General features: G+C 53.7%; 113 protein-coding genes, 2 tRNA genes and 3 pseudogenes (2 of these 118 only partly in view). 49 read left to right on the top strand and 69 right to left on the bottom strand.

The genetic code is table 11. The annotated features are described in order from the left end of the window. Both argF and argL read right to left on the bottom strand, forming a co-directional pair. On the bottom strand, positions 1-940 hold the 5' portion of the coding sequence (gene argF / locus P349_RS12970) for an ornithine carbamoyltransferase (RefSeq protein WP_032651496.1). Its footprint begins 65 nt before the window's first position; the window shows 940 of its 1,005 coding nt (coding positions 1-940); its start codon is at positions 938-940; its stop codon lies beyond the left edge, outside the window. Beyond that, complete coding sequence (gene argL, locus P349_RS26805) at positions 910-1,005, bottom strand: putative translational regulatory protein ArgL (protein WP_213014347.1); 96 nt, start codon at positions 1,003-1,005, stop codon at positions 910-912. The genes argF and argL overlap by 31 nt, the downstream gene beginning before the upstream one ends. A 99-nt stretch (positions 1,006-1,104) precedes the next feature. On the opposite strand from argL, the gene rraB reads away from it, so the two are divergent. From rraB to P349_RS12990, 4 genes are all read left to right on the top strand, one after another. After that, positions 1,105-1,530, top strand: coding sequence for a ribonuclease E inhibitor RraB (gene rraB, locus P349_RS12975; RefSeq protein ID WP_008501374.1), 426 nt, complete (start codon positions 1,105-1,107; stop codon positions 1,528-1,530). Between the two features lie 46 nt (positions 1,531-1,576). Beyond that, positions 1,577-2,335 (top strand): tRNA isopentenyl-2-thiomethyl-A-37 hydroxylase MiaE, encoded by a 759-nt coding sequence (gene miaE / locus P349_RS12980; RefSeq protein ID WP_032651498.1) that lies wholly within the window; start codon positions 1,577-1,579, stop codon positions 2,333-2,335. Positions 2,336-2,365: 30 nt separating this feature from the next. Next, positions 2,366-3,088 carry a hypothetical protein gene (locus tag P349_RS12985; protein WP_032651500.1) on the top strand — a complete coding sequence of 241 codons (723 nt, stop codon included), beginning with the start codon at positions 2,366-2,368 and terminating at the stop codon, positions 3,086-3,088. Between the two features lie 106 nt (positions 3,089-3,194). Further along, positions 3,195-3,279 (top strand) — tRNA-Leu (locus P349_RS12990). Positions 3,280-3,428: 149 nt separating this feature from the next. Here the strand turns inward: P349_RS12990 and P349_RS12995 are convergent. The 5 genes from P349_RS12995 to P349_RS13015 all read right to left on the bottom strand — a co-directional run bounded on the left by P349_RS12995 (position 3,429) and on the right by P349_RS13015 (position 8,674). Continuing rightward, the gene (locus P349_RS12995) at positions 3,429-4,355 is read right to left on the bottom strand and encodes a tyrosine-type recombinase/integrase (protein ID WP_032651502.1); all 927 of its coding nucleotides are present in this window, start codon (positions 4,353-4,355) and stop codon (positions 3,429-3,431) included. Then, a complete protein-coding gene (gene mobH, locus P349_RS13000) occupies positions 4,345-5,964 on the bottom strand; it encodes a MobH family relaxase (protein WP_032651504.1) in 1,620 nt (539 codons plus the stop codon). The genes P349_RS12995 and mobH overlap by 11 nt, the downstream gene beginning before the upstream one ends. A 178-nt stretch (positions 5,965-6,142) precedes the next feature. Beyond that, complete coding sequence (locus tag P349_RS13005) at positions 6,143-7,054, bottom strand: ArdC family protein (RefSeq protein WP_032651507.1); 912 nt, start codon at positions 7,052-7,054, stop codon at positions 6,143-6,145. 85 nt (positions 7,055-7,139) lie between these two features. Further along, entirely contained in the window at positions 7,140-7,433 is a 294-nt protein-coding gene (locus tag P349_RS13010; protein ID WP_032651508.1) for a hypothetical protein, read from the bottom strand. Positions 7,434-7,801: 368 nt separating this feature from the next. After that, positions 7,802-8,674, bottom strand: a complete 873-nt coding sequence (locus P349_RS13015) for a phosphorothioated DNA-binding restriction endonuclease (RefSeq protein WP_032651510.1) — start codon at positions 8,672-8,674, stop codon at positions 7,802-7,804. A 416-nt stretch (positions 8,675-9,090) separates the two neighbouring features. Between P349_RS13015 and P349_RS25405 the strand changes: the two genes are divergently transcribed. Genes P349_RS25405 through P349_RS26335 form a run of 5 tightly spaced genes read left to right on the top strand, consistent with a single transcriptional unit; the run spans position 9,091 to position 15,211 of the window. Continuing rightward, complete coding sequence (locus P349_RS25405; RefSeq protein ID WP_071995297.1) at positions 9,091-10,362, top strand: metallophosphoesterase; 1,272 nt, start codon at positions 9,091-9,093, stop codon at positions 10,360-10,362. Between the two features lie 13 nt (positions 10,363-10,375). Beyond that, entirely contained in the window at positions 10,376-11,446 is a 1,071-nt protein-coding gene (locus P349_RS13020; RefSeq protein WP_032651514.1) for a GTPase-associated system all-helical protein GASH, read from the top strand. Then, entirely contained in the window at positions 11,443-12,384 is a 942-nt protein-coding gene (locus P349_RS25400; RefSeq protein ID WP_202963024.1) for a TRAFAC clade GTPase domain-containing protein, read from the top strand. The genes P349_RS13020 and P349_RS25400 overlap by 4 nt, the downstream gene beginning before the upstream one ends. Next, the gene (locus P349_RS13025; protein WP_032651518.1) at positions 12,381-13,259 is read left to right on the top strand and encodes a TRAFAC clade GTPase domain-containing protein; all 879 of its coding nucleotides are present in this window, start codon (positions 12,381-12,383) and stop codon (positions 13,257-13,259) included. Before P349_RS25400 ends, P349_RS13025 begins: the two co-directional genes overlap by 4 nt. Then, a complete protein-coding gene (locus tag P349_RS26335; protein ID WP_152540104.1) occupies positions 13,235-15,211 on the top strand; it encodes a GAP1-N1 domain-containing protein in 1,977 nt (658 codons plus the stop codon). Before P349_RS13025 ends, P349_RS26335 begins: the two co-directional genes overlap by 25 nt. 175 nt (positions 15,212-15,386) lie before the next feature. Here the strand turns inward: P349_RS26335 and P349_RS13030 are convergent, their stop codons facing one another. The 7 genes from P349_RS13030 to P349_RS13060 form a co-directional block, all read right to left on the bottom strand. Beyond that, positions 15,387-16,871, bottom strand: coding sequence for a conjugal transfer protein TraG N-terminal domain-containing protein (locus tag P349_RS13030; RefSeq protein WP_032664102.1), 1,485 nt, complete (start codon positions 16,869-16,871; stop codon positions 15,387-15,389). Beyond that, complete coding sequence (locus tag P349_RS13035; protein ID WP_032650064.1) at positions 16,868-17,125, bottom strand: hypothetical protein; 258 nt, start codon at positions 17,123-17,125, stop codon at positions 16,868-16,870. Before P349_RS13035 ends, P349_RS13030 begins: the two co-directional genes overlap by 4 nt. After that, on the bottom strand, positions 17,122-18,489 hold the full coding sequence (locus P349_RS13040; protein WP_032650063.1) for an integrating conjugative element protein: 1,368 nt from the start codon (positions 18,487-18,489) through the stop codon (positions 17,122-17,124). The genes P349_RS13035 and P349_RS13040 overlap by 4 nt, the downstream gene beginning before the upstream one ends. Positions 18,490-18,491: 2 nt before the next feature. Further along, the gene (locus P349_RS13045; protein WP_032650062.1) at positions 18,492-19,427 is read right to left on the bottom strand and encodes a TIGR03756 family integrating conjugative element protein; all 936 of its coding nucleotides are present in this window, start codon (positions 19,425-19,427) and stop codon (positions 18,492-18,494) included. A gap of 118 nt (positions 19,428-19,545) precedes the next feature. Then, complete coding sequence (locus P349_RS13050) at positions 19,546-20,922, bottom strand: glycoside hydrolase family 16 protein (RefSeq protein WP_032650061.1); 1,377 nt, start codon at positions 20,920-20,922, stop codon at positions 19,546-19,548. Positions 20,923-20,936: 14 nt separating this feature from the next. Further along, a complete protein-coding gene (locus P349_RS13055) occupies positions 20,937-21,944 on the bottom strand; it encodes an OmpG family monomeric porin (RefSeq protein WP_050597493.1) in 1,008 nt (335 codons plus the stop codon). Between the two features lie 63 nt (positions 21,945-22,007). Next, on the bottom strand, positions 22,008-25,157 hold the full coding sequence (locus P349_RS13060; RefSeq protein WP_032650059.1) for an alpha-N-acetylglucosaminidase TIM-barrel domain-containing protein: 3,150 nt from the start codon (positions 25,155-25,157) through the stop codon (positions 22,008-22,010). Positions 25,158-25,431: 274 nt separating this feature from the next. Between P349_RS13060 and P349_RS13065 the strand changes: the two genes are divergently transcribed. The 5 genes from P349_RS13065 (at position 25,432) to P349_RS13085 (ending at position 31,234) form a co-directional block, all read left to right on the top strand. Beyond that, positions 25,432-26,676: an oligosaccharide MFS transporter gene (locus tag P349_RS13065; RefSeq protein WP_032650057.1), complete on the top strand. Its 1,245-nt coding sequence runs from the start codon at positions 25,432-25,434 to the stop codon at positions 26,674-26,676. Between the two features lie 13 nt (positions 26,677-26,689). Then, complete coding sequence (locus tag P349_RS13070) at positions 26,690-27,982, top strand: sulfatase-like hydrolase/transferase (RefSeq protein WP_032650092.1); 1,293 nt, start codon at positions 26,690-26,692, stop codon at positions 27,980-27,982. Between the two features lie 3 nt (positions 27,983-27,985). After that, positions 27,986-28,786 (top strand): sulfite exporter TauE/SafE family protein, encoded by an 801-nt coding sequence (locus P349_RS13075; protein WP_032650055.1) that lies wholly within the window; start codon positions 27,986-27,988, stop codon positions 28,784-28,786. Continuing rightward, on the top strand, positions 28,783-29,934 hold the full coding sequence (locus P349_RS13080) for an anaerobic sulfatase maturase (protein WP_032650054.1): 1,152 nt from the start codon (positions 28,783-28,785) through the stop codon (positions 29,932-29,934). Before P349_RS13075 ends, P349_RS13080 begins: the two co-directional genes overlap by 4 nt. A 100-nt stretch (positions 29,935-30,034) precedes the next feature. After that, on the top strand, positions 30,035-31,234 hold the full coding sequence (locus P349_RS13085; RefSeq protein ID WP_032650052.1) for a type II restriction endonuclease: 1,200 nt from the start codon (positions 30,035-30,037) through the stop codon (positions 31,232-31,234). Positions 31,235-31,285: 51 nt separating this feature from the next. Here the strand turns inward: P349_RS13085 and P349_RS13090 are convergent, their stop codons facing one another. The 3 genes from P349_RS13090 to P349_RS13100 form a co-directional block, all read right to left on the bottom strand. After that, positions 31,286-32,710, bottom strand: a complete 1,425-nt coding sequence (locus P349_RS13090; protein WP_032650050.1) for a DNA cytosine methyltransferase — start codon at positions 32,708-32,710, stop codon at positions 31,286-31,288. Positions 32,711-32,813: 103 nt separating this feature from the next. Continuing rightward, on the bottom strand, positions 32,814-33,551 hold the full coding sequence (locus tag P349_RS13095) for a Crp/Fnr family transcriptional regulator (protein ID WP_032650049.1): 738 nt from the start codon (positions 33,549-33,551) through the stop codon (positions 32,814-32,816). Next, positions 33,548-33,808, bottom strand: a complete 261-nt coding sequence (locus tag P349_RS13100; RefSeq protein WP_000165917.1) for a helix-turn-helix domain-containing protein — start codon at positions 33,806-33,808, stop codon at positions 33,548-33,550. Before P349_RS13100 ends, P349_RS13095 begins: the two co-directional genes overlap by 4 nt. Positions 33,809-33,938: 130 nt before the next feature. Between P349_RS13100 and P349_RS13105 the strand changes: the two genes are divergently transcribed. The 4 genes from P349_RS13105 (at position 33,939) to P349_RS13115 (ending at position 37,130) form a co-directional block, all read left to right on the top strand. Further along, positions 33,939-34,223 carry a helix-turn-helix transcriptional regulator gene (locus tag P349_RS13105; RefSeq protein WP_000612445.1) on the top strand — a complete coding sequence of 95 codons (285 nt, stop codon included), beginning with the start codon at positions 33,939-33,941 and terminating at the stop codon, positions 34,221-34,223. A 102-nt stretch (positions 34,224-34,325) separates the two neighbouring features. Further along, positions 34,326-34,586, top strand: coding sequence for a helix-turn-helix domain-containing protein (locus tag P349_RS25395; protein ID WP_000612444.1), 261 nt, complete (start codon positions 34,326-34,328; stop codon positions 34,584-34,586). Positions 34,587-34,672: 86 nt separating this feature from the next. Further along, on the top strand, positions 34,673-35,968 hold the full coding sequence (locus P349_RS13110) for a hypothetical protein (RefSeq protein WP_032650046.1): 1,296 nt from the start codon (positions 34,673-34,675) through the stop codon (positions 35,966-35,968). Positions 35,969-36,152: 184 nt separating this feature from the next. Further along, the gene (locus P349_RS13115; RefSeq protein WP_032650044.1) at positions 36,153-37,130 is read left to right on the top strand and encodes an HNH endonuclease; all 978 of its coding nucleotides are present in this window, start codon (positions 36,153-36,155) and stop codon (positions 37,128-37,130) included. Between the two features lie 285 nt (positions 37,131-37,415). Here the strand turns inward: P349_RS13115 and P349_RS13120 are convergent, their stop codons facing one another. From P349_RS13120 to P349_RS13240, 25 genes are all read right to left on the bottom strand, one after another. Beyond that, positions 37,416-38,942 (bottom strand): hypothetical protein, encoded by a 1,527-nt coding sequence (locus P349_RS13120; protein WP_032650042.1) that lies wholly within the window; start codon positions 38,940-38,942, stop codon positions 37,416-37,418. Positions 38,943-39,120: 178 nt separating this feature from the next. Continuing rightward, positions 39,121-41,775, bottom strand: coding sequence for a conjugative transfer ATPase (locus P349_RS13125; protein ID WP_032650041.1), 2,655 nt, complete (start codon positions 41,773-41,775; stop codon positions 39,121-39,123). Beyond that, positions 41,775-42,164, bottom strand: coding sequence for a TIGR03751 family conjugal transfer lipoprotein (locus tag P349_RS13130; protein ID WP_032650039.1), 390 nt, complete (start codon positions 42,162-42,164; stop codon positions 41,775-41,777). The genes P349_RS13125 and P349_RS13130 overlap by 1 nt, the downstream gene beginning before the upstream one ends. Continuing rightward, a complete protein-coding gene (locus P349_RS13135) occupies positions 42,164-43,501 on the bottom strand; it encodes a TIGR03752 family integrating conjugative element protein (protein ID WP_032650037.1) in 1,338 nt (445 codons plus the stop codon). Before P349_RS13135 ends, P349_RS13130 begins: the two co-directional genes overlap by 1 nt. Further along, positions 43,498-44,286 (bottom strand): TIGR03749 family integrating conjugative element protein, encoded by a 789-nt coding sequence (locus P349_RS13140; RefSeq protein WP_032650035.1) that lies wholly within the window; start codon positions 44,284-44,286, stop codon positions 43,498-43,500. Before P349_RS13140 ends, P349_RS13135 begins: the two co-directional genes overlap by 4 nt. Then, complete coding sequence (locus tag P349_RS13145) at positions 44,283-44,909, bottom strand: PFL_4703 family integrating conjugative element protein (RefSeq protein WP_032650033.1); 627 nt, start codon at positions 44,907-44,909, stop codon at positions 44,283-44,285. Before P349_RS13145 ends, P349_RS13140 begins: the two co-directional genes overlap by 4 nt. Beyond that, positions 44,906-45,259 (bottom strand): TIGR03750 family conjugal transfer protein, encoded by a 354-nt coding sequence (locus tag P349_RS13150; RefSeq protein ID WP_032650032.1) that lies wholly within the window; start codon positions 45,257-45,259, stop codon positions 44,906-44,908. The genes P349_RS13145 and P349_RS13150 overlap by 4 nt, the downstream gene beginning before the upstream one ends. Positions 45,260-45,262: 3 nt before the next feature. Then, positions 45,263-45,589: a TIGR03745 family integrating conjugative element membrane protein gene (locus P349_RS13155; RefSeq protein WP_032650030.1), complete on the bottom strand. Its 327-nt coding sequence runs from the start codon at positions 45,587-45,589 to the stop codon at positions 45,263-45,265. 18 nt (positions 45,590-45,607) lie between these two features. Continuing rightward, on the bottom strand, positions 45,608-45,841 hold the full coding sequence (locus tag P349_RS13160; RefSeq protein ID WP_032650028.1) for a TIGR03758 family integrating conjugative element protein: 234 nt from the start codon (positions 45,839-45,841) through the stop codon (positions 45,608-45,610). Continuing rightward, a complete protein-coding gene (locus P349_RS13165) occupies positions 45,838-46,152 on the bottom strand; it encodes an integrative conjugative element protein, RAQPRD family (protein ID WP_032650027.1) in 315 nt (104 codons plus the stop codon). The genes P349_RS13160 and P349_RS13165 overlap by 4 nt, the downstream gene beginning before the upstream one ends. An 87-nt stretch (positions 46,153-46,239) precedes the next feature. Next, the gene (locus P349_RS13170) at positions 46,240-47,193 is read right to left on the bottom strand and encodes an SIR2 family protein (protein ID WP_032650025.1); all 954 of its coding nucleotides are present in this window, start codon (positions 47,191-47,193) and stop codon (positions 46,240-46,242) included. 30 nt (positions 47,194-47,223) lie between these two features. After that, entirely contained in the window at positions 47,224-48,111 is an 888-nt protein-coding gene (locus P349_RS13175; protein WP_152540085.1) for a hypothetical protein, read from the bottom strand. A 37-nt stretch (positions 48,112-48,148) separates the two neighbouring features. Beyond that, on the bottom strand, positions 48,149-48,829 hold the full coding sequence (locus tag P349_RS13180) for a TIGR03747 family integrating conjugative element membrane protein (protein WP_032650022.1): 681 nt from the start codon (positions 48,827-48,829) through the stop codon (positions 48,149-48,151). Further along, positions 48,829-49,095, bottom strand: coding sequence for a hypothetical protein (locus tag P349_RS13185; RefSeq protein ID WP_032650021.1), 267 nt, complete (start codon positions 49,093-49,095; stop codon positions 48,829-48,831). Before P349_RS13185 ends, P349_RS13180 begins: the two co-directional genes overlap by 1 nt. Then, positions 49,058-51,091, bottom strand: coding sequence for a type IV conjugative transfer system coupling protein TraD (gene traD, locus P349_RS13190; protein WP_032650019.1), 2,034 nt, complete (start codon positions 51,089-51,091; stop codon positions 49,058-49,060). The genes P349_RS13185 and traD overlap by 38 nt, the downstream gene beginning before the upstream one ends. Next, positions 51,088-51,495 carry an integrating conjugative element protein gene (locus P349_RS13195; protein WP_050597492.1) on the bottom strand — a complete coding sequence of 136 codons (408 nt, stop codon included), beginning with the start codon at positions 51,493-51,495 and terminating at the stop codon, positions 51,088-51,090. The genes traD and P349_RS13195 overlap by 4 nt, the downstream gene beginning before the upstream one ends. Further along, a complete protein-coding gene (locus P349_RS13200; protein ID WP_032650017.1) occupies positions 51,492-52,025 on the bottom strand; it encodes a transglycosylase SLT domain-containing protein in 534 nt (177 codons plus the stop codon). The genes P349_RS13195 and P349_RS13200 overlap by 4 nt, the downstream gene beginning before the upstream one ends. After that, the gene (locus P349_RS13205; protein ID WP_032650015.1) at positions 52,001-52,651 is read right to left on the bottom strand and encodes a TIGR03759 family integrating conjugative element protein; all 651 of its coding nucleotides are present in this window, start codon (positions 52,649-52,651) and stop codon (positions 52,001-52,003) included. The genes P349_RS13200 and P349_RS13205 overlap by 25 nt, the downstream gene beginning before the upstream one ends. A gap of 6 nt (positions 52,652-52,657) precedes the next feature. Beyond that, entirely contained in the window at positions 52,658-53,266 is a 609-nt protein-coding gene (locus P349_RS13210; protein WP_032650014.1) for a hypothetical protein, read from the bottom strand. Continuing rightward, a complete protein-coding gene (gene pilL2 / locus P349_RS13215; RefSeq protein WP_032650013.1) occupies positions 53,259-53,726 on the bottom strand; it encodes a PFGI-1 class ICE element type IV pilus protein PilL2 in 468 nt (155 codons plus the stop codon). Before pilL2 ends, P349_RS13210 begins: the two co-directional genes overlap by 8 nt. A 120-nt stretch (positions 53,727-53,846) precedes the next feature. Continuing rightward, positions 53,847-54,263 (bottom strand): STY4534 family ICE replication protein, encoded by a 417-nt coding sequence (locus P349_RS13220; protein WP_023202284.1) that lies wholly within the window; start codon positions 54,261-54,263, stop codon positions 53,847-53,849. A 562-nt stretch (positions 54,264-54,825) separates the two neighbouring features. After that, a complete protein-coding gene (locus tag P349_RS13225) occupies positions 54,826-55,320 on the bottom strand; it encodes a DUF3158 family protein (RefSeq protein ID WP_032650009.1) in 495 nt (164 codons plus the stop codon). After that, on the bottom strand, positions 55,310-56,008 hold the full coding sequence (locus P349_RS13230) for a PFL_4669 family integrating conjugative element protein (protein WP_032650007.1): 699 nt from the start codon (positions 56,006-56,008) through the stop codon (positions 55,310-55,312). Before P349_RS13230 ends, P349_RS13225 begins: the two co-directional genes overlap by 11 nt. Before the next feature lie 192 nt (positions 56,009-56,200). Continuing rightward, positions 56,201-56,794 (bottom strand): hypothetical protein, encoded by a 594-nt coding sequence (locus tag P349_RS13235; protein WP_032650006.1) that lies wholly within the window; start codon positions 56,792-56,794, stop codon positions 56,201-56,203. Positions 56,795-56,900: 106 nt separating this feature from the next. Next, positions 56,901-59,213, bottom strand: a complete 2,313-nt coding sequence (locus P349_RS13240) for an autotransporter outer membrane beta-barrel domain-containing protein (RefSeq protein ID WP_032650004.1) — start codon at positions 59,211-59,213, stop codon at positions 56,901-56,903. A gap of 186 nt (positions 59,214-59,399) precedes the next feature. Here P349_RS13240 and P349_RS13245 point away from each other — a divergent pair, with 186 nt between their 5' ends. Together P349_RS13245 and P349_RS13250 are read left to right on the top strand one after the other, a co-directional pair. Beyond that, entirely contained in the window at positions 59,400-59,948 is a 549-nt protein-coding gene (locus P349_RS13245) for a hypothetical protein (protein WP_071995302.1), read from the top strand. 432 nt (positions 59,949-60,380) lie between these two features. Further along, positions 60,381-60,644 (top strand): hypothetical protein, encoded by a 264-nt coding sequence (locus P349_RS13250; protein ID WP_032650002.1) that lies wholly within the window; start codon positions 60,381-60,383, stop codon positions 60,642-60,644. A 73-nt stretch (positions 60,645-60,717) separates the two neighbouring features. Here the strand turns inward: P349_RS13250 and P349_RS13255 are convergent, their stop codons facing one another. After that, on the bottom strand, positions 60,718-61,827 hold the full coding sequence (locus tag P349_RS13255) for a helix-turn-helix domain-containing protein (RefSeq protein ID WP_071995294.1): 1,110 nt from the start codon (positions 61,825-61,827) through the stop codon (positions 60,718-60,720). Further along, positions 61,824-62,504, bottom strand: a complete 681-nt coding sequence (locus tag P349_RS13260) for a hypothetical protein (protein WP_032650000.1) — start codon at positions 62,502-62,504, stop codon at positions 61,824-61,826. The genes P349_RS13255 and P349_RS13260 overlap by 4 nt, the downstream gene beginning before the upstream one ends. Positions 62,505-62,930: 426 nt before the next feature. Between P349_RS13260 and P349_RS26625 the strand changes: the two genes are divergently transcribed. Both P349_RS26625 and P349_RS13265 read left to right on the top strand, forming a co-directional pair. Continuing rightward, positions 62,931-63,500: a hypothetical protein gene (locus tag P349_RS26625; RefSeq protein WP_050597490.1), complete on the top strand. Its 570-nt coding sequence runs from the start codon at positions 62,931-62,933 to the stop codon at positions 63,498-63,500. A gap of 640 nt (positions 63,501-64,140) precedes the next feature. Continuing rightward, complete coding sequence (locus tag P349_RS13265; protein WP_050597489.1) at positions 64,141-64,824, top strand: RES family NAD+ phosphorylase; 684 nt, start codon at positions 64,141-64,143, stop codon at positions 64,822-64,824. Between the two features lie 43 nt (positions 64,825-64,867). On the opposite strand, the gene P349_RS13270 is transcribed toward P349_RS13265, so the two are convergent. The 7 genes from P349_RS13270 to P349_RS13300 all read right to left on the bottom strand — a co-directional run bounded on the left by P349_RS13270 (position 64,868) and on the right by P349_RS13300 (position 71,588). Beyond that, positions 64,868-65,509, bottom strand: a complete 642-nt coding sequence (locus P349_RS13270; RefSeq protein WP_032649998.1) for a helix-turn-helix domain-containing protein — start codon at positions 65,507-65,509, stop codon at positions 64,868-64,870. A 319-nt stretch (positions 65,510-65,828) separates the two neighbouring features. Next, positions 65,829-66,962 (bottom strand): STY4528 family pathogenicity island replication protein, encoded by a 1,134-nt coding sequence (locus P349_RS13275; protein WP_032649997.1) that lies wholly within the window; start codon positions 66,960-66,962, stop codon positions 65,829-65,831. Positions 66,963-66,980: 18 nt separating this feature from the next. Then, the gene (locus P349_RS13280; RefSeq protein WP_000938043.1) at positions 66,981-67,520 is read right to left on the bottom strand and encodes a DUF2857 domain-containing protein; all 540 of its coding nucleotides are present in this window, start codon (positions 67,518-67,520) and stop codon (positions 66,981-66,983) included. Then, positions 67,504-68,988, bottom strand: coding sequence for a ParB family protein (locus P349_RS13285; protein ID WP_032649994.1), 1,485 nt, complete (start codon positions 68,986-68,988; stop codon positions 67,504-67,506). Before P349_RS13285 ends, P349_RS13280 begins: the two co-directional genes overlap by 17 nt. Further along, positions 68,985-70,340, bottom strand: coding sequence for a replicative DNA helicase (gene dnaB / locus P349_RS13290; RefSeq protein ID WP_032649992.1), 1,356 nt, complete (start codon positions 70,338-70,340; stop codon positions 68,985-68,987). The genes P349_RS13285 and dnaB overlap by 4 nt, the downstream gene beginning before the upstream one ends. Then, positions 70,333-70,707, bottom strand: a complete 375-nt coding sequence (locus P349_RS13295; RefSeq protein ID WP_032649990.1) for a hypothetical protein — start codon at positions 70,705-70,707, stop codon at positions 70,333-70,335. The genes dnaB and P349_RS13295 overlap by 8 nt, the downstream gene beginning before the upstream one ends. Continuing rightward, positions 70,704-71,588, bottom strand: a complete 885-nt coding sequence (locus P349_RS13300) for a ParA family protein (protein WP_032649988.1) — start codon at positions 71,586-71,588, stop codon at positions 70,704-70,706. The genes P349_RS13295 and P349_RS13300 overlap by 4 nt, the downstream gene beginning before the upstream one ends. Before the next feature lie 46 nt (positions 71,589-71,634). Here P349_RS13300 and P349_RS26325 point away from each other — a divergent pair. The 4 genes and pseudogenes from P349_RS26325 (at position 71,635) to P349_RS13305 (ending at position 73,926) form a co-directional block, all read left to right on the top strand. Continuing rightward, positions 71,635-71,725, top strand: a tRNA-OTHER gene (locus P349_RS26325). Positions 71,726-71,876: 151 nt separating this feature from the next. Continuing rightward, the gene (locus P349_RS26320) at positions 71,877-72,035 is read left to right on the top strand and encodes an Arm DNA-binding domain-containing protein (RefSeq protein WP_443112198.1); all 159 of its coding nucleotides are present in this window, start codon (positions 71,877-71,879) and stop codon (positions 72,033-72,035) included. Then, positions 72,031-72,311: pseudogene (locus P349_RS26700) on the top strand (tyrosine-type recombinase/integrase); the annotation flags it as partial. The gene P349_RS26320 and the pseudogene P349_RS26700, both read left to right, overlap by 5 nt. Positions 72,312-72,462: 151 nt before the next feature. Further along, entirely contained in the window at positions 72,463-73,926 is a 1,464-nt protein-coding gene (locus tag P349_RS13305) for a hypothetical protein (RefSeq protein WP_032649986.1), read from the top strand. Between the two features lie 4 nt (positions 73,927-73,930). Here the strand turns inward: P349_RS13305 and P349_RS26315 are convergent, their stop codons facing one another. The 5 genes and pseudogenes from P349_RS26315 to P349_RS13310 all read right to left on the bottom strand — a co-directional run bounded on the left by P349_RS26315 (position 73,931) and on the right by P349_RS13310 (position 78,925). Further along, entirely contained in the window at positions 73,931-74,803 is an 873-nt protein-coding gene (locus tag P349_RS26315) for an HNH endonuclease (RefSeq protein ID WP_071995293.1), read from the bottom strand. Positions 74,804-75,329: 526 nt separating this feature from the next. Further along, positions 75,330-75,710 (bottom strand): annotated as a pseudogene (locus P349_RS0124350) (phage polarity suppression protein); the annotation flags it as partial. Between the two features lie 109 nt (positions 75,711-75,819). After that, positions 75,820-76,306, bottom strand: a pseudogene (locus tag P349_RS26310) (transposase); the annotation flags it as partial. 99 nt (positions 76,307-76,405) lie between these two features. After that, on the bottom strand, positions 76,406-77,509 hold the full coding sequence (locus tag P349_RS25370; protein ID WP_152540084.1) for a hypothetical protein: 1,104 nt from the start codon (positions 77,507-77,509) through the stop codon (positions 76,406-76,408). A 546-nt stretch (positions 77,510-78,055) separates the two neighbouring features. Then, positions 78,056-78,925, bottom strand: coding sequence for a phosphorothioated DNA-binding restriction endonuclease (locus tag P349_RS13310; RefSeq protein WP_032649985.1), 870 nt, complete (start codon positions 78,923-78,925; stop codon positions 78,056-78,058). A gap of 301 nt (positions 78,926-79,226) precedes the next feature. On the opposite strand from P349_RS13310, the gene P349_RS25990 reads away from it, so the two are divergent. The 3 genes from P349_RS25990 to P349_RS13315 all read left to right on the top strand — a co-directional run bounded on the left by P349_RS25990 (position 79,227) and on the right by P349_RS13315 (position 80,624). Beyond that, the gene (locus P349_RS25990; RefSeq protein ID WP_081758202.1) at positions 79,227-79,694 is read left to right on the top strand and encodes a SymE family type I addiction module toxin; all 468 of its coding nucleotides are present in this window, start codon (positions 79,227-79,229) and stop codon (positions 79,692-79,694) included. A 161-nt stretch (positions 79,695-79,855) separates the two neighbouring features. After that, positions 79,856-80,386 (top strand): DUF2778 domain-containing protein, encoded by a 531-nt coding sequence (locus P349_RS25365; RefSeq protein ID WP_023295850.1) that lies wholly within the window; start codon positions 79,856-79,858, stop codon positions 80,384-80,386. After that, the gene (locus P349_RS13315; protein WP_032649983.1) at positions 80,361-80,624 is read left to right on the top strand and encodes a hypothetical protein; all 264 of its coding nucleotides are present in this window, start codon (positions 80,361-80,363) and stop codon (positions 80,622-80,624) included. Before P349_RS25365 ends, P349_RS13315 begins: the two co-directional genes overlap by 26 nt. A gap of 86 nt (positions 80,625-80,710) precedes the next feature. Here P349_RS13315 and trpS read toward each other — a convergent pair whose 3' ends face one another. Continuing rightward, positions 80,711-81,712, bottom strand: a complete 1,002-nt coding sequence (gene trpS / locus P349_RS13320; RefSeq protein ID WP_032649981.1) for a tryptophan--tRNA ligase — start codon at positions 81,710-81,712, stop codon at positions 80,711-80,713. Between the two features lie 199 nt (positions 81,713-81,911). On the opposite strand from trpS, the gene fosA reads away from it, so the two are divergent. Then, the gene (fosA, locus tag P349_RS13325) at positions 81,912-82,337 is read left to right on the top strand and encodes a FosA/FosA2 family fosfomycin resistance glutathione transferase (RefSeq protein ID WP_032649979.1); all 426 of its coding nucleotides are present in this window, start codon (positions 81,912-81,914) and stop codon (positions 82,335-82,337) included. Here the strand turns inward: fosA and P349_RS13330 are convergent. After that, positions 82,323-83,330 carry a LacI family DNA-binding transcriptional regulator gene (locus P349_RS13330; protein WP_032664098.1) on the bottom strand — a complete coding sequence of 336 codons (1,008 nt, stop codon included), beginning with the start codon at positions 83,328-83,330 and terminating at the stop codon, positions 82,323-82,325. The two genes, fosA and P349_RS13330, sit on opposite strands and share 15 nt — an antisense overlap. 185 nt (positions 83,331-83,515) lie before the next feature. Here P349_RS13330 and P349_RS13335 point away from each other — a divergent pair, with 185 nt between their 5' ends. Further along, positions 83,516-84,604 carry a cellulase family glycosylhydrolase gene (locus tag P349_RS13335; protein WP_032649976.1) on the top strand — a complete coding sequence of 363 codons (1,089 nt, stop codon included), beginning with the start codon at positions 83,516-83,518 and terminating at the stop codon, positions 84,602-84,604. A 50-nt stretch (positions 84,605-84,654) separates the two neighbouring features. Continuing rightward, entirely contained in the window at positions 84,655-86,049 is a 1,395-nt protein-coding gene (locus P349_RS13340; protein WP_032649974.1) for an MFS transporter, read from the top strand. 41 nt (positions 86,050-86,090) lie between these two features. Here P349_RS13340 and P349_RS13345 read toward each other — a convergent pair whose 3' ends face one another. The 4 genes from P349_RS13345 to P349_RS13360 are packed head-to-tail and all read right to left on the bottom strand — an operon-like array spanning position 86,091 to position 90,837. Beyond that, on the bottom strand, positions 86,091-86,912 hold the full coding sequence (locus tag P349_RS13345; protein WP_032649972.1) for an alpha/beta fold hydrolase: 822 nt from the start codon (positions 86,910-86,912) through the stop codon (positions 86,091-86,093). A gap of 30 nt (positions 86,913-86,942) precedes the next feature. Further along, on the bottom strand, positions 86,943-88,562 hold the full coding sequence (locus P349_RS13350) for an MFS transporter (protein WP_024909511.1): 1,620 nt from the start codon (positions 88,560-88,562) through the stop codon (positions 86,943-86,945). Beyond that, complete coding sequence (locus P349_RS13355; protein ID WP_032649971.1) at positions 88,559-88,966, bottom strand: DoxX family protein; 408 nt, start codon at positions 88,964-88,966, stop codon at positions 88,559-88,561. The genes P349_RS13350 and P349_RS13355 overlap by 4 nt, the downstream gene beginning before the upstream one ends. Next, positions 88,966-90,837, bottom strand: coding sequence for an amidohydrolase (locus tag P349_RS13360; RefSeq protein ID WP_032649969.1), 1,872 nt, complete (start codon positions 90,835-90,837; stop codon positions 88,966-88,968). The genes P349_RS13355 and P349_RS13360 overlap by 1 nt, the downstream gene beginning before the upstream one ends. 219 nt (positions 90,838-91,056) lie before the next feature. Here P349_RS13360 and P349_RS13365 point away from each other — a divergent pair, with 219 nt between their 5' ends. The 5 genes from P349_RS13365 (at position 91,057) to P349_RS13385 (ending at position 98,279) form a co-directional block, all read left to right on the top strand. Continuing rightward, complete coding sequence (locus P349_RS13365; protein ID WP_008501349.1) at positions 91,057-91,743, top strand: hydrolase; 687 nt, start codon at positions 91,057-91,059, stop codon at positions 91,741-91,743. A gap of 61 nt (positions 91,744-91,804) precedes the next feature. Beyond that, positions 91,805-92,026 (top strand): DUF1427 family protein, encoded by a 222-nt coding sequence (locus P349_RS13370; protein WP_024909508.1) that lies wholly within the window; start codon positions 91,805-91,807, stop codon positions 92,024-92,026. Then, positions 92,023-92,286 carry a XapX domain-containing protein gene (locus P349_RS13375; protein WP_032649967.1) on the top strand — a complete coding sequence of 88 codons (264 nt, stop codon included), beginning with the start codon at positions 92,023-92,025 and terminating at the stop codon, positions 92,284-92,286. Before P349_RS13370 ends, P349_RS13375 begins: the two co-directional genes overlap by 4 nt. A 20-nt stretch (positions 92,287-92,306) precedes the next feature. Next, complete coding sequence (locus P349_RS13380) at positions 92,307-92,687, top strand: response regulator transcription factor (protein WP_008501346.1); 381 nt, start codon at positions 92,307-92,309, stop codon at positions 92,685-92,687. Positions 92,688-92,696: 9 nt separating this feature from the next. Further along, the gene (locus P349_RS13385; RefSeq protein WP_032649966.1) at positions 92,697-98,279 is read left to right on the top strand and encodes a trifunctional serine/threonine-protein kinase/ATP-binding protein/sensor histidine kinase; all 5,583 of its coding nucleotides are present in this window, start codon (positions 92,697-92,699) and stop codon (positions 98,277-98,279) included. Between the two features lie 3 nt (positions 98,280-98,282). On the opposite strand, the gene P349_RS13390 is transcribed toward P349_RS13385, so the two are convergent. Beyond that, complete coding sequence (locus P349_RS13390) at positions 98,283-98,900, bottom strand: response regulator transcription factor (RefSeq protein WP_032649964.1); 618 nt, start codon at positions 98,898-98,900, stop codon at positions 98,283-98,285. Between the two features lie 283 nt (positions 98,901-99,183). On the opposite strand from P349_RS13390, the gene P349_RS13395 reads away from it, so the two are divergent. Beyond that, positions 99,184-99,786 (top strand): ATP-dependent Clp protease proteolytic subunit, encoded by a 603-nt coding sequence (locus tag P349_RS13395; protein ID WP_024909504.1) that lies wholly within the window; start codon positions 99,184-99,186, stop codon positions 99,784-99,786. A gap of 135 nt (positions 99,787-99,921) precedes the next feature. Next, complete coding sequence (locus tag P349_RS13400; protein WP_023293370.1) at positions 99,922-101,043, top strand: ribosomal protein uL16 3-hydroxylase; 1,122 nt, start codon at positions 99,922-99,924, stop codon at positions 101,041-101,043. A 61-nt stretch (positions 101,044-101,104) separates the two neighbouring features. Here P349_RS13400 and P349_RS13405 read toward each other — a convergent pair whose 3' ends face one another. Beyond that, positions 101,105-102,523 (bottom strand): aminotransferase-like domain-containing protein, encoded by a 1,419-nt coding sequence (locus P349_RS13405; protein ID WP_032649962.1) that lies wholly within the window; start codon positions 102,521-102,523, stop codon positions 101,105-101,107. 176 nt (positions 102,524-102,699) lie between these two features. Here P349_RS13405 and P349_RS13410 point away from each other — a divergent pair, with 176 nt between their 5' ends. Next, positions 102,700-102,861 carry a DUF1127 domain-containing protein gene (locus P349_RS13410; RefSeq protein ID WP_032645487.1) on the top strand — a complete coding sequence of 54 codons (162 nt, stop codon included), beginning with the start codon at positions 102,700-102,702 and terminating at the stop codon, positions 102,859-102,861. A 40-nt stretch (positions 102,862-102,901) separates the two neighbouring features. On the opposite strand, the gene pdxR is transcribed toward P349_RS13410, so the two are convergent. After that, complete coding sequence (gene pdxR, locus P349_RS13415) at positions 102,902-104,290, bottom strand: MocR-like pyridoxine biosynthesis transcription factor PdxR (RefSeq protein ID WP_032649960.1); 1,389 nt, start codon at positions 104,288-104,290, stop codon at positions 102,902-102,904. 101 nt (positions 104,291-104,391) lie between these two features. Between pdxR and P349_RS13420 the strand changes: the two genes are divergently transcribed. Beyond that, entirely contained in the window at positions 104,392-104,871 is a 480-nt protein-coding gene (locus P349_RS13420; protein ID WP_024909883.1) for a carboxymuconolactone decarboxylase family protein, read from the top strand. On the opposite strand, the gene P349_RS13425 is transcribed toward P349_RS13420, so the two are convergent. Continuing rightward, positions 104,858-105,760 carry a LysR family transcriptional regulator gene (locus tag P349_RS13425; protein WP_032649958.1) on the bottom strand — a complete coding sequence of 301 codons (903 nt, stop codon included), beginning with the start codon at positions 105,758-105,760 and terminating at the stop codon, positions 104,858-104,860. The two genes, P349_RS13420 and P349_RS13425, sit on opposite strands and share 14 nt — an antisense overlap. Positions 105,761-105,860: 100 nt before the next feature. On the opposite strand from P349_RS13425, the gene P349_RS13430 reads away from it, so the two are divergent. From P349_RS13430 to P349_RS13460, 7 genes are all read left to right on the top strand, one after another. Further along, positions 105,861-107,276 (top strand): aldehyde dehydrogenase family protein, encoded by a 1,416-nt coding sequence (locus tag P349_RS13430; RefSeq protein WP_032649956.1) that lies wholly within the window; start codon positions 105,861-105,863, stop codon positions 107,274-107,276. 75 nt (positions 107,277-107,351) lie between these two features. Beyond that, on the top strand, positions 107,352-107,675 hold the full coding sequence (locus P349_RS13435; RefSeq protein ID WP_032649955.1) for an antibiotic biosynthesis monooxygenase family protein: 324 nt from the start codon (positions 107,352-107,354) through the stop codon (positions 107,673-107,675). Continuing rightward, positions 107,668-108,045, top strand: coding sequence for an amino acid-binding protein (locus P349_RS13440; RefSeq protein WP_032649953.1), 378 nt, complete (start codon positions 107,668-107,670; stop codon positions 108,043-108,045). The genes P349_RS13435 and P349_RS13440 overlap by 8 nt, the downstream gene beginning before the upstream one ends. Further along, positions 108,038-108,733 carry an ArsR/SmtB family transcription factor gene (locus tag P349_RS13445; protein WP_032649951.1) on the top strand — a complete coding sequence of 232 codons (696 nt, stop codon included), beginning with the start codon at positions 108,038-108,040 and terminating at the stop codon, positions 108,731-108,733. Before P349_RS13440 ends, P349_RS13445 begins: the two co-directional genes overlap by 8 nt. A 150-nt stretch (positions 108,734-108,883) precedes the next feature. After that, on the top strand, positions 108,884-109,354 hold the full coding sequence (locus tag P349_RS13450; protein ID WP_024908312.1) for a MarR family winged helix-turn-helix transcriptional regulator: 471 nt from the start codon (positions 108,884-108,886) through the stop codon (positions 109,352-109,354). Further along, entirely contained in the window at positions 109,351-110,418 is a 1,068-nt protein-coding gene (locus tag P349_RS13455; RefSeq protein ID WP_090419205.1) for an HlyD family secretion protein, read from the top strand. The genes P349_RS13450 and P349_RS13455 overlap by 4 nt, the downstream gene beginning before the upstream one ends. A 4-nt stretch (positions 110,419-110,422) precedes the next feature. Continuing rightward, the gene (locus tag P349_RS13460) at positions 110,423-111,487 is read left to right on the top strand and encodes a DUF2955 domain-containing protein (protein ID WP_032649947.1); all 1,065 of its coding nucleotides are present in this window, start codon (positions 110,423-110,425) and stop codon (positions 111,485-111,487) included. Here the strand turns inward: P349_RS13460 and P349_RS13465 are convergent. Together P349_RS13465 and P349_RS13470 are read right to left on the bottom strand one after the other, a co-directional pair. Beyond that, positions 111,478-111,858 carry a tautomerase family protein gene (locus tag P349_RS13465; RefSeq protein WP_032649946.1) on the bottom strand — a complete coding sequence of 127 codons (381 nt, stop codon included), beginning with the start codon at positions 111,856-111,858 and terminating at the stop codon, positions 111,478-111,480. The two genes, P349_RS13460 and P349_RS13465, sit on opposite strands and share 10 nt — an antisense overlap. Next, positions 111,858-112,166: a carboxymuconolactone decarboxylase family protein gene (locus P349_RS13470; RefSeq protein ID WP_032649944.1), complete on the bottom strand. Its 309-nt coding sequence runs from the start codon at positions 112,164-112,166 to the stop codon at positions 111,858-111,860. Before P349_RS13470 ends, P349_RS13465 begins: the two co-directional genes overlap by 1 nt. Before the next feature lie 97 nt (positions 112,167-112,263). Between P349_RS13470 and P349_RS13475 the strand changes: the two genes are divergently transcribed. Further along, positions 112,264-113,127 carry a LysR substrate-binding domain-containing protein gene (locus P349_RS13475; RefSeq protein WP_032649942.1) on the top strand — a complete coding sequence of 288 codons (864 nt, stop codon included), beginning with the start codon at positions 112,264-112,266 and terminating at the stop codon, positions 113,125-113,127. On the opposite strand, the gene P349_RS13480 is transcribed toward P349_RS13475, so the two are convergent. After that, positions 113,117-113,763, bottom strand: partial view of a DUF445 domain-containing protein gene (locus P349_RS13480; RefSeq protein ID WP_032649940.1) — the 3' portion only. Its footprint extends 622 nt past the window's final position; 647 of the gene's 1,269 nt are visible here — the last part of the coding sequence; its start codon lies beyond the right edge, outside the window — the gene reads right to left on this strand; its stop codon occupies positions 113,117-113,119. The two genes, P349_RS13475 and P349_RS13480, sit on opposite strands and share 11 nt — an antisense overlap.

Genomic DNA, 113,763 nt, shown 5'->3' with positions numbered 1-113,763 from the left:
ACACGATACTCGCCGCCGACTCAAACACCTCGTCCGTTACTTCCATCCCGCCGTGCAGATCGAACTCCTTCGCCATCTGCTTGCCGAGCGTGGTCTGGTCGTCATGGAACGCCGGCAGACAGTGCAGGAACTTCACGTCCGGGTTGCCGGTCAGCGCCATCATCTGCGCGTTCACCTGATATCCGCGCAGCAGCGCGATACGCTCCGCCCACTTCTCTTTGGCTTCGCCCATCGACACCCACACGTCGGTATAGATAAAGTCCGCGCCCTTCACGCCCGCCGCCACGTCTTCCGTCAGGGTAATTTTCCCGCCGTGTTTCTCCGCCAGCGCGCTGCACTCCGCCACCAGGCTCTCTTCCGGCCAGCAGGCTTTCGGGGCCACCAGGCGCAGATCCAGCCCGGTCAGCGCCGCCGCTTCCAGCATCGAGTTGCCCATGTTGTTGCGCGCGTCGCCCGCGTAAACCAGCGTCATCTCGTTAAACGCCTTGCCCGGCAGGTGCTCCTGCATGGTCAGCAGGTCCGCCAGCAGTTGGGTTGGATGGAACTCGTTGGTTAGCCCGTTCCACACCGGCACGCCCGCATACTGCGCCAGCGTTTCGACCACTTCCTGGCCGTGGCCGCGATACTGAATGCCATCGTACATCCGCCCGAGCACGCGCGCGGTGTCCTTAATTGACTCTTTATGCCCAATCTGGCTGCCGCTCGGCCCTAACCAGGTGACGCGTGCGCCCTGGTCAAATGCGGCAACTTCGAAAGAGCAACGGGTACGGGTCGAGTCTTTTTCGAAGATGAGCGCGATGTTTTTACCGGTAAGCTTTTGTACTTCCTTGCCATTTTTTTTATCGGCTTTGAGCTGTGCGGCAAGGGTCAGCAGAGAAGTGAACTGTGCAGGGGTAAAGTCGAGCAATTTCAGAAAGTGTTTCTTGTACAGATCAGACATTTTATCCTCACATGGCGAACGCCACTTATTGAATTAAAATTCACTTTATATGTGTAATTATTCATTTGCAACCCCGTTTCACAAATCTTTCCAACAAAGGTGGAGGCAAACCCGTCCGTGTGTGAAAATAGAAGTATCTGCCGCACTTTAAAGAGGATTGAGCCATGGCAAACCCGGAATTACTGGAAGAGCAACGCGAAGAGACGCGTCTGATTATTGAAGAGCTGCTGGAAGACGGTAGCGATCCGGACGCGCTGTACACCATCGAGCACCATTTCTCTGCGGATGATTTCGACGCGCTGGAAAAAATGGCCGTGGAAGCCTTCAAGCTGGGCTACGAAGTGACCGAGCCGGAAGAGCTGGAAGTGGAAGAGGGCGACACCGTCATCTGCTGCGACATCCTGAGCGAAGGCGCGCTGAAGGCGGAGCTGATCGACGCGCAGGTCGAACAGCTGATGAACCTGGCCGAGAAGTTTGACGTGGAATACGACGGCTGGGGAACCTACTTCGAAGATCCGAACGGTGAAGACGGCGAAGAAGGCGACGACGAAGATTACGTCGACGAAGACGACGACGGCGTGCGTCACTAAGTGATTCAGGCGGTGGCGCGCGCCACCGCTTTTTCAAGGCAGAACCATGGATTACCCGCAGATACTCGCCCCCGTACTCAACTTCCTCCAGTGCCCGACCCCGCAAGCATGGATTGATAAAGCCCGCGACCCGGCGAACCTGCCGCTGCTGCTCACCGACCACATGGTGTGCGAGCTCAAGGCCGCCCAGACCGCGCTGCTGCTGGTGCGTAAATACGTCGCCGACGAAAGCGGTGCCGACGCGCTGCTCGACTGGCTCAAACCCTACGAACAGTTCACCTTCCGCGACGGCCCGGAGCCGGACTTCATCGCCCTGCACAGGCAGATTGGCAAAAGCGTGATGCCCAAAACCGACGACCCGTGGGGCCAGGCGCTCATCGACAGCATGGTGCTGCTGATTAAAGAGGAGCTGCACCACTTCTGGCAGGTGCGCGAGGCGATGCTGGCTCGCGACATTCCGTACGTCAAAATCACCGCCAGCCGCTACGCCAAAGGGATGCTGAAGGAAGTGCGCACCCACGAACCGCTGACGCTGATCGACAAGCTCATCTGCGGCGCCTACATCGAAGCCCGCTCCTGCGAACGCTTCGCCGCGCTGGCCCCGTTCCTCGACGACGACCTGCAGAAGTTCTATCTCTCGCTGCTGCGCTCGGAAGCGCGCCACTATCAGGACTACCTGACGCTGGCCCAGCAGGTGAGCGACGACGATATCTCACCACGCATACAGCTTTTTGGTGAAATTGAAGCCACACTTATCTCGACATCGGACAACGAGTTTCGCTTCCACAGCGGCGTGCCGGTGTAAACCGGCATAGCGAAAGGATAAGGATGCGAGATGAATAAAACGTGGACCCGTATTGTGATTGTCGTCGTCGCGGCTGCCGCCGTGGCGTTCTGGGTATTCTTCGATAAGCAGCGTGCTCCGGAACACCAGATTGATACCACCCTCAACGCGATGCCCGCCTGGCAGGTGATCAAGGAGCAGGAGCCTGTGCTGCATCAGCGCATCCTCGACCAGATGGCCGCCCTGCAAAAAGCGGGCGAGCCGGAGCAGCAGATTATCGACACCATCCAGCCGCAGATCCTGCATCTGCAGATGACGCGCCTGCAGAACGCCCCGGACGCCAACGTGGTGAACTACATGACCATCAACATGGAGCAGACCGCCGCCATCCAGAAGGTGAGCGACGACGCCTGCTTCCGCTTCCTTTACCCGATGGTGAAGGGCGGCATCAACCCGATGCGTATGCTGGATAAAGACCTGATGGCACGGCGCATGCAGGCCGACGCCGACATGATGCGCGCGGCCTACGGCAAAAATCGCCACACCGTGACCCCGGCCGAACGCGAGGCGGCCGTCGAGGATGTGCGGCCGATTATGAAGGCGCTTGCCGATAAGTACGGCGAGGACATCCAGCTATTGCAGATGCCGGAGAAGGCAGCGGGCAAAGAGAAGCTCTCCTGCGATATGGTGCAGGAGATGTGGGCCAAGGTGCTGGCGCTGCCGGACCAGAAGGCGGCGAGGGTGATACGGCTGGCGGTGTCTGAGCTGGAGTGACAAAGGGCGCTGGTTTTTTGGGCACTTAGCGCGGGTTTAGCGCGTCGTCGCTTGCATGGCGGCGCGCGACAGGTATAATCCACAACGTTTCCGCATCCCCTTCAGTGCCGAAGTGGCGAAATCGGTAGACGCAGTTGATTCAAAATCAACCGTAGAAATACGTGCCGGTTCGAGTCCGGCCTTCGGCACCAAAAACGATTGCGATAATCGGAAAATCTACAACAATCAGTACGTTGTACAATGAAGCTGGACGTTGACGGCAACTACAAAATGGCCGCATCTCCGGCTTTTTTTGTTTATAAAGCCTCGGGCCGGATCTTTTCACTCACTCCCTGTTTTGTCAATCTCTCTCCACGCAACTTCTGAGCATCTCGACATTGTGTTCAATATAGCTGAGCGTCACCTTAATATCGCGGTGTCCGAGTAGTTTCTGCGTGACATACAAATTTTGCTCCGGTTTCTGCATCAATTCTGTGGCAACGGTATGACGGTAGCGATGTGATGAGAAACGGCTGTGGCATGCATCGCTGAGCTTGGCAAAGAAATAGCTCACCTGATTTTCTGTCATCGGTTTACCCTGGCGCAGCGTCCGCCGACTGAAACGATTGATGTTGAACAACTGATCGTCAGCCCGTATTCCCTTTGTTTTCGCTTCTTCAAGCAGATGCTCCAGATAGGGCCGCAACCGGGAGGCGATGGGAACGATATGTTCATCATGGCTTTTGCTGCCCTCGCTCTGGATAAACAACGTGTCATGGACCAGATCGACATCCTTAATGCGCAGATGGATAAGCTGATTCAGCCGGATCGCGGTGTAGTTGAAGGTTTCGACCACGGTCAGCCAGAACCAGGCCGGATACAGCGGTGAACGATAGTTTTGTTGAGTACTTTCCAGCTCAATAAAATGGCCCAGCACTTTGCGGGATGCGAGGATTTGCTCGCGGGTCAGGGTTTTCTTTTTCTTACGGGATTCCCGCAGTGATGTTTTCTGGAATGGATTGATGAACTGCTCCAGTAATCCCTGTTCAATCGCGAAGTTATACAAGGCCCGCATATGGCGCATATAGTGATTCCAGCTCACCGGCTTGATACATCGCACATTTAGCAGGTAATGACGCCACTCCAGCACCATATGCGGTGTGACTTCGGCGGGTAACACGTTGCGCCAGTGGGTAAACTGATTTACTGCCGTGCAATAGCAGCTCTGGGTATCAGGGCGTAGTAGGCGGGCAAAAAAATACTCTTCCAGGAGCTGTTCAAAGGTCATGGGTGTCTTCTCCTTCACTGAGCAAGAGATGAGGGTTATTAAAGGGAACGTCATCTCCAAAAAGCGGCGTGGGATCGTCAAGCAGATATCCCTTCAGACGTGAACAACGGCGTGGGCCGACAACGGCGCAGTGCCAGATGTTGAGGCCGTTTTTTTGTTTTCGGTGAAGATTCAGGTTCTGGAACTTCTTCTGTACCTCCCGCCAGTATTCTTCTGGGACATTCTGACCGCAGGTGCTAAGCCAGAGTTTGAAAATACCGGGCGTCACCAGAAACACCGACCCGGCGACGGTATGGATCCGGGCGTTAGGTTCATTGACTTCCAGATGTTGAGCCTGAACATTACGCACCAGCCACTGCCAAAAGGCTTCGCCTGAAAGTGCGGTATCGTTCTGTTCGGGTTGAGGGGATAGTTGTTCTACTACCGCGTCCGTTGCAATCACTGCTTCTGTCTCATTCTGGACTCCCGCTATTGGCGTAACAGTTCCACTGAATGTTGCGGGCCGCTGTTGTGGATTTTCCCAAATCAGCGAAGGAGAAAAGTGCAGCAGCGTAAGCTCACTGCTCCAGCCGCCGCTGGCCTCAATCCGGCAATGCCAGATGGCTTTATCCTCACAGGGAATAAGCAACTGGTGTGCCTGCATCTCGTCGAACAGCCGCACGTTATGTTGCGGTACCGCGTCAATCCCCTGGCGCAGCAGCCAACCACGCACGGCATCGGCAGCGTTCTTACTGACCAGCCACAGTGCCTCTTCCGTTAGCCAGCCGTCAGAGCCGCCATTCGGGTTGTTGAGTCGGAACTCATGCGCCAGCAGGTCGCGCAGGGCCGCGATGATTTGCTGCGGCAGCGAGGTTTGCGGACGATGGATAGCCTTGACCGGATCGCCGCCGAGATTAAATGCCACCGACGCCCGGTCGGCTTTTTGCACCAGTTCACCTGCCAGCCCGGCATACTGATACTGTCCGTTCAGGCAGTGCAGCAGAGTGGATAATGCAGCGGCATCGGCGGCGAGCCAGTCAAGGCTTTCCGGTGGGAGTAGTTGGGTGAGCAGAAGAACTGCCGCAGCCGGATGGCGCAGATAATCACGTTGCGGCAGATAACGGAATCGGTAAGGCTGGGTTAGTGAGCCATGCCATGGAAACCAGCGTTGCCCGCTGACATCTTCCACCTCAATATCGGTGATGAGTTTGCCCAGATCATGCAGCAGTGCGGCGTAGATGATGACCGTCGTCCAGCGTTCGGACTGAGCGGCCTGATCTTCCGGCGCTGCATCAGGCGGAAAAAGATAACTCTGCCGCAGTCGTGCGGCATAACAGGCGGCTTCAAGGCTGTGATCGAGCAGACCGCCCGCGTGGGAATGGTGGTGGTTTTCCGAGGCCGGAAACAACTGCGCCAGTTCTGCGAAGCGGTGGACTGGTATCAGCCAGAAGCGTTCAAACAGTGAGGCGGGAAGGGCGGTGCTCTGCCGAATAAACTGGATCAACTGTTGGCGGGTAGTTTCAGCCAGTAGCGTTTGCGCGGATTCAGGATGCAACCATCCCTCCGTGACGTCTGGTTCGCCAGTGGATGGTGTAGTGTTTTGCTTTTTGCGCGTCAGCCATATCCGCATAATGGCCTTTTCCCCTTTTTCGGGTAAGCCCGTTACCCCTTCACTCTCTTCCCCTTCACCCTTTGGATTTTGCCTTTTGGTGCCGTCAGATTTGGGGCGAAATTGTTTATTGGGCAGCGCAAATTTATTGAAGTGGAGAAAAACGGCAGAGCAGGATGCTCCGCCGTTGATATGAAGGTCATGCGCTCAGCGCTAACGGCTGCTGCGCTCGTTCAAGCAGATATTCGCAGGCATTACGCGCTAAACCGCTGGCGCGGAAAATTGCTTTTTTGTCCTGCTGCAACACCTTCAGCCACGATGCGATGTAACTGTCATGCTGTAGCTTCGACTGGATGCCAACGTGAGCACACAGGAAAGCCGCTCCCATTTCGGCGACCAACTCTTCAAAACTGTACGTTCGATCGCCGAAGGTATGCTTTCCGGCAGTGATGCCGTCCCGGTTCAGGCGTGAAGCGTGTCCGGTAGCGTGCGTCAGTTCATGCAGCAGCGTGCCGTAATAATCCTCACGCGAAGTGAACTGCTCAGGATGCGGCATGATGATGCAGTCGCGCCCCGGCGAGTAATACGCCCGGTTCTGGCGTCGGTGAGTGATCACCACCGCACTTTGCCGGGCAACCTGCTCAGCGGCGGCGATAGGGTCATCGACCATCACGACAGGCTGTGAAAACGCCTCCGGCAGTCCTTCGCATTGCTGAATGTTGAACAGCCGGAACTCGCGTACCACGGCATAAGACGTCACTTTAGGATTGCCGCCAGCATCAAGAACCGTATTCCCATTGCTGTCCACTACCTCGCGCTGCTGGGGCAGATAGAACACGGCCAGTGTAGATTTTTCGCCTTTGCGGATGTTTCCGCCTGCATTGCGAATTTGTGTGAAGGTCAGCCAGCGATCGCTCTCATATCCCTGTCGTTCTGCGCTGTTCCAGAGCAGAGGAATATTGATGCCGTGATACAACCGCCCGGATAAGGCATTCATCGGCACCACCGGTTCCCCTTCCCGCCACGGGCGAACCCAGGGGATCACGCCTTTCTCCAGCGCGGCGATAATTTCATCGGTGACTTTCTGGTAAAGATCGTTGCTTCTGTTCATAAGCGTAACCTCATGATAAAGAAGCCGGGTACAGCGCTCCCGGTCGGGAGTCGCCCGGCACGGGGAGTAAAGGATGCTGAGGAAATCAGCTGGTGTGAAGGGCAGTAACCAACAAGTGATCATCTTCAAGGGTTAAGCGCAGCGGCGTCATCAGCGGTACATTGCTGCTGCCGTCAGAGGGCAAACAGTACAGACCGAAATTGATACTCTTACGGTCCGGGCCTGCGCTTTTGAATGTCAGCATGGTCGCGACAATCAGGTTTTCGAGACGGTCATCTTCCTGAGAGGGATCGAGAGGAAAACTGACTACCTTTTCCCAGGCCTCAGATGAGACAGACAATGATAAGGATTTTGCTTCAGGGCAAGATGAAGTTGGCATCGTGTTTCTCCAGTGATGAAAGCAGAGAAACACCGCCCGGCAGGGAGGGATTCCCTGCATGGTGGGGTAGAGGATGTATCAGGCGCTAAGCGCTGTCCGCGAGGATGATACGGAGCGGACGAAAAGGCGAGCCTCACCGGATAGGGTGGCAACCTGAAGGCTCTGGTTGCGGGTCAAACTTCGTACAGATTAATACGGTATCAATAATAATCAAGAGATTGGTTCTTCAGTGAGATAGTTCGGGGCTCGTTATTCTGGACGCTAGTTTGGTGCGCAGGATTTATCCGCTAGAGAGGTTAAAGGCTATTTATCCTCTGTAGGGGATAAAGCATATTGGGCAATCGATGATACCTGCGAAGCTCACGGTCTCAGGCTTTGAAAATCTGCTTACGGTGCCAGCCAACGTATTGTTCAGTGGGCCACAGCGATGTGTCGTGAGGAAGATGCAACGACTGGCCGTTCCGTTGCCAGAACAGGTTATCCACTACCGGGCTACGGCTGACGCCTCCGGAGATGCGGATGGTAAGGTTTTCATCCAGCCCGAATGCGCCCATATCAAAAGCATCGTGGTGCAGCGAACATAGCGCCAGACCGTTGTTCACCACACACGGCCCGCCATAGGTTTTCCAGTGGATATGGGCTGCTTCAATACCAACCAGCGCACCATCCAGCCGTAGATCGTAACCGCAGAAAGCACATCGCGAATGGTAAGCCCGGAGAACGATATCTCTGAAGCGCGGATCGCGGTTCTTCGAACGATCGATAAAATCCAGACCCAGTTGGTTGGCGAGGATCCGCTGAATACTTTCGGGAAAGCGGTCTATCAGGATTTGCTGGGCCAGTTGATCGATCATCTCCGGATGCGCCAGCAACTGCTGGTAAGCCGCTTTATCAAAGCCGCCTGCTACCTGGTTATCAATCAGCTCTTTTTTTGTCGGCTGGGTGTTGCCTCTACGGGGTTTACAACCTTCCGCGTTGGCGATCTCCCAGAAGCCGTCAGTCCTGAGTCGCCAGAAGGGCATATTGGGATAATCAGTGCGTCGTTTAGGGCCAAACTCTTTCAGCAGGCGGGTAAGCGGTTCGTGGATCTCAAGGCCGTAGTTAAACAGGCGCGGGTGTCCTGCTTTGTACTGCGACAACACATACAACAGCAGCAACGGCTTGTGCGGTGCGCATACGTCACCCTGACGCCACACGGAAACGTTGGAGATGGCTGATTGCAGCGTTTCGAGAGATGTCATAGGAATGAACCGGGTAACAGGCTGATGTTATTGCGATCATGCTCGCAAAAGCGGTGAAATTCAATTGTGGTTCGTCACGTTGATGATAGGGGCAATAAGATACACAATAAAAGGCAAAACATATGGCCCTACGTTTGGTTTCCACAAAGCGCTTAAGGCACTACAGTCCGGTTAGTCTCAGATTGATAAAGTTGTACTTGCCCATTAATTCACAGTTCACAGAAGTAGTTCTGAGGGGGGACATAGACATGAGTCGGATGATGATTTTTTGCAGAGGCCTTAAAATTTGAGAGAGAAGTAACATGCTCAGAAGCTGACAATGGAGCATGGCAGTAAAATGGGTAACCTTTTGATAGGATAGTACATCTGATTTTCAATTAGCTTTGACGGTTGGCCGAAACTGAAGGAGTCGTACTTTGCTCATATTGCACTTATCTGATATTCATTTTCGAAAATCTGAAATTCAGACCGCTCAGGATCCAAACTTTCATTTAAGGAATGAGTTGATTCGTGATGCTGCGCAAAAGTGTGCGCACATAGGTGTACCTGATGTAGTGATTGTATCGGGAGACATTGCATTTTCAGGGGATCCCGAGGAATTTTCATTTGCTACGGACTGGCTTGAGCGTCTCTGCGAAGCTTGTCAGTGTTCAATGGCATCGGTATTTGTTGTTCCGGGCAACCATGATGTTGTGCGAAACTTAGCGGATCGAAACTTGGTTCAGATGATCCACCGAACAATCAAGTCAGCACCAAATCCCAATGCTGAGATTATGAGACAGCTAAGCGATCCTGATGCCCGACGATTACTTTATGAAAGTCTGGACAACTACAATCAATTCGCACAGCAATTTTTTTGTGACTTGCTTCCCCCTAATAGGACTCGAGTTGTTCGAGACCTTGTGTTAAATGATGGTTCGACTTTAAGACTGTGGGGGCTTAATAGTTCTTTTGTTTCAAGTAGCTATGATCGTCCTGGCGAGTTGTTTGTTGATCCTGCCAGCCTCCAAATTACGCGTGAAGATGGCGTTGTTAATGCAGTGATTACTCACCATCACCTTACTTGGTTGGGTAATGCGCGTGGGCTTGAAGATCATCTCAATGATGTGGCTCCATTACAAATTTTCGGACACATACACACTAATCGAGTGGACATGGTTCGCGATTATGTACGGCTTGCAGCTAGCGCAATGAATCCTGATCGGCATGAAGATGGCTGGGAACCCGGATACAATCTAATTGAATTAGACGTTAGCGGGGAGCCAACAAGGCGAGTGCTTAACATTAGAGCTCATATCAGAGTGTGGCAAACTGCACCAGGCGGATTTCAGGCGAAAATGGATAGAAACTCTTCCGTATTCGAGCATTCTATACGGCTAGAAGATTGGAATTCATCCACTGAAACATCCTCAAGTTTTGTAGCACAATCTCCTCCGTCTGCGCATATATCAGAAATAACGTCTGTGAGGGAAGGAAATTCAATGAATACCCTTCGTGAGCTTGGTCTGCGTTTCTACCGACTAACATTTAGTCAGAAATTAGAGATTGCTGGACGTCTGGAGTTGTTAGAAGACGACGATATGCGTTTACCTGACTATGAACGTTTTCGACAAGTGTTGCTCAGAGCTCATGCGAGAGGAATGCTTGATGAGTTTGCAGCAGCGGTGACCGAAGCTGAACAACGATAAAGGGACAATAAGTATGGCAATGTTAACATTCGCGGACCGTTATGCTGAAGCGGGTTTATCTCCTACATCAGAAACAATAATTTCTCGTCAAGAACCGGTCAAACGGATCGTAGAAAACATCAATCAAAAGCAAATACTTGATTTAGCATCATTTTACTACGGTAATGCTGATATTTCTTTAGAATGGTTTCGAGATGAGTTCGCAGAAGACGATGCAAGTTTTAGCTTGTGGAATAATGAAAGAGAAGCTCGTGTTTTATCCGCATCAGTTCTGGGGGAACTAATCGATCAAGAAAATGCTGTTGCTATCTTGGCGATATGTGTTGGGAGTGTTAAAGGTCTGCGTCGGCCTTTACAGTCTTTGTGGCTTTTAAACAATGCTGAAGAGAGCTTTATTAAGCTGGCCATTGCAGGGAGAGCATTTCAAGAAATTCCTATCAAAATAGTTCCCACTGTTACTCCCAAACTTGACGAAGAGATTGCTGCTTTGAGTGCCACAAATGATTGGGCAACGCTAATCACTCTGCTTGGGAAGATTCGAACAGAAGCCCAAACATCGGCGAAAACAGTTGCAAATCAGAGTATGGGTATACTGAAAAAAATTGAGCGACAGGCTGCATTGATGCGAGAAGAAAGCCAGATGCTTTGGTGGCTGACAGGCGGTTATAGTAGGGTTTTTAATCGTAGTTTCACTACTTTCTCAACCCAACAAGCAGCAATAACTGCCGCAATAGACCTAGGGGCTTTAACTAATTCGTCCGAATTTGGCCCTGTTGCTATACCTGCGATGCTTGAACGCGTAATTTTAACTGCTAAAAAAGGGCGCGGGGCGCAGCCCAAAGAACTTTCTACAGCTATCGATGGTTTCAGTGTGGAGGAACTTCGTTGCCTTAAGGTACCTGCAACATTACCAGCCAAACTTGCCCCTATTTCAACCGCGATTGAGTTAGCTGAGGCAATTGGTATTGGTTCTTGGTATGCGCAATTTCAGTCGAGAACAGGGCTTGAATCTTCAATTCAGTTAGAGTCTCTAGCTTTGGCTGAACAACTTTACCGTGAATATCTTTTAGGGCGGCTGCTGTGACAAATCAGCTCAATGAAGAAGAAACTGATGTTGATGTTTTTGAACAACCGGAATCAGTTAAGGTTCAATCTGGTGATCCCGCACAGGCGTGGGTATCGCTACCTACTTCTACAATGCTTACTCTGGAAGAGGCAGATCAGCTTCTGCGTTGGCGTGATGCTTCAATAATAACCATAGTTGGGGAGCGTAACGGTGGTAAAACAACATTAGTAACCGAAATATATGGCCGTTACCTACGCGGTGCTTTTGCAAATTCATATTTTTGCCATAGCCTGACATTAATGGGATTTGAACGAAAAAGCTTTCATTCTCGGGCTGAGTCAGGAAGGTCATATCCAGACACTGATAGAACTTCGGCTCAAGATGGCTTACGCTTCTTTCATTTGGCATTGTCAAATGAAACAGATCTTTTACGCCGTGATCTTCTTATTTCGGAACGTGCTGGTGAAGTTTATCGAGAGATCCGAGATCGTCCAGATCGTGCTGTTGACATGATAGAGATTCGCAAGGCAACAACCATCGCTTTTATCGTTGATGGTGAGCGCGTAGCTTTACCAAGAAAACGGTCAGAGGTTTTTTCTTCTGTAAGAAATATCGTGCGTGTTGTGATTAATTCAGGGAATATTTCATCTCACACACAGATCCAATTGGTTGTTACTAAATTTGATTTACTTGAGGGTGATGAAAAATCTCAAGCTCGAGATGCCTTAACTACTTTTGAGCAAACTATTGAAACTATGTTGTCTGGAAGGTTTCATTTTGAAATTTTTCATACTGCTGCTCGTGCGCTACATCCTAATTCAGAGCCAGCACAAGGATTAGCTCCACTTCTGAAAACTTGGTTGAGAGTGAAACCACTTGAACATATTGATAATCCTCGTCTTCCTGAGTTGACAGATGAATTTGATAAACTGCTAGTGAGGAGAGCTGTTCAGTGAATTCAAATTTCATAATTATGGGATTACCTGCATCAGGTAAGACAACTTTTTTAGCAGCACTCTGGCATTTGGTTGAATCTGATGAGACGAATTGTCTTTTAGAATTAGATGCTTATGAGGGAGACCTTACCTATCTTAATCGCATAGCTGAAGCATGGCGGAACTTTGAACCCGTTCCTAGAACATCTCAGGTCGGTGATATGAACGTAGCGATTCATTTGCGAAATCGCGAAACTGGTGAGAAAGGAACAGCCTTTTTTCCTGATCTGGCTGGAGAGGTCTTTGATCGGCAAGTAGAAGATAGAATATTTCGAAAAGATTTCATGAAAGGTTTTTCTGATGACGATGGGATTTTATTCTTTATTAGTTCAGATGTTAGAGAAGACGATCTATCTGTAACTGAGCTCAATGCAAGATTACCTAGTAATGGTGAAACGGAAGAGTCTTTGAGCGATGGTTCTGCTGATGAGAATGTTGAAATTAGAATAACTGAATGGGAACCAAAATTATTACCTGCTCAAGTTAAAGTTGTGCAGCTTCTTAGTGATATTATTAGGCCACCTTTTGAGCCTCGCTTGCGACGAATCGCTTTATTAATATCTGCATGGGATTTAATCCATAGTTCAGGAGTAACACCTAACGATTGGTTAGAGGTAAATATGCCACTTGTGGCACAATTCCTGAAGACTAATAAAGATTATTTTGACCATCAGATTTATGGTGTTTCTGCACAAGGAGTTAGCCTTTCTGATAATTCCGCAGTTGATGAGATTGCTACTTTATTGGCAAGTCGGAGAATTAAAATTGTTGGTCCGGAAAGCGAAGGGAATGATTTGACCGAACCTCTTGTATGGCTTATGTCGGCGGGCGAATGAAATTAGATCATTGCTTATTTGGTTATGATGATGGTCATAGATTGATTGCTTCATCATTACCTCTTGGTGAAGAAAGTGCATATCTTACGGAGTTAAGTGATCTCGCTCCGGGTGTTGTTTTCGGAAGTTCAAAGGGTTATTGGACTGGTTCTCCCGCGCCTTCTATTGGGCGTTATGTTTTAATGTATACATGGCCTGCTCCAGAGATGCCAAGGCCTGGGTGTGTTTGGACTCATGCTTTATTGTTAGAGCCAGCAATGTTGGAATCTATAGAAGATTTGTCTATATTACAGGGTGTTATTACTCGCCCTAGCGTTTCTATAGAGATAGATTATTACAGACAGCCTCTAGAGGTCGATCTAAACAAAACAAATTCCTCTCAGTTACCGTTAGATATTACAATTGTTGAAAAATTAATTGATTCACTGTATGGAAGAATAAGTACAAACATTGAAGTTCTTTCTTCAGATAGGCTTGACCAGCCATTATTTGCTGTTTGGTCACAGCAATGGCCTAAGCTTAGACGTAATTTTCGATTCCAGACAGCCGCTTCTCGGATGCAAAGACCAACAGGCTCTGCTCGTTTCGATATTATTGCTATCTTTTCTCAAGATGAATCTAACAATTCTGAAAGTGAGAATATCTCCTCTAGTTGGTTAAATAATGCGCTAACAGATGTGCAAAGTGGAGGTAAAACTTCATTACGTACTTTCCTATGGGAATATGGAAGGGATGTGCGTAAGCAGCGGGGATCATTTAGACCATTGGCTGAAATCCATTCGCTTGGTTATAAATCTCAAGTGGGAGCTGTGCAGCGTATAATTAATATTATTTCTGAATCATTTCCTACTTTAAATGATGCGAAACATTTAAAACAACATTTAGTCGATGGTATCTTAGCTGGTCATGAACAAATTATGTTGATCACTAACATAATGCTGAGCGGTAATGAAAAGGAAATAATGTTCCCAGCAATCACAATGGCTGGAGTTGATAATTTAATTGGTTTTTGGCCACAAAAGGCAAAGTCTGTTTTAGATCTTTTTATTTTATCATCGCATTCCAGTTCTGAAAGTGGAAGAGTTATTTTTGAAAGCTTGATAGAGACTATTCAATCATCTGATTTTTGGACACTTAGCTATGCTCACCCAATTGCCCGTAAAATTGTAACTAAACGGAATCCTGAGTTCTTACTCGCAACTGGATACAAATTAGACGATGTTGATGTGATAAGCTTACTTCCTTTGGTTCCTTCTGCTACTAAAGGACTTTCTCATTTCATAAACGATATGATTTCGCGTGATAATAAAAACATCGCAAGTATGGTGTTTGATTATTTTCCTGATATCGCTGTCGCACAAGTTGTGCAAAGAATAAATGTAAAAACATTCGTGCCCAAGGTTTGGAAGAAAAAACTCTTATCACAATATAACTATCTCCTTAAAGATGAGGTAATTCGTACTGTAACTCATTCAAGCTTGCTTTTTGATATTGCGGATGCACTTGGTTGGTTATCGGATGCTGTCATTGTCGAAGGTTTAGAGCCTTGGTATAACTCTTTAATGACTGTTACTAACGATCTTGATGAGCAAGAAGCAGATATGCTTGATTGTTTTTTTATTGTTCTTGCTATAAAAAATGGTGGTGATAAAGGTCTCCATGTGATTGAAAAATTATATATAAATTTACATCATAAAATATTGAAGTCCAAGTTATCACAAAAATCTCGTGATATGCTTTCCCAACAATTACCAGATGTTGGTTGGTTGCGAGGTTGGGATTTAGGTTATCGTTTCCGTTTAGCTATTGCAAAAGCATATATTTGCAATAGATGGCCTGTAGAAAGTTATGTTGGCTTGGCTTCTGATAGTAAAGGTCGTGAATTACTGGCAGATGCAGCTTCAGATGTTGAAGGTGGACGCGAATATTCTAATGCAGCTTGGCGTTATTGATTAGTTATTTTAGGAAAGATGATAAGGCTAGATTTATTTATCATCTTTTCATATTTTATCAAAGTGAAAATTAGGGGAATCATTTAAATAAAAAATGATGAGTGCTTAGATAAAAGTAGTTCCTTGATCTCTACGCCGACTAAATATTAATTAGCAAGCTAATCGCATGATAACTTCATACTTTTTCAATCATCCCCCCAGCCTTCCCCCCACTATCCTGCGTCACCTTAACCCCGCCCGCCAGCGCGCCATTAACCGCCACGCCAACCCTCACTCCCGCCCACGTCATCGCTCCCAGCCAGAATGTCGGCAACACCAGAAACATTGACCCCAAAACCAAATTAATAATGACGTCATCCTGCGTATTCTGGAGCCCGGCCAGATTCCAGCTATTGTGGGTATCACTACTGTAGAGCACATCCAGCAGCCAGCTATCGAGCCATCGGGCCAGCTCCCACCAGAAGGTGAGGAAGAACAGTGCGAACTGCACAAACGTCAGCGTCATCACCACCTTCACATCCCACGCCGAGCAGAGCGTTATCAGCGGAATACAGATCACCAGCGCCATTTGCAGCAGCGCCTGCACCATCGGTAGCGCCTGACGCACGCTGTCGAATGCCGGGAACGCCGCTATGCTGCCGAGGATATTTCCGGCTGTAGAGGCTAACCGCGTGGCGGCGTTGGTGAGCGTGCCGTCAACATTACCACCATAGCCGGGGTAAACGCGCCCGTTCTGTGATACCTGCATATTTCGTTCACTGACCAGCGAGCGCAGCACGGCCTCTTCATATATAGCCTGTGACTGGCCGATCTTTTTAAACGCTGTCCATATATCCGGGGCCGGGAGTTGCAGGAGCCGGGCCTTCAGCCCAACCGTATCGTCGGCCCACCACTGTTTACAGGTAGGGTAGCCACCGGCACCTGTATCGGTCAGCCCGGCATCGCGTGATGCGCTATACGACCAGTCGCTATGTGGTGAAAGCGCATGGTCGGTATCATAGTAACCAGCCGTGTTGAGAAAATATGATGATCCCAGCCAGGCCGTATCGTCACTGGTGTCATCGTCCAGCTCTCCGGCGCGGAATTTCAGACGAGCGCGGGAAGGGGCATAACACTCCTCGACAAAATCCCGCAATTCCTGTGCCAGCGCTGGATCCTTGATTCGGGTGTGCTGCACCTCAAAGCGGATCTGACGCAGGTCTGGCTGGCAGGGCAGGGTGGCAACTGTTGCGCTGGTGATGCCTTTGCTGATCACATGAATAAAGTACCACCAGACCGGGACGGCGGCGGTTTTGCCGCCCAGTGAGTTAATAATCGGCTGATAGCCGGTATCGGCGGGTTGTGGTACCGACATACCGCACTGCTTTGAGCGCGTGGTGTCATATTTGATGGTATCGAGGTCGATGTTCAACATCGGTACGCAGGTGAACATAATCACCAGCAGCGAGGTGTACATCAGGTGCTCGGTCCATACCAGGGACAGCGCGGCTTTGTTGCCTTCATCGGCTCCCTGACTTCTGGCCTGAAGCCACAGCGCCAGCAACTTAATCAGTAGCGGCAGGGCGAATAATCCGGTGGCGCTAATCGCATTCCACAACCCGTTATTGACCACCCAGCCGAGCAGCGTCAGAAAGTATTCCAGATAGCTGTTGGTTGTCACCGGAACACCTCCGGCACGATTTCGTTGAGCACAATCAGTACGATAAACCACAGCGCGATGCGGTGGATGGCCGGGCGATAAGGTGGAAAACGGTCATACAGACGCCAGCCCACAGCACTAATCACGCCGTAAAGCGTTACGCGCCAGAGCAGCAGGTCGCTGCGGTTAATCTGCGGTGTATTATCAGTAGCCAGATAAAACATCACTGCCATACAGACCAAGAGCAGAGTGCTGGAGAGCATCAGCCGTTTCATTGCGTATCCCCGCCAGTGGGTTTGCTGAGATCGTCCACCCGTTTGTCGGTGTCGTCTTCTACGCCGATAGCCTGGCCTTTGGTCTTCGCTCGCGTTGTCTGGCGTTCAAGGATGGTGAGCGCTGCGTTATCTGCCAGCGCCTGGCGCATATCCAGTTCCAGCTTAAGCTGTGACAGTTCCTGGTTGAGCTGGGCGGTGGTCTGGGTCAGCGCGGTTTGTGCCTCTTTTTCACCGGAAACATAGGGTTCGCGCATCCCAGCCAGTAGTGTGCGCCGGGCCATCAGCGCCTGTTCCATCACGCGGGAGAGCGCCAATTCGCCGGAGAGCCTCTGGATAAGTACCGCTGCATCGGGATCGTCGCGCAGCGCCTCAATCACGCCGCGCGTCAGATGCAGTTCGCCACCGCTGGCTTGGGCTAATGTGTCATCGTTAACGGGTTGGCTGCGGTTCACCATATCGATAATCAGCGGCTGGATCTTATCCTGCTCTTCCTGAATAAGCGGCGTCAGCCCGACGCCGGATTGGGCACCGCTTTGCTGGCTCGTATCGCCAGACTGATCGTTATCCGGGGCGACGTTAATGGTCTGCTCGCCAACCACCCGAGTCAGCCATTGCGCAGCGTCGTCGGGTTTACTCCATACCTGACACAGCTCACCCTGACAGTCGTTGCTGGATATCGAACTGGTGCTGGTCGCACTGCGGTTATTGAGGATGTTGTAGCCTGCAACCGTCGTATCGCGTACCAGCTTGATGGGGGGCTGGCCTTTACCGCCGCGATGCTCGCCACCAACCCAGCGTTTGCCTTTCTCTGCCGCTTCTTCAGCCGCTCGCTGGTCGGCGCGAACGGCGTCTTTTTCGCTGGCCGCAATGCCCTGATAGTTCTCCGCCTGAGCGCTCTGCGTCCATGCCGGACCGAGCGCATAATCGGTCATCTTGCCAGCCATCTTCTGGCAGCTTAACAGTGATTTATCAAAGTCGAGTCGTCCCTGAAGTACGCCGTTGGTCAGTAGATCGTAGAGCTGAGGATTAGCGCGCTGGATCACCATCGCAGGCAGGCTGGCGACCGCGCTGGTCGCGCTTTCGATAACCTCTCCCATCAGTTGCTGGAAGCCGTCCGTCACGCCGTTGAGCTGATTGCGCACTGTGGTATCAATATCGAAATTGCCGCACATCATATCGCTGTTCCAGCTTACGCCTGCCGTCAGCGGGAAGGTGTTACGCCAGGTTGCTGAAGGGGGAATGGCCGCACCGCCGCCGATGCGATAATACATCCAGTCGCTGATCGCCCCTTGTTTCTGATACTGGTATTTATCAGCCGCCGGGGCGAGAAAGGCGACGAACAGAAGACACCAGGCTGAGCGCATAGTTAACCTCCGCTGCTGCCAAGAAAGGTCTGCCCACGACGCGGACAGCATTTGTAGGGCCGCCACAGCGTCCAGATATATGCGCCATCCTCCGCGAGTTTGTCGGCGTAAGAGTCGGTGGTGGAGCCATCCGGGAAGATGGCGCAGGAGGCAGATTTTTTGGGAACCAGCATTTGCCACTGGTGGTTATTGCTGTCGCCTTCCGTGACCGGATCCGGAGGCCAGTATCCGTCGTGTGAAGTGGCAGCCAACGGAATATAAACATGTGACTGACCACTCCGCGTTACCAGATCGGCAGCGCGTTGGGCGATGACCGCCCCAGCCTTGTAGTCATGCGTCTGGCTGAGTGCCCCGGCTCGTGGATAGACATTGCCCCACATATCGCCATCTTTGCTGACTTCGCGCAGTCCTGGCGTTAACGCCTCCGGATAAAACATTTCCGGTATACCGCTACGCCAGGCGAGCGCATCAAGCGTGCTGAGGAAGTAGGGGAGAAAAGGCTGTGACGACGGAGCGCAGACGTAGCCAAACTGGGCGAAGAAGTTCGCCAGCGCATCACCGGCAGGGAAGCCAATCGCATCGGCGTTTTTAAAGCGGACTTTGCTGTGCTGGCCGATGGCGCGGGGGTTGGTATCACCACCGGCTTCAGCGATACCGGGCAGCGGTGAGCTTAAAGGCGACATCTCAGCCCACGGGTTCTGCCCGGTTACGCTGTAGGCTGATACCACCAGGTCCGGGCGGAAATGGCGTACTTTTACCGAGGTACGCACTGAGCAGCCAAACGGCGAACAGAACAGCCAGTAGCAGACGCCGACCACTTGATACTTTACGCACGTCGGCGACAGGGCGGAGGCGGCGATTTCCGGTGTGGTGATGGCCTGCGCGGCAGGCACAGCTAGTGAGATTAATGAAGACAGGACAACGTGACGAACAGGCATATGGCACTCCGGATGAGACGGATGCCGTGGGTTTATCGCACTCTATGAAGGTTTTCCCGTCGAAACTCAATATCCAGATGGGAAAATTAACGGCGGCAGGGGATGCCGCCGTGGCGAATTATTTAAAGCGGGTGGTGGCGTTAATTTGTGTGCCGATTTCAATTTCGCTCAAAGCGTAGCTTTCCGGCGCGGTATTGATGACGATACGGGCGTGTTGATTCTGCTGCAATGGCGTATCCAGCGTAATTTTCAGCCCTTCGGCAATACCCGGATCATCTGTTTGCCAGTCCAGATCGAAATCAGGCTTCACAACTGCCCAGTCGCCGTAGCCATCGGTGGAAACCTCAATACGGATATTCTGCGGCGCGGTGGATTGTGCCTTTGTGGCATAGAGGACCAGTGTGTCGAAATCCACTGGTTGATGCCATTCAATATAGATATAGCGGAACTGGTCGTTGTACCAGCGCTCATTCTCCTCCTCGGTGCCGCTACCTTTAGGATAGGTGTCCGCGACGCTGAAGTGATCGCCGTCATTCAGCTTGCCTTCCCGCGAGGTGGAGTTATCGCCGTCATAGCCATAGATATTAATAAAGGCGCGTTCGGCGATGTTATAGCCGGGCAACAGCGGGTTTTGATAATTCGGCCATGGATCGGCGGGCGTATCCGCTTTTTTAAATACCCGGTAATAGTCGATAGTGAAGGTTTCGTCGTTTGGCAGCGGCGGGTCGTTATCGTAGATATTGCCCACTTCGGCGTTATTGGTTTCATGGTGATTGAGGGAGATCAGCGGGAACATGCGGTAATCAATCGCCGCATCAATGGTTGAAACCAGTTGCCCGTCGATATAGAGCTTCAGATATTCCGGATCCCATTCCAGACCATAAATATGGTAGCCGTCTTCCAGATCCGGTAGTTCAGTGCCTTCGCCATAGGGTTTTGGAATCGAGACTTGTTGCATTCCCTGTCGCGGCAGCAGATTAAATTTTACGACGTTTTCCAGAGTGAAGACTTCCGGTGAATCGACCTCCATATTTTCGGTGTACGCCGCATCCTGCATTCCCAGGAACCAGAAGGCCGGGGCCAGACCGCTGCCGCTCAGAAAGCGGGTGCGGATTTCAAAATAACCGTAGCGGGTGGCAAAGGCATCGTAATACGGCATATGGTTGGTGATAGGAAAACCGCCGCTCGGCCACTGATTCATATAGTCCCGCGTGCCGCCGGTGATGCCCGCGACCTTGTAGGTGTTGTTGCTGGCCCGCCACGGCTGCCAGTATCCCTGCCCGGCATTATCGACATACAGTTCCAGGCTGACGGTGCCATCGGATTCGGTAATAAAGCGGTAGCGGGCGCGGGAAGCATCCAGATCGCCCCAGCTTGCCTGGTAATAGGGGCACCAGCGCGGGTCGAGGTCCGGACCGTTAAATTCGTCGCTGAGATCGGGTTGATAGATCCAGTCTGCGTTATCGGGTAGAAACGGTAATATTGGTGTACTCATGATGGTAATCCTCTTCAGAAGCTATAGATAAAACCGAGGCCGGTTTTGTGGAACTTCACAACAGGCTTATCGCCGGGAGATAAATCGTGCCGGGCCTGCACTTCATAGGCGTAATCCAGCGTCATGGATAGATGTGGCGACAGCTTTTGCTCGATAAAGATGCCGGTACGGGTTTCCGTGGTGTGCATCCGTTGGTTACGCGACTTATTTTGCGACCAGACATCCAGCGTCCAGCGCCCGTAAGGCGTGATGGTGGTAGGGCCTGCGTCAAACAATGAGAAGGTGATTGGAATATAAGGGCGCAGCTGTGAGCGGCAGAACTCGCCGGTCTGGTCGTCGCTGTTGGTATTCCAGCCCCGATCGATAAAGTAATTCAGCCGCACCGCGATGGTTGGGTTGAAGCGATATTCGAAGCCGCCTTCGCCTTTTAATTCCCGGTTCGCCAGACCGTTTTCATGCAGATTGTTGTACCAGTTGTAGACCGTCACCCAGCCGGTGGATTTGAATTTATCGGTGAAATTAATTCGCCAGTCGGGCTGGAACGACCAGCGCTGGGAGTTATAGCCGCCGGACTGCGTTTTTTCCGGGTTATCCTGATAGATGAAGGTGTAATTTCGGAAGTGGAAGGTCATGCCCAGCGCCAGATCTTTTTGGTCTACCATCAGATAGCGGGCGTCAAATTCGTATTGGTTAAACCAGTTGTCGCGACTGAATCCATCGCTGTAATTGGTGCCGTGGGTTTCCTGATAATAGGAACCGTAAAACGTCCAGCGATCGCGGGAGAAATCCATCCATAATGTGGGTTCAAAAAAGCCGTCTTTATCAAACGACTGCCCTTCTTTGTTTTCGGTCTCAATCAGCAGGCCCGCGCGGACTTTCCAGGGCTTTGATACGGGCACCTGGTCCTGACCAGTATCTACTTCTTGCTGAATATCATCGGTATCAATATCAGCCGCCATCACGGGCAGGCCGATACCGGATGCCAGTAACGGCAGAGCGCAGAGCAGGGTATTTCTGTTCATAAGCTTTCTCGCAGAAAGGGAGAATGCCGCAGAACGGGCATTCTCTTAGGGGTCAGGATGGGGTTATTGCGTTGCCGCCAGCACGCGGACTTCCGCCAGTTGTGGCTTCAGATCCGGGCGCAGTTTGAAATCCGCGCTGGTCAGCGTGACCCTGACTTTCTGCGCTTCGCCTTTGTACGGCACCGCATTGACAACCTGCTTTTGCGAGAAGTCTTTCGATTTATCCTGAATGGTGCGCCAGTTGCCCTGTGCGTCCTGAATCTCTACCGTCCAGCCGGAGACCACCGGATTTCGCATATCCTCCGCCGTCTGCTCAAACTCCAGCTCGATACCGTCTACCTTCTGCACGCCCTGAAGATCGATAATCAGATCCGCAGGCCAGGTTTTATTGCCCCAAAGCGTTGAGGGCTGTCCGTCCACCACGCGTTCAGTCGAGAATTCGGCGTTGATAATGTCGCCATGGGTAAAGACCGGCTTATTCAGTGCCAGATTGCGCTTGTCCTTGCTTTCCCGGTACGGGCGTAGGTCTTCACTGGTGACGGAGAACTCTGCCAGAGCCTGCTGTGCCAGTTGGCGGATATCGCGCCCGGAAGGCTGCGTCGGGTAGCCGTTACCCGTCTGATTGACCCAGCGATACTCCTGCGGGAACCAGTTCACCTTGATGGCGTCCTGCTTCTGCCCGGTAGCCGCAGCAGTTTTCAGCGCCTGAATCCAGGTTGCCCAGCGCTGGTAGTAGAAATCACCGGTGAGCCCCTGCCACTGGCGGTTGGAGTAATCGCGCAGCCCGGCGTCAGCGGCCTGTTCGGCTCCCCAGGTAGTGACCATTGCCCGGGCGTTGAACTCGAACTGGTCGCGGGTCCAGTCGTCCATACCATCGAGCATCGAGCGGGCGCTGTTGATCCATGTTCCGAGCATAAATTCCGGGCGGGTACTCAGTACCTTGTCCTGAAGCTTGATAAGGCGCAGGAATTTGCCGGAAAGCTGATTGAAGGCGCTGTAATCCTGCGCCATCCACGCATCTTCAAAGGCGCGGTAATATTCATACGAGGCGTTGGCCAGTATCTGACGGGTGATATCCACCAGATCGTGCTGATACGCCGGGTTATCCTTAAAGCGGTCGTAAACGCTCAGGTAGAGCGGCAGGATTTTTTCAAACTCGGCTTTGTCGTAGTCGATGAGCGCGGTGTAGTAGGTGCAGGCGCGGGTGACACCGAAGCCGGGCTTGGCGTCGATGATCGAGTCTTCCGCCCGCTGGCGATCTTTGCGGCGGTGATACGCGGTTTTCACCATAATATCCCATGCCTGCTCAATCTCCGGCGACTGCGCACCGTAGCGGCTGGTGAGCCAGTTGTGGATATACGCCGTTGACGAAATGGGCGATTTTTCCCACGCCATGTCATAGAGCATTTCGTACAGCATCGGGTTGGTGCCGAGCGATTCGGCGGTGACGCCCACGCCCTTCATGTACTTCGATTCTGCCAGCGATTGCGGGATCTCTTGTGCCAGCACTTCCGGCATTCCGGAGAAGCCCATGCGGCCACCGAAGGCGTGCAGCATGTTCCAGATCCACGGCGTGTTACTGAACTCGTGGCGGATAGCATGGTTAGGTTTGTTATCGGCGTAAAGATCGAGGATCAGCGCGTGCTCCTTCTTCAGGCCGTTCAGGAAGGCGTCAGTGGGATTTTCCTGCCAGTTCTGGATAATCCATACGGCGTCTTTATCGTGCTCCAGCATCTTGTTTTGCACGGTCTGCGCCACTTTCACCATATCCAGATCGGCGCGGTTGCCGCCTTCGTGGAATGGATCGACGGCGTAGTAGTGGCTGATATCACCGAAGGTGGTTTTCAGCGTCTGGTAATAGACATCGGCCACTTTGCTGAAATAGTCCTCTCCCTGCTTAACGTAGGTGCGCAGCATCGGTGGGCGGACAAAGCCAACCCAGTCGCCCTGATCGATCACCTGCGCCTGCGGATTTTTGGCGGCGAAAGTATCCGGCACCTGCCCGGCAAAGCCGGGGAAGACTGGCGTGATGCCGTACACTTCCATCCTGTCGTGAATTTTACGCGCCAGCTCGGTACGCTGGGCAAACCAGCTCTGCGGCAGTGGGCCACCGAAGCTCTGCATATTCGCCATGTAAAACCAGCCGAAGTAAGCCGGGCCAGGGAGGTATTGGCGCACATCGTTATCGCTGTAGCCGAACTGGTGCAGCATCCGCCGCTGAACTTCTTCCTGGCCGACAACATCCAGCATCAGGTTGACGCCGTTCATTGCCGCCCAGTCGAGGAATTTCTCGTAATCATGCCAGCGCCAGAACGCCATGGTGTAGGACGGCGTGCAGAAGTTCAGGGCATATTTGTACTGATAGGGAGTGTCTTTCTCTGTGACGCCTTTTGGCATCGGCCAGTTTGTCGGTATGGTCAGATTGGATACATTCAGCGGATCATAATTGGCGTGCAGATAGTTTTTCAGATACCAGTTCAGCCCGGAGGCCAGTGAAATACCGTTCGGTCCACTGATGCTGATTTTGCCGTCAGCTTCCTTCACGGTGAAGCTGTCTTTGCCAGTGGTGGAGGGCGCAACCGCGAAGATAAAACGGTTCTGGTACTGTGCGCCGAGCACCCGCTCAACCAGCGCCTGCGCTTCGCTGATGACTTCCTGCTGGCGATACGTTGTGTTCTGGCGACGCTCATGACGCTTAGCCCACTCGGTGGTGGTGTAATCCGCAACTCGAATCGCAGGCGGCATCGGCGCGGTATCGCTGATTTTATCCCCTGTAAGAGAGATATCGTTGACCACGCCTTTCGTACCCGCCGAATAGTCGGTGATATTGATGCGCAGACGGCTGGCGCGAACGTTAAGCGGCAGTCGCTCGTTCGATTTACTGGTCTTTGCGGAGGCGATTTTGCGGTAAGTCACACCATCGTCGCTGCTGTAGATGTCGAAGCGCGTTAGCGTGTTGAGTGGGGTAGAGAACTGTAGCTCACTAAGCTGGTACGTACCTTTTAAGTCCATCTCCAGCCAGCGGTTGTAATCCAGCTTCGACTGCCATTGGGTGGCCGGATTATTGTCCAGCAGGGGCTGGCTGACGTTGTTGCCCTGTGCATCCATCACGCGAATTGCCGACGCGGTTAAACGGCTGTTTGCTGCCGCCTGGTGGCAGACCAGAGAAATTGACAGCGCCAGTAAAGAGAACCATCCGGTTGTTTTTTTCATGCTTGCCATCCTGTTTGTTGAAATTCAAAAAACGATGACAGGAAACAAACGGGCGACTTATGACCATTATCATATACGACAGTCCGTTATTTATGATCCGCCTCACTTCATTTGTTCCATGCGGAAAAAGAGTTTGCCGCTGCGAATAAATAAATCAGCCATAAACTGTGTATCCGTTCACGCTAATTTCCTGTGGCGTTATGACAACGGTTATAAGCAGGTTTTTAGGTGCTCTTTATTCTGAATCTGATGAAATTCCGACTCTGAGGGCATTATGGCTATTCAACGCGATACAAAATGGAATGTGATCCTCTGGGGATTCTTTTTCCTGTTCTATTACTACAACTGGTCTTCCTGCTTCTTGTTTTTACCGATGTGGTTAACCCGGATGGTGGGGCTGGATAAAACGCATATAGGTATGGTGTTCTCCTCCTTTGCCGTGGCGGCTATCTGCCTGCAACCGCTGCTGGGCTGGGTAACGGATAAGCTTGGGCCGAAGAAATACTTGCTGTGGCTGCTCGTTATCCTGATGGTGCTCTTCGCGCCGTTCTTTATTTACGTGTATACCCCGCTGCTGCAAAGCCACTTTGCGATCGGGCTGGTGGTGGGTGGGCTGTATCTGGGATTTATCTTCCACGCGGGCTATGGCGCGGTGGAGGCGTTTGTCGAGAAAGTTAGCCGTAATCGGGGCTTTGAGTACGGACGTCCACGGCTGTTTGGCTGCTTTGGGTCGGCGGCCTGCGCGACTATCTCCGGTATTCTTTATGGTTTTGATCCGACATGGATTTACTGGATTGGTTCGGCGTTGGCTTTATTGCTGGTGGTGATCCTGCTGGTTGCCCGTTCTGAGCCGCTGCCGGGGATTGAAGCGGAACAGGTCCGCCAGCAGAAGGTGAGCGTGTGGGAGCTGTTTAAACTCCGTCGGTTCTGGTATTTCACATTATATGTATTAGGCGTGGCCTGTATTTATGATGTTTTCGACCAGCAGTTTATTAATTTCTTCACTCGTTTCTTTGACCATCAGGAGCAGGCGGCAAGAGCATTTGGTTATATTACAACTGCCGGGAATCTCGGCGACGCCGCCGTAATGTTTTTTATTCCGCTGCTGATTAATAAATATATTGGCAGCAAGAATGCATTATTAATTACTGGTACCATTATGACGATTCGGATCGTTGGTTCGTCGTTTGCCACCGGGCCGATTGAAGTGCTCTTCTTACGGATGTTGCATAATTTTGAAGTGCCTTTCCTGCTGATTGGTATTTTCAAATATATCGCTGACGTTTTTGATACCCGTTTGTCCGGGACCATCTATCTGGTGGGCGTGATGTTTATCAAGCAGTCCGCCGCCATTGTTTTATCTACCGTCGCAGGCCACCTGTACGACACCATCGGTTTCCATAGCACCTATCTGATCCTCGGCAGTATCACCGCTGCGTTCACTCTGCTGTCCGCTTTCCTGCTGACTTCAACCCCACGGTCTAAAACGGCGGACGCTTACGCGCCCGCCACACTCTAATGGAGAGAACATGATGCAACCGAATATTCTGGTCTTTTTCACCGATCAACAGCGCTGGGACACGGTGGGCTGCTATAACCCAGCCGTAAGTACCACACCTGTTCTGGACCAGCTTGCCCGCGAGGGCGTGAAGTTCGAAAACACCTTTACCGTCCAGCCGGTCTGCGGCCCGGCGCGTTCCTGCCTGCAAACCGGGCGTTATCCTACGCAGAACGGCTGTTACCGCAATAATATCGCCATGCGGCAGGATGAGGTGACGCTGGCGAAGCTGTTCAATCAGGCGGGGTATGACACGGCCTATATCGGGAAGTGGCACCTGGCGGATCTCGATGAAAAACCGGTGCCGGAAGCACTGCGCGGCGGCTGGCAATACTGGCTGGCGGCAGATGCGCTGGAACATACATCGCACCCTTACGGCGGTCACTTTTTTGATAACGATAACCAGCCTGTGCATTTCGATGGCTACCGGGTGGATGACCAGACCTCGTTCGCGCTCGATTACCTGCAAAATCGCCAGCGGGATAATCCATTCCTGCTGTTTCTCTCCTATCTGGAGCCGCACTTCCAGAACGATATGGCGCGTTTTGTCGCCCCGGATGGCTACGCCGAACGCTTCCAGACCGCATCGGTGCCGCCGGATCTGATTAACCGCCCCGGCGACTGGCCGCAGAACCTGCCGGATTATTACGGCATGTGCCAGAACCTGGATGAAAACCTCGGGCGGATTGTCGATTACCTTAAATCCAGCGGCGAATACGACAACACCATTATTCTGTTCTTCAGCGATCACGGCTGCCACTTCCGCACCCGTAACGATGAATATAAACGTTCGTGTCATGAGTCCAGCATTCGTATCCCCTGCGTGGCGCGGGGTGGGCCGTTCAGCGGTGGCAGAACGGTAGAGCATCTGGTGACGTTGCTAGATATTCCGGTCACGATGTTAAGCGCCGCAGGTATTACAGTGCCGGATACCATGGTGGGACGTGATTTACAAACCGCACTGGATGCTGAGCATTGGGACGAGGAAGTGCTGATCCAGATTAGCGAATCGGAAGTCGGGCGAGCGCTGCGCACCACGCGCTGGAAATATGAGATTGTCGCGCCCGGCAGCGATCCGTGGAATGAGTCTGCCGCGACGATTTACGTGGAGAGCCAGCTTTATGATCTGCTGAATGACCCGTGGGAGCGCCAGAACCTGATTGCCAGCCCGGAACATGCGCGGATCCGCGATAAATTACGTCAGGATATTGGCCGCAAAATGACGGCAATTGGTGAAGACCTGCCCGTCATTGTTCCGGTGGAGTAAGTGATGACGGCATGGATGATTGCCGCACTCTGCGGCTGTGGTATGGCAACCAGTTTGCTCTCGGCGCTGTTTGGCGTCGGGGGCAGTATCCTGCTCGTGCCGGTGCTGCATTTGTTGTTTCCGCAATGTGCTGTGCAGGTGCTGGCCGCGACGTCCCTGACGGTGGTGATGCTGAGTGCGTTGATTAACGTCTGCGCCTTCTGGCGTCAGGGTATCCGGTTAAATTCGCGGCTGCTGGTGCTCTGGTCGCTGGGTATGGCGACGGGAATGCAGGCTGGCGTGTACGCCAGCTTTTTGCTGTCGGATAAGGTGCTGCTGATGCTGTTTGCGCTGGTCCTGGTGGGGCTGGCATTGCGCTGTGGATATTCGCGCCCGACAACTCAGCAAAACGTACAACCGGATAACCGGACGCGCAGTACCGGGATGCTGCTGTGTACCGCTGGCGGTGCTGTAGCCGGGTTGACTGGGTTGGGCGGTGGTTCCGTGCTAGCGCCGCTGATGTCGCAGCTATCCGGGATCCCGCGCCAGCATATCGCTGTGTACTGTAACTGGATGATGGTGTTTGGCAGCGCCGGAACGGTGGTCAGCTATCTGTATCACACCGCACCGGATACCGGCGCATTGCCACCATCGATGCAGTTTGGTTACGTCAATATGGCTATTGTGGCTGTGATTTTTCTCTGCACGCTGGCGTTCCAGCCTGTCAGCATGAGGCTGCGTACTCTGCTGCCGGAATGCTGGCTACAGCGCGTTTTCTCTGGGGTATTGCTGATGATTGCCACGTTGATACTGGTGACGCTATGAAACACGCTTTTCATCTGATGGCGAAGCCTGCGGGCTGGCGCTGTAATCTGGCCTGTGATTACTGTTTTTACCTGGCAAAAGGGCAGGGTGTGCTGCGTGATACCTGCGGACAGCGGCATATGTCCGATAAGGTGCTGGAAACGTATATTCGCCAGTACATCGCGGCATCGCCCGGCACGGAGGTGAACTTTACCTGGCAGGGCGGCGAGCCCACATTGGCCAGGCTTGATTTTTATCGCCGGGCCGTGGCGCTCCAGCAGCGCTATGCCGGGGATAAGCGTATTACCAACAGCCTTCAGACCAACGGGGTGCTGATTAACGACGAATGGGCTGCATTTCTGGCTCAGCATCGGTTTCTGGTGGGGATATCGCTGGATGGCCCGGCGCATCTGCATAATCATTACCGTAAGACGGGCAGTGGTAAACCCGTGTTCGTTCAAGTGATGGCTGCGTTAGATGCCCTGAAGCGTCACCGTGTGGAGGTGAATATCCTGACCGTGGTGAACAATGTGACGGCGCAGGCCCCGTTGGATATTTACCGCTTCCTGACTCGTGAGGTGGGCGCTGAATTTCTCCAGTTTATTCCGGTGGTGGAGTATGACGCCCAACGAGTGTTGTTACCCTGGTCAGTGACGGGGGAAGATTACGGGCGGTTTATGATCGCCATCTTCGATGAGTGGGTACGCCATGATGTTGGGCGGGTATTCGTTCAGCTTTTTGATAACACGCTGGCGGCGTGGCTGGGCGAACGCCCGGCGATATGCGTGATGCAGCCTACCTGCGGACGCGGGCTGGTGGTTGAGCAGAACGGTGATATCTACAGTTGCGACCACTATGTGGATGCGGAGCATCGGCTGGGTAATTTGCTACAGCAGCCGCTGGAAAAGCTGGTTGCAGGTAAAGCGCAACGGCGATTCGGCCAGCAGAAAGCGCAGCTACCGGATGATTGCCATCGTTGCCCGTGGCGCTTTGCCTGCCAGGGCGGTTGTCCGAAGCATCGACTTCACGATCGGTTGAATCATTTGTGTGCCGGGTATCGCATGATGTTCAGCCATATGGATCCGTATATGACCTATATGGCGCAGCAGATTCGTTTGCAGCAGTCTCCGGCAGGGGTGATGTCGGTGGTGGATAGTCTGAAGCAGTAATATCTTATTTTTTAACACAAAACTGCATATTCAGAGAGGCGGAGCTGTGGCAGGATAGCCCTGTATAAATCGGCGATATTTTTACAGCGAGGAAGTGATGATGTCGGGGCTACATTCATGGCTTTTAGATAAGTCAACCAGTGACACCTATATGTTCATCAAGCGCCTGTCAGCCAACGATACCGGTGCGACGGGTGGCCATCAGGTTGGCATTTACATACCTTCTGGCATTGTTGAGCATCTTTTCCCTTCCATTAATCATACAAGGGATCTTAACCCGTCTGTGACGCTGAATGCGCATACCTCCTCGCACAGTTGCCCGGACACCGAGGCCAGGGCCGTTTATTACAATAGTCGTTTCTTTGGTAAGACCCGAAATGAAAAGCGTATCACCCGATGGGGCGGAGGAAAAAATCCTCTGCAAAACCCTGAGAACACGGGGGCACTAGCGTTACTGGCGTTTGACCATCGGCAGGGGGCAGATAGTCAGTTTGTCGATATCTGGGTGTGCTATGACGCTGAAGAAGAAGATATTGTTGAGTCATCACTCGGAGAGATTGTTCCCGGTTCGCTAGTCTATGGCCCCGCAAATGAGATTCTGGGCGGCCTGGCTTTAAAAGAACCTGTCTCCAGTGAGTATCGTCTTCCGGAAGAGTGGAGAACGCATTTCCCTTCTGGTAAGGAGATTATCGAGTATGCAGCAGCTCATTATTCCCCAAATGTCGTTGGACCGGATAAGCAACTGATTGAACGTCGTCGTGTTGAGTACGAAATTTTCCTGCTGGTGGAAGAAATGCACGTTCTGGGTATGGTTCAGTCTGGGTTTGGTTCAGTAAATGAATTTATTGCACTGGCGAACTCCGTGAGTAACAGACGAAAATCACGGGCCGGTAAATCACTGGAGCTGCATCTTGAACAGCTTTTTAATGAGCATGGACTGACAACCTTTGAGACTCAGGCCGTCACGGAAGGAAATAAGAAGCCAGATTTTTTATTCCCCTCTGCACAAGCTTATCACGATGAAACGTTTCCTGAGCAGAAGCTTCGTATGTTGGCAGTAAAAACGACCTGTAAAGATCGCTGGCGGCAGATATTAAATGAAGCCGACAGAATTCAGGACATTTACCTCTTTACTCTTCAGGAAGGTGTTTCCGTTGCGCAATTTCAGGAGATGCAGCAGGAAAGGGTCAGGTTGGTTGTGCCCAGTAGTCTTCATGATAAGTACCCGAAAACTATCCGGGAATATCTTATTTCGTTAGAAACGTTTATCGATGAAACCAAAGCATTGTATGTCGATTAAATAATTTCATTCTGTTATCCCCCGGATAAATTCCGGGGGGGGCTGTTTATATTATTTTTTGGTCGTTTTGGTTGCAGCGGCTTTCATAATATAAGGCTGAAGCAGTTTTGCCACGGCTTCAAAAACGGGAACGACCACTGAGTTCCCAAACTGGCGATAGGCCTGGGTATCGGAAACGGGGATCCGGAATGGTTTGCCACCTGGTTGCTCAAAACCCATCAGTCTGGCGCATTCATGAGGCGTCAGTCTTCTTGGCCTCTGTTCCTGATTCTCTGGATTAGAGAAATCGATTTCGCCGAGTTCTTTATCCCATCCTCTGTCGATGAGAATTTCAGAACCATCTTTATGATAACGAGCGGATAATGTTCTCGCGACGCTGTTTTCATTATTCGGATCAACCAGACCAAAACCGAACCCATTACCTTTGGCAGCATGCTTTTTAGCATAGTTATAGAGATATTCCCATAACTTAGGGCTAAGGATATATTTACTGTCAACCGCAGGGTCCAGAAGCTGACCAAATGTTGGCCTTTTCTCAGGGTAGAATTTATCAATATTCTTTAATGTGAATCCCTGATGGATATTAAGATCGCGGCGGAATCCGACCAGAACAATACGCTCACGATGCTGTGGCAGGAAATTTTTACCATCAATAATTTTAGGATCATCTTTCCCTGTGATACTGGCATCAGCAACTTCATAGCCCAATTCATCAAGGGTATCCATAATGACTTTAAACGTTTTACCCTTATCATGACTCTTAAGGTTCTTAACGTTTTCCAGCACAAAAATGGCTGGCTGCTTAGCCTTGATTATGCGGGCAACATCGAAAAATAGAGTCCCTTGCGCTTCACATTCGAACCCATGTGCGCGTCCAAGCGAGTTTTTCTTACTCACCCCAGCCAGACTGAATGGCTGGCAGGGAAAACCGGCCAGCAGGACGTCATGATCCGGGATGTGTTGATCGATATGAGCGTAGGCTTTCTCTTCTGATATATCATCTTCTCCGCTTAGCGTGACTTCGCGGATATCCATATTGAATGTGTGTGCGTCTTCATCGTTGTACCAGTTTGCTTTGTAGGTACGTACCGCTTCTTTATTCCATTCGCTGGTAAAAACGCATTGCCCGCCGATGGCCTCGAATCCTTTACGGATACCACCAATACCGGCAAACAGGTCAATAAAGCGGAAATCATAGTCAGGATGATGAGCGGGTTGCTCCGGCAGCATTTTCCGTAACAGCGCTTCTTCAGCCATGGTAAGCGATTTCGGCTCACACTTGCCATTTATCCAGCGGTTCAGGGTTTCGCGGCTCCACTCATTTTTACCTATTTTTCTTAGCAGTTCTGCGACATACTTCTGGTCGTAAATTTCAAGTACCCGATCAATCAGCTTCCTGTCGCGCTCTTGTTGTTGTTTTTCTTCAGCTTCTGCTTTTTCGAGCAGTTCCTGCGCAAATAAATCGAATTCAGACATAACGCCTCCTCGGGGTTTATGGGTGAAAATATATCACTCATTTGACCCAGATGAAACGATTTGTTCTGGATATTTGATCAGTATATGCGTTCAAAAGAGCGGGCTAATTATGGGTGCCAGCAAGTAGTGCCACCAGTTGTTCTGGGTGACATACGTGCAAGCGGCGCTGTGAGTCATCCAGTATTCCGGCCTGTCTTAATTCCTTACTGAACCGTAAAGCGGTTTCTGTCTCACATCCCGCAAACTCGGCCACTTCACGCCACGTCCAGTCATAGCCGGAAAAATAACTCGTCAGATACCAGAGGCTACTCAGAACCCGGTGGCGGGTGCGATAGCGGGTGATCCAGCTCATGCGATGCTCCGCATCGGACAGATTCGCCACCACCTGGTTTAGCAGGAAATGAGCAAACTGCGGGTAATGATGCAGGAACTCGCTGTTGGAATGTGGAATAACGTGGCACAGCGATGCGGTCTGCAAAACGCAGGCATGGCAGTGATAGAACTCCGTACCAAACAGCCCCAGATAACCAAACCATTCACCTTGCTGGCAGGCGCGGACCAGCAGCTCTTTGCCGTTTTTTAATGTGTGGTGCAGGCCAATGACGCCATGGTTGAGATACCAAAAACCGCAGATGGGTTCTTCCTGTAGATAGATTTTGCTTCCTGTTTCACGAGCGATAGGGCGCAGCAGGGCGTGGCGGGTAAATAGGGTATAGTGAAAAGCGGTGTGGTTATGAACCGGGGCAGAAAGAAACGGCATTTCCGCTGGCGGTGGTATAGCGGCCTGCTGAACCTGAGCTGGTGTAGAGATACTGTGGAGGCTGGAGTCGGAAATAATCATAACCTGCACCTGACGGGGAGCGGATTTTTCGGTTGTCGCAGTTCGCCTTCTTCCTCATAACGGCTAGGCCAGATTTTTGCCGGGTGAACGTTGAGTGCGCGAGCAATCAGCCACTCGCCTTTGGGCCAAGGACGCGAAAGCGCATTCGCCAGCGTGGAGGAGGCCAGCCCCGCTTCCCGCGAGACCGCTGCCATACTGGTGCCGCGCTTATGCAGGGCGGCGATGATGTCGGCTGGGTGCCAGTCTTGTTTAGTCATTCTTATTCCCTCATCCAGAGAACTACGACAAACCGTGACCTTTATCTCTTTGACTTTAGGAAGTCTAAAGATAACCCATCTTAAGGAATGCTAAAGATGCTGTCAATATAACCATTAACAGGACAAGGTTATGATTCCGAAGCGTCTTAGAATTGCGAGAGAGTTGGCTGACATGTCCCAAGAAGATCTCGCCGCTGCCGCGGGTGTTTCTGAAGAAACGGGGTCCTCAAGAATTTCGCATTATGAGCATGGAAGGCATCGACCAAAATTTGAATTGGTTTGCCAGTTGGCAAGGGTGCTCAATGTTCCGGAAGGTTATTTTTACACGCTTGATGATAGCTTTGCCGAAGCGATGCTAAAGCTCTACGCAGGCGAAATCGTGCAGTGGAAAAAACCAGTAAGTGAACCTAGTTAGTTCTTTTGCTTATGAAGTCAGAACCTATCTTTATGAACTCTAAAGATAAGATTTCTTGAGTAATGCTAAAGATTGCCGTAAACCCATGTTTGGATAAGCGGCATGATTCCTAAAAGGCTTAAAGAAGCGCGTTTACGTGCAAAACTTACTCAAGAGAAACTAGGCGTACTTGCTGGTATCGAAGAAGCTACGGCCTATTCCCGTTTGTCACATTATGAAAATGGAACGCATAAGCCAACTTTTGAACTTGTATGCGAATTTGCTCGCGTTTTGAATGTACCTGAGTGTTATTTTTATACTGTAGATGATGGTTTTGCAGATGAAGTTCTAAAATTGTATAAGCACTATAAAGGGCAAATTTAGTTGCAGTATTTTTTAGTTTAAGTGATTTGATTCAATCAATTGCAAGCCAGCTTCTCTGATAATGTCTCTCGCAAAGGGAGAATGCCATGTCAGAAAGTCTGCAAACTAATGTCACTCAAGCGTTACCTGACGACAGGGAAGAACTTTACCGTCTTGTCTGGCGCGAGCCAGCGGAGAGAATCGCTTCTCTCTATAACATCAGCAAAGAGCAACTGACAAAACGATGCGCTGAATTACGGATACCCAGGCCGCTCGCTGGATACTGGAAAGCTCTGGCGAAAGGAACTGCACCGGCGGTACCTGCTTTGCCTGATTTGAAGAGTGGCAAGGTAGAAAAATCCCCCAGAAAAACCAGCCAGGCCATTCCTCCTCCCACAAAAATATCATCGAAAGTAGCAGCGCCAGCACCGCGAAAGCGAACAAGAACAGCGGGTAGTGGTTATGCACTGATCGATGATCTCAAAACTTACCTTCCCGTCTCTTCTGTCACAAAAGATGGCTACTACAAACCAACGAAAAAGAAGCTACTCGATCTGAATGTTTCAGAAACGGGATTCAACAGTGCTATCGATTTTCTGAGTCGGTTCTTTGCTGCACTGGGAAAGCAAGGTTATTGGGTAAGGTTAGCTGAAGGAAATGAAGGATTTCATTGTCAGGGCATAGATATCAAAGAAGACCCAAAAGAGGGAGGTTTGCGCTATGACAGTTTATGGCGCCCTTGTTCAGCCAGTATTATCTGTGTTGGGGATATGCTGTTCGCCTTTAGCCTTGCTGAAATGACGGAATATGTTCCGGCAAAAGAGGTTAATGGCCGGTATATCCGCGATGAAACGATGATCCGCTGGATGAGGGGGAAGTATGACAAGCCATTTCGCTATGTCATTAAACATGCCTTACCTACCGGACGATTCTTTCTACAGCTCTACTCGCCATACTCGTCAACTAACTGGCAGGCTGAGTTTCGCCAGACAAAACAGTGCGGGCTTATAAGCCAGATCCCGAAAATCATTTCCGCGATGCGTGATGCTGTTCCGTTGATAAAGAAGCAGCAGGAAGAAGCCAGAATTAAAGCAGAAGAACGGCGAATCCAGTGGGAACTGGATGAAAAGAGATATCGGGAAAAGGAGCGGGTCAGAAGGGAAAAAGAGGCATACAACGCCAGCTTAGCCGAACTGGAAGCTATTATGGTGCAGTGGGCAGAAGATAAGCGTATAGAGCAGTTTTTTCGTGAAGCAGAGTTGGATGCGGTGGATTTTGATGAGCAACAAAGGTTAAAGATTATGGAGCGCTTACAACTGGCTCGGCAGTTCTTGTCGGTAGATAAGGCGGCTGAGCGTTTGATGAAATGGAGGATTCCGCAGGAACGGTTAGATAAAGCGTAGACGATTGTCCCTGTTTTGGAATCTGTATTTCTTATAGTCACCATCCGGCTTGACAGTCTGCTTTGAACGAGAGGAGGACGCTGAGATCTCGTTGTGCTACTGAAGCCTAAACGTTGTACTATGTTCCCAGCACGCTATTATTGCTTTATGATTCAACTGTTACTTTGATGATGGAATCAAGCAGATGAGTCAGAAAGCATGGTCTTTTAAAGCAGTAGGTCAGGATGATCTCCGGTACTTCGGGAATAACGGTTATCAAGATGACTCAACTAGTTTTTATCGATATGACAACTTTGTGCCAAACCATAAGCAAGTCAAAAAAGGAGATATTGTCATAGTAACTGATAGAAAAAATGTTCAGGGTATATCAGTTATAACCAATTTATCTTCAGCCCCATACATAAAAGCTCGTAACCGATGCCCATATGAAAATTGCACGCCAGCAAAGTTAATCCTTCGGAAATCTAAAAAACCAAAGTGGCGCTGCAGCAATGGACATGAATTTGAACAGCCTAAAGTAGAAGACGTTCCTGCATTTGAATTTAAAGCTGAATATAAGCAAAACTACATGCCCATTAATTCTATCTCCATAATAGATTTAATATCTCATACACCGCGCTACAACGTTCAAAGTTCAATTCAAGAAGTTGATTTTGAATGGGCAAAAAGTCTATTTTGTAATGTCATTCAGTTGGATTCTACTGAAGCGGACATTGATGATATTCCTCTCGATGTAGATGATCAGCGAAAGGTTATTCTACGGCAAATTAAGCAAAGGCGTGGGCAAAAAACTTTTCGCGACACTCTGATATCCCAAGCAGCAAAATGTGCAATAAGTGGTTGTGAAATCATTGATATCCTCGAAGCTGCACATATCACCGCATACAAAAATGATACACATAACCATATAAGTAATGGACTATTATTGCGTTGTGATATGCATACTCTTTACGATCTGGATTTATTTGCAATCGATCCGGATTCGTTCGTTATTTACTTTGCTCCACAGATCCAAGATAAAGAGTATGTAAAGTATCATGGAAAAAAGCTACATGTAGCGTACAAGATTAATCGCGGAGCTCTTGTCGAAAGGTGGAAAAGGTTTACTGAAAAATATGCTTTGACTATAGTCAATTCGCTAAATCTTACCATGCATGTTTAAAGTGCACAGCTGATTGTTGAGAAGAGTTACTTAGACACCGTGAATCGATGAATGACGGTTCTATCACGATTGAGAGATGGGTACACTAGCTCAGACGAGAGCATCAGAGGATTTTGTCCACTGCCTGTTGAACACATAGAGATTCATCTTGCGACGGGATATAAAATATCATCGTTTCCACTTTCTTCAATGCCACTTACGGCATTATTTATTCTCTTGTGTATCTATAGGCCGCGTGGGCAGTGCGGCCTAGCTAACTGCTCTGGATATATAGGAAGAGTTAAGCTATTTGAAATACTTCATCCTTATATATGGCTTCCTTATTAATTCTTTCTCAATTTCAAGGGCGGAGAAATTGAGTTGTTCTACATTCCTTTTTGAACATACTTTATCAAGTTTGTCATAAAGAGTTGCGTCGATTATAGTGTTAGTAAAAACACCAAACCCTTCGACATCGTAAGAATCTAGCATATCACCAACATCTGTAAGTTTCGTTGCAGAAAGTGATCCTGCTCCGGTGACCAATTTACACTGGAAAATCCATTTTTTGGGCTCCATTAATCGTTCGGTAGGAATATCATATACTTGTATATCTCTACCTCCATCACGTGAACGAGACTTACCTAATTTTCTGATCGTTTCATTATTAAAACGTGGATGGCTATAGATTATATCATAGCAAAGCTGTTCAAATTGCTCGTCATCAATTTCGGACCAATTATATGTTAACCCAGCGGAAAAACCTATATTAATGCCGGTAGATAAAAGGACTTCACCTAATGTTTCGTTAAAGTTTTTTATCTGAGATAATTTCAACTCAGCGGTATCGTAAAGGAGATGGTAAAAATTACCGTCATCAACTATTACTAAAGTTCCGTTTGGATCAACATAACATTGCTCATGAGTCGGTTTTTGGGAGAGTAAGCTACTATCATGGTCTATCAGCTCCCTCAAAAAATTATTATAGGGCGAATAAGTAAATGTAGAGTTAGACCAATCAAATGGATCTGGTGGCCACCTATATTCATCTCTTGACAACTCAATACTACTACAAACTTTAGATTTAAAGTAATGATTCATTGGGAAATAAGAAATGATGACATCAGAGGTAGTGTAAGAGACCCCTTTTAACACTACAATGCTAGAGGGTATAAAACTTTCAAAATTGTAGTTTTGCTCGGTAACTTTAAAAAAGTTATTTATATCAACAGTATTTGGTAAAATCCAAGCATCTGGTGATGTATAACATCTATCACCAATCTTGCTACTGTAAGCGCTCTTCCAGAAACCCAAAGCTCTCTCAGGATACTTATTTATTTCACTTCGATATTCATCTGGAACATCAGACATCATCTCAAAATATTTACCTCCTATTAAATTTGCATAATAAAAATCATGCAAGGCAGGCACCTTTATATTAAAATTATCTAGATCATTTTCTATAGAGATTACTGCATCTATGATTTTACTGTATTCTAAGGGAGGTTCACTATAAAGACTGCCATCATATTGTTTATAAAGGATTATACAATCCCTTAGTGCTTCATGAAATTTTTCGTTTGGTTTTGTTAAAGATAATTTAATGAACGATTTATGATTTTCACTATTGTAATATGAGACTGCCCGGGCGTGTTGACAAGTGCTTGCCAATCGTTCTCCTGCCCATATAGCCTCAAGATAGTCATCGCACAAGTCAAAATATGAGCTTGAGAAACCAACACTCTCTAAAGGAATAAATACCTCAATAACATCTGACTGTAGGATATGTTTTATATCATCGACATCTATATCATCTAAGTAAATCTCAACCATTGAATTTTTCACCGTTGATTAATACAGGCTAATGTTAGCAATATCTGCTTATAGCACTCAAGGGAAGTCCTCTTTCTCAATGATTAATACATTGAGTCATGCCCCTCTTTTGGAGCAAAGCTTCCCATCTGATCTAATTGCCATTTGGATAAAACAATACCCGATTCGAGCTGCCCACTCAATCATTGAAACAACACCTCTCCGCCACCCTCATCGCCGCCTCCAGCTCACTACACCCAAACTCCCTCATAATCCGCATCCGCTCTGCCTTTTCGTGCTTCTCCGTCATCCCCAGCGCCAGCCACAGGGCAGGAGAGACCACGCGGAACAGCGCTTCCACGCGTGGCGAAAGCACCACGCCTTCGGTGTATTTCCCCGGCGCCTTAGTGGCGCTGAGCAGGAGCTGGCGCTGTTCCGGCGTCAGGGATTTAAAGCGACTGACCTGTTCCACTTCTTCGGGTGGCATCACCAGCAGCTCCCACCACTCGATCATATTGAGTAGCTTCTTTGCGTCATCTGGGAAGTCGCTCAGGTTCTGTGTTGCCAGCCATAGCCAGATCCCCAGCTTGCGCCACATCTTCGAACCCTTAGTCAGAAACCGCGCCAGCAGCGGGTTGACGGTGATGATATGTGCCTCGTCGGTAATATTGACGATGGGCCGGGAAAGATGCTGGTCACGCTCACCGAGGTTGTTGATATGGTTAATCAGCGAGATATAGGCGATCGCCAGCTGCGCTTCGTAGCCTTCGCGGGCAAACATCGCCAGATCCACCAGAGTGATATCCGCTTCCGGCCACGCCTCGCCCTCGCGGTTGAACAGTTCGCCTTCAAACCCGGAGCAGAACATATTCATCGCTTCGCCCATCTCCCACAACCGGTTACGGCGGGATTCCGGTAGCGCTGCATCCTGTGCCAGCGTGAACAGGGCATCGCGGATATCCTGGGTCAGCGTCTGTCTTTGTTCGCGGTCGGTGAGCCGGGCCGCGTGCAGAATCGCTTCGCGGATCAGCGCCCGGTCTGAGCGAGTCAGGCGGGCGTCTTCTTTTAGCTCGCCACCGGTGATCATCAGTCGGGCTGTAATCTCCATCTCTCCCAGCAGATCGCGCTGCTCGTTATTGGCGTCTTCGGGATCGTCATCATCCGGTTCTGCTGAAGGCGCATCACTTTCCGCCAGTTTCCACGCATCGGCAAACAGCGGCAACGTGATGCCGGAGCCGGGCTTCAGACTGATTTTATTCACCGTCAGCCCATGTTCGCGGGCGTAATCGGCCATCAGCCCGAACGAGTTGCCTGCCTCGACGATAAACAGACGCGGGCGGTGCAGCGCCATCAGTTGCGCGATTTTGGCGTTCAGGGTGGCGGATTTGCCCGCGCCGGTCGGGCCGAGCAGCAACAGGTGGCCGTTCTGGGCGCGGTCCTCGCGGTTAAGCGGGTCCCAGCACAGCATCCCGCCGCCCCGGTTGAAATAGCTGACGCCCGGATGCCCGGTGCCGCTCTCGCGGCCAAACAGCGGCAGCAGGTTGGCGAGATGCTGCACAAAGCTGAAGCGGGTATAGAGCTGGCGCTTATCCCGCGCCGGGTCGAAGCACATCGGCAGCCAGCGTAGCCATGAGCTGAGTGGAGCGAGTTCGTCATTCTCCTGTACCGGAACCATACCCGCATTCAGCAGCAGGCTGTTCAGGCTGCGCACGCGCTTGGTCAGTTCGCTGTTATCCGGGGCGGAGAGGTAAAACGCCAGCGCGCTGCGGTAGAGTTTGTGGCCGTCCTTCAGCCAGTGGCGCACCTCCTGACAGTCTTTTTTGGTGTACTCCGATTCGACGTTCTCGCCGATGGCGCGGTCGCTGAGGCGGCTTAAATGTTCTTCCAGCCGGTCCTGCGGCCAGACGACAATCGTCAACGCCATAATCACCCCTTCCGGCAGCAGGTCGAACAGTGCGTTAATGCCGTCGCCGCGTGCAGACTCTCCTGTCATATGGCCGACGGTGGGCGGTTTGCGCAGCCTGTCCAGCACGATAACTTTATGTGGACGCTGGTCGAACAGCCATGTTCCCTGCGCGGCCTGTGAGCGTGGTTCGCTACACAGCAGGCTCTCGGCAAAGTCGTTCAACTCCGGTGTGTCATCCTGCTGCGCCATCTGTTGCCAGAACTGCCGGGGCGAGTCGGCCATCTGCGGGGCGGGATTAAACCAGCGCAACAGCCAGTGGCGAATGGCCTCACATTCCAGCCTGCGGGCGTGAATACCCGCGCCCGCCAGCGCGGAGACCATCCGTTCACAAACGGTGTTCAATGCTTCTTCCGGCGAGTCTTCCAGCGGATCGCGGGGTTTGGTGGGTAGCCAGCGGTAGACCACCATCCGGGTATGGCGTTGCTGAGCACGCCAGCGGGTATGGCTGACGGCATCGTCCATGAAGTAGCCTTCCGGACGGGAAACGGCGTGCAGGTGGCGTTCCATCTCATTCAGCCAGGCGTGGGTAAAATCAGAGTTCCGTGCTTCCGGTACGGCGTAGTCATGCAGTGCGGCCAGCCAGCTTGCGGTATCGTCCTCATCCTGGCAGTAAAACTGCACCACCCACGGATGGCGGTCGTATTCCGTGAAGCTGTCCTGGATTGCATCCTTCAGGATATCGCGTAACTCTTCCAGCCGAGCCGGGGAACGACCTTCGGTGCCGAAAGGCGTGATGTCATACACGGCGCCGACCGAGCGCCCGTCATCCAGCAGCAGCGTTTTGCTTTCCGGCTGATACTCCACCCACGGCAGAAAATCGACGAACGATGCACCTTTCTGGTACAGGCTGTCCACTGTTCGTTCAGTCAGCGTGCCGCTACGCATCATCACAGTGGATCGGTTCGCTCGCCGGGCAGGGCGTATTGCACCCGGTTATAGAAGGGGAAGATGGTGGTATAGCCAGGCACCGGGACGCCTTCGCTGCCTGCCAGATGAGGGAAGATATACATCTCTAGGTCCGGGTTTGGCAGTCGCCGGAACAGCGCCTGCGTGGCATTGTCGTCGCTGCGTGTGGTCTGCTGTTGTTGCGCGGTCATCGTGGTGCCATCCAGCGGGCGACGCAGCACCGATCGTGCGTCGTACAGCGCCTGCGCATCGCTGTTCTGTCTACCCCAGATATTCAGCATGGTGGTATTTTCATCCACCGGCAGCAGCGTTTTCTGGTCTGTGCTACAGGCGCTTAGAAGCAGCGATAACAGCAATATCAGGATACGCATCAGTCCAAGTCTCCAGTGCGATCGCCCGCCGTGCGGTAGTTCACCCGCCGTCCGTCAGGTTCGTAGTCGATGGCGAGCTGGCGGGTGATGTGTATGGCAACGGCCTGACCGGGTGGCACGTAGATGGCATCGAACATCTGGCCGTAGCGTTGTTTAAACCAGTCGGCGCTCTCTTTCAGACCGCCGCCCAGCGCCTGGCCGAGCACGTACTGCCCGCTGTCGCCCGTCAGCGCGGTAGTGATGGAACCGTCTTCCACGGTGGAGGTCGTCTGGTTGTTCGCCAGCGCCTGCGCGGCGGCGGACGATCCGGCCAGCAGGAACTGCGAGCCGATATATTCGGCGGCGTTGGATTTCCGTTCGCCGGGGATACAGGGCAGGCCGTGAGGGTCGGACAGCCAGCCGATATTGCCTTCCGCGCCGTTTCCGGTTTTATCACCTTCGGCGGGTAGCGTGCGCACCGTGCCGTCGCGAAAGACAAAGGTGATTGACGTTAAGCTGCCGCGCACGCAGGAGAGCGTCCAGTCGCCGGTGGCGCTGCCAGAGATCACCGCGCCTTCAATATCGGGCAACTCGATACCGTTGGCGGTGAGGTTATCGCGGCCAATCAGCACCTTGAACGGATAAGGATCGGTGACGCTGCCGTTAAGCGGAATGTGCCCCAGCAACGCAGTCATCGCCACCGAGCCGATTAATGTGCTGTTCTGCGGCAGAGTGTAGACCGGTTTGACGACGACGGGCGGTGGTGTTTCTGGCTGTGGTGCGGTGTTCTGCATCGAGGAAGGAAAGGCCAGCGCTGGTTGCAGAGGACGACCATTTTTATCGGTTGGCAGAGCATCGGCGGGGGCTATCCAGCGCAGTGGTTTGCCGGAAACCGCTTCCGGTTCATCAATGCCCAGCCCAGCCAGCGAATCGTCCGTTGTTCTGTTGCCCTTAAGCTGCTGGATCTGCGTCTGTAATGAGCTGAGCAATTCGTTTTGCTGCTGTGAGGTACTGGTCTGCTGGCGGTTAATGGCCTCATTAATGCGGCTGTCGGTATTCTGTTCGCGTTCACGCAGGCGCTGGTTTTCCTGCAACAGAGCGGCGTTGCTGGCCTTTACCGTTTCCAGTTCCTTGCGCCAGAGTTTCATCTGGCCGACCAGCATGGCAACGGTATCGGCGGGCGTGTCGCCCTCAATCCCCAGAGCTTTCAGCTCGTCCTGACTGAGGGGCGTAGCAGGCTCAGAGGATTTTGACGGTGTGGTTTTGCGGTCCTGGCAGGCATGAAACAGCAGGACGCTGCCCGCCAGCAGGATGAGCGGCGTCAGAACACGCAGCAGGATATTGGCCTGGAGTTTCATTTTTTCTTCTCCGGCACAGGTTCCGGCAGGATCGCCTGTTCAGGACGATGATTGCGGGTGATGAGATAGAGCACGGTGGTGTCTTCGGCACTGCCCGCAGGCCCCAGCCAGCGATGCTGGAAGGAGGCGGCGTAAAACCGCCCCTGAAGCTGGCGCGGATCGAGTTCCAGCCGGGTGGTGCTCTTATTCTGAAGCCGGATCGCCGCCAGATGATAAGGATCCAGCTTCCAGCCGCCGATCGGTATGGCGCTGACGGGTAGCGCGGGTAGCAGGGTGGTGATGGTTTTTGCCAGCCGCACGCCTTCGGGCTGCACGCCCGGCAAAGGTTCCACGGTGCGTAGCGGGGCATACAGTATCTGCGCGGCATAGCGGGTGAGCGCCACCGGAAGCGGCGTGGAGGGTAAGGATTGAGGAACTGCATCGGGCTTCGCGTCAGTCGTTTTTTTCTCTTCGCGGACAATGCGCATCGGCTCACGGATGCGCTCGCCCTTGCTGGCGGAGACATCCAGCAAAATCAGCTCGCCGTTTTCTGTGTCCTGAAGCTGTAACCGGGTGGCGGCAAACGGCTGGCTGGCAAGCAGGTACAACGTGCCGTTGCTGCTCTGAATGCGCAACTTGCCCTCCAGAGCGGCGGGATAACCCACCCGGACATTGCGGTCCACAAAGATGATCCGCTCCTGCCCGATGTTCAGCGTCACCGGCAGCGGGATACGCTCCCATTTCACCAGTTCGACGGCGTGCAAGGGGAGGGCAATCAGCAGGATCAGCAGTGGGCGGACATTCATGGTTTAGCCGCCTCCAGTTTCTGCGGCGGCGAGGAGAAGCAGTCCAGCGCCAGCCCCCACGGATTTTTCTGCTGATCGATGTTGTAGCGCAGCACTTTGATGGGATATCGAACCATCGCTCGCTTGACGGGTTCGGAGTGGAAATACTCATCGACGGTCAGGTCCAGCGTCACAATCCAGTTGTCGCGGTCGAGGATCTGCACCTGCTTATCGCTGAATCCCCGACCGGGGATTTCATACACGCCGCGTACCCGGTCGCGCAGTTCGCCGTTTTGCAGACGCTGGCGAAATTCCCGGTCAATCTGGCTGTAGCAACCGGGGGTAAGGTAAGCCCGCAGGGCGCTGAGGTTACGGGGATAATCGGCCTCACCGTTGGTCGGCCAACGGTTGATCTGCTGAAACACCGAAAACGCAAAGGCGTACACCGTGGCGGGCGGCACTTCCCACCACGGACGCTGACTGGCGGCGCGGAGATCCGGCGGCAGGTACACCGTGAGCTGGCGTGGGGCGCTGTACCAGCCGAATCCCATGCCTGATGCCAGCAGGAATAACGCGACCAGCGCAATATGCAGGGTGCGGATATGCGCATCCCGCGCGGCCAGCGCGTGCTTAAAGGCGCTCATCGTCGGCTCCTGCGAATGGCCCAGACGCCATCGTGCAGGACAAAACGCTGAGTGCCGATACCGATGCGGGCCAGTTTCAGCTCCAGTGCCCGGTACAGCCAGCTCTCCGGGCGTCCGCGTTTTAGTCGTGCCAGCCAGCGCCCGCCGCAGAGGATCGCCAGCGCACCGCCGGGCAGGGCGCAGCCGGGGATAAGGCTCCAGTTGCGCCACAGTATCGCCGGAATGGTTCCAGTGATTGAGCCGGTAGCCAGCCCGACAAGCAGCGCTATCAGCAGCTCGTTGACCGTCAGGCCGCGAAACACCGCAGGCTCGCGGTTTAACCGTTCCGGGAGAAAGGGGATAGTGCTCATGGCTTACAGGATGTCCGAGGCCTGGTTGAGCAACCAGATGGTGATCACCAACAGAACCGCACCGACGCCCGCCATTGCACCCAAATCTTTCCACTGCTTACGCCCGCCCTGAATTTCGGAGTAGGTGGCGATGCAGTTGTTGGCGACCACCAGAAAGCCCACGGCACATATGCCCAGCGTCATCAGGATCACGATGTCATAGCCGTAGTTCTGCAACGTCTCCATGATGCCGTCGCCCTGACCGCGTGAAGGATCTTCCATCTCTGGCAGATCGGCATATGCAGGCAGAGCCGGGAACCACGGCAGCCATCTGAAGATGCGTTTTTTCATTTTGCCTCCTGAAATCCGCTAACTCAGTACCAGCCAGAAGCTGACCAGCAGCAGTAAAATTGTTCGTCCGCCGATGCTGCCCAGCATTCGCCAGCTTACCCGTGCGGTTGCCACACCCCGGTAGGCATCATTCAGCACCCAGACCACCCACAGCAGCAGGAAGGCGCTGAACAGGCCGAGCGTCACCAGGCTGACAGCATCGGGCTTCACCAGACTGGCAGCCTGGAAAGCGCTGATTTGTTCAGGGGTCATGGCGTGGCTTTTTCCTCACGATATTGTCCGAACAGCGTCGCTGTATCTCGCGGCTGAGCGCGGGCAGGGGTGAGGTAATGTTCAATCCCGCTACGCAGAGTTGTGATATCGCCGTGGATGCGCGGATAGTCGAAGTAGTAACGCTCGTTGATGCCGGTTCTGGCGCTTTGCTGGGCGCGGTGGAGCGAGGCTTCGATTTGGTTAAGCTGGTTGAGAGACAGGGTTAGCTCTTCGCGCTCGGTGAGGGGGGAAGCAAGGGCAGAACATATACCTGATAATATAATAAAGAACGAAATAAAAAATCTTTTCATATCTGCATCCTGAAACAGTTGCTTTTCAGGATGCAAATTTTGCTGGTTGGCATAAAGGGGGAATTGATTATTGCGTGACTAAAATTTTTATGGATGTCTGCTATGAATATCCGCTATCACTGATAGGTAAAATGCTTCCTCCTTCACTTTGGATTGTGTGAAATCACTACCAAAATTCGAATTGATATGTACGCCAACGCTTTCGAGGAGTTCTACCTTGACAAGGAGGCGTTTGATATTTTCCTCTGGGCATTGAGATGAGTCGAGAAAACAGGAAGGTAAGTAATAAGTGATGTTATTATTTATGCTTATTTCTGATTTTTTTAGAAATCTATTTCTTTCTCTGGAAGTTAACAACCACCAAAGATCTATTTCCATAAAATCCAAAGTTAACCCGATGATATAGATATCTCTGAGGAAAAAATTATCTATCCAGCTGTATTCCGTTGTGATGGTTTTTTTCTTGAGTCTGCTGGTTAATGGCTTTTGGTCATAATCTTCCTTCTTATAATGGCTCCCGGTGATTGTATAGTTCCTCATACCTTGCAGGTGGCCACTGTAGTGCTCATAACCAAGAGTGATTGAGTTAGGGACAGTAATGTCACCGTGGATATGCCAGATTTTTTTGCTACCTAATATATGATGCCTGAATACGTTGTAGCGCTGCTCCTTGATGATTCCTGCATTGCGAAGCTGCGTTGACCCTGTTTTCTGAATTATGGAATCCTCAAATGCAAGATCGTAATTTGTTGTCATTATATTCTGGCACTCGAGGTTGGTGATTGCCTGATGAATAGCATTAGGTTTTATTTTTGCAATCTTTCCAGCAATAAATTCTTTAACTCTACTTTCTGTATTGTTTTTACCGTTACCTTTGAGAATGTTAAAGTAAATTTCTTCATATGCTAGAGGAAAAGGTTTGTTTTGTGTATTAACATTTATCGAAAATTTATCATTGAGACTCTCTAGTACATCATTCCAAGAGTACCCGTGGGAGAGATTATTGATGCCGTTACCAATAAGCAGTGAATAGTCGTTCATCTAACTTCCTTTTTATAAAGAGATTTTAAATTAAAACTCGTTCACAACTTGGTGAAACTCCGGACATTCATCACCAAGATACATAAATAAATCACAGTATAAATCTATTAGCAAGTGTAGCGAGTCTATGAACTTTGCATAATTATAAAACTTGGGTCCACAATTGTTTTCTAACTCAACCTTTGTGTTGTTGATTTCAATTGAATAATCATTGCCGGATTTATTTATACCTATGTTGTGGATTGTGTTTCTAAGTGAAAATAAGAAGTGAACAAGTTCTGTAGCTTTACTTCTTTGAGTTTTATCTGAAAGGCCCGTATAAGTTATTTTGGATAGAATGAAATCAATTTTTTCTCTTGATGATACATAGGAATTTGTCTTTGTGAATATTTCCATCTTTAACTCGTTAAGAGCATCTGTGTTTCCAGTTTGCGTTAGTTCTACATATCTCAAAAGTCGTTCTTCTAGTTTTTTTAGTTTTGTATTCTTGCTTGCATGTTTGTTCTTTATTGCATCGTATGCTTTGCATGTCCAGTATTCAAATACGGAGAAAATATTTATAAAAAATCTTGTTAGGAGCATATGAATTAATTTGTCAGCTTGCCAGACGTATATGTCATTTAAATCTTTCTCAATTAATGCTATGCTGTTATCACCATGTTTCAATTCTAAGTAGTGGTAGTATTTATTATTTTTTACGCAGCTGTTTATGAGTTCGGTTATGCCAATCCTGTGATTTGAATTAGTAAGCTCATCATTCATAATGAATAACAATGGTAAGTCGATTTCATCGCTAAAATCAGAAAAAAAAGTACCAATGGTATGATATTTAGACATTTCCTCCCAATATAAGCATCTTCTTTTAAGGCTAATTAATGCTTGTAGTCGGTCAATATTGTTTGGATCAAGATTGTTCATTTTTACCTCTAATTTGTATTGCATATTATACGTAAAGTTATAAATGCTTTTTAAACGCCCCTAGAGTCGCTGATAACGCCAGCCCAATTCCCAAAGCTCCTGGTATCAGCACATACTCCGGCTCAAGGAAAATTGGTACCGCTAACCACACCAGTCCCGTCGCTATCAAGTTGGATGAAATCATACGCCTGGCGTGGTGATAAACAAACCCGGACTCATGACCTGCGCCGAATCGCCGTAAGTCGCGTCTTACCAGCCCGTCAATAAGCCCGACGACGATAATCAGCGCAAATAGCGGCAGTGCCTGCAACAGAATCGCCAGCCGCAGCAAAAAGGTGAGGGTGACGTTACCCGCTGACAGTAACTCGCAGCGGATCACCGTAGTGACGGTTTCCGTCCAGAACAATCCACTTTGGCCGTTGAGCGTATGAACCAGCGTCGCAATCCCTTGCTGCAACTTATCGCTGACAAGCGTCAGAGCCTGCAACAACCACAACGGTGCGCCAGCAAAGTCCCGCCACCACTGCCATGTCTCCTGCAATACCTGCTCACTGTGGCTGGCGCAGGTGTTCCGCCAGAAAAATGCATCGCCCAGCCATTCCAGCGCTATCGCCAGCATCCATGCGCCGAGGCAAAAGCCAACCAGCACGCCGGGTAGCAATGCGATCCAGCCGAGTAGATCGGGGCGGCGCACAGGTTGTGGAGCATGGTCGGGCATCAGTGCAGCGGTCGCGTGACGTAGCGGCAGAGGAATCGCGCCTCGTGAGCCTCATCCAGTCGAACCTGAAAAATATCGTGTTCATCCTGCGGTGATGTAGCTTCGCGCCATGCCTGAAAGCCCTGTAAATTCATGCGGACGATAATCTGGTCGGGCGTCTCTCCCTGCGTCAGCGCTTCTAACGCCTGTTGCAAGGGAAGAGGCAGCGTTTGCGCAGGCCACATCACTTCAACGCTCACGAGCTGGCGGTGTGTCCGGGGTATCATCGGTCAGTTTCTCCGTGGTTTCGCTGTCGTTCAGCCATAAAATAGGGTCATTTTTCGCCGTTACAACTGTCTCCGGGCGGTTCCACCAGACGGGAGCGCTGTCGTACTGTTTTTCCATATAACGGGCGATTTGCGCGATGTTCTCCGGCATCAGCGGATCGTGCGCGGTATCCGGTAACGGGATGCGTAGCTTCCAGAGCTGGCCACCTTCCAGCAGAGCAAATGCCTGGCCTTTGGGGAGCTGGACCAGTGAGGCGGGTTCCAGTAGCGGCACCTGTACGCTGCTCACGCGATCCTGGGTGTTGCTGGAAAACCCGATGTTGCCCTGAGCGTCGGCACTGTCGGTGACGCCGGAACTGACGCTGTTGCTGAGCACATCCACCTGCGGCAGTTGTCTGGTCAGCAGTTCGGCGGTGGCGGTCTCCCGCACCCGCATCATGATCAGGCTGTTGAAGTTGCCGACCACCTGGCCCGCTTTGGCGCGGTCGCCGATGCGGGCTTCGATGTCGGAGAGCGTCTGGGTGTAGGCCGTGACCTGCACGCTTGCACCGCCGCCTTTGTTGATCAACGGAATAAATTCATCTCCCATCAGTTCGCTGAACTCATCGCAGTGCAGGTTGATTGCTGCTTTCTCTTCCGTCTGCGGTAGGCCATCCATCACGCCGTGCTTGTAGATATGTCCGGCGACGCTGACCAGATCGGCGAACATTGAATTACCAACAGCGGCGGCAATCTCCGCATCGGACAGCGCATCCAGCCCGACATAGACAATCGCCCGCTGGCGAATGGCCTGCTGCCAGTCGAATACCGGGCGTGGATCGTTGAGGTCGCCGTAGTCCGGAGCCAGCAGTTGCGCGATTTTCCCGGTGGTCAGTTTTTCCAGCAGCGGCAGCAGCGAGGCGACGATCTTATCGAAATAGGTTTTGTCGTAGCGCACGGCAGAACGTAGGCCGTCGAGGATCGGGTCATGCAGCCGGGTGGTGGAAAGGTACTGCTCCAGCGCGACGACGTAGCTGTCCCGGCCCTGAAGGTTACGCGGCGTGTTTTTTTCGGTGATGCCACCGGCAATCCGTACCACGTTGTCCCATGCCTGGCGGTCGTGACCGGGCAGGAAGACACGGGCGTAGTCGATAAACAGTTCGTCGATATTGATAACGTGACGGGCGATGCGAGCGTAATCCGGTCGCTGGCCCAGCGCCACTAGGGCGCGGGTGATGATGTTGACGAAGCGCCACGCGAACTCGCGGAAGGCGGCGGAATTGCCCTCAGTGGAAAGCTGTCCGGCAATTCGGCTGGCCACTTCCGAGATGCGGCCAAAGCGTCCGACGGCGTTGTAGCGGGCGGAAATTTCCGGCCAGCCGAGATGGAACAGCCAGAAGACGCTTTCCCGTCCGGCGCGGTGCGCCTCCGCCCAGACGCGACGCAGCAGGTCGGCATCGCCCTTGGGGTCGAAAACAATCACCGTGTCGCCACGGCGAATATCCTGGGCAATCAGCAGTTCCGCCAGCCGAGTTTTACCTACGCGAGTGGTGCCGAGCACCAGCGTATGTCCGGGTCGGTCGCGTAGTGGCAACGTGACGCGATCTTCTCGCAGTTCCACGCCATGCAGCAGCGGATCGCCGCCGCTGGTAGAAGGGCGATCCGTCCGGAGCCAGTGTTCACATTGTGGCAGACGGCACAGATACAGCCGCTGGGTATGCGTGGGTAGCCAGCGAAATCCGCGCCCAAGAAACAGGGCGTCGGGTAACAGCGGGATACGGCTGGCAGAGAGCGTCCAGAGCGGCAGATGGCGCACGCGGTGGCGAAAGCGCAGGATGCGAATCCCCTGCTTTAGCCGCAGGGCAGACAGTGCAAGCAAGGCCAGCGCCAGTAGCCAGCCGGAACAGGGCGTCAGCAGCAGCGTTTGCGGAGCCGTCACGCACCATACTGCCGCCAGCAGGGCCGCGCTGGTGCTGTAAAGCTCTACCGCCGGGCGCAGGATGAAATCGAGCCTCATTGTTCCAGCCCCTTGTCGGTGATGAGTACCGGATACGCGCTGATGGGCAGATGTTTTGCCATATCGTCGGCGCTGACGGGCAGCAGCGTCAGTTTGGGTGCGATGGCCCGCAGGGCATTCAACCGCGCCAGCGTGGTGACGTTCACCACCAGCCCGGTGGCGTGCAAGTTTTTTAATACGTCCCGGTGCTGGCGCAGCCATTCTGTGGACTGTGGATCGTCGCCGATTAAAAACAGCGGCGTCATTCCCGGCAGGCTGAGCGGCAGACGCGGTTGCTGACCGGGATGCAGAGTGTGGGTGACGACGGGCAGTAACCTGGCCTCATCCAGCGCCTGCATGGGAACGGCAGGTCCGGCAATCGCGGCGGCAGTAAACAGCAGCATGGCTGGAATAAGGTGTTTCATGGCGACGTCCCTGATGCGAAGAGCAGCCGGATTTGCTGGCTGATTTTCTGGCGGTAAACGGCGGCGGGTTTGCCTCCGGCGGGATGGTGGTATCGGGCGGCAGCGTCCAGCCAGCTTCCGGGGGAGGCATTGTAGTGCTGACGCAGCAGCAGGGCGGTGACGGTGAGATTGTCCGTCGGATCAAAACTGGCGCACAGCGAGGGAAACCACTGGCCGTTCCAGCCGAGATTAATCTGTCCCAGCCCGACGTCGATGCGTTTCAGGCTGCGAGTACGGGCGAAGGCCAGCAATGCCCGGCAGGCTGAAGAACGGCTGGGGTAACGGTAGCCGGTTCCGGCAATATTCAGCGTCCACGGCCACGGATGCAGCCCCTGCGCGAGTCGGGTGCCGCTTTCCGCGCGGGCCACCGCGTAGAGCAGTTCCGCCGGAACCTGTTGCTGGCGGGCGATTTGCGCATACAGCGGCGGCACGGCGCAGGCGTGGGCACTGATAAGCAGGCCGACTATCAGGGAGCAGAGACGGGACGCCATTGCTCCCCCTGTTGTTCCAGCAATAGCGGCAGCTTTCCGCCGCCGAGGCGTTGCCAGCGCCCGTTATCGTGATTAAGCGTTATCTGTCCGCGTTCGACCTTGCGCATATCAATATGCTGGCGTTGCGCCCAGCGTTGCAGGCTGGCATCGTCGTTACGGCTGTTGACTAGCCAGATGTCCAGCGGGCGGTCATCGTTGATAAGCTTCTGCGCCAGCGTCTCGCAGGCCGGGCATTTTTCACTGACGAACAGCGCCAGTCGTGGCTGGACGACGCTGCGGATGGGCGTCAGCGTCGGGTAAAGCCGCTTCCACGCCTGGTCGTAGGCACGCTGGAACGCCAGCTCTTTCTCCACCCGCTGATGTTCTTTACGGGCCAGCAGCTCGGCGAAGCGCTGGCGTTCGGCGTCGCTGCTGGCCTCCACGCCGAGGGTGGTGAGGGGATCGAGCCCCGGCGACCAGATACCGCGCTCGCCCTGACGCAGTTGCTGGTAGCGCTGCCATTCGCTGTCGGTCAGCCCCCACTGCTGCGCCTGCGTGTGAGTGATGGCCTGTTCTTCAATACGGGTTTGCTGCGGGCTGGCAAACAGCGGCAGTAGCAGAAGGCACAGCAGCAGGTATCTGCGCATTGCGGTTTATCCTCCGGCATTCAGCGTCAGCCGCTGCCCGCCTTTACGGAAGATGGCGCGGTCGCTGTCCAGTTGCAACAGTTGCCAGCCCTGCACGTTGTCGCCGGGGGCAACAAGCTGAAACTGTGAGAGCGAGCGATAGCCGGATGGGGCGATGACGGCGAACTGCTGCCCGGCGCGAAACTCGCTGCCAATAAAAGAAAAAGGGGCCTTTGCGGCCCAAAGCGGAGATGGGACGGGGCGTTTTGCCTTTGCGCGGCTGCGCGTGGCGGTCTGTTGTTGCAGGTGTTGATAACTGGTGTTCAGGGTCTGGACCTGTTTCTCCAGCTCCTTGATCTGTTCGTTAATGGGCTGAAGTCGTTCGGCCAGAGTGCTGGCGGCATCGTTAAGCTGTCTGGCAAGGGCTTCCGTGCGATCGGTGATGTTTTTTACGGCAACCTTCAGCTCGTGATAATCGCTGTCCGGCTGCGGCTGGTCGCGCCACTGTGTTATCTGGCGTTGTGTCTGTTGCTGCGTCAGCGTCAGGGTGTTCAGGCGGTTGAAACACCAGAACACCGCCGCCGCCAGCAGGAGGAGGGCGCTGCCTGCTATCAGGTAAGCCAGACGTTTAAGCATGATGATCTCCCGTTCCCGGCGTGTTCAGGTGAAAACAAACTTCGCGGTTCAGTACGTCGATCTGCATCAGCCAGCCTGGCCCGGCCAGCGTCTTCAGTGCCTCTTCCAGCCGCATCGGGCCGAGCTGGTATTGCGAAAGCGGCAGCGGTTTGCCAGCCAGAAACTGCGTGGGATGGTCATCGACGCACAGGTTGTAGCCGCTCTGTTTCAGCAGCCAGGTGAAGGCGTCGCCAACGGTGAGCTTCAGGTTTAGCGGCAGGTTGATGTTGACGATTTGGTGCAGCGGGTTGCGCTGAGCATCGTCGGAGCGGGTGTTAATCAGCAGGTAACGGTCATAGCGCACCACTTCAGGTGCGGGTGGTGGTGTTGCGGGTTTTGGTGCAGGCGCAACGGGCTGTCGGGGCGCGGTGCAGCCGCCCAGCATCAATAATGTGATAACCCATCCTGTTATTCGCGCCATTGTCTCTCTTAATCTTGTGAGGAATAACCCGAGGGTGCGCAATGGTGAGAAGGCAGACAACGCGAAATTGTTTTTCGGTTGTGAAAGAAAGACGCCCGGAATGGGCGTCACAATGAAAATTCAGGCAGCATCAGCTTCTGCCTCTGCTTCCTGATTTCCGGCCTGCCAGACGACTTCCCCGTCGATTTTGACAAGGCCAATATAGAGCAGCCGGGCTTTCAGGCTGACGCCCGTTTCGCCTTTACGCTCGCCTTTGCTGTAGGTGAACATATCGACGTATAAGTCGCCCAACCGGAAGTGGATCAGCACCTTGCGCTTTTCATTGACCGCCTGCTCGCAGCGGGCAATCAGCTTACGCGCTTCGCTGCCGGTGACTTTGCAGTCAAAGCGGACATAGTCCACGTCATCGGCAGCCCCGCTTAATGCGGCAATGTCACAGCATAAAAAGGGTTCGCCGCGTTTTGGGGTGACGGTGCGGACACGGTTAACGTAACCCAGACCGCTGGTGTACAGATTAAAGTAAGTTTTCTCGTTCATAGGATCCTCCCGCGTGGTTGAACGCGGCGCTTAGTGATATGCAGAGTGCATCGGGTGAAAGAGATGCGCCTGTGTGATGCTGCGCACTTAAAAGGATTTGGAACCACGCCAGACGGCGGGTAGCTTGCAGGTTCCGACTACCAGGTAAGCAAGGGGATTTAAACGAGGGGGAAGGGAAATTGCGAGGCGATATTCTGTTTGCTGCACCTTAAATATCGTGTTCCGCACGGAGGCTGTTAAGGTGCAGCGGGCTGAAGGGGCACTGGCCGCGTAGGGTTACGCGCGATTTCTGTCAGCAGTGTAAATCGCAATAACTGGCGCTTGCGCACAAACGGATCCCGTTGTTATCCGGTGGGCGCCGGAAAAATGCAGGCGGTCCGGGCGGATAGCGAGACGGCTGTCGCCTGGCTATCCGCCCGGAATGATACTGAACAAGAGTAGAGGTTGTTTTGCGCGACGGAAGCGTCACGAGCGCGAATAGGCAAAACAAGTCGCGCTGTTGGGTATGGCGTTAGGGTAATCGCGTAGCCGCCTGGTGTCGCGCTGCAACTCATGTTCTGCGTCAGCTATTTTGCCGCCCCTGATATAGCTTTTCCGCCTGCCCCATCTTTTCCTGACACTCCCGCGTCTGGCGGATAATGAAGGTCAGTACCGACATCTGCATATTGAACACGATGCGGTCCCGCTCGATTTCCAGCAGGGCATCTCTGGCGCGCTGCGGAATTTTGGGATCGCCAATCAGATTGCTGAATGCTGGGGTGCCGGATTTGTTGTTCTGCTGGTTACGCCAGCGCAGGAAGTTTGCGCCGGACGGGGCTGGGCCGATGGTGAATATCAGCGGCAGCTGGCGCACAGGGTAGCGTCTGGCGCTCTGGATTAGACGCTGCATTAACGGCTCCATCATCTCGCGCACGCTTCGGGCGTTGCTCTCCAGCAGCTCCAGCTCCCCCTTACTCTTAAAAGGCTTTAAAAGGCCTTTTAGCGAGGAGACATAAGCCAGCATTTTATAGTCTTCATCAGCCAGCGACTGATAGCCGGTTATGGGGTTATTCATCATCAGCAACTCCGGGATTTTCGGTCTTGCTTGGTAGCGGTGATGAAAATGATGATCGCAGTTTGCCGCTCAGTATCGCTTCTGGTAGCGGGCCTAAACGCTCAACGGCGGCTCTGGCCTGCGGCGTGTCGTCGATAAAGTCCTGACGAGTCAGGCCGGAACCGTGATACTTCTGCGCCAGACCGAAGGTGCTGCGGATAACCGTTGCGCCATTATTTAACCGGTTGTGCATTTCCCTGCGGGAGATGACGGCGATATGAGAGGCCAGCAGAAGCTGGCGTGCGAGCTGGTCGAAGTCGGTCAGCAGATAAACACCCTGATAGGCCAGTGGGGCGTTGATAAACAGCGGAAAGCGGGCAGGCTGAACGTTGAAGCAGTTTTCTATATCGATGCCTTCCGGCAATTTGCTGAACATGGCTTTCGCCTGATCCAGCATCACTTGCATCAACTTACGCGACTGCACCAGTTTCTCTTCCATACGCAGCATCCACAGATCGGCGTAAGGATCGTTATGTTCTGCGGCAATGCGCATCTGGTTGAGTATTTCGATAAAACGCGGCATTCCGATGATTGGCGCAGGGCCGTTCTCGGTCGCCCGCCGCCCGGTCCACAGTCGGGTGGCGTTGTGGGTGTGAAGCTGAATATGGATCGCACTACGCAGGGGACCCATGTTGAAGGTGTAGTCCGACATATCTGTTTCCTGTTGCGGATGGGTGTCAGCGCAGAGTGATGGCGTGAGGGGTTGTGAGCAATGGGAAAACGAAAACACAGGTGGGAAGATTGTTTGGCGGAAATTTTGATGCCACTGGCATCACCCTTTTGCCTATCGGTTGGTGGACATTAATAGGTGGCGATGACAGTAGCAGTAATATAGAAACAGGCATTAATGACCTGATGATGTTCTTTCTGCATTGTAAGATTTTACAAAATGCTCAGCCTTTTCAAAGGCAAAAAACTCCATTGTTATTGCATGAATAAAGAATGCAAAGCACATGATAAAAATCGCACCTGCTATTATCGATGAAATATTTATAGCCATTAATGTGACATCATGATGATGCGTTATCAGAGACATCACAGAGGATATCATCCAGGCAATTAATATGAAGAAAATGATCAGGAATGATATGAACAAAAAGAGGAATGTATGCTTTTTCGTCTCTTTATATCTATCGGATAGTTCACATTCTCCACTATCGATAAACTCCACTGTACGGGAAATGTAATTAATGCCTTTAGCCATGTATAATATTTTAGATGGGTCGGATGAGGTCATGATAAAATCAATATCCCGGTACTTTGCGTAACTCCATCCTGTGGACTGACAAAACCAATATTCTACCAAGCGATGGTTGCAGTTTGCTTTTGTATATTCATTTAAGAAATTATTATGTGCTTCCTCCTGACCTTTGCGTTTCCCTAAAAATGCTTCAAGCAATATAACTAATGCTTTCCCAAATGACTCTAGCAATGACATGGCTGTCTCCTGACTTCATCTCTATTGTTAAGATAATGAATGGTGTTCTCATTTGATTGTAAAAGCAATGGGGATATAGGAATTGATATAAACATGAAATGCCATATTAGAAACTATAATTAAAGCCAATGTTTCCAGTCCATGGCGATTCCATCCCATCGCCTTTTTCGTAATTGATACTGGCGTAAATATGCGTGTGTTCCGTGAGCGTTGCGCTGATGCCTGCCTGATAGCTTCCTCTTGTTCCGGCAATATCGTTATTGAAATTATCATCATTAACCCTGACCGGGTTATTATGCACAAACTCCTGCTCCAGCGCGACTTTCAGCCACGGAACGAACTGCATCCCATGACGAGTTGCCATATTCTGGCGCAGTCGGAATCCGACTTGCCCCAGTGCGGATTTAGCCGTACCAGGATGCGCCTGCATACCATTTGACAGCCAGTAATCATCGCTTTGTGAGATGAAGCCAGTGAAACCGACAAAGGGGGAGAGGGTGGTGTTGGCAAATCTGGCGTCATACCCGGCAACCAGGCTGCCACCCATACCGGGGATGGTGTAACTGCCGTCAGCATGGCCACCGGAACTCATGCGGGCATTAAGGTGCTGGTTAAACAGATTGCCTTTCAGCATCCCGTCCAGCCAGAAACGACTTTGATCATAATAGCTGGCGTATAACGCGGCACTGTAGCTGTCTACTGAGCCGTCGCTGTTGTTAGCGAGATCAAGATCGGAACGGCTGTAGCCGCCAGCAATACCGAGTGTAAATAGGCCAGTCTGGTGAGGGATACTTCTGTCATAGCCCATCATCAATCCTCCGAGCCGCTGGCGATATGCTGCATTACCTGTGCGGTTAACGTCAAAGCGATTATTCAGCACCTGCACCCATAGCTCTCCCTGATGCGGACGGGAGCGAGTGACGTCCAGACGAGTTTGCAACGTACTGGCTTCGGCCTGAAAAATGGTGGGCGTGACGTTTGCCATCGCCAGTACGGCTTCAGTCGATGGTGTGGGGGTTGCCTGCGGCGTCAATGACCAGTTGCCCTGACCGTCGGGAGTGAGGCCATATTCCCAGGTGCCGATATCGACCTGCTGGTTTGGGTTCAATAGCGTAAACTGCGCATCGCCGCCGCCGGTCTGCACGACCTGTAGCGACTGCGGATCAGTGGGAGATTCGCCAGTGTCGTTTATCCAGATCCCAAAATCGCCATTGGCTTCCCCGGAGACATTAATCATGTCGCCCTGCTGTGCGGCGATATTGGTATTCATCCAGAAATTGCCGTTGCCAGAGAGCGTTTCCATATTCAATGTGGCGAAGGAAGTCGGGTCAAACAGTACCGTACCGCCATCCATCTCCAGACCTGCAATCTGATAATTATGCGGACCAGCATCGCTGCTGTTTTGCAGGGAGAGTACGCCATCCAGTGCTAAGGTCAGGTCGGAGGTTTTTGCGCCTTCGTTAAGTACCAGCTCGCCACTGCTACCCACTGTGCCAGTACCTGTCAGCGTTGCTTGGCTGCTGATGTTCATCAGCCCATAGAGCCAGAAGCTATCCAGAGCACCATCATTTATTTGGGCGCTGCCGCCCTGTGCTACGGTGAGCTGGTGGGAGAGACCATAACCGCTCAGTGTGTATTGCCCACCGGACTGAACTGTGGTGTTTTCATCGAGTCCGCCCTGATTTTGCATCACGCCGTAAACCACTGTGTCATTAGCGGTGCCGCGATACCAGGCTGAAGGCTGAGTGTCGGTGACGACATTGTAGTGCCATGTGCCGGTGACGATTAATGTGCCGCCATCGTTGACCTGGCTACCTTCGCTTGTCCCGCCGTTGCTGACCTGCTGGATGCCACCGTTTTGTATAACGGCATTTCGGGAAATAGCGGTATTGCGGGTTTCATAAGCGTAATTCCAGCCGGTATCCAGTTCGCCGCCAGCTTCCACGACAGTATTTGTGTCGATGCCATATCGATTAACGACCAGGCCGCCTGCACCAACCGTGGTATTCACAATCTGGCCGCCTTGTTCTGGATCTTCAACGCCATTATTTCCGGCGTTAACGTAAACCCGTCCGCCACTATCCACATAGGTGTTTTCAGCATAACCATTCACCTGTAGAACACCATCGGCGGTTATCTGCGTGTCATAAGCGCTGCCGCCCGGTTCCAGAAACAGCTCACCATGATCGGTAACGGTGATGTGATTGGTTTGCCCGCCATCGCCAACGTAGCTATAGGCGTAGGGGCCAGTGATGGTGGAATCCGTCAGCGTGCCATAAACATGCTGATTACCCTTTGAGCCATCAACGATATCGCCAGAAACAGTATTTCCGGCGTTAATCTGGGTATGGTAATCCGCTCTGGCAGACAACGAGATAAACGGCAGCATCAGTGTTATCAGGTAAGGCGCGAGTTTCATTGGGATCTCCTGGCAGCGATTGTGCTGGAGTCTGGGGAAATCCAGAAAGGGCGAACAGGTTGTTTTGTATATGGGGCGCGGAAGTTTTAGCTGAATGTGGTGGGGTATTGATGCCAGTTGTATCACTCTATTGTCTATTGGTTGAGTATTATTCTGAGTCAAAATGAGATGAATTTAGGGGCTGGCATGGACATCGAGTGGGATGAAATATTTAAAGGCTATGAACCAAGAAAACCGCCAACAGAGGCACAATTGCTGCTGGAAACCATCTATGAAAGTGGTAAATGGGCCGAATTTGTGAGGAACAGCCGCATACAAGGGAAGCTCACCAATGAGGTGCAGACCGCATTTCACCTATTCTGGATTGAGAGGGGGCATTTTATGCGCTCACGTTTGAATGATGACGAACTGCTACTGCAAATCCTCAAGGCGCTACTTCCTCCACTTAAGGTAGAGTCAGGTCTATGCCTATATCGAGGTGAGAACCTGGACTGTTATCAGGCCGGAGTAATAGGCTTTTGCTGGATGGCACAGGAAGAGAAGGCCCTTCCGTTTGCAAGGAGTTTTAACTCTTTTGGCTCCGGAGGGGTGTTACTTAAAGCATGGGTTCCAGCCTCCTCCATACTGGCTGGCATTCATCCCCACAGCACATATCTTGGGGAAGATGAAATAACCGTAAATAAGTTTGAAATAGAGCAAGTTCAAGCGCTTCAGACCTTTCCTCCTACACACTGAGTAATGTGCAGGGGTATAGCGCTATCTGCATACGAGGACCGTTTGCGCACAACTGCTGCGCAGGAGGAAGTACACCGCCAGCACCATTAACCAAAGAGTACGTCGACGATGTAGCGCTATTGGTGAAAAAATCAAACCTGGTTCGTTGCTTTGCCGACGATGGTCGACTGGCCGCCCATTGGGTTTAGTACTGGATAGCGCCCAAGCTGTATTTGATGCCTAGGTGCTCCATCATTCCGTATCGGAGCTGAGTAACCGTAAGAGCGTGATACTGACTCTGACTCTGCTGATAGCCTGCCCCAGCATTCCCCATAAAAATATTCTGAATCAATAATAAACAAAAACAAACCGTTTATTGCGGATGGTTATCACGCATACAAGTTAGCCTATTCTGCTAACTTTAACGTTTCCTTATCTTCCGAGATTATAAATATGAAATTATTATCCCTTGCTCATAACATTGTTGAGATGGTCAAAGGCCCTGCAAAAATTGAAGCGATGGACATCATCAATGTTGCAATTGAACTTGAGCATGCAGAGGACAATATCAGTGACGCCATACCGCACATTACAGCTCGTTTATTTGCAATAAGTTTCCCAGATATGGCTTCCACACTTCCATCAGGAGTCCCTGATGCTTTGATGCAGCAGTCGCTTGAGCTGGTACTAAAATTTGGGAATGGTCATTACCGTTAGGTCTAATTGAGAGAAACTCCCTCAATTGAATCAGGCATCTTTCAATGCCTGATTGCGTTGCGCTTTCTATATTTCAAACAAGATGAAGTGGTGGTGACGGTGCGGAGGATGAGAATCCTCCGCCACTGATGGAGCCAAAACCAAACAGCAAACTGGAGAGCTCATCGAGAGGAATATTCAACTTTCGAGACATTACTGGTAATGTCACACCTTCGGCCTGAAGCATTGACAAAACTTTCTCAATCACGAGAGATCTTTCCCTTTCGATCCCACCAGGTTCCCCATAGCGATACCCCCTTGCGGAAGCATCGCGTATCAGGCTGTTATACTGCCATTCAGATAAAGCCCCCAGATTTCTCATACGGACAATGAGTGCGAACGCAGAAACTATCCAGTGCGATTTAAGCTGAATTATTTTGTCCAGAGTAGGCACTGCCATTTTAATCGCAAGGACGTTTTCCCTTGGCATTAAGAACGCTGACGCAAAAGCATCTGCCTCCTTTTCTATGTCTACACCTTGTAGAACATCATGGTGGCGATGCATGACTAAATGTCCCAATTCATGTGCTGCATCAAATCGACTCCTTTCACCCGTTTTCTTTGTGTTCAAAAAGATGTAGGGGACATTACCTTTCCAGAAAGAAAATGCGTCAATATCTGCCGTGTTCTCTGATAGGAAAAAGACCTTTACTCCATGTTTTTCCAGAAGGTGGATCATATTGGAAATACTTTTCTTCCCAAGATGCCACTCTTCTCTCAGAGCTTCCGCTGCAGCTTCTGGAGCCGTCCCTCTCATATCCGGAAGTGTTGGTGCTGGAAGCTTGAATTTTGCATCAAAGTAGCTGGCAACAATAACCCCAAGTCCACCAGCACCAATAGCTGCATGCTGATCGGCCGCTTTTGTTTTTCTTAGGGAGCGAAAAGATACCGTGGATGGATCTATGCTTTCGAGATCATCACCAAAGAAAAATGACTCAGGGTAGCGCAGCGCCTGAGAGTAAGCCGAAACTGTTGCTGGGGTTGGCTCGTACAGGCAGTACGCTTTTTCATACTCAATAACGATCCGCGAGGATAGCCCCGTAGCTTCGGCCAGCTCTTTCAAAGTCAACTTTCGTCTGATTCGAGCCAGTTTCAATCGGCTTGGGTTAAATAACCTCTTGTTATCTGCATTGTTTATGTTCATTTCATATCAATAGAAATAGATACATCATCGGTGAAATCTTCTTCAGGGAAGATATCCGCGCCATCAAATGGCAGGGCACTTATGATTAGCCGTTCACTCCAGAAGTTCACTTTAGCGAATCCATTAACCACTTTCATTCCAACCGGGAATGAGATTTCACACCGAATTTCTTTCTTACCTGCATCATAGTAGTAAAGAACGATGTAAGTTTTAGTACCGTCAACAGATGTAACAGGAGCTAATCCATCGGTTGAGGACATTGGATGTTCCGCAGGAAACATCTCGATCGTATCGGAGTTACTACTCACGATACTCATGGTGGCTTCACCCTTTGCATTTTTGGTCTTAGGCCATCCATCAACCAAGCCCGTATCTTTATCCCCTGATGTGATAATCAAGTTAATACCACATGATGGGTTAGATACTAGCTCCATACGATTCTGCCGAACCATGGTCCAGCCATTATCTTTAGCAATTAATACACTGCGTAACGATGCTACCAGTTCACTCCAGAAGCGAAAACCGCCATCAATGACAGGATGCAGTTTTGTGGTTCGACGCCTTTCGTACAATGCAGCAGTTAAGGCATCAGTAACATCTTGTTCATCAATCCCCATTTGAACCAGAAGGGACTGGGTGTCCTGTTGTGAGAAGATTTTGCACTGAGGTACGTTCATGAATGAAATCTCTAAGATGGGTACTTCATGATTTTCACATAAAAATTATGACAAAATCAAGAAGTGGATACTTCTTAAGGTATAGTTAAACGTAGTCTTACGCAAATCAGCCTACAGGTTCACCTGTTTGTGAGATGAAAGTATGCTCAATAATTTATTTTTCATTTAAAAACAAATTGTTGAACGCTAACAACCTTTTAATTATAAATTGGTTCAGACGATCTGTAACGCATCCTGAGCCATTTTGTTAGCATCGGCACAGCTCTGGCTATCGATTCGACATTAATCGCTCACAGAACCATACAAACAGGTCAAAGGTATAATTAGTTCTTAATTTATAATTAGTTATATTCATGGCAGTTGATTAACATCTGCTTTATAAATCCCCATATTACATTTCGTACGTAACGTTCCGGTAAACTCACATTGACAGCACTGACCCGTTCTATATTTCACCGCCCGGAGAACGTCAGGAAGCTGAGCGGGCCGGCAGTCGATACGGTAGCCGCCGGGAAGATGGAGTGTGATGACACTACCAACCGGGGCGGGATCAGGAGACGGCTGAATACAGACGGGCAACAGCACCGGATACTCAGCGACAGGTACGCTGACATCCGGCAGGAGAAGCCACTCGTGAAAAGTGTGAGAGGAAAGGCCGTGCAGGCGACAATACTGAAGCTAGGTAAGGCCGCTGGCGCGCCACTCATGGACATGCTGAATTTTTTGCGTGGTCGTGTGGTGAATGGCCATGTTTTTGCCTCAGGGAATAAACATGACCACGATGCTACATGGCTGAAAAAATTTGAAAATGTGAGTTCACCGGAACGTTACTCACCTTTTTACCTATTGATTGATGATGGATTGATTGGTGTTTATGTGATGCCAGTGGCATCACCCTTTTACCTATTGATTGGTGGTGGATTGATAGATGTTGATATGATGCCACTGGCATCAAAGCTTATTTTTGCCGTTTATCTCTACACAAAGGACACATAAAAGTGTCTTTTGTGTAGAGATAAATAAATTCCCTTATTTGTCGCTCTTGGCCTAATCATCTGGCGTTAGAATTGATTCACACGTTTTTTTCAAGTTTTTCGCGCGAAAAACTTGAAATGGGGGATTGAGCTAAGAGGCTAAATTTAATTATTTCCCAGTTGCAGTTCGGCAAATGAGTAGGGTTCATTAGATGAATCGTCTTTTTTACAGCCTATAGGGTGTATTGTTTAAAAACAGCTTATAGGCTGTAAAACTATCTAAACAACGGCCCATGCTATGGAACTGGAAAGCATGAAGCAATCAGCTTTTACAGCCGGTTGAGCGTAATGCCTGAAAGCAGCTTGTAATCAGTAAAAGCATCGGAAAATAGAATGAATACTGTGATTAATATCTATGGCTTACCTAATAGGGGGCATTAGATAGTTCTTGTCGATAGTCGATACCCCCCATCCTTGCTTTTCTTAACATCAAAAATAACATTAAAAATCTTAACGTTACTGAGTAATTATGTAACGATTATGAGTCTGCTTGCGAGCAGAAAAGCAGTACATGGGCAAGCACATGTACTGAACAAAAATCAACCACAACCAAAGGTGAAGCTTATGGCTATCAACCGTTACTTGATAAGGATTTTAACTCTATGGGAAGTATCTCTGATGAAAAACACAACGTAGTTTTAGAAAAACTGGCTCGAATCTGCCTCGATGGAAAGTTACCTGTATTTGGTTTTGACCTTGATGTGAAACGTTTTCAAGGGAAATATTACGCTTCGGCGGAACATTACGGGAAACCAACGAAACCAGAAGAAATGGGGCGTTATAACGACCTGTCTGGTAAAACCGGGGTTTGTTACTTTGCAGAGAATAGCCTGACAGCGCTGGCTGAAAGCTATGGCAGAATGTACCACCACGCCAATGGAGATTTCGCAATATCTGGGGATGCATTGGATATTGCACATATGTATACGCTGCACCCGAAATCCCCATTGATACTGGTTGATATGGCAACACTTGCGTCAATGTTGCATTTAACAGCGGATCAACTAACAGGTGTTGATTACTCGCTGACGCAAGCCATTACTGGTTACCTGGCAAATTATCCAGGGCGCAATTTTCAGGGTATCTACTATGCGAGCCGGCATTATCTCACGGGAATGTGTCTTGCTGTGTTCGAACCAGAGGAAGGGGAGTTGTTTGAAACTCTGGCATCCGAACCACTCAGTAAATATACCGAGCATCAATCACTGCCTGTTGGCTGGCCCTATAAGGACATTACAGCAGAAGAAATGCTTGTGAAGATACTGCACTTCGACGTGACGCTTTAACGCTGACATGGTTCACCAACCCACCCAGGCTGGCGAACCATTTTTATGAAGCCATGTGATGAGCAAAAAGATTTGCTTCACGGCGTAAGATCATCAATTCCTGATCCGATGGATCCTTTTGCAGGATTTCAAGCGGTGTTTTTGCTGTACCTTTGTCATCTATGCGAACAGGGCTGGTCAGGAAAGAAACTCTTGTAATCGCATCAGTTTCCTGTGGCAGGCATTGCAGGATATCTTCCAGGTGAGGAAGCATTCCAGCCCCTTTAAACTGAAAGCTCGGGAACAGATAGTCTCCGCCACGACGCAACGCGATGAGCCTGCCTTTATTAACCTGATTGTTAACGGTCTGGCGGGTTACTCCCAGTAACTCACTAACCTCTTTGGCCTTAATCGTACCGCCCAGTTTATCCAGCTTCTGATAGAACCTGACTGTTGACTGGATCCTGGCTTTGAACATATCCATCTCACGTTCGCTCATCCGCGTTTTCTTTTGCAGATAAGCACCCACGACATATACCAGCAAATCCAGATCCTCCAGCACCAGGATTTCGGACGCCAGAGATTTATCATCAAAATCTGCAAACACTGAAGAAACGATGTGCCCGACCCGGTTCGCTATGATTTCGTTAGGATTAAATGAGGACGCCGGTTTTTTTCTTTCTCTTTCAACTAACTGTGTATTCATACCACCTCCATACTTCGTTTTTCAGGAAGGAATACGAAGTAACTTTACGATTATAATAATCATAAAATTAAAAATCGTCAAATTTTAGTTCAAAAAACGTTCTTGACTATCTGTTGCTTGTAGGGAAAACAACAGACGCCTCTCGTTACCTGCACTGTTATAGCTGGTGTGGTTGTGGGCTGCACTTACATGTCGATAAAATGCATTTTTTTAAACATATAGCCGCAATATGTTTATACCATCGACACGTTCCGACCATATGTCGATAAAAGTGGTTTTTATAAACATATGAGCAGAAATCGATGAAGCCGTCACAACATCAGCCACTCCCCAGACACTGCGCCCTGATCTCAGCAACCAACTTACTGATATCCCGTTTTTTACGCGGTTCAGCCGGTATTTCCGGCTCTGAAAGCACTGGCGGCACAAACTCCGGCACCGTCGTTTTGCCGCGCCGATACTGATTAAACTCACCTTCCTGCGCTTTGCGCAGCGTCGCCAACAGATAAGCGAGCGGGTTTTGTATGCCGCCACGGGCAACGCGTTGAGCTGCGTCATCAAGTACGTCCTGGCGCAGCGGGGGCGGCAGGTTCTGCATGGTCTGCAAGACAAGCTGTTTTTCGGGATGGGTTAACGGAATTTCCGGCGGCCAGTTTGGTGGCGAGTTGTTCGCGCGCGCGGTAGTACTATTACAAATATCTGTAGGTACAGTACGTACAGAAGCCTGGTCCTGATTTGAGACTAAGCCGTCGGGCCCCGGTTTCCGGCTTAGTCCCGATTCGGTACCTGGTGAAATTTTGCCTGGTACCGTATTGAGACCGGACGTTTCTGGCTTAGTCTCCTCAGGAGACTGGCGCTGCTGCCAGCGGGCGCGTTCTTCCAGCAGTTCTATACGCGAGGATAAATAGCGCAGGCTGGTGTCCTGGCGGATATCGTACAAAATGCCTTGCGCAGTGGCGCGTATGGCCTTGTTTTCATGTCGCGAGCACTGCTCCAGCAAATGAAGATAGCTGGCATCAAAGCGCACGGCGTCCAGTACACTCAGCGGTTCATCGTGTAGCGCATAGATATTTCCAAGGATGCGCCCTGATACCCGATCCCGCGCCTTATGGCACAGGCTGAGCCAGCGCGTCAGGCGTAGCATCAGCAATGCCCGGCTGACGGTGCTGCGCGAGGCTTTTTCATCCTGCGGGCGGTTCGAGAGCTGCACCTGTAATTCACTGTAGGAGGGGAATACCGCGCCGCCGTTGTCCTGCGCCTGCATTCGGATCACCTGCCAGGCGAATTTATCTCTGGGCGATAGCAACGGATCCTGCAACAGGCGACGCGGAACCGTGTCATGCTGATTGCCCATAAACAGCAGGCTATCGGAAGCGGTTCCCGGATCCTTTTGCATCCGTTGCTGGAGTTTGTCGCCGGTCATGTTGATCAGCGCCTGGATATACGGTGTCATGAGTTTCCCCTCAGTCACTCAGCTTTTTTCCCACTGGCGGATCAGATTCCAGACCACGGTCAGTGAGAGCGAACGTTCCTGTGCCAGCAGCATCATGGCTTCCAGTGCCGGTATAGAGTCGATGTTATCCACTTTGATCTCCTGCCAGCGATTCCAGAGCGCGGCTTCTTCCTCTTCGCCGGGCACCTGATTGCGCCCCTGACGAACGTGGATGCCCATCAGCCGACGGCGGGCGCTGATTTCAGCGGTCGAGATACCAAAGTAGTGGCTGATTAACGCTATTGAGCCGCCAAGCTGCACCGCCTGGCCGACCAGTTGCTGGAATTTTTGTTCCTGGCGTACCTGAACCAACATTTTGCGCAGCACGTCATGGTTGATGGTGATTTTCAGGAACTGCGCCGAGGTGTTGCCCATGTGCATCAGTTCCTCAAAGGTCAGGGCGTTCAGTTCGTTCAGCTCCTCGCGGTCAAAGCCCAGCGCTTCGCAATAGCGCACATTGCCGTCCTTTAGGGCTTGTATCACCTGTGACAAAACGGCCTGATTAATCGTCGGCAGCATGTTGTGCCTCCTGCTGTAATTCTTTGATCCGGCGGACAATACGGATCAGCCGGAATGCTTTAATAAGAAATTCATCGCTGAAGAAGAAGCCGTCTGCATCACGTTGAAAAAAGAGCGTGGGCGTCAGCGCAGAAGCCAGATCTTCCGACAGCGGGATCTCGTTGAGCGCCGCCAGCAGCGCCCAACAGGCGCGTGACTGTGGTCGGGTGAACATGGGGTGATCTGATGCGAATGGCATCACCTGGAAGCCAATGCCATTTATGTCGGCGTCAGAAATCACCCGATCATCGATGGCGTAATGTTCAGCCAGATCCCAAGCCAGGCGATCGCTGACCGATCGTAAGGACTCCGTGGTATCCCACAGTTGTGGGATGCGCCAGATATCCGTAACGGGTTCGGTTCCTTCACATAAGAGCGATGGTGGTTCTTCTGGCTCAGGCAGAGGTGCTGGTGCGCCAATGTCCTCTTCCTCTGTTTCAGGTTTACGCCTGCGCGTTATCGGGCGTGGCTCAGGTTCTTCCGGTGGAACATAAGGCGGTGGTTCAGGTGTAGGGCCGAGCACGGCCTGACGTTTTTGCTCGGAGGGATCGACGTCCAGCAACAGCAGGTTGTAGTCAACGTTCAGTTGCTGGCTCATCAGCCCCAGCAGCTCATCCTGTACCCGCTCGATGGCGAAATCTTCAGGCTGGTCGTTGAACAGCGACAGCGCAGAGGAAAAGAGATCGTCAAAGGAACCGACGTCTTCGGCGGCATGACGCTGCCAGAGATGTAATGATGCCGCCCGCAATGACAGTAGCTTTTCCACCTGCGAGCGGCCCATTCCCGCATATAGCACTTCGGGGATGCTGGGCAGCAGGTACTCCAGCGCCTGTTCCATCCGGCTGATATGCGATTGATTAATGGGGTAGCCGTCGTTCTTCAGATGCTCCGCCAGCTCCCGTTGTGAAAGCTGACACTCTTCCACCTGCTGGTACAGCTCCCGCGCTTTGTTGATCCCCAGCGCCCGCTCGATGAAGCTGAGCTTGCCGTGTAGATCGTTTTCTGCCAGATGGCCTATTAGGCAGCGCAGTTCGCCCAGCATGGGTTGATCGGATGTACCGGCCCACGGTTTGTACAGACACTGAATGCGCCAGAAACGTTCATCATGCGTTTCGCGCCACAGTTCATTGAGGATCGACAGGCGGGTATTGCCGCCGTTGGCGATGATGAACCACTCCTGATCGGGACGACGGGTGATCGGCGGCGGCGTGTCCAGCCCGCGACGACGGATCGATTCCTTGATGTCGTCATAGCTGGGGTTACGCATCAGTCGCGGATTGAGATCGTAAGGGCGAAGCTGCTCCAGCGTGACGATCATCGAGGTTTCCGTCAGCGGATCGGCGAACCGTTCATCGGGCGATTTTCCCCGATCAAAATTGCCCTGTAGCAGGCGGGACTGAAGTTCCGTCGAAGTCAGCTTGTTGTTCATGACCCGACTCCCTGCTGGCTGAGCGATTCGAAGCGGGTTTGATCGCTGATAAATCGGGTTCGCACTGTGCCTATTGGGCCGTTGCGCTGTTTGCTGACAATGACTTCAGCTATGCCCCGATCCAGCGAGTTGGGATCGTACAGCTCGTCGCGATAGAGGAATAAGATCACGTCGGCATCCTGCTCGATAGAGCCGGAATCGCGTAGATCGGCGTTGCAGGGGCGCTTGTTAAGACGTGACTCCAGCGCTCGGTTAAGTTGCGACAGCGCCAGTACCGGGCAGTTTAGTTCCTTCGCCAGCGCTTTCAGCGAGCGGGAGATCGTCGAGATCTCCTGATTGCGATTTTCCGCGCCGCCACAGCGCATCAGTTGCAGGTAATCGACCACGATCAGCGAGGGAATCCCATGCTGGCGCAGCGATCGTCTGGCCCGGCTACGTAGAAGTGATGGGGTGAGGATCCCGGAATCGTCGAGCAGCAGGCGATCTTTCCATTCTGCCATCAGAACGTTGGCGCTGATGCCGATCTGCTGCCAGTCGTTATCACTCAGATCGCCACTGCGTAGCCGGGTTTGCGAGACGCGGCCAATCAGAGAAACCAGACGCAGTAGTAGCTGTTCCGCCGACATCTCCATGCTGTAGATTTGCACTGGCTGAGCAGGGTGCAGCATTAGCGCGTTCACGCATAGCGTCAGGGCGAAGGCGGTTTTGCCGACCGAGGGACGAGCGGCGGCGATAATCAGATCGGCAGGCTGGAAGCCGCAGGTCAGGGCATCGAGCTGTTCCAGCCCGGATGGTGTGCCGCTGAGGCTACCGCGCTCGGCCTCATAGCGCTGAGCGATACCTGCCAGCACGTTGTCAAAGCAGGCGCTGATATCGGTCAGGCCGCCGTCCTGATGCGACTGAGCAATGGCAAACAGCTTTTGTTCGGCAAAGTTCAGTACGTCGGCAACATTGCTGCGCGGCTGGCCTGCCATATCGCTCAGTTCATTGCCTAATAACAGGAGCTGGCGCAGTTCACCGTAGCTGGCGATGTACTGCGCATAGGGAATGATGTTGGCGGCGCTGGGCGTGTTTTTGGACAGTACTGCCAGATAGGCGAAGCCGCCCACCTGTTCGAGCTGCTCCTTCTGTTCCAGCGATTCGCTCAGGGTGATCAGGTCGATAGGGTTTCCCTGTTCGACCAGGGTTTGCATATGGGAATAAATCGTCCGGTGCGCGGAGATAAAGAAATCCTGCGCGGAAATCTGCGTGGCGACGTCATCCCAGCGATCGTTATCCAGCATCAGCCCACCGAGCACCGATTGTTCCGCTTCGACGGAGTGGGGCGGTTGTGGCCGCTTGCGCTTACTCATCTCGATTACCCTCCTGACAGGCCAGAAAGGCTTCCCACAGTCGGGTCTGTTGATGTGGCGGTAGCAGTAAAAGCGGTAAATCACTGGAGTAGAGCGGCTTATTGTTGGACCAGCCGATTTCAAACAGCGGCCAGTCTCTGGGGGATGTCAGTGAACCGGACGTATCCCGTAGCTCGTTCTCATCCTCCAGGTTGTAGCAGTCAACCTTTTCCGGCGAGATATGCCAGAGCAGCGACATTAATACCGGCAGCGTTTCCCGCGCTTCTTCACGATCGGCAGCTTCAAAGAACACGATCACTTCATCGTCTTGCTCAAAGGGATGCTGGGCGTAATAAGAGCAAAATGCCCGCCAGATTTTCCGTTTCATGCGATGCCCTCCATCTGTTGATGGGGCAGGGCGAGAAACTGCGGGAACAGTTCTTTTGCCAGCATCTGCATGGTTTCGGCGGCGCAAGGTGTTGTGCGACCTTTCGGTCTGGCAGCATCCAGCCGATGCACCGGCATACCCAGCGATGCCGCACGACGATAGGCCACGCTGGCATAAACCGGCGTCATCAGGATTTCGGTGGGCACCAACAGCTCCTGCTCTTTCTGTTTGTGCTGAAGAACCTGAAGCAGGTTGTGATGAATTTCGCGGGCGTCGTTGGTGTGGTCGAGCTTGTTGATCACCGCTTTCAGCGGCGGTAGCGGGATGCCATAGCGGGTGAAGGGCTGGAGATCCCGGTACATTTGCAGCGTACCGCGCAGGAACTCGCGTGCAGAGAGCATTTCCGGCAGTACCGGGGAGATAATGAGATCGCTGGCTAACAGCACCATTTCCAGCGCGATGGTACGCGCGCCAATGGTATCGATCAGGATGACGTCATAACCGGTTATCTGGCGTACCAGATGGCGCAAACGGATAACGCCGTCGGGCGCAGCCTGAAGCAGGCTCATCAGTTCGCCGCGCGGATCGTTGGAGATAATGATATCCAGTCCGGGAATGGAGGTGTGCGAGATGATGATGGCTGGATCCAGCTCGTTTTGCGCGATAAGCTCGTAGATCCCGCCGGGGGCTTCATTATCCAGAGGGTAATAGCTGCTGAGCGTCGGCTGGCGGATATCGGCGTCAATCATCAGGACTTTCAGTCCCTGATCGGCCAGATAGCCACCGAGGTTAGCCGTGTCGGTGGTTTTCGCCACGCCGCCTTTGGTGGAGAGAATGGCGGCTATTAGTGTTGGTAAATCAGGTGCATCTGCGTTTTTCATAACCAGTGCCTTTTTCGTTGTCTGAAAAGGACTTCACTGTAAAAACGCTGATTTGTTAGTAGGTTAAGTTACCCGATCGCTTTGATTCAAAATCAACCGTAGAAATACGTGCCGGTTCGAGTCCGGCCTTCGCACCATTAGTACTTCCAAGACCATCCGAGAAAGTCCATCAAACCCTTTATAATCAACGCTTGCAGCGATTTTTACGTCCTGAGTCGTCCGAGATAGTCCGTTGAAATCCGGATGTCATTGGGGGCATAGTTGGGGGCATCTTAACTTCGATTAGAAATGTGCCCCCAAATGAAGCTCAACGCCAGACAGGTCGAGACCGCAAAGCCAAAAGACAAAACCTACAAAATGGCCGATGGCGGCGGTTTGTATCTTGAGGTTTCGGCCAAGGGTTCTAAATACTGGCGCATAAATACCGACGCCCCACTGACAAAATAGTGCTCTCAGAAAAATGGGCTACGATAAGAAAACTGAAGTATGTGGGCATGTCTTTAGAACGATGGCGCGTGGTGCTTTAGGTGAGTCAGGGTTATGGAGCGATGACGCGATAGAGCGTCAGTTAAGCCACTCAAAACGTAATAGTGTACGAGCGGCTTATTTCCACACTTTTGAGCATTTAGATGAGCGGAGGCTGATGTTGCAGTGGCGGGGTGATTACTTAAATGCAAACAAAGAAATATATGTTCACCTTACGATTATGCTAAATCGAACTAGTTCACAAACATAAACTATGTGGGGTGTTATGTAATCATCATCACGTTTCTCTGAGTTAGCGCTCACACCCGACTTGAAATGTATGCGGAATGAAGCGTAATGTAGTTATGGTTTTTTTTACTGGACATAATTTTTTTCTAAGGAAATTACCATGCCTAAATTAAGAATATATTTCTCGGATTTTTTTAATGTTGCACCAGAAAAAATAAAAGATTATGGTGCTTTCAATATTTCGTTAATTAATGACCTACCATTGTTTATAGATCCATTTTTATTGTTCAATAATGAAAAGTATAAATTGCTGCATCAAAGTATAATAAAGTATGTGTCTTTTTTACGAGACCGCTCTCAACACGGTGAGTTGAATAGCGGCTTGATCAAAAGTTGGTTTTTATTCCCCGAGGTAAAGCAAAACTGGTTAGGTTATAGTATTGTTGGCAATGGTGGTAGTGGCCTTGGTATTGATTTTGCAAAATCATTAAACAATTCATTCTCTAGTATACTGCAAAATTTTGGCAAGGAAGAAATAACGGAAGGTAGTCACCTTGAGAAGTTGTGCTTAATTAAAGAAGGCGTTGGGAAGGACAGCGTCAGTGATTTTACCACGAACTTAATTAAATCTTTTCTATTAAAATACACTGAAGATTTTGCTAAGGATAATATAGATAAAAAATATCTCGCAGAGCACTTGGTGGCGAAGGTCGAATTTAATTATGAAACGCGAAGCTGGTCGTCAAAGAAGTTCACACTACCAACATATGATGGAGATTATGTACTTTTAACACCAAGAGATATACTTACAAAAGATGAAACTTGGATTAACAGAAATGAAATGATAGAGGATTTTCGAGATATATGTGAAAGTATCTCTAATGATCAATTACGTGGTCAGCTATCAGATTACTTTAATAGATGTTTGCCTGATGAGCCAAAGAAAAAAGAAAGAGAGCTAGCTGCGGATTTAACTATAAAGAACTACCCTAGCTTTATAGATTATTATATCCGTTATAAAGAACAGAACCCAAATGGGGCTAATCGCGAGAGCGATGCAAAGGTCAGTGAAACTGAGCGTAGATATGTTGAAGCTGTCCAGCTTTTAGTTAATATGATTTTTGAAAGAAATGAGGGCTTCTTTCATGCAAAGGATGATACATTCGAAGAAACTTATAAACGAGTTAGCTATCTTAAACAAGTAATCGAAAATAACAACGGATATAAAGTCTTCTACTTGAATGGTGTACCTGTTAAACGAGAGGCTGATTTACAGTTAATGTTTCGATTGACATGGTTTGCTAGTATTTCGGACGTTAACAGCGAAGTTGATAATGGTAGAGGGCCAGTGGATTACAAAATTTCCCGAGGCTCCAAAGACAAAACGTTGGTCGAGTTTAAATTAGCCAGTAATTCTAAGCTAAAGCAGAATCTAGCAAATCAGGTAAAAGTCTACGAGTCTGCGAATGAAACTAAAAAATCTATTAAGGTGATTTTGTATTTTAACGATACAGAACTATCTAAGCTAATTAAAGTGTTCAAAGAACTAGGGGTTAAGGAAAGTAAGGAGTTAGTTTTGATTGATGCAAGACCTAATAAAGTATCTGCTTCGAATGTAAAATAACCCCTTACGGGGTTATTTTTTTAATTTTGCATTTTATTTCTTCAATGCTGAAGGGAGGGGTTCTTTTATGGATCATTTTATGACAATTAGAACAAACGGTAATTACATCTTTTAGATGAGTCTGAATTATTTTCTCTGAATTATTTTCAGACAGTGGATTCAAATGGTGACATTCTATGAATTCTTTTCCTATATCACCGTAGTACTCTTCAAAATCGAAATCGCAAACATGGCAGCGATATCCATGTAGTTCTTTTGCTATCGAAACAAGCCGTGGGTTTCTAGAGAAAAAAGAAATTTCTCTTCTTTGTTGCAACCCTTCCGAAAATAAAACCTCACTTTTTAAATCATTGCTATATGTTGACTTTCTTAATTTACGTAAATATCCATCTGCACCATTGTGAATGATTAGCCTTTCTTCCATAACTCTATAAATGCTACCGTTTGGGCGAAATTTATGACTGTACCCTAAATCATTCACTAACTCTTTCCATGTGTAGCTAATTACTTCACATTCAAATAAAAATATTAAAGGAAAGCGTTCATCACCCCATAATGATTTTGACAACTCAGGTGATGATTCATTTAATATAAATTTTATTTTGCATAATATAGGTATATCTCCATCCTTAGCTCTTGTCCTAACAAGCAAGACAATATCACCAATTTGAATTTTATTTATTATGCTTGCAGCTCCTTTGGGTACGCCCCATACGTTGCAAAATCCATCACTGAATTCCTCGTTTAAAAGTTTCTGGGTATGTTCTGGATTACTAGTGAAACTAGCAATATTCTCCGTCTTTATTTTTTTATAAACTGTTTTGGGGAACGCACTCTCTGCTCCTTTTATGCCAACTTCATGGAAGTAAAATTGCATTTATAAATCCCTATGGTTTTTGGATGCTTAGTTTAGATTATTTATGAGAATATACTTCTGGACTGATATCTGTCTACATATGTATGTACAAAATCTGAAGTAGGTATTTGATACCAAAAATGACGGATTTTTGTCATCCCCGGGCAGCATTTTCTTCCATTTGACCAGAACTCATTAGAGGCCCGCTAACCTACTCAAATAACACCATTCCTATCCTGCATTCTCGCGAATTTGCGCAGCCCAACGGCAAACAGAGATCGAGAAAATAATTGATTATTACTCCAACGCTCAATGCTCTCCCCGCCACGCCTGCCCGCTTAAGGGGGCGCTTTTAATGCAGGTGCATGACCGGCCTCAGGGCGCGCCAGTGCTGGCGCTGGAGGAGTATTCAGTTTCGGTAAAACGCATGCAAAACCATGCATCTTATGCATGCATGGCTTTTTTGCGGAAAATGGCGGGATTTTAGAAGATTTTGTAAGATCTTTTACGCGGCCAGTTCTGCACGGCAGCGGGTGTAATTCAGGATCTATGCAGGTGTGAATTTTTCACGATTATCATCGCGCGAAGCCGCATCATGCCTGAATCCAATGGCCGTTAAAAAGTCACTATCCTGCGCCGAATAATTAATTTTATCACCGTCGGCCAGCTCCGCGCCGTGCGCCTGCATAAAATCATTTAAACGGTCGCGGATGCTGATGCGCTGCACCTCCTCATGCGAGCGGATATAACGCTTGGTAGCCTGATTAATTTCCCACTTTTTCACGTCGAAATTCTCGCGCAGCATTTGCAGGCTCCGGCCGCTGTGACCGTTACCGGCAAGCTGTTCGCGATATGCCTGTTCGGCCTGCGTCAGTTCTTCCCTGCGTTGCTGCCAGGCGGATTTATTTGCCTGACAGGTCTCAAAAGCTCAGTGTGGTAACGTAAGTTTCTCCTTATGGCTGACTGTGTTTAAGCGCCAGCGCGGTTATTGGTGGCCGTAGTTGCGGGCAAAGATATGGGTGGCTCAGTTGCCAGGCTCTGTGCTTCACACTCAGGTCATTTAGGTGGTATATGCGGTATACCTGCTTGTGGTTGACGCGAATGCCCTCCTGCACCTTTAACCAAAACGACTTCGTTCGAGGGCCAGTTTTGCGATACGCCCTGATAAATGTGCATCAGCTGCGGGATGTTGAACCTCATAGCGACAGGCAGCTAGGGGCAGACTAACGACATTGCGATAGTCACGTTGCCTCACACTTGCTTCCACGGCTTCCCGCTTATGGCTTGTCGTCAGAACTTACGGCCCAGTGTCGTCTGAAGCGCCTCTTTATCCACTATGGCTTCGGCAAGAAGCTTCTTGAGGCGGGCGTTCTCCTCTTCAAGCGACTTGAGCCGCTTCACTTCGGGGACTTCAATGACGCCAAACTTCTTGCGCTAGGTATAGAAGCTAGCGTCTGAAATAGCATGCTTGCGGCAGAGTTCTCGGGCCGAAACCCCGTCTTTGGCCTCGTCGAGGAAATAGATGCTCTATTTGTCGGAAAATTGCTTCTTCATGGGGGCTTATGTGACTTATGAAGACTTTACTAACATCGCAAAGTATTTATCAACGGGTAGCAGGTCAGTTTAAATATCTAGAGTAAAAAATTCCCATCTACTCCCTTTTAAAATTGCTACTGATGTTTTTGCATTATCAAGATCATAATATCTCATAGTACTGACATTGCCATTGTGCTCAGTGTGATAATAATAGTTTACCAGCCATAAACGACCAGCCTTATCGAAAAAATCTCCTGATAAATGATCTGCTTGAGTCATTAAGTAACCAATTGTGATCAAGAAAAATGGAGCGCCAAAAACACGAAACACCATGGCTTTCGAACTTAGCAGTGCAAGTTCAAGTGGTGTAAGTTTATTAGGTCGCTTTCCGGTTCTTAATCGCACTGACAATATGGCTAGTGAAGGGAATCTTCTCTTGATGAAACTTTCATTTATAGGATTGAAAAACATCAAAAATAAAAGCCCTATACATTCTGGTATAATTATAACTAAGCAAAGAATTATGGTGATAGATAAATATGCTATTGGAGTAAAGAAAATACTAAATGAATTTATAAACTCAGTATAATATTTAGGGTTTAACCCTGTGGTGTATGTCACCCAATGCCTTGCTAGATAATTTGAGATAATATATGAAATGGCTACATATAAGGCTAGTACAACTTTACCAACAAACCCTTTCCAAATTTTAGAAATTATAAATTTAACTCTGTGGTAAATATCAAGCGCAAAGGATAAACTTAGCACTATAATCGTGAGGTAAGTTAAAGCTGATATTTCAAAGTTAAAAATTACTTTTATCGTACCTACTATAAATATACCCAAAGCACCAGTGTGTAACAGAAACTCGTTTATTCTAGTTAACTTATAATATCTTCTTGTGCTTATTACCAATCTCCATGATTTCCTCTTAAAGGAATTTGATGCACTTGGGAATAAAGCTCTTGTTGCAATAATTAAAGGGATGGATATCCATAGCGCTCCTGTCAAAAAAATAGTTTTTGACATCAAATAAGTTATTGATGGGTTTTTTAATGTAAGTGCATTTGCTGTGGCAATAATTAAGCACCCTATCATCGTCTTGATTATTAGGTTACCAAATTTCTTACTGCGTGCTTTAGTCAAAATTTCACATCCTGTCTGAGTTTTGTCCTGCTTAATATCTAACATTATACGCGACTTTGAATCTATTAAGCGTTATATAATAATTCACAACTAAGTTACTTCATATGGTCTTGCTATGCAAGATCAGTAAAAGTACGAATAGGGATGGCCGATAATATCTACCAGAATTAGGGGGGCGCTTTTAGGTGGGGATTTCCTTTCGTTTTATGTATTACAGGTGAAATAAAATATTATTAGCACTGCATATTAGAGATGAAGGCTCTAATTAAGAACAATTCTATGTTAGGGAAACAAAGAACTTTGTATCTTTCACTTTGGAATAGCCTAACTAAGGTTGGTTGGAAGGATGTGAATGATTCAAGCTACTTTGATTGCATTTGTAATCTCGTAGTAAATTGTTCTTGAAAGGTATTGTATTGGTTATGCTGAAGCGTATATAGATGGAAATAACGTATAACAATTTTAAATTTTTAAGTTCTTGTGTCGTCGAATTTAGGGAAGAAACAATTGTCTATATATGGTCCGCATATTTATTGATAAATACTTATTATTCAGTTGACTTGCCTTGATGCACGAGTCTGGGCTTCGAACTCATTCCCTGAAAACCTCCTTCCGATGCCATTCCACAAACCCCTCTCCTGGATAATTCCCTTTTAATACAGGCAACGCAATCTGCTTCCCAGCAAAATCCCAGAACAGCCGCCCAACAATCCCGCCCCCATTCACCGCCTCGGAAACCAATACGCGCATACTCTCATCCAGCCCAATCGATCCCTTATCAAACGCCTTATGATGAATCGCACACAACGCCAGTCCGTTCGGGATCTCACACGGCCCGCCAAACTGCTTCCACTTGATATGTGCAGCTTCAAGTCCAACGGAGGCATTATCATGCCGCATATTGAAACCGCAGATTGCGCACTCATAGTTATAAGCACGCAGCACCTGCTGACGGAACAGCGGATCGCGAACCTTACGGATCTGCTGAATATCAAAACCCATCTCATCAGCGATCTCTTCCTGAATGCTTTCAGGAAAATGCGCTTCAAGGATCTGCTGCGCCAGCGAGCCGATCAGGTTTTTGTTCTTACTCAGCAGCGCAAAGTGTTCTTCATCAAACCCGCCTGCGACGTTATGTTCCACAAGTTCTTTTACTGGTGGCTGTTTGCTACCCGTGGTTGAACAGAACTCGGTATTTTGAAGATCCCAAAAGCCATCCCTCTTAAGCCGCCAGAAGGGCATATTTGGGTAATGCGTCTTCCGCTGTGGGCCAAAGCGTTCTAACAGGCTAAGCAACTGCTCGTGGACCTCGGTTCTGTAATCAAACAGTCGCGCATGCCCCTGCTGATAGTTCGCCAGCACGTAAAGAAGCAATAAAGGCTTATGCGGCGCACGCTGTTCGCCTTTGCGCCAGATAGTGATGTCGGCAATTGCCTGTTCGAGAGTTTTGCTGGAAGCCATCGCGTTACGGAAGAAGGTAAATAATTGCGATGATGCTCGCAAAACTCAGACCAATCAACCCACAATCAACAAAAACATGACCTTACCGCACACAACACTAATTCCTGAATCCCCCTCGCAAATTCCAAATTTACCTCACCAGAAACCGCTGTATTTATATTCAGCCCTGTATAATGAGAACCAGAAATTACGCCGAACGGCAAAGGAAGTATGAAGGAATATTTAAAGAGAGAATTCGCGATATGAAGGTGCTGCAACACCCCCATACCGCTAACCACAACCAACTATCGAGGAGTTGAAAATGGCTGCGACGAATTTTAAGCCAGAGTTTACTGTTTGCAAAACAGAATCAGACGCTTTCACCGGCATGATTGAAAACTGCGAGCTGGTACGCAAAAACAGCGCCCGCCGTCTGCACGGCAACCAGCCCAACGCGGCGCCCGTCCACCCTCGCGCGGAAACGCCGCAGGACAGTGCAGCCTGCTGTGAACTCTATGCACGCATAGACATGAAATACCTTCTACTGGGCGGAGACTGGTTAACCCGTGCAGGCTTTATCAACGGTATGCCAGTAAAAATCCGCGCTATGAAAGACTGCATTGTGATTACTCCACAGCATACAAGAGAATTATGGGGATGTCTGGAAGGTATGAGCGTGGTGAATATCAATAAGCAGAAAGTCGCGCAGTGGTTAAAAACGTTTCCGGGGGCGTTGAATGATACGGGAGATATACCTATTGTGAAGCGCGGAAATGGTCGGGCAGAATAATATCTAAAATCTCCTTTCATTAATCCTGTAAAAGGATGAGTTAATACGGACGTGAATACACATGTCCGTATTTTTTGTTTTTTACATGAATTATCTAACTCCGCTGGTGCATTCTATAAATCGGTTGTAAAATTCTCCGCAAAGCGACAGGGAGGATTGCTATGCAGATTTGTAGGATGGATTACAACGATGTCTCAGCCGATGGAAGAAGGCTGAAACTACACGTTTATGGCGTTGGGACGTTTCCCGTTTTTTCAGGGATAGAACCCGTAACCAATATTGCAGAGTGCGCCTTTATCAGGAATGCAGCATTACCTGTGGGTACGTACTGGATCGTTGATGCGCCGGAAGGCAGTATTGCTAATCGGGTTGAGCGGTTTGTAAAAGACTTCAAGAACGGGACCGATCATTCTGAATGGTTCGGCTTGTTTAATGCATCGACCATGGCTGATAACGTATTTGTAAATGGGGTCGACAGAGGCTCATTTCGACTTCATCCATTGAGACCGAATGGTGAAGGAGAGTCGTGGGGATGCATAACGTTCTATAATATCCCTGATTTTCAACTGGTCAGACAATCTTTGCTTGCACGTAAGAAGATTCGTGTTCCTGGTGGTAAAGGGTTGATGGCATATGGACGTATTGATGTGACAGGAAGGGCTGATTATGCTTCATGCAAAGTTAAAAAATAATATCCTGATTGGCCTGGCGTGCCTCATTGCTTCCTTCTTTATCGTCCTGTTTCCTCTGGGAGGTTTGCTCGATTACTTATCTCAAGTCAGCAATGAGTTTTTAAATCGTACCGGTCTGGGGTTTGCTGATGGTGAAGCAGACCCATCATTCCTGTGGGTGTTGGGGGGGATGATGGTCGTCGTTACCGTATTACTGATGAGCATCATCAGAAAGATATGCAACCTGAAGCAGGGATGAAATATTTCATAGCCGCTTTCTAAAACAATTAAGCGGCGTCATGCCAATCCCACACTCCGCCGCCCAACCTCAATCAACTCACCTCATCAAAACACCGGCACTCCCAGCCCCACCTTCACCTCCCTCAACGTCTCCTGCGTCACCCCCTGCGCCCGTTCCGTTCCGCGCTTCAGCATCGCCATCAGCTCCCCCTTGTCCTGCATATACACCGCCCTCCGCTCCCGCATCGTCGCAATCAGCTCCTGCAAATACCCCTCCAGCTCGTTCTTGCACGCCCGGTCCCCAAGCCCGCCCGCCTGATAGTGCGCCTTCATCGCCGCCACTTTCTCCTTGTCCGGATGAAACGCGTCGAGGTACGTAAACACCACGTTCCCCTCAATCTGCCCCGGGTCGCTCACCTTCAGGTGGTTCGGGTCGGTGTACATGGCGCTGACCGCACGGTGAATCGTCTCTTCGCTGGCCGAAAGGTGCAGCGTGTTGCCCAGCGATTTCGACATCTTGGCGCTGCCGTCGATGCCGGGCAGGCGGCTGGTGTCGCTCAGCATCGCCTTGCAGTGGCGCAGCACCGGGGCGGGCAGCAGGCTGTTCATCTTGTGGACGATCTCGTTGGTCTGCTCAATCATCGGCAGCTGGTCGTCGCCGACGGGCACGCACTCGGCCTTAAACGCGGTGATGTCCGCCGCCTGGCTGATGGGGTAGGCCATAAACCCGACCGGCAGCGAGCGGGCGAAGCCCTTCTGCGCAATCTCGTTTTTCACCGTCGGGTTACGCTCCACGCGGGCGACGGTGACGATGTTCATGTACAGCATCGTCAGCTCGGCGAGGGCGGGCAGGGCGGACTGCAGGCAGATGGTGGTCAGGTTCGGGTCGATGCCCGCGGCGAGGTAGTCGGCCAGCACTTCGGGGATGTTGTCGCGGATCTTCTGCGGGTTGCTACCGTTGTCGGTCAGCCCCTGCAGGTCGGCAATCAGCACAAACTGGCTGTGCGTCTGCTGGAGCGCCACGCGCTGGCGCAGGGATCCGACGAAGTGGCCGAGGTGCAGCGGGCCGGTTGGGCGATCTCCGGTGAGGATGGTTGGCGTGTTCATAAAGACTCCTTAACGTTGTAATGCCGAAAGGGGTCTTAGGTGTGAGAAAGCCGCCTTTCGGCGGCTATCTGAAAATGGGAAAAACTACTCCGTGCCGCCTTTAAGAAGGCAGCCACCAGCGGTTTACGGTGAGCACGGCGTGGTTTATGTTCATCTCTTTACCGTACCACGTCCGGCGCGAAAAACAAAAGGGCACGTCATGCTGCAATCACTCAACCATCTGACCCTCGCGGTCAGCGACCTGCAAAAAAGCGTCACCTTCTGGCACGAGCTGCTGGGCCTGACCTTGCACGCCCGCTGGAATACCGGGGCCTATCTCACCTGCGGCGATCTGTGGGTCTGCCTGTCGTACGATGAGGCGCGCCAGTTCGTGCCGCCGCAGGAGAGCGACTACACCCACTACGCGTTTACCGTGGCGGAACAGGATTTTGAACCGTTCTCGCAGAGGCTTGAGCAGGCGGGCGTTACCGTCTGGAAGCAGAACAAAAGCGAGGGGGCGTCGTTCTATTTTCTCGACCCGGACGGCCACAAGCTGGAGCTGCACGTGGGCAGCCTCGCCGCGCGGCTGGCGGCGTGTCGCGAGAAGCCCTATGCGGGCATGGTGTTTACCTCAGACGAGGCTTGAGGCGCGCACCTTCAGCCTGCCCGCCAGCGTCACGTGCGTGGCGGCATCTTCCTGATTGCACAGGTACTCCACCGCCAGCCGTCCCAGCTCGCTGTAGGGCAGCTGGATACTGGTCAGCGGCGGGGTTAGCTGCTCGGAAATCTTCTGGTCGTCGTAGCCCGCCAGCAGCATGTCCTGCGGGATGCGCACGCCGTTCACCGCCAGCGCCTGATAGCAGCCAATCGCCAGCCAGTCGCTGGCGCAGAAGATGGCGTCCGGGCGCTCGGCCAGTTCCAGCAGAGAGGTCGTCGCGGTAAAGGACTCGCTGAACTGCCAGTTGGTCTGGCGCACCAGACCGTCGTCGCACGCGAGTCCGGCCTGCTGCAGCGCGGCCTGGTAGCCCGCCAGACGCTGGCGCGAGGCCTCCATCCAGCTCTCGCCGGTGATGTGGGCGATGCGCGTCGCCCCGCAGGCGATGAGGTGTTTAGTGACCTGGAAGGCGTTGGCGTAGTCGTCCGGGATAAACGACGGCAGCAGCGGCGAGCCGGGATCGCGCTGGTTGAGCAGCACCAGCGGGATGCGGGTGCAGTCCTGGAAGGCCGTCATGTCCACCAGCGTGGTGACCGGAGACGCGAGAATAATCCCGATGCAGTTGCGCTTCTCCAGCTGGCGGATGATGTTCAGCGCCAGCTCAATGTCGTCGCCGTAGTCGTAGACGGTGAGCAGGGTCTCGTTGCGCCACGCGGCTTCCCGCGCCTGGCTGATGGCGTCGATAAACGGGTCGAAGCTCTGCAGCGAGCTGACCAGCAGGGCGATCTCTTCCTGGTTGCGCGGGGCGTGAACGGCGGGGAGGCGGTCGTAGCCGAGCTCGGTGGCGACGCCAATGACCCGCTGGCGGGTGTCGTCGCTGAGCTTGATGTTGCGGGACTGGTTAAGCACCAGCGATACCGTCGCCTGCGACACCCCTGCCGCCCGCGCAATATCGTTCATCGTCACTTTTGTTTTTCGCTTCATCCGTCCTCTCCCTTTCGCGACTTCGCATCATACCCTAACCGCACGCTTACGCGCCGTCGATCACGTTTCTCATTCATCGAAGCGTGAACTTTGTGAGGGGCATCGCTTTTCTTCGTGCGAGAAATTGCGCATTTATCCCACAACTAATATTTATTAGCTAAATATTATCAGTAAGAGGACGCGTAATGAAAGAGCAGTGGAGCAGGGAGCAGGCACAGGCGTGGTATCAGCAGAAGGGCTGGCTGTGCGGGTTTAACTATCTGCCGTCGACGGCGGTGAACTGGACCGATATCTGGCAGGCAGAGACCTTCGACGCCGGGACGATTGACCGCGAGCTGGGCTGGGCGGCGGAGGCGGGCTACAACACCCTGCGCATCAACCTGCCGTTTATCGTCTGGGAGCACGACCGCGACGGGCTGATGGCGCGCATCGACCGCTTTTTGACGATTGCCGACGGTCGCGGGTTCAGCACCATGCTGACCCTGATGGACGACTGCGGCTTCTCCGGCGACGAGCCGTACCTCGGCCCGCAAAAGCTGCCGGTGCCGGGCAAGCACAACAGCCAGGCGGCGGCGAGTCCGGGGCGCGACAAGGTGTGCGATCCGGACTGCTGGGCAGACATTGAGCGCTATATCCGCGACGTTGTCCGCCAGTTCCGCGAGGATAAGCGCGTGCTGCTGTGGGATCTCTACAACGAGCCGGGCAACCGCGGCATTTTCGCGACCGGCACGCAGGAGGTGCAGTACGACGCGAAGCTGGAGACCTGCGCCCATAAGCTTATGAAGCTCGCATTCCAGTGGGTGCGTGAAGAAGACCCGACCCAGCCGCTCACCGTCTGCGCGTGGCGTCTGCCGCCGGAAGAGGAGGGCGAGACGTTCTTCCAGCATCCGCTGGACCAGACCGCGCTGGCGCTCTCGGACGTGGTGAGCTTCCACGCCTACACCCACACCGGGCGCATGACGGCGATTATTCAGCAGCTGCAGGCGCTCGGTCGCCCGCTGTTCTGCACCGAATGGCTGGCACGCCACGTGGGCAGCACCATCGAAGAGCAGCTTCCGCTGATGTACGCGGCGAAGGTCGCGCCGTACCAGTGGGGGCTGGTGCGCGGCAAAACCCAGACGTGGCTGCCGTGGCCGGTGGTGATGAAGGAGTCCACGGACTACTGCCGTCTCTGGTTCCACGACGTGTTCGAGGAGAACGGCATTCCGTTCTCGCGCCGTGAAATCGCCCTGATGCAGCAGCTGCGCAAGATCGCCCCGCAGGCGCAGGGCTAATAATATCGACCCGGCGGTCCACCGCCGGGCAACCAGGCAGGCATATAACAATGGCAACGACAATGAAAATACCGTCTCGCGAGCTGTGGTCTTATTTTGGTTATGGTTTAGGTCAGTGTTTTAGCTTTGGTTTAGTGGGTTCGTTTATTAACTATTTTTACACCGACGTGCTGGGGATCTCGGCACTGGCGGCGAGCACCATCTTTCTGATTGCCCGCGCGTGGGACGCGGTTCACGATCCGCTGTTTGCCAGCATTATGGACACCATTAACAGCCGGTTCGGCAAGTTTCGCCACTTTTTGCTGATCGCCCCGCTGCTGATCACCGGCGTCACGCTGCTGTCGTTCTATAAAATCGAAGCGGACATGACCACCAAAATCCTCTATGCCGGGGTGACCTACATCCTGTGGGGGACGCTGTACGCCATCTCCGATATCCCGTTCTGGTCGATGTCGTCGGTGATGACCAACGACTCCGGGCAGCGCACCCGCGCGGTAACGGCGGCGATGCTCGGGGTGAACGCCGGGATTGCCTGCGCCAACATCTTCTTCCCGAAGCTGGCGGCCTATTTCGCCCAGTACAGCAATGACAAAGGCTACTTTATGGCGGCGCTGGTGATGATGCTGGTGGGCCTGCCGCTGATGCTTAACGGCTTCATGCAGATCAAAGAGCGCGTGCCGCCGAGCCCGGAAAAGGTGACCATTCGCGACACCTTCCATAACCTGCGCCAGAACAAGCCGCTGTTTATCGTCCTGCTGTCGTTCTTCTTCTGCGTGTTCCACAACGTGGCGGGCGGTCTCTATATCTACTTCTTTATCAACAATCTGGGCGACGGCAGCCTGCAGATGGCGATTGGCGTGATGGGGATTGTCGCGGCGGTGCTGTGTCTGGTCGCCCCGATGCTGACGCGCCGGATGCAAAAGCGGAAGTTGTTTATGATCCTCTGCGGGCTGGACGTGGCGGTGCGCGTGGTGATGTGGTTTGTCGGCTATCAGCAGGTGACGATGCTGTTTATTCTGCTCGGCCTGAGCACGCTGTTCGTGATGATGACCAACATCCTCACCTCGTCGATGATTGCCGACACCATCGAGTACGCGGAGTACCACACTCATAAGCGCTGCGCGGCGATTACCTTCTCCGGGCAGACCTTTACCGGCAAGATGTCGGTGGCGGTAGGCGGCGGGTTAATCGGCGTGTTTCTGACGATGATCGGCTACGTGCCGCAGGCGCAAATCCAGAGCGAGAGCGTACTGTCGGGGCTGTTCTTCGGGATTTGCCTGCTGCCGGCAATAGGGTCGCTGATTCGAATGGGCTTCATGTCGCGCTTTACCTTTACCGAGGAGAAGCACGCGGAGATTTGTCGGCTGCTGGCGGAGCGCAACGCGTCTGCGAAAGCGCCGGGTGGCGGCTGCGCCTTACCCGGCCTACAGGACCAGCCCTTGTAGGCCTGATAAGCGAAGCGCCATCAGGCTTCGCTTTTTAAGACTTACAGCGACTTCACAAACGCCAGCAGATCTTCGTTGAGCTGGTCCTGGTGGGTCAGCGCGAAGCCGTGCGGCGCGTTGTCGTACACCTTCAGCGTGGCGTTTTTGATCATCTCCGCCGCCAGCTTGCCGGTGCTTTCAAACGGCACGATCTGGTCGTTGCTGCCGTGAATCACCAGCGTCGGCACGTCGATTTTCGCCATATCCGGGCGGAAGTCGGTTTCGCCGAACGCGGTCACGCAGTCGATGGTGCCCTTCAGGGACGCCAGCAGAGCGATGTTCAGCGTCTGGGTCAGGGCACCAGCAGAGACGGTCTGCCCGGCGTTGGTGCCGTAGAACGGGGTGGCGAAGTCGCTGATGAATTGGGCGCGATCTTTACGCAGTCCGTCGCGAATGCCGTCGAACACGCTCTGATCCACACCCTGCGGGAAGGTCTCAGATTTACCGAAGATTGGCGTCACCGCGCCCAGCAGCGCCAGACCGGCCACGCGCGCGCTGCCGTAGTTGTTGATGTAGCGGGTCACGTCGCCGCCGCCCATGGAGAAGCCCACCAGCGTCACGTCCTGCAGGTCCAGGGTGGTGATCAGGTCGTTGATGTCGGACGCAAAGGTGTCGTAGTCGTAACCGTTCCACGGCTGATCCGAGCGGCCAAAGCCGCGGCGGTCAAAGGCGATGGCGCGGAAGCCGCGCTCGGCCAGGTAGTTCAGCTGGCTGTCCCACATGTCGCCGTCCAGCGGCCAGCCGTGGCTGAAGAGAACCGGTTTGCCCGCGCCGCAATCTTTGTAGTAAATCTGCGTGCCGTCTTTTGCCTTAAACGTTGCCATAGTGTGTTCCTGTGCAGGTGATGGTTATGGTTATACCGGCGCGACCAGATAGCGAATGGCCGGTGATGTTGTGCCCTGATGAAAAGCCAGAACGCGGCTTTGCAGCAGGAGGTCATTCATGGTGTGGCGCTCCTGCTGGCGCAGATGCTCAATCCACGAGCCCATCAGGAAGGTCTCGATAAACAGGCCGGGACGCTCAATATCCTCGTACACCGCCCAGCTCATCGCCCCGGCGCGGCGTCGCACCCGGCGCAGCTCGTGTACCGCCTCCAGGAAGGCTTTTGCGTTGTGCGGGTCGATGATGTACTCGTGCGAGACCAGCACCGGGCCGCGCTCGTTCGGCAGGTCGATCTCCACGCCGTCCAGCGGCTGGCCGCTCAGGTCGAGGTTTAATTCCGGGTCTTTCTCCAGCTTCCAGCGGAACACGGTGGCGCTTGCCAGCACCATCCCCAGCGTGGCGACAACCAGCGCGGTCGGGGTGCCGAACCGGGAGGCTATCTGCCCCCAGATGGCGCTGCCTGTGGTCATCGAGCCGAAGAACACCGTCAGGTAGACCGCCAGCGCCCGGGCCTTCACCCAGCGGGCAGCGCTGCGCTGGGCGCCCAGGTTCAGCGTCGAGAGCACCGCAATCCACGCGAAGCCGGTGAAGAACTCAAACAGGTTGAGCAGCCAGACGTGGCGCACAAACGCCAGCGCCAGCATGGTGAGGGCAAAGACCAGGCTCGCGGCCACCATCAGCCGGTCGGCGTTCAGCCGCTGGCGCAGGCGCGGCAGCAGGATGGCCCCGGCAATGGCGCCCAGGCCAATGCACGCCAGCATCACGCCGTAGCCCGCCGGGCCCAGGCCCAGCTCGCGGCGCGCCACCAGCGGCAGTAGCGCCCAGCCCGCGCTGCCAAAGACAAAGAACGCCACGGTGCGCACCAGTACGTTGCGCAGCACCGGGGCGGCGTGCACGTAGCGGATGCCGGTGCGCACCGCAGAGAAGAAGTGCTCCGGCGGCAGACGCTGAATGGACGGGGCCGGACGCCAGCGCCACAGCACCCACGCCACGCCCACCACGGACAGCGCGTTCAGGGCAAACACCATCCACGGCCCGGCGAGCGACAGCAGGAAACCACCCAGCGCGGGGCCAATCGCCCGGCTGATGTTCACCCCCAGCGAGTTCAGCGCCACGGCGGCACCCAGCTCCGGCTTGCTCACCAGATCGGGCACCACGGCCTGGAACGGCGGCGAGCTCATCGCCGCCCCCACGCTCAGCAGAAACGTCGCCACCAGCAGCACGGTGGGGGTGACGTGTCCGGTGAAGGAGAGCGCCGTCAGCCCGGCGGCGGCGATGAACACCCACAGCTGGGAGAAGAGCAGGTATTTACGCCGGTCGACGATGTCCGCCATCACCCCGGACGGCAGGGCGAAGAGGAACATCGGCAGGCTGCTGGCCGCCTGCACCAGCGCGATATCCAGCGGGTCGGCGCTCAGGGTCAGCATGCTCCAGTTGATGCCGACGTCGCTCATCCATGAGCCGACGTTAGAGACCACCGTGGCGATCCACAGCATGCGGAACACCGGCTGGCTCAGCGGCTGCCAGGGTGAAACCGTCGGTGCGGGCGTCGTCTCGACGTGTGCGTCGCGAACGTCGTTAACCTGGGTCATGCGAACCTCTCCGTTGCCTTACGCTGCAGCCGCCACTGGCCCGGCCCGGTGAGGGCAAGGGTGGTGAAGATAATCAGCAGCAGCCAGCCAAACTGCCCTTCGGCAATCGACCAGTTCGGGTGGACCGCCAGCATCGCCACCAGCAGCACGGCGATAATCGGCAGGCACGCCAGACGGGTGTAGACGCCCGCAATGATCAACAGCGGGCAGATCACCTCGGCGACAATCGCCGGGATCAGGCTCGCGTAAGGCCCGAAGCCGAACGGATCTTCAATGCGCGTCAGCTCTTCGCTGAAGTGCAGCACCTTCGGCAGGCCGTGCACGTAGAGCAGCAGCAGGCTGCCGGTCAGGCGCAGGAAGAACAGCCCCAGGTCGATCCGGGGCGGCATAGTGGTGTTTTTCATCAGAATGCAAAGCAGCTGCAGCCCAGCGCCCCCCAGAAAGCGTTATCGTCGGACACCGGCATCGCTGACGTGCGGGCGAAATCGTGCTGGTGGCTGTGAACCCCGCACGGGCCGCTGCAGTGGTGAGCCACACTCATACCCACGCGTGCGACCTGCGGCGGCGCGCTGCGGTAGTGGCCCGGCACCTTGACCACCGGTGACCACTCGGGCAGGACCGGGATGGCCGGCGGCGCGAGCGGGCCAAAGCTGCCCGCGGCGTAGACGATGTCGCCGTTGACCACCGTGAGAACGGACTCGATGCCCTTGATCTCCTCTTCCGGCACGCGGAAATAGTCTTTGCTCAGCACCGCCAGGTCGGCGAGCTGGCCGACCTTAATCTGCCCCTTCTGGTTCTGCTCGCTGGAGAACCACGCGCTGCCCTGGGTCCAGAGCATCAGGGCCGTATCGCGGTCCAGACGGGCGCTGTGATCGTACATCTGCATCCCGCCGACGGTGCGGCCGGAGACCAGCCAGTAGAGCGCGGTCCACGGGTTGTAGCTCGCCACGCGGGTGGCGTCCGTCCCTAAGCCCACCGGTACGCCGGTCTCGAGCATTTTCGCCACCGGCGGCGTATGGCGGGTGGCTTCGATGCCGTAACGCTCGGCAAAGTATTCCCCCTGGAAGGCCATGCGGTGCTGCACGGCAATGCCGCCGCCGAGCGCTTTGATGCGGTCGATGTTGGCCTGTGTGACGGTTTCCGCATGGTCGAAGAACCAGTGCAGGCCGTTGAACGGAATATCGCGGTTCACCTTCTCGAACACGTCCAGCATGCGGCTGATGGATTCGTTATAGGTGGCGTGCAGGCGGAACGGCCAGCGGTGCTCCACCAGATGGCGCACCACGCGCTCCAGCTCGTCCTCCATGCCCGGCGCAAGGTCCGGGCGCGGCTCGAGGAAATCTTCAAAATCGGCGGCGGAGAAGACCAGCATCTCGCCCGCGCCGTTGTGGCGGAAGAAGTCGCTGCCCTGGCCCGGCGTGAGCATGTCGGTCCATTTTTCAAAGTCTTCCAGCTCGTGGCCCGGACGCTGGGTAAACAGGTTGTAGGCGATGCGGATGGTCATCTGCTTTTTCTCGTGCAGCTCGGCGATCACCTCGTAATCTTCCGGGTAGTTCTGGAAGCCGCCGCCCGCGTCGATGGCGCTGGTCAGCCCCAGACGGTTAAGCTCGCGCATGAACTGGCGGGTGGAGTTGACCTGCTGCTCCAGCGGCAGCTTCGGCCCTTTGGCCAGCGTGGCGTAGAGGATCATGGCGTTTGGACGGGCAATCAGCATCCCGGTCGGGTTGCCGTTGGCATCGCGCTGGATCTCCCCGCCCGGCGGGTTTGGCGTGTCTTTGGTGTAGCCGACCACCTTCAGCGCGGCGCGGTTGAGCAGGGCGCGGTCGTACAGGTGCAGGATGAAGACCGGGGTATCCGGCGCGGCGTCGTTAATTTCGTCCAGGGTTGGCATGCGGCGCTCGGCAAACTGGAACTCGGTCCAGCCGCCCACCACGCGCACCCACTGGGGCGACGGGGTGCGCAGCGCCTGCTCTTTCAGCATCCGCAGGGCGTCGGCCAGGGACGGCACGCCTTCCCAGCGCAGTTCAAGGTTGTAATTCAGCCCGCCGCGGATCAGGTGCAGGTGCGAGTCGTTGAGGCCGGGGATGGCGGTGTGGCCTTTCAAATCCACCACTTTGGTGCCGTCGCCGTGGTGCTGCATCACCTCGGCGACGGTACCCACTTCCAGAAATTTTCCGTCGCGCACGGCAACGGCTTCCGCGACAGGATTCTCGCGATCGACGGTGTGAAACTGGCCGTTAACCAGAATGAGATCGGCTTTACCTGGGGTAACCATAAACTGCTCCTGACTGAGAGGGGAATGGTCAGGATTATGGGAACCGGTTTCGGCAAAGATCCAGTTATACAATAGGATAGGTATACCAAAGTATAACTATACCTAAGGTTAACTATACGAAGAGATAATTACGCGCGGAGAGGGAAAACCGCAGGATGAGGGTGACTTTATCGCCGTGGCACTCGCGGCGATTTCTACCCTTAACCACTGGAAAATGCTATGACCTCTTCAAAGCTCGAAGTGTTAACCCCTGCGAACTGTCAGATCATCTTTATCGATCACCAGCCTCAGATGGCGTTTGGCGTGCAGTCGATTGACCGCCAGGTGCTGAAAAACAACACCGTGGCGCTGGCGAAAGCGGCTAAGGTGTTCAACATCCCGACCATTATCACCACCGTAGAGACCGAAAGCTTCTCCGGTAATACCTATCCGGAACTGCTGGACGTGTTCCCGGGCCAGGACATTCTGGAGCGTACCTCCATGAACTCCTGGGACGACCAGAAGGTGCGCGACGCGCTGAAGGCCAACGGCAAGAAGAAGGTGGTGGTTGCCGGTCTGTGGACCGAAGTGTGCAACAACAGCTTTGCCCTGTGCGCCATGCTGGAAGGCGACTACGAAATTTATATGGTGGCGGATGCGTCCGGCGGCACCTCCAAAGAAGCCCACGACTACGCGATGCAGCGCATGATCCAGGCGGGCGTGATCCCGGTGACCTGGCAGCAGGTGATGCTGGAGTGGCAGCGAGACTGGGCGCGTAAAGAGACCTACACCGCGGTGATGGACATCGTGCGCGAGCACTCCGGCGCGTACGGCATGGGCGTGGATTACGCCTACACCATGGTGCACAAAGCGCCGTCTCGCCAGAAGAGCGAGCACCGCACCTTAGCGCCGGTCCCGGCTCGCTAAGTCCCGTCGGCGGGCTGGTCCCTCATCCGGCTCGCCGCTGCCTCTTTCTCTGGAGTTCACGATGAGTACTGGGCTGATATCCCTTGCGGCAGGCGTGTTGATTGGCCTGATGTATGCCGTGCTGAAGGTGCGCTCCCCCGCGCCGCCCGCGCTGGCGCTGATTGGTCTGCTGGGGATGCTGGCGGGTGAACAGGCGACGCGCCATCTCTTATCCCGCGACGGCGCCCCACCTCCTCAGGTGACCGTTCCGCAGGCGGCATCGCAGACGGGAGCGTCATCATGAAAGCATGGATAATTTCGCTGGTGTGCGGCGTGGTTGCTGGGGTAATTTACGCTCTGCTCGACGTCCATTCCCCGGCACCGCCGGTTGTCGCCCTGCTTGGCCTGTTCGGCATGCTGGTGGGCGAACAGCTTATCCCGGTGGGACGACGTTTACTGAGTCGCGAACCGCTCACCCTCGCCTGGTTTCGTCACGAATGCGTACCGAAAATCAGCGGCACGGCGCCCCCTGCGCCCGCGAAGGACCCTCGCGACATTAAATGACTGGTTAGAGGAATAACAGCATGACGCTGCCGTGGCGCATTGCCATCATTGATGACGAACGTTCCGTCCGCAGCGGGTTGAGTAATCTCCTGGAGTCGGAAGGCTATTCAACCGACACGTTTGATTCGGCAGAGGTATTTCTGAGCCATCCGCTTGCCCTGTCCGGCGCGGCGCTGGTGATCACCGATATCAAGCTCCGGGGCATGAGCGGCCTTGAGCTGTTTGACAAGCTGCGGCTGCTGGCCGTACCGCCTCCGCCCGTGCTCTTTATCTCCGGTCATGCTGATGAAAATATGCAGCGGTACGCTCTCGGTCTGGGCGCCGCTGCTTTTTTGCGTAAGCCGATTAACATCGATATTCTGCTGGATCATATTCAGCGGGAGCTGGCCCGCCGACAATAAGGATCGCGGATGAACGAACACGAGCAGCCTGCATTCTGGCCCGCCCAGGGGAATCTTCACCAGGGGCGGGTTTTTGTCCTTAAAGAGGATGTGATTTTTACCGTGCTGGCGCAGGAGGGCGGAATCGCCTGGATGCATGCGCGACATCCTCATTCCGGCGGCTCGTTCATTATCGCCACCGCGGTCAGCGACGAAGAGGAAGAGCGGGCCACCCGGCTGCTGAAAAACGAGTTTGCACTGCGTGACGCGCTGCAGGACAGCTGGGCCATTCGCGCCGTCGCGTCCACCCAGTACCGGGGACGCTTCGCGCTGGTGTACGCCCCGTTTTCGTTTGAGCTGCTGGCGCGGCGCGCGGGCAGGGCGATCTCGGGGATCGCGCGCTTTATCGAGCTGGCGATCCAGATCTGCGTTCCTCTGCGCCAGATGCATCTGCAAAACCTGATCCACGGCGATATCAAGCCCGGCAATATTTTTGTTCATCACGATGCCACCTGCCGTCTGGGCAGCTTTGGCCTTTCATGCAGCCTCTCCGGCGCCTTCGCGCAGACCCGGCTTGCCGTTTCAGGCGGCACGCCGGCGTATATGTCCCCGGAGCACACCTCCCGCACCCAGCGCCCCGTCGATGGCCGCAGCGATCTCTACAGCCTCGGCGTGGTGCTGTATGAACTCCTGACCGGACGCCTGCCGTTTGAACTGGGGGAGGACGATCGGACCAACTGGGCGCACTACCATATTGCCTCGGCACCGCTGGCCCCGGATGCGATACGCCCGGACGTGCCGGGAATGCTGTCGACCATCATCCTGAAGCTGCTGGAGAAGCACCCCGATAACCGCTACCAGACGGTTGACGGGCTGATTGCCGACCTCCGCCGCTGCCAGGCGACGTTGACCGGCGAGGGCGAGATCGTCGCCTTTACCCCCGGCCAGCAGGACCGCACCCCGGCTATTCTTCTGGCGGACTCGCTGTTCGCGACGCATCCGCAGGCGAATGACGTCATTGCCGCGTTTGAGCGGGTGGGGCAGAACCGCGTGCCGGAGCTGGTGACCATCGGCGGGCCGTCGGGGATCGGCAAATCCTCCATCATTGCGACGGCGTTAAAAACGCTCCAGCAGCGTACGGTGCTGCTGGCGGTGGGCAAAGTGGATCAGTTTTCACCGTCATTGCCCTACGGCGTATTAAGCTCTGCATTCCGCCCCCTGACGCTGCACCTACTGGGCCTGCCGGCAGACGAGGTGGCGAAGTGGAAAATCCGTCTTTCTCGCGCCCTGGAAGGACACGAGGCGCTGGCCGTCAGCCTCGTGCCCGAGCTGGGCCTGCTGCTTGAGCGCAAGCCGCGCTTCCCGGCGGATACGTTTTCCATTGATGCCCGGGCGCGCTTCAGCCATATGGTGCTGGCGCTGGTGAAAACCTTTGCCTCGCAGGGCTGCCCGCTGGTGCTGGTGCTCGACGATCTCCAGTGGAGCGACGCCGCCAGCCTGCATACGCTCAACTATCTGCTGGTGAACTGCGGCGCGATCCCGCTGCTGGTGGTGGTCGCTCACCGCGATATCGGTTCGCTGTCCGAACCCACGCTGCAACAGCAGCTGGCGAGCCTGCCGGAGGCGGCACAGCACGCGAGCGAAATTGTCCCGCAGGCGCTGTCGGTCAAAGCCGTCTCCCGCTGGCTGGGGACGGTATTTCGCACCCGCAGCACGGCGACGACCGACCTCGCCACGCTGATCCATGAAAAGACCGGGGGCAACCCGCTCTTTGTACACGAATTTTTCCGCCGCATCGTCGATGACGGGCTGGTGGTGCACAACAAATATCAGGACAAGTGGCACTACGATCTGCAGGCGATCCGCGCCCGGCATTACACCGAAAACGTCGTCACCCTGGTGCTGGAGAAGCTGGAAGAGCTGCCCGACGAGACGCGTCGCCTGCTGGGCAGCCTTGCCTGCCTCGGCGGCACGGGCGAAATGGAGATGATCTGCCGCGTGGTTGGTATATCGATGGCGGAAATGCGCTACGCGCTGCATCCGGCGGTCATGGCGCAGCTGATCGTGCTGACGGAAAAAGCGTACTCCTTCACCCACGACCGGGTGCAGGAGGCCGCCTTTGCGCTGCTGGATCGGCATGAGAAAAGCCATCTTCATCTGACCACCGCCAGCCTGCTGGCCGACGCCGCGCGGCAGGCGGCGGGGAACGAGCTGCTGTTCCGCGCCGTACATCACGTCACGGCCGCGCTGGACAGCATCCAGCCCGCCCCGCAGCGCCAGATGTTCCGCGAGCTGAGCCTGCTGGCCGCGCGACGCGCGAAGCGTTCGGGGGATTACCTTTCGGCGTTGAGCTATATCCAGACTGCCCGAGCGCTGGGCAACGCCGGGACGGTGTCAGACTTTATGCTCGATATCGAAGAGGCGGGCTGCGAGTTTGCGCTGGGGCACCTGGAGCGCACCCGCGAGCTGTGTGACGCCATTCTCGGGTGCCCCGGCGGGCTAACCGAAAAGGCGCTGGCGGCCAATCTGCTGGTGGAAGTGTACATTCGCCAGTCGGATAGCCGTCTGGCGCTGGAGGCGGCGCTCTGCTGGCTGGGGGTATTTGGTATTCAGATCGGCCGCTATCCGGAAGATGCCGACTGCGATGAGGCCTGGGAACACTTCTGTAATCGCGCGGGCGACGCGCCGCAAACCCTGTTTGCCCCGCTCTCGCGGATGGATAACCCGGAAACCGAAGCGGTGATGAACCTGCTCTACAGCGCCAGCATTTGCGCCAGCTTCATCTGTCCGCGCCTGCACTTTTTGCTGCTTTGCCGCATGATGCACCTGACGCTCGACCACGGTATTACCGGCGCCTCCACCACGGCGATGGCCTGGTTTGGCGTGCTGATGGGCCACCGCTACGCCGAGTATCGCCTCGGCTTCCAGTACGGCACCCTGGCCCGCGAGCTGGTGAATCGCCACGGCTACGACGCGTTCGAAGCCAAAACCCTGCTGCCGCTCGACCAGCTCAGCGTCTGGACCCAGCCTTTATCGTTTACCATCGAGTGCGCGAAGGCCTGCTTTACCTCGGCGGTGACCCACGGGGATATGACGATGGCCTGCTTTGCAGCCTGCCACCAGGTCATTAACTTCCTCTCCCGGGGCGATCACCTGGACGGGGTGCTGACCAGCATCGATCGCGGCCTGGCGTTTGTGCGTAAAACCCACTTCCAGGACGTGGAGACCATCTTGATGGTCCAGCGCGGCTACGTTGAGTTCCTGCGTACGCCGGTCATCGGCACCTGGAGCGCATCGCAGGTGCTGCCGGAGGCATTGCTGCCCGCGTCGCCGGAGCAGGCGCCGGAGCAGACCTCCACCATGCTGTTCTGGTACTGGCTCTACCGCGGCATGGCCCACTTTACCTGCGGCGAGTATGCCGACGCGCAGGCGGATCTCGAGATGGCGGGGTGGTACGCGTGGTCTGCGCCGGGGCACATCCATCTGCTGGATTACCATCTTTACAGCGCGCTGGCGCTTTCGCGTCAGCTGACGCCGGAGACCTTCTCGGCGAACCACCGCCGCAGCATTCACGCCCACTACGACAAAATCGCCCTCTGGGCGCGCATTAATCCCGGCACGTTCGCGGATAAAGAGGCGCTGATCTACGCCGAAATCGTGCGTCTGGACGGGATGAACAGCATCGCGCTTGAGCAGTATGAGAAGGCGGTCCGGCTCTCCCGCGAGGGCGGGTTTAATCCGATAAACGCCCTGGCCCACGAGCTGGCGGGGCGCTTTGCGATGGCCTGCGGCTACCCAACCGCCTCGGACGCACACTTCCGCGGCGCAATTGCCGCCTGGGGCCGGGCGGGCGCGCAGGCCAAGGTGCGCCAGCTGGAGCAGGATTTCCCGCATCTGCTGGCCTCCGGGCAGGCGAGCGCCTATGACACGGTGGCGTTCGCCCAGAACGAGACCATCCGCGATCTGCAGAGCGTCATCAAAGCCTCCCGCGCGCTGTCGGAAGAGATCAACCTCGAGCGCTTAATCGAAAACCTGATGACGATCCTCCTCGAACGCGCCGGGGCGCAGCGCGGCCTGCTGCTTCGCGTGAGCGATAACCTGATCCCGGAGATCGAGGCCAGCGCCTGGACCAGCACCGAAGGCGTGCGGGTGCGGATCCTGAAAGACGTGCCGACGGCGACCGACATGCCCCTGTCGGTGCTGGCGGCGGTGATCCGCACCGGGCAGGAGATCCGCACCGGTAAGCCGGAGGAGTTTCACCCCTTCAGTCAGGATCCCTATCTGGTGACCTCGGGGGCGGCCGTCATGTGCGTCCCGATGTTCAAACAGGCGCGGCTGGTGGGCGTGCTCTACCTGGAAAACCGCCTGATGCCGGAGGTTTTCACCGCCGAGCATTCTCGCGTGGTGAGCCTGCTGGGGGCGCAGGCCGCGGTGTCCCTGGAGACGGCGCGGCTGTACGCCGAGCTGCTGGGGGAGAACATCCAGCGCCGTCGGGTGGAAAAAGAGCTGCGCGCCAGCCAGACCTCGCTGATGCTGGGCGAGCAGATCAGCCACACCGGCAGCTGGCGCTGGGAGCTGGAGCAGGATCTGATGTTTGTCTCGGAGGAGTACGCCCGCATCCTCGGCCTGCCCGAGCAGCAAAAGATGATCTCCATGGCGGAGTTTTTGACCTTCGTTCATGAAGACGATTACGCCCGCATCAGCGCCATCGTCACGCAGAGCGTGCGCGAAGGGCTCTCCATGCGCGCGGAGTTTCGGGTCAAGCGTACCGACGGTTCAACGCGCTATATCCTCGGGATTGGCGATCCGGTGGGCGTGGGCAGCGAGGTGAACGAGTATTACGGCATCATCACCGATATCACCAGCCAGCGCGCCGCGGAGGATGCCATGCGGGTGGCGCAGGCGGATCTGGCGAGGGTGTCCCGCGCCACCACCGTCGGGCAGCTGACCTCCTCCATCGCCCACGAGATCAACCAGCCGCTGATGTCGATCGTCTCTAACGCCGGAGCGAGCCTGCGCTGGCTCAGCCGGGAGCCGGCCCGGCTGGATAAAGTGCGGGAAGGGCTGGAAGAGATCGCCGCGGAAGGCGCGCGGGCGGGGGAGATCATTCGCAGCATCCAGTCCCTGACGCGCAAGCAGGATCCCACCTTCTCGCGCATCGATCTCCACTATCTGATCCACCATATCATCGCGCTTTCCCGCAGCGAGCTGGAGCAGCGACACATTAGCGTTGATTACCTGTTGAAGGCGCAGGACAGCTTTATCACCGGCGATAGCGTGCAGATCCAGCAGGTGCTGCTTAACCTGGTGATGAACGCCGTTGAGGCGATGGCCGAGGTGAAGGATCGCGCCTGCACTATCACCCTCAGCACCAGCAACGCGGACGGAAAAGCGATCGTTGAGATCGCCGATACCGGGAGCGGCATTGAGCCCGAGCGGCTGGAGCAGATCTTTGACTCGTTCTACTCCACCAAAGCGCAGGGGATGGGGATGGGGCTGACCATCAGCGCCAGCATCATTGAGCGCCACTGCGGGAAGCTGAGCGCGCGCCGCCGGGAGCCTTACGGCACGGTGTTTGCCTTTGCGCTGCCGCTGGCGGTACAGGAAGGGTAAACGTTACTCCGCAGGCTGGCTTTTGGTCAGGCGCTCAACGGCCCTGACCAGCTCTGCCACGGAGCGCACCTGCATTTTCTCCATTACGCGGCGGCGGTGCACTTTCACCGTGATCTCGCTGACGCCCAGCTCGGCGGCAATTTGCTTGTTCAGCATGCCGCTTATCGCCAGCGTGAGCACCTCGTGTTCGCGCGGCGTGAGGGAGAGATGGCGCTGCTTCAGGGCGTAGTGCTCTTTATTGCGCTCGGCGTTGTTCTCCGCCAGCTGCAGCGCGGACTCAATGGCGTCGATAAGCGCGGTGGATTCGACGGGTTTGGTAAGAAATTCGTAAGCGCCGCCTTTAATGGCGCGCACCGACATCGGGATGGTGCCGTGGCCGGTGAGAAAAATAATCGGGATCTCGCGCCCGCTGTCCTTGAGGGCATCTGCTACATCAAAACCGGAGATGGTGGGCATTTGCATATCGAGGACCACGCACGAAGGGAGCTCTTCAAAGCGGTGCTGAAGAAACGCTTCTGCCGATGAAAAGCCGATGGCGTTTAAGTCTGCGGATTCCAGCAGCCCGATCACGGACTGTCTGACTGCGTCATCGTCATCAACCACATACACAATGTGTTCCATTCACCGCCCCGGTGCTGTTTTACATGTCGAGGATGCAAACAGCCCCAGGAGTGACGTAAGGGACTGTTTATGCTGACTTTCATCTTAACACATTAAATATAATTATCATTTAACAATATGATAATCATATGAAGTATAGCGATCCGGGCGGGGGCGGTGAAAGAACGAAACGCGTGCAACATGGGCAATGTGCATGAGCTCCCTCGTGATTTGCCGGTGAGGACTTTGATCGGTAAAACAGGCTACACTCTGGTTTTGAGCGCTAAATGCTGAGGACATAACAATGCACTACACACTGAAAGAAAGCGACAAGGAAAAGGCGGAAGGGTCAAACGGCGCGGGCGCTCTGCAGCAAAAACTGCTGGAGTCTCGTTCGATTGTGATTTCCGGTGAGATCAACCAGGAGCTGGCGCAGAAAGTGATCACCCAGATGATCCTGCTGCAAAGCGTCAGCAACGATCCGATCAAGCTGTACATCAACAGCCAGGGCGGTCACGTGGAAGCGGGCGACACCATCCACGACTTCATCAAATTCATCCGCCCGGAAGTCCACGTCATCGGCACCGGCTGGGTGGCGAGCGCCGGGATCACCATCTTCCTGGCCGCGAAAAAAGAGCACCGCTACTCGCTGCCAAATACCCGCTTTATGATCCACCAGCCGCTGGGCGGCGTGCGCGGTCAGGCGACGGATATTGAGATCGAAGCGCGCGAGATCATCCGCATGCTGGATCGCGTGAACAAGCTGATCGCCGACGCTACCGGCCAGCCGCTGGAAAAAGTGAAAAAAGACACCGACCGCAACTTCTGGATGTCGCCGGCGGAAGCGCTGGACTACGGTATCGTGGGTAAACTGATTACCCATTATGACGAACTGAAGCTGGATTAAGTTTTCGCGGCGTGTTTGTGTCGGGTGGCGGCTTCGCCTTACCCGACCTACACGTGCGGGTTTGACCCATGACAAGTTCCCCCTCTGCCTTCTTGCCTATAATCGCGCCTGTTTCCCCTCTTACTGGTGCTACCCATGGCGTATCAACTGAACCTGAACTGGCCGGAATTTCTTGAGAAATATTGGCAAAAACAACCCGTCGTGCTGAAAAATGCCTTCCCGAACTTTGTCGACCCGATTACCCCGGACGAGCTGGCGGGGCTGGCGATGGAGCCGGAGGTCGATAGCCGTCTGGTGAGCCATTTCAACGGCAAATGGCAGGCCAGCAATGGCCCATTCGAGCACTTTGACGATCTGGGCGAAACCGGCTGGTCGCTGCTGGCGCAGGCGGTGAACCACTGGCATATGCCCGCCGCGGAGCTGGTGCGTCCGTTCCGCGTTCTGCCGGACTGGCGTCTGGACGATCTGATGATCTCCTTCTCCGTGCCGGGCGGCGGCGTGGGTCCGCATATCGATCAGTACGACGTGTTTATCATTCAGGGGATGGGCAGCCGCCGCTGGCGCGTGGGTGACAAGCTGCCGATGCGTCAGTTCTGCCCGCATCCGGCGCTGCTGCATGTGGATCCGTTCGAGCCGATCATCGACGAAGACCTGGCCCCGGGCGATATCCTCTACATTCCGCCTGGATTCCCGCATGACGGTTTTACCCATGAAACGGCACTCAACTACTCCGTCGGCTTCCGCGGGCCGAACGGTCGCGATCTGATCAGCAGCTTCGCCGATTACGCGCTGGAAAACGATCTGGGCGGTGAGCACTACAGCGATCCGGATCTGACCTGTCGTGAACATCCTGGCCGCGTCGAGCAGTACGAGCTCGATCGCATTCGTCAGATGATGATCGACATGATTAGCAAACCCGATGATTTCACAAAATGGTTCGGCAGCTTTGTCTCCACGCCGCGCCACGAGCTGGATATCGCCGCCGCCGAGCCGCCGTACGCGCCGGAAGAGGTGCTGGACGCGCTGCAGGGCGGCGAAACGCTGTCTCGCCTGAGCGGCCTGCGCGTGCTGAACATCAACGGCAGCTTCTTCATCAACAGCGAACAGCTGGAGACGGTAGACGCGAAGGCGGCGGATGCGCTGTGCCGCTACACCGAACTCGGTCAGGCCGAGCTGGGCGATGCGCTGAAAAACCCGGCGTTTGTCGAAGAGCTCACCGGGCTGATTAACCAGGGATACTGGTACTTCGACGAGTAGTGCTGCACGGTTTTCTCCCTCTCCCTGTGGGAGAGGGTCGGGGTGAGGGCATCAGGCCGCACTAGCCCTCCTCCATCGCAATCACAATCGCTTCACCCAGCTTCTTCAGCGCCTCGCGATGTTTCTCCGTCGGCGGCAGCGCCACGTTGATCCGCAGGCAGTTACGGTACTTCCCTGATGCGGAAAACAGCGACCCGGCCGCGGCCTGGATCTTCAGCCGGCACAGCTGCTTGCTGACGCACACCATATCGACCTTCTCCGGCAGCTCAATCCACAGCAGGAAGCTCCCCTGCGGGCGCGTGACGCAAATCTCTGCCGGAAAATACTGCCGCACCCAGCAGGTGTAGGTTTCCATATTCTGCTGATAAATCTGGCGCATACGGCGCACGTGGCGATGGTAATGACCGTCGCGAATAAACGCCGCCACCGCCATCTGCGTTCCCGGCACGTTAAACCCGCCCGCGGCGTATTTCATGTGCATCACCCGGTCGTAGTAGCGTCCCGGCACAATCCAGCCGACGCGCAGGCCCGGCGCCACGGTTTTGGTAAACGAGCTGCAGAGGATCACGCGGCCGTCGATATCCATCGAATGAATGGTGCGCGGGCGCGGGTACTCCGCCGCCAGCTCGCCGTAAATGTCATCCTCGACAATCACGATATCGTGCCGCTGGGCGAGGGCCAGCACCTGCTTTTTCCGCGCTTCCGGCATGATAAATCCGAGCGGATTATTGCAGTTGGGCACCAGGATCACCGCCTTGATCGGCCACTGCTCCATTGCCAGCTCTAACGCTTCGATGCTGATCCCGGTCTCGGGATCGGTAGGAATTTCAATTGCCTTGATGTCAAACCCGCGCAGCATCTGCATGGTGCCGTGAAACGACGGCGATTCCACCGCCACGATATCCCCCGGTTTACACACCGAGAGCAGGGCGATAGACAGCGCGCCGTGGCAGCCGTTGGTAATGACAATGTCGCTTGCCGAGACGGTCGAGCCGCCGTCGAGCATCAGGCGGGCGATCTGCTCACGCAGCTCCAGGCGCCCGTCGAGCACGTCATAGCTCAGCATCTCGCCGGGATTATGCTGCGCGATGCGGCTCATCTCGCGCCACAGGGGCTTCAGGCTCGGCTGGTTAATGTCCGGCGAACCGCCGCCGAAGGAGATCATCTCTTTGTCGGCGCGGGCGTCCAGCAGCATCATCACCTCATCCCACTGGGTAACGTCCACGGGGCGCTGCACCGGGCGCGTCATCGCCGGGACGGGCGGCTGGGCTTTGCGCGGTGAGACAAAATAGCCGGAGCGCGGCTGAGGCGTGATCAGCTGGAGGTTTTCGAGGATCTGGTAGGCCTGCTGTATGGTGCTGATGCTCACGCCGTGCTCCTGACTCAGCGTGCGCACCGACGGCAGACGTTCGCCGCTGCGATACAGCCCTTGCTCAATGCGTTCAGCCAGAAGATTGGCCAGATGTTGGTAGCGTGTCATGCTGTATCCTTTGTTTTTACCATACAGATTATAAAACCAGTACAGATTGCTGCGAAAATTGCCATGCAGATACTGTTTTAGCGGATCTGTATGTTAAACAAAAGTTGTTTTTGCATCTGTATTGCACGGGTGGATTTCCGGGATGATAACCCCACTGACACAGTGAGGAGAGCATCATGGAATTCTACGAGAATCGTTCAAAACGTCCGTTTATTGTGTTCGTCTGGATCGGAAAAACGATCTGCAACTGGTATCGCATCAACCGTACCCGCCGCATATTGAGCCAGATGAGCGACGAGCAGCTCAAGGACGTTGGGTTGTCCCGCAATGATATTTAAACCGTAGGCCGGGTAAGGCGAAGCCGCCACCCGGCGATGTTCAGCGCAACAGCTCAAACGTCTGCCGCTTCGGCCTTTCCAGCAGCGCCACCGCCTCTTCATACGACCGCACGTTGTTATAGCCCATCACCAGCCCGTAGCGCTTCCCGGACCCGCGATACCACTCCGACAGCGCATTGACCTGCAGCTGCTGTTCCTGCCAGCAGCGCGCCACTTCCCGGTCACGGCTTCCTCTGGTCAGGAACGCCACGATATGCATTCCACCGTCGTTTTGCTCGGTGAAAAACAGATCGCCATACACCTCGCGCAGGGCGGCAATCATCCAGTCGCGGCGGGTCTGATACAGCGCGCGCATCTTTTTCAGGTGGCGGAAAAAGTGCCCTTCGTTGAGAAACGCGGTGAGGATCTTCTGCGTCAGTACCGGCTGGCCGCTGGTGGTGATGTCCGCGCAGTCGGTAAAGGCCCCGACGGTGCTGGCGGGCATCACCACGTAGCCCATGCGCAGCGACGGCATGATGGTTTTGCTGAAGGTGCCCATAAAAATCACCCGGTCGTGATGGTCGAGGCTTTTCAGCGACGGCAGCACCTTGCGGGTGTAGTGAAACTCCCCGTCGTAATCGTCTTCGATAATCCACGCCTCGTTCTGGCTGGCCCAGTCGAGCAGCTGCTGCTTACGCGGCAGGGAGAGCGTGACCGCCAGCGGGCTCTGGTGCGACGGGGTGACGATGGCAAAACGGGCGTCGCGATGGTGTCGCAGCAGGTAGTCCGTATCGATACCTGAACGGTCGACCGGCACCGTGTGCAGGCGCGGCACGATCCGCTTGAGCAGCTGCTGGCCCATAAAGTAACCCGGATCTTCAAACACCACCTTGTCGCTGCGGCTGGCGAGGGTGTCGAGGATCAGCCGCAGGCTACCGCTGTAGCCGCTGGTGATCAGCACCTGTTCGGCGCTGCAGGAGAGCCCGCGCGAGATGTTGAGGTAGCTGGCGATGGCCTGGCGCAGCGGATACCAGCCCAGAACGGGCGGGTTGAGCATCTCCTCCTGACGCATGGCCCGCGTCGCCTGGCCCGCCAGCAGCAGCCACTTTTTATACGGAAAGCTGTCGAGGGCGGGGATGCCGGGGCGCAGAAACCCGGCCCGCTCGCGCTGGCTGATGAGCGATGCCGGAAGCGTGCCGGTGGTCTGTTCCGCAGGGGCAGTCTTATCCGGCAACAGTAAGTCCGGGTTAACCCGCGTGCCGCGCGCGCCCTGACTTATCAGATACCCTTCACCCGTCAGAATGGCGTACGCCGTTTCGACGGTTTTACGCGCCACCTTCAGCTCTTCCGCCAGCACGCGGATAGCAGGCACCCTGTCGCCCGGCTTCAGCACGCCGCGGGTGATGTTGTCGCGATAGCGGGAATAAATCTCGTGATAGCCCGGCTTCATGTCCTACCTCATTTCACGCTTTTTGTATCTTTTTACTATGTCATGAACGGCGTAGATTTGCCCCATCGCATGACACATGCCGCACAAAAAGAGGAAAGACAATGAGCACTCGCGTTAACCACCATAAAGTTACACCTGCCCTCGCCAACGCGCTGTCTGCCCTGAGCATGGAGGTGGCAAAAACCTCCATCGACCCGGCGCTGAAGCACCTGATCGACATTCGCGTGTCGCAGCTGAACGGCTGCACCTTCTGTCTGGATATGCACTCAAAAGAGGCGAAAATCGCAGGCGAGCGCGAGCTGCGCCTGTACCATCTGGCGGCCTGGCGCGAGTCCCCGCTGTTCAGCGCCCGCGAGAAAGCGGCGCTGGCGTTCACCGAAGCGCTGACCCAGATTGGCGTTCACGGCGTGAGCGATGCGCTCTACCGCAGCGTGGCGGAGCACTTCTCGGACGTGGAGATTTCAGAGCTGAACTTCGCCATCGTGGCGATCAACGCCTGGAACCGTCTGGGGATCACCTCCCGCATGGAACCCGGCGCGCTGGACGCGGCTTACGGGCTGAATAAGGCTAACCTGGAATAATCCCGCGCTCGCGGATCATCGCCACCAGCGCCCGCAGTCCCGGCGGGACGTGGCGATGGCCGGGGTAGTACAGACGCAGCCCGGCAAACGGCTGCGCCCAGTCGTTTAGGACGCTCATCAGCTCCCCGCTTTTCAGCTCGTCCTGAATATAGAGTTCCGGTAAAAACCCCACCCCTAACCCCGCTTTCACGGCGCGGATCGAGGCAAAAAGATCGGACGTCGCAAAGCGCGGCGGCACGGCAAGGGCGTACGTTTCACCCCGACGGGCCAGCTCCCAGCGGTAGATCCCGCCGTGGGCCATCCGCATGCCGATCCCCTGATGTGAAAGCAGATCGTCCGGCGTCTCGGGTATGCCGTGACGGGCGAAATAGTCCGGCGTGGCGGTGACCAGCTGGCGGATCTCCCCGGTCAGCGGCACGGCGATCATGTCCTGCGGAACGGACTCTTCGAGACGGATCCCCGCGTCATAGCCTTCCGCGACGATGTCGATCATTCGCGCTTCGCTGACGGTCTCTACGCGCATCTTCGGGTAGCGGATCATAAAGTCGATCAGCAGCTGGTCCAGAAACAGGGTGCCGATATGGTTCGGCACGTTCAGACGCAGCGTGCCGGCGGGTTCTCCGGTGTCGCTGTGGATCGCCTCCCCGGCGAGACGGATCTCCTGCAGGGCCGGGCCGATACGCGCCACGTAGCGCTGTCCGGCGTCGGTGAGCGCCACGCTGCGGGTGGTGCGGTTGAAAAGCCGCGTCTCAAGGCGGCTCTCCAGCCCGGCGATGGCGTTGCTGACCGCCGTGGCGGACATCCCCAGCTCCTGCGCCGCGGCGCGAAAGCTGCCGCGCCGCACCACCGCCATCACCACTTCCAGCTCTGTCAGACCTGAACGATGCATAGATTATCCTGAAAATCGAAACAACCCTTGCAGCATAGCGTGGATTATCGCAACGGAGAAGCCGTGCCAGACTGTGCTCACACAGCCTGAGGAGGTTTATATGCACACCATCGAACAGATCTTTATTAACGGCGAATTTGTTACCCCGCACGGCACCGAGTGGTTTGATTTGTACAACCCGGCGACGGCGCGGGTCATCGGCCAGGTTCGTCTGGCGGATGAGGTCGACGCAGCGCGCGCTATCGCGGCGGCGAAAGCGGCGTTTCCGGCGTGGTCACAGACCACAAAGCAGGAACGCATCGCCGCGCTGAAGCGTATGCACGCCGCCGTGGCCGCTCGCCACGACGATCTGCTGGAAGCGGTCATTGAAGAGTACGGCGCGCCCGCCTCGCGCTCGGCGTGGATGGCCAGCTATCCGGCGGAGGTGATTGCTCAGGCCATTGAGGCGCTGGAGGCGTTTGAGTTTGTCACCCCCGTAGGTGCCGCAACGGTGCAGATGACGCCGCTCGGCGTGGCCGGGCTGATTACGCCGTGGAACAGCGATGCCGGGTTTATCTGCGGCAAGCTGGCGGCCGCGCTCGCCGCGGGCTGCACGGCGGTGATCAAGCCGAGCGAAATGAGTGCCCTGCAAACGCGGATCGTCACCGAAGCGCTGCGCGATGCCGCGCTGCCCCCGGGCGTGTTTAACATCGTCACCGGACGCGGCGAAACGGTGGGTGAAACCATTAGCCGCCATCCGGACGTGGCAAAAATCTCGTTCACCGGTTCGACGAATACCGGCAAGGCGATCCTGCGCAACGCGGCGGAAAGCTTTAAGCGCGTGACCCTGGAGTTGGGCGGTAAATCGCCGACGATCCTGCTGGATGATGTGGATCTGGCGCAGGCTATCCCGCCGGTGATTCAGGCCGGGTTTATGAACAGCGGGCAGGCGTGCGTGGCCGGAACGCGCATTCTGGTGCCGCAGGCGCGTAAGGCGGAGATCGAAGCCGCGCTGGCGCAGGCCGTAGCGGCGGTGAAATCCGGAGACCCGCGCGATAAATCAACGGACGTCGGCCCGATGGTCAGCGAAAGGCAGTGGCTGCGGGTGCAGGGCTATATCCGTAAAGGCCTCGAAGAGGGGGCACGCCTGCTGGCGGGTGGAGAAGGGCGGCCGGAAGGCACGCAGGACGGCTGGTTTGTGCGTCCGACGCTGTTTGCCGACGTGAACAACCGGATGACGGTTGCCCGCGATGAGATCTTCGGCCCGGTGCTGTGCGTAATCCCCTATCGTGACGAGGCGGAGGCGATCGCCATTGCCAACGACACCGACTATGGCCTGAGCGCGATGGTGCTGGGCGGCGATGTTGACCGCGCGCGACGCGTGGCGCAGCAGATTGTTTCCGGTCGCGTGCTGGTGAACACGCTTGCCCATGAACCGAAAGCGCCGTTCGGCGGGTTTAAGCACTCCGGTTTGGGGCGCGAGATGGGCGAGTGGGGAATTCGGGCGTTTATGGAGCCGCGGTCGATTGTGGGATAAAACTTCGCTATTTACCGAAGCATCGTGCTTTTCCATCCTGCATTCTCTCCTCAACATCACAACGGAGAGAAAACCATGATCGCAGTCCTTTTCGAAGCCAAAGCCGCGCCTGCCCATCAGGCGCGCTACCTGCAGCTGGCCGCCGAACTTAAGCCGCTGCTGGCCGACATCGACGGCTTTATTGATATCGAGCGGTTCCAGAGCCTGACCACCGACGGCAAAATCCTCTCCCTTTCCTGGTGGCGGGATGAAGAGGCCGTCCGCCGCTGGAAGCAGAACGTCTTTCATCAGGCGGCGCAGGCCGAAGGGCGGGAGTCGATTTTTGCGTACTACCGCATTCGGGTGGCGCAGGTCGTGCGGGAATATACCTCTGTAACCGGAGGGCATGCCGATGTATGACGTTCATGTCATTTTTCGCGATATCCCGGGTGAACTGGCGCGCTTTGGGCAGCAGCTGGGCCGCAACGGCGTGGGGCTGGAGGGCGGTGGCGTATTTGGTACACATGCCCATTTCCTGGTGGAAGACGGGGAAAAAGCGCGACGCGTGCTGCTCGACGCCGGGTTTACCGTGAAGGCGGTGCGAAAGCCGGTGATCAGAAAGCTTAAGCAGGAACGCCCTGGCGAGCTGGGCGAGATCGCAGCGGCGCTGGCGGCACGCGGTGTGTCTATCCTGACCCAGTACAGCGACCATGCGAATCACCTTATTCTGCTGACGGATAATGATAAGCTGGCCGCTGAGATCACTGAACCCTGGGCGGCCCATGCTTAAGACGAGTTTACCCCCTGACAACAGCGCGTTGCTGGAAAAGGCGATTGCCGCGGTGGCGGCAGCAATGGCCGATCCGTCGCGCGTGAAGATGCTCTGTGCCCTGATGGACGGACGGGCGTGGACGGCCACCGAACTGAGCGCGGCGGCTGACGTTGCGCCGTCGACCGCCAGCGGGCATCTCTCCCGGCTGGTTGAAGGGCAACTGATTACCTGCCTGTCGCAAGGGCGGCATCGCTATTATCGTCTTGCCGGGCACGACGTGGCGGCGCTGGTGGAGCAGATGATGGGGCTTTCGTGGAGCCGCATTACCCCGCCGGAAACCAGCGCGCCGAAAGCCATGCGTGAAGCCCGGACCTGCTATGACCATCTCGCAGGCGCGGTGGCGGTGCAGATCTATGATTTCATGCAGACGGAAGGCTGGCTGGAGGCTGACGGTTCAGCGTTGACACTCTATGGCCGGGAGCAGTTCCTGACGCTCGGCATTTCGTTAAGCGCGCATCCGCGCCGGAAGGCCTGCTGCGCCTGCCTGGACTGGAGCGAGCGGCGGTTTCACCTGGGCGGAGAAGCCGGCGCGTTGCTGCTCGACCATCTTGAAAGTAAAGGCTGGATCCAGCGGGGGGCGGGGTATCGGGAGGTGGTGGTGACGGCGTCGGGGAAGGCCGCTGTAAAGAGGCTTTTTAGCCGCTAAACGCCGCTGCGGGCTGATGCCCTCACCCCGACCCTCTCCCACAGGGAGAGGGAGAACACCCTTTTCGCAATTCCTGCGCTTTCGCCTCTCGTTTCTTGATAGTTACCCTGATAACTATTATCTTGACCGCGTGTGACGAGAGGTTTCCCCATGAGTGAAGAAGAACTGTTCTGCCGCAGGCCGATGGGCATGCGGATGGCGATGATCGTGCGTCAGTGGCGTGCCGTCATCGACGAGGCCATTCTCGATACCGGGTTAACCCAGTCGAGCTGGACGGTGATGATGCAGCTGCATCAGCTCGGGGATAACGTCTCAATGAGTGAGCTGGCGGAGGTGCAGGGCATTGAACTGCCGCCGCTGATGCGCACCCTGACACAGCTGGAAAAGCAGGGATACCTGCTGCGCGCCGTATCGCCTTATGACAAGCGCATCCGGCTTCTGACGCTGACGCCTGAGGGAAAAGCCCTGTTACAAAGGCTCACTCAGGTGATTGAGACCTATCAGGCGCGCGTATCGCAAAACATCGCGCCGGAACATCTCGACATTTTCAGCGCTACCCTGAATCAAATCGCCTGCAATTTGCGGACAATCCGCGAAGAAGATAACAAGACCGAAAAATAATGACCCCTGAACAAAAGTTTGCCCGCTGGGTAAGGGTGAGTATTGCCTCTTTCCTGCTGATGTTTGTCTACTTTATCGTCGCGGATATCTGGATCCCGCTGACGCCGGACTCCACCGTGATGCGCGTGGTGACGCCGGTGTCTCCGCGCGTCTCCGGCTATGTGGCGGCGGTACATGTCCACAACAACAGCCAGGTGAAGAGAGGCGATCTGCTGTTTGAGCTCGACGACACGCCGTTTCGCAATAAGGTGGAAGCGGCGCAAATCGCGCTCGAGCAGGCACGCCTGTCTAACGAACAGCTGGACGCGCAGATCGCCGCCGCGCAGGCCAGCCTGAAAACCGCCGTGCTGACCGCGCGTAACGACAAAGTAACCTTTGATCGCTACCAGAAGCTGAGCACCCTGCAGAACGTCTCGCAGGCGGATCTGGATAAAGTCCGCACGACCTGGCAGAGCAGCGAACAGTCCGTCAGCTCAATTCAGGCCAACATCCATAACCTGCGCATCCAGCGCGGCGAGCGGGACGAGCACCGCAACGTGACGCTGCAAAAATACCGCAACGCGCTGGATGAAGCGGAACTCAATCTCGGCTGGACGAAGGTTTACGCCCAGGCGGACGGCACGGTCAGTAACCTGCAGTTAAGCCCGGGCTTTTACGCCTCCTCGGGCTCAGCCGCGCTGGCGCTGGTGAACAACCAGACCGACATCGTGGCCGATTTCCGCGAGAAGAGCCTGCGCCATACCCGTCAGGGCACCGACGCCGCCGTGGTGTTCGACGCCTTCCCGGGGCACGTTTTCCGCGCCCACGTCACCAGCAGCGACGCGGGGATCCTTGCCGGTCAGGAGGCGGTTAACGGCCAGCTCTCCGAGCCGGAAACCTCCAACCGCTGGGTGCGCGACGCTCAGCGCATGCGCATTCACGTGACGCTGGACGAGGCGCTGCCGAAGCATCTGCCGACCGGCGCCCGCGCGACCGTGCAGCTCTACAACAGCGAAGGACCGTTTGCGCGCTTCTTCTCCGGGATGCAGATCCACCTGGTGAGCCTGCTTCACTATGTTTATTAGTTCGATGTCTATTACTACCCTAGCGCGGGTGTTTACCCCGCACGGCAACATCGTCTATACGGCAAACGACTTTCGCCAGACCCTGCGCATCGTCTTTGCCGGGATGATTGCGCTCAGCATCTCCAGCTTCTACAACACCAGCTACGGCGTGTTTTTCGTGGTCTACCCGATTATGCTGCTGTCGCTGGTGCCGGTGTTTAACCGCCACGTGGCGAAGCAGTTTATCTTCAGCGCATCGCTCAACTGCGTCGAAATGGTGATTATCATCGGCTATCTGTCGCAATGGCCGGCGATCATGACGCTGGTGGTCTTCGCCCTGTACGTGATGCGCTTTCGCTTTATGAGTAAAGGGCCGCTGTTCCTGTTCGGTTCGATGGGTGTGGTGTGCCAGAGCGTGATGCTCAACTTTATGAGCTACCCCACCACCAACTGGCACACGCTGCTGTTTTCCAACATCGAAGCGAGCGTCATGGCGGTGTGCCTGAGCGCGCTGATGAACTATCTCCTGCCGGACGTGGAGCCCCGCAAGCCGCCGCCGCTGATTGAGAAAGACGACGCCCGCGTGCGCCACGAGTCGCTGCTCTCCGGTACCGTCGCGACGCTGATATTCATCGTTTTTCAGATCAGCGACTTAAGCGATTCGCTTTCGGCGCTGATGGCGGGGATTTTAATCCTGTTCCCGATGCACTATCGCGGTTCGGTGATGAGCTCCATCTGGCGCGTGGTCGGCGTGGTGCTGGGCTGCCTCTATATTCTGGTGGTGCAGCTGATCCTCTACGATCACAGCAGCCATATGCTATTGATGATGCCGCTGATCGGCCTCGGGCTGGCGTTTGGGGCGCGACTCCACGTGATGGAGAAGGTGGGGGCGGGCGTGGGCTTCTCCAGCATCACCACCATCGGGATAATGTTCGGGCAGAACATGCACCCGGACACTGACCTGGTGTTCAGCGATCTGTACCGCATCACCTCCGTCACTTTTTCGCTGGTGGCGACGCTGACGATGGTCTTTCTGGTGCACCTGATCCTGAACCGCTTCGAGGCGACGCGCTACGTCATTCAGGGCTGATAGCGTATGCCGCCGCTGAAGCTCCAGTCTTCAGCGGCAGTAAACTGGATAACGACCATCACGTCCCCATCATTGATGCCCATCTTCTCATTCAGCTGCGCAGCCAACTGGCGGTAGAGCGCCGCTGTTTGTTCATCGCTCCTCGGCTTACCGGCCACGATATTGAACAGCATCGCCCCCTCCGTTCTGCCCGGGCTGAGATAGTGCCGATCAACGTATCGATCCCCGGCAGCGAAGCATTCAAAAAAATGAAACCGGTCCTGCGCGGGAACGGCGAAGGTTTCCGTCAGCGCCTGGTGCAGAATGTCCGAAATCTGTTTTTTCTGCATCTCGCTATAGCGGCCACCCGTCATGATGCGAACAAACGGCATTATTGTTTCTCCTCTGCCAGGCAGGTCAGGGCGCTGACGGCTGCCGGCCAGCCTGCGTAAAACGCCAGATGAGTAAACGCTTCGGTAATCTCGTCGTCCGTCACGCCGTTTTGTCGGGCAAAGTCGATATGCCAGGGAAGCTGCGCGGTACGCCCCAGGGCGGCCAGGGCGGCAAGCGTGATCAGGCTGCGATCCCGCGGGGCCAGTTGCGGACGCTGCCAAATATCGCCAAACAGCACCTGCTGGCTGAGTTCCGCCAGCTTAGGGGAGACCTGCGCAAGCGTGTCGCGATTCAGTGTTGTGCTCATTTTTATTCCTCCTGTCGTCTGGAAATCACTCTCGCAGGCTGCCACCATAAATAAAATCGCAATGTTCAGGACTAAATGTCCTGAAAATGAGGATGATATGGATAAACGCTTTTCAGCATTAGACCTGGACGCGCTGCGGAGCTTTGTGGAGGGTATTCAATCCACCAGCTTTGCCGAGGCGGCGGACAGGCTGTGTCGGTCCACCTCTGCGGTCAGCGCCCAGCTAAAAAAGCTGGAGCAGCAGTGCGGCGTGGCGCTCACCGTGAAGCAGGGGCGTACGCTGGCTCTGACCCGGGAGGGTGAAATTCTGCTGAGCTACGCCCGACGTATGCTGGCATTAAATGATGAAGCGCTCCGGGCTATCAGGGGGGAGTTGCTTCAGGGTGAGGTACGTCTGGGTATGCAGGAGGACTTTGGGGAGTCCGTGATGCCGCAGGTTATCGGCGATTTTCACAGACAACACCCTGAGCTTCGCATGATCGCGCGCGTTGATCGCAACCCGCCGCTGCTGCGGGGCGTGGCGGCAAACGAACTCGATCTGGCGCTGGTCTGGCAGGAAGGACGAGAAGGCGACTATGTGCGAAGCGAGCCGCTAAAGTGGATTTGCCGGTCCAGCGAGGACATTGAGGCACTTCTGCAGCGAGGTGAGCCGCTGCCGCTGGTAATGTTTGACGCCCCCTGCCTCTTGCGAAGCCGGGCTATCGCAGCGCTGGATGCCGCAGGTATTCCCTGGCGTATCGCTTTTACCAGCTATAGCCTGAGCGGACTGTGGGCGGGCGTCAACGCGGGGCTGGGTATTACGCTCCGCACGCGTATTGGCCTGCCCGAGACGTTACAGGTCGACAGCCGCCTGCTGCCAGATACAGGAGAGTTGGGAATAGCGCTGCATCAGGGAAGCGCCTCCGCCAATGCCGCTATTTCCAGCATGAAGGCGCTGATCCTCAGGACGCTCAATGGATAAGCGTCGGGATTTGCGAGAGTAAAAACAGGATCAGGCCAATCGTCCCGCCCACCAGGGTGCCGTTGACGCGGATAAACTGCAGATCCTTGCCAATGTTCAGCTCAATCTGGCGGGACATGTCTTTGGCATCCCAGCTTTTCACCGTGTCGCTGATGTGGCGGGTCAGGAACGCGGCAAAATCCGGCGCGAGGCGGTGCGCGGCCTGCTCCAGATGCTCGTTCAGCGAGGCCTGCAGGTTCGCATCGTTCGTCAGCGTTTCACCGAACCACAGCCCGGCGTTGGCGATGCGCTGCTTCACGCGCGAGTCCTCACTCTGCATGTCCGCCTTCAGCCACTGGCGCAGATCGGCCCACATCTCGCCCAGATAGCGGTTAAACGCCTCATCGTTTTTCAGGTAGTGCTTGATGTTGTCGGCTTTGGCCGCCATGTCCGGATCGTTTTTCAGGTTGTCGATAAGCTTCAGCGTGGCGCGGTCAAATGCCTGGCGGATCTGGTGCGTGCGGTCGTGGCTGATATCGTCCAGCAGCGTGTTCACCGCGTTTGACACCATCTCCGCGCTTTGATCGCCCAGCCACTCGGTGGGCAGCACCATCGCCTTGCGCGGATGCTCGGTTTTGAGCCAGTGGACGATCTGGT

It is taken from the genome of Enterobacter sp. DC4, assembly GCF_000568095.1.
GTDB classification, from domain to species: domain Bacteria; phylum Pseudomonadota; class Gammaproteobacteria; order Enterobacterales; family Enterobacteriaceae; genus Enterobacter; species Enterobacter pseudoroggenkampii.
The sequence above is the reverse complement of the archived record's forward strand: the minus strand, read 5'-3'. Positions and strand labels throughout refer to the sequence as shown.

Bases quoted from the DNA above. Each gene is read 5' to 3' on its own strand.
- P349_RS13445 (WP_032649951.1), top strand. From the start codon at position 108,038: ATGCTTAAGACGAGTTTACCCCCTGACAACAGCGCGTTGCTGGAAAAG.
- miaE (WP_032651498.1), top strand. From the start codon at position 1,577: ATGGATTACCCGCAGATACTCGCCCCCGTACTCAACTTCCTCCAGTGC.
- P349_RS13440 (WP_032649953.1), top strand. From the start codon at position 107,668: ATGTATGACGTTCATGTCATTTTTCGCGATATCCCGGGTGAACTGGCG.
- P349_RS13180 (WP_032650022.1), bottom strand. From the start codon at position 48,829: ATGCCCGACCATGCTCCACAACCTGTGCGCCGCCCCGATCTACTCGGC.
- P349_RS13230 (WP_032650007.1), bottom strand. From the start codon at position 56,008: ATGTCGGACTACACCTTCAACATGGGTCCCCTGCGTAGTGCGATCCAT.
- P349_RS13185 (WP_032650021.1), bottom strand. From the start codon at position 49,095: ATGATACCCCGGACACACCGCCAGCTCGTGAGCGTTGAAGTGATGTGG.
- P349_RS13250 (WP_032650002.1), top strand. From the start codon at position 60,381: ATGAAATTATTATCCCTTGCTCATAACATTGTTGAGATGGTCAAAGGC.
- P349_RS13135 (WP_032650037.1), bottom strand. From the start codon at position 43,501: ATGAAACTCCAGGCCAATATCCTGCTGCGTGTTCTGACGCCGCTCATC.
- P349_RS13045 (WP_032650062.1), bottom strand. From the start codon at position 19,427: ATGCCTGTTCGTCACGTTGTCCTGTCTTCATTAATCTCACTAGCTGTG.
- P349_RS13160 (WP_032650028.1), bottom strand. From the start codon at position 45,841: ATGACCCCTGAACAAATCAGCGCTTTCCAGGCTGCCAGTCTGGTGAAG.
- P349_RS13350 (WP_024909511.1), bottom strand. From the start codon at position 88,562: ATGACCCAGGTTAACGACGTTCGCGACGCACACGTCGAGACGACGCCC.
- P349_RS13125 (WP_032650041.1), bottom strand. From the start codon at position 41,775: ATGATGCGTAGCGGCACGCTGACTGAACGAACAGTGGACAGCCTGTAC.
- P349_RS13305 (WP_032649986.1), top strand. From the start codon at position 72,463: ATGCCTAAATTAAGAATATATTTCTCGGATTTTTTTAATGTTGCACCA.
- P349_RS13110 (WP_032650046.1), top strand. From the start codon at position 34,673: ATGTCAGAAAGTCTGCAAACTAATGTCACTCAAGCGTTACCTGACGAC.
- P349_RS13405 (WP_032649962.1), bottom strand. From the start codon at position 102,523: ATGACACGCTACCAACATCTGGCCAATCTTCTGGCTGAACGCATTGAG.
- P349_RS13120 (WP_032650042.1), bottom strand. From the start codon at position 38,942: ATGGTTGAGATTTACTTAGATGATATAGATGTCGATGATATAAAACAT.
- P349_RS13365 (WP_008501349.1), top strand. From the start codon at position 91,057: ATGACCTCTTCAAAGCTCGAAGTGTTAACCCCTGCGAACTGTCAGATC.
- P349_RS13210 (WP_032650014.1), bottom strand. From the start codon at position 53,266: ATGCTTAAACGTCTGGCTTACCTGATAGCAGGCAGCGCCCTCCTCCTG.
- P349_RS13420 (WP_024909883.1), top strand. From the start codon at position 104,392: ATGAGCACTCGCGTTAACCACCATAAAGTTACACCTGCCCTCGCCAAC.
- P349_RS13050 (WP_032650061.1), bottom strand. From the start codon at position 20,922: ATGAGTACACCAATATTACCGTTTCTACCCGATAACGCAGACTGGATC.
- P349_RS13380 (WP_008501346.1), top strand. From the start codon at position 92,307: ATGACGCTGCCGTGGCGCATTGCCATCATTGATGACGAACGTTCCGTC.
- P349_RS13010 (WP_032651508.1), bottom strand. From the start codon at position 7,433: ATGCCAACTTCATCTTGCCCTGAAGCAAAATCCTTATCATTGTCTGTC.
- trpS (WP_032649981.1), bottom strand. From the start codon at position 81,712: ATGAACACGCCAACCATCCTCACCGGAGATCGCCCAACCGGCCCGCTG.
- P349_RS13100 (WP_000165917.1), bottom strand. From the start codon at position 33,808: ATGACTAAACAAGACTGGCACCCAGCCGACATCATCGCCGCCCTGCAT.
- pdxR (WP_032649960.1), bottom strand. From the start codon at position 104,290: ATGAAGCCGGGCTATCACGAGATTTATTCCCGCTATCGCGACAACATC.
- P349_RS13015 (WP_032651510.1), bottom strand. From the start codon at position 8,674: ATGACATCTCTCGAAACGCTGCAATCAGCCATCTCCAACGTTTCCGTG.
- P349_RS13425 (WP_032649958.1), bottom strand. From the start codon at position 105,760: ATGCATCGTTCAGGTCTGACAGAGCTGGAAGTGGTGATGGCGGTGGTG.
- P349_RS13170 (WP_032650025.1), bottom strand. From the start codon at position 47,193: ATGAACGACTATTCACTGCTTATTGGTAACGGCATCAATAATCTCTCC.
- P349_RS13410 (WP_032645487.1), top strand. From the start codon at position 102,700: ATGGAATTCTACGAGAATCGTTCAAAACGTCCGTTTATTGTGTTCGTC.
- P349_RS13105 (WP_000612445.1), top strand. From the start codon at position 33,939: ATGATTCCGAAGCGTCTTAGAATTGCGAGAGAGTTGGCTGACATGTCC.
- P349_RS13265 (WP_050597489.1), top strand. From the start codon at position 64,141: ATGGGAAGTATCTCTGATGAAAAACACAACGTAGTTTTAGAAAAACTG.
- P349_RS13145 (WP_032650033.1), bottom strand. From the start codon at position 44,909: ATGAGCGCCTTTAAGCACGCGCTGGCCGCGCGGGATGCGCATATCCGC.
- P349_RS13020 (WP_032651514.1), top strand. From the start codon at position 10,376: ATGGCAATGTTAACATTCGCGGACCGTTATGCTGAAGCGGGTTTATCT.
- P349_RS13040 (WP_032650063.1), bottom strand. From the start codon at position 18,489: ATGCGCTCAGCCTGGTGTCTTCTGTTCGTCGCCTTTCTCGCCCCGGCG.
- P349_RS13330 (WP_032664098.1), bottom strand. From the start codon at position 83,330: ATGAAGCGAAAAACAAAAGTGACGATGAACGATATTGCGCGGGCGGCA.
- P349_RS13060 (WP_032650059.1), bottom strand. From the start codon at position 25,157: ATGAAAAAAACAACCGGATGGTTCTCTTTACTGGCGCTGTCAATTTCT.
- P349_RS13300 (WP_032649988.1), bottom strand. From the start codon at position 71,588: ATGAAAAACGCAGATGCACCTGATTTACCAACACTAATAGCCGCCATT.
- P349_RS13340 (WP_032649974.1), top strand. From the start codon at position 84,655: ATGGCAACGACAATGAAAATACCGTCTCGCGAGCTGTGGTCTTATTTT.
- fosA (WP_032649979.1), top strand. From the start codon at position 81,912: ATGCTGCAATCACTCAACCATCTGACCCTCGCGGTCAGCGACCTGCAA.
- P349_RS13065 (WP_032650057.1), top strand. From the start codon at position 25,432: ATGGCTATTCAACGCGATACAAAATGGAATGTGATCCTCTGGGGATTC.
- P349_RS13435 (WP_032649955.1), top strand. From the start codon at position 107,352: ATGATCGCAGTCCTTTTCGAAGCCAAAGCCGCGCCTGCCCATCAGGCG.
- P349_RS13390 (WP_032649964.1), bottom strand. From the start codon at position 98,900: ATGGAACACATTGTGTATGTGGTTGATGACGATGACGCAGTCAGACAG.
- P349_RS13080 (WP_032650054.1), top strand. From the start codon at position 28,783: ATGAAACACGCTTTTCATCTGATGGCGAAGCCTGCGGGCTGGCGCTGT.
- P349_RS13155 (WP_032650030.1), bottom strand. From the start codon at position 45,589: ATGAAAAAACGCATCTTCAGATGGCTGCCGTGGTTCCCGGCTCTGCCT.
- P349_RS13095 (WP_032650049.1), bottom strand. From the start codon at position 33,551: ATGATTATTTCCGACTCCAGCCTCCACAGTATCTCTACACCAGCTCAG.
- dnaB (WP_032649992.1), bottom strand. From the start codon at position 70,340: ATGAGTAAGCGCAAGCGGCCACAACCGCCCCACTCCGTCGAAGCGGAA.
- P349_RS13465 (WP_032649946.1), bottom strand. From the start codon at position 111,858: ATGCCGTTTGTTCGCATCATGACGGGTGGCCGCTATAGCGAGATGCAG.
- P349_RS13385 (WP_032649966.1), top strand. From the start codon at position 92,697: ATGAACGAACACGAGCAGCCTGCATTCTGGCCCGCCCAGGGGAATCTT.
- P349_RS13235 (WP_032650006.1), bottom strand. From the start codon at position 56,794: ATGTCATTGCTAGAGTCATTTGGGAAAGCATTAGTTATATTGCTTGAA.
- P349_RS25990 (WP_081758202.1), top strand. From the start codon at position 79,227: ATGGCTGCGACGAATTTTAAGCCAGAGTTTACTGTTTGCAAAACAGAA.
- P349_RS13165 (WP_032650027.1), bottom strand. From the start codon at position 46,152: ATGAAAAGATTTTTTATTTCGTTCTTTATTATATTATCAGGTATATGT.
- P349_RS13035 (WP_032650064.1), bottom strand. From the start codon at position 17,125: ATGAAACGGCTGATGCTCTCCAGCACTCTGCTCTTGGTCTGTATGGCA.
- P349_RS13090 (WP_032650050.1), bottom strand. From the start codon at position 32,710: ATGTCTGAATTCGATTTATTTGCGCAGGAACTGCTCGAAAAAGCAGAA.
- P349_RS13055 (WP_050597493.1), bottom strand. From the start codon at position 21,944: ATGAACAGAAATACCCTGCTCTGCGCTCTGCCGTTACTGGCATCCGGT.
- P349_RS13130 (WP_032650039.1), bottom strand. From the start codon at position 42,164: ATGCGTATCCTGATATTGCTGTTATCGCTGCTTCTAAGCGCCTGTAGC.
- P349_RS13430 (WP_032649956.1), top strand. From the start codon at position 105,861: ATGCACACCATCGAACAGATCTTTATTAACGGCGAATTTGTTACCCCG.
- P349_RS13450 (WP_024908312.1), top strand. From the start codon at position 108,884: ATGAGTGAAGAAGAACTGTTCTGCCGCAGGCCGATGGGCATGCGGATG.
- P349_RS13070 (WP_032650092.1), top strand. From the start codon at position 26,690: ATGCAACCGAATATTCTGGTCTTTTTCACCGATCAACAGCGCTGGGAC.
- mobH (WP_032651504.1), bottom strand. From the start codon at position 5,964: ATGCGGATATGGCTGACGCGCAAAAAGCAAAACACTACACCATCCACT.
- P349_RS13400 (WP_023293370.1), top strand. From the start codon at position 99,922: ATGGCGTATCAACTGAACCTGAACTGGCCGGAATTTCTTGAGAAATAT.
- P349_RS13370 (WP_024909508.1), top strand. From the start codon at position 91,805: ATGAGTACTGGGCTGATATCCCTTGCGGCAGGCGTGTTGATTGGCCTG.
- P349_RS13275 (WP_032649997.1), bottom strand. From the start codon at position 66,962: ATGACACCGTATATCCAGGCGCTGATCAACATGACCGGCGACAAACTC.
- P349_RS13295 (WP_032649990.1), bottom strand. From the start codon at position 70,707: ATGAAACGGAAAATCTGGCGGGCATTTTGCTCTTATTACGCCCAGCAT.
- P349_RS13115 (WP_032650044.1), top strand. From the start codon at position 36,153: ATGAGTCAGAAAGCATGGTCTTTTAAAGCAGTAGGTCAGGATGATCTC.
- P349_RS13175 (WP_152540085.1), bottom strand. From the start codon at position 48,111: ATGAACAATCTTGATCCAAACAATATTGACCGACTACAAGCATTAATT.
- P349_RS26335 (WP_152540104.1), top strand. From the start codon at position 13,235: ATGGCTTATGTCGGCGGGCGAATGAAATTAGATCATTGCTTATTTGGT.
- P349_RS13240 (WP_032650004.1), bottom strand. From the start codon at position 59,213: ATGAAACTCGCGCCTTACCTGATAACACTGATGCTGCCGTTTATCTCG.
- pilL2 (WP_032650013.1), bottom strand. From the start codon at position 53,726: ATGGCGCGAATAACAGGATGGGTTATCACATTATTGATGCTGGGCGGC.
- traD (WP_032650019.1), bottom strand. From the start codon at position 51,091: ATGAGGCTCGATTTCATCCTGCGCCCGGCGGTAGAGCTTTACAGCACC.
- P349_RS13345 (WP_032649972.1), bottom strand. From the start codon at position 86,912: ATGGCAACGTTTAAGGCAAAAGACGGCACGCAGATTTACTACAAAGAT.
- P349_RS13280 (WP_000938043.1), bottom strand. From the start codon at position 67,520: ATGCTGCCGACGATTAATCAGGCCGTTTTGTCACAGGTGATACAAGCC.
- P349_RS13355 (WP_032649971.1), bottom strand. From the start codon at position 88,966: ATGAAAAACACCACTATGCCGCCCCGGATCGACCTGGGGCTGTTCTTC.
- P349_RS13150 (WP_032650032.1), bottom strand. From the start codon at position 45,259: ATGAGCACTATCCCCTTTCTCCCGGAACGGTTAAACCGCGAGCCTGCG.
- P349_RS26315 (WP_071995293.1), bottom strand. From the start codon at position 74,803: ATGCAATTTTACTTCCATGAAGTTGGCATAAAAGGAGCAGAGAGTGCG.
- P349_RS25395 (WP_000612444.1), top strand. From the start codon at position 34,326: ATGATTCCTAAAAGGCTTAAAGAAGCGCGTTTACGTGCAAAACTTACT.
- P349_RS13005 (WP_032651507.1), bottom strand. From the start codon at position 7,054: ATGAACAGAAGCAACGATCTTTACCAGAAAGTCACCGATGAAATTATC.
- P349_RS25365 (WP_023295850.1), top strand. From the start codon at position 79,856: ATGCAGATTTGTAGGATGGATTACAACGATGTCTCAGCCGATGGAAGA.
- P349_RS13270 (WP_032649998.1), bottom strand. From the start codon at position 65,509: ATGAATACACAGTTAGTTGAAAGAGAAAGAAAAAAACCGGCGTCCTCA.
- P349_RS13360 (WP_032649969.1), bottom strand. From the start codon at position 90,837: ATGGTTACCCCAGGTAAAGCCGATCTCATTCTGGTTAACGGCCAGTTT.
- argL (WP_213014347.1), bottom strand. From the start codon at position 1,005: ATGAATAATTACACATATAAAGTGAATTTTAATTCAATAAGTGGCGTT.
- rraB (WP_008501374.1), top strand. From the start codon at position 1,105: ATGGCAAACCCGGAATTACTGGAAGAGCAACGCGAAGAGACGCGTCTG.
- P349_RS13375 (WP_032649967.1), top strand. From the start codon at position 92,023: ATGAAAGCATGGATAATTTCGCTGGTGTGCGGCGTGGTTGCTGGGGTA.
- P349_RS13475 (WP_032649942.1), top strand. From the start codon at position 112,264: ATGGATAAACGCTTTTCAGCATTAGACCTGGACGCGCTGCGGAGCTTT.
- P349_RS12985 (WP_032651500.1), top strand. From the start codon at position 2,366: ATGAATAAAACGTGGACCCGTATTGTGATTGTCGTCGTCGCGGCTGCC.
- P349_RS13285 (WP_032649994.1), bottom strand. From the start codon at position 68,988: ATGAACAACAAGCTGACTTCGACGGAACTTCAGTCCCGCCTGCTACAG.
- P349_RS13220 (WP_023202284.1), bottom strand. From the start codon at position 54,263: ATGAACGAGAAAACTTACTTTAATCTGTACACCAGCGGTCTGGGTTAC.
- P349_RS13085 (WP_032650052.1), top strand. From the start codon at position 30,035: ATGTCGGGGCTACATTCATGGCTTTTAGATAAGTCAACCAGTGACACC.
- P349_RS13470 (WP_032649944.1), bottom strand. From the start codon at position 112,166: ATGAGCACAACACTGAATCGCGACACGCTTGCGCAGGTCTCCCCTAAG.
- P349_RS13335 (WP_032649976.1), top strand. From the start codon at position 83,516: ATGAAAGAGCAGTGGAGCAGGGAGCAGGCACAGGCGTGGTATCAGCAG.
- P349_RS13205 (WP_032650015.1), bottom strand. From the start codon at position 52,651: ATGCGCAGATACCTGCTGCTGTGCCTTCTGCTACTGCCGCTGTTTGCC.
- P349_RS13245 (WP_071995302.1), top strand. From the start codon at position 59,400: ATGGACATCGAGTGGGATGAAATATTTAAAGGCTATGAACCAAGAAAA.
- P349_RS13260 (WP_032650000.1), bottom strand. From the start codon at position 62,504: ATGAACGTACCTCAGTGCAAAATCTTCTCACAACAGGACACCCAGTCC.
- P349_RS13255 (WP_071995294.1), bottom strand. From the start codon at position 61,827: ATGAACATAAACAATGCAGATAACAAGAGGTTATTTAACCCAAGCCGA.
- P349_RS13460 (WP_032649947.1), top strand. From the start codon at position 110,423: ATGTCTATTACTACCCTAGCGCGGGTGTTTACCCCGCACGGCAACATC.
- P349_RS13395 (WP_024909504.1), top strand. From the start codon at position 99,184: ATGCACTACACACTGAAAGAAAGCGACAAGGAAAAGGCGGAAGGGTCA.
- P349_RS12995 (WP_032651502.1), bottom strand. From the start codon at position 4,355: ATGACCTTTGAACAGCTCCTGGAAGAGTATTTTTTTGCCCGCCTACTA.
- P349_RS13200 (WP_032650017.1), bottom strand. From the start codon at position 52,025: ATGGCGTCCCGTCTCTGCTCCCTGATAGTCGGCCTGCTTATCAGTGCC.
- P349_RS13315 (WP_032649983.1), top strand. From the start codon at position 80,361: ATGCTTCATGCAAAGTTAAAAAATAATATCCTGATTGGCCTGGCGTGC.
- P349_RS13140 (WP_032650035.1), bottom strand. From the start codon at position 44,286: ATGAATGTCCGCCCACTGCTGATCCTGCTGATTGCCCTCCCCTTGCAC.
- P349_RS13075 (WP_032650055.1), top strand. From the start codon at position 27,986: ATGACGGCATGGATGATTGCCGCACTCTGCGGCTGTGGTATGGCAACC.
- P349_RS26320 (WP_443112198.1), top strand. From the start codon at position 71,877: ATGTGCCCCCAAATGAAGCTCAACGCCAGACAGGTCGAGACCGCAAAG.
- P349_RS13310 (WP_032649985.1), bottom strand. From the start codon at position 78,925: ATGGCTTCCAGCAAAACTCTCGAACAGGCAATTGCCGACATCACTATC.
- P349_RS13225 (WP_032650009.1), bottom strand. From the start codon at position 55,320: ATGATGAATAACCCCATAACCGGCTATCAGTCGCTGGCTGATGAAGAC.
- P349_RS25370 (WP_152540084.1), bottom strand. From the start codon at position 77,509: ATGTTAGATATTAAGCAGGACAAAACTCAGACAGGATGTGAAATTTTG.
- P349_RS13195 (WP_050597492.1), bottom strand. From the start codon at position 51,495: ATGAAACACCTTATTCCAGCCATGCTGCTGTTTACTGCCGCCGCGATT.